Below are 113,929 nucleotides of genomic sequence, written 5' to 3' on the forward strand. Positions count from 1 at the left end.
CGATTTCCTCGCCCCAGCTGTACAGCCGCTCCTCGAACTGCTCGCGCGAAATCACCGCGCCGGGTTCGCGCATCAGCTCGTGCAGCAGCACGAACTCCTTCGGCGACAGCGGCACTTCGTCATCGTCGAGCCAGACGAGGTGCTTGACGGGATCGAGCCGCAGCGGGCCGATCGCGAGCGTCGTCTGCGCGCGGCCCGCGTGGCGGCGGTTGACCGCGCGGATGCGGGCGAGCAGTTCGTCGAGCTCGAACGGCTTGACGAGATAGTCGTCCGCGCCGCTGTCGAGCCCTGCGATGCGGTCGGGCACGCCGTCGCGCGCGGTGATGATGATCGCGGGCAGGTTTTCGTCGCGGCGGCGCAGCGCCGCGAGCACCGACAGGCCGTCGCGGTTCGGCAGCCCGAGATCGAGCAACAGCAGGCCGTAGCCGGTCGAGCGCAGCGCGAGCGACGCGGCATCGCCATCCTTCACCCAGTCGACCGCGAAGCCTTCCTGTTTGAGGCCCTGTTCGAGCCCGCTGCCGATCAGCGGATCGTCCTCGACGAGCAGTACGCGCATGGATTCATGTCTCTTCAGCAGGGCGCGGCAACGCCCGGGGTTCCCATGATAAGCGCGCGTGCCTTAGCGGGAGCTTAAACGCCGGTGCCCCGGTGCGTTGGCGCACCGTTTCGGTCCGGCCACGCGCCGCTTCGGGGCGACCTTCAGGTTTGCTTAATCTTACGCTCCGTAATCTCGGGCCGTCGCGCTCAAGAGGGGCGCGGCGCACGACCAAAACCGGAGGAACAAGACCATGAAACACCTGACGAGAATCCTGGCAGTTGCGCTTGCCGTGCTGCCCGCCGCCGTTTACGCGGAATATACCGGGCCGTCCACGCTGACCACGACGACCGTGAAGGAGCTGCTCGCCAACGGCAAGGACGACCAGCACGTGCAGTTGCAGGGGCGCCTCGTCAAGCACGTCGGCGGCGAGGACTACGAGTTCGCCGATGCGACCGGCACGATCCGCGTCGAGATCGACCGCAAGCTGTGGGCGGCCGGCCAGCCCGTCAGCGACAAGAGCGAAGTGAAGGTGACCGGCGAATTCGAGCGCAAATGGTCGGGCAGCGTGAAGGTCGACGCCGATCACGTCGAAGTGCTGCGCTGACCGGTGCGTGCGGGGCCGGTGATACCATGGACGACCGGTTCCCGTTCCCACCAAGATGGCCGCCAATTTCGACGAACTCGCGTCCCGGATCCGGGCGCAATTTTCCGAGCTGAGCCCGCAATTCCAGGCGGGCGCTGCCTTCCTGCTCGATCATCCCGACGAGGTCGCCACGTCGTCGATGCGCAAGGTCGCGCAGCGCGCGCAGGTGCAGCCTGCGTCGCTCGTGCGGCTCGCGCAGCAATTCGGTTTCCCCGGCTGGAACGAGTTGCGCGATCTGTGCGTCGCGCGCGTGCGCACGCGCCCCGAGCCGCTCACGCAGCGCGCGCGCTCGCTCGTGCGACCCGACGCGAAGGCGTCGCTCGCGCATGACCTGCTCGCCGCGCAGCAGCACAACCTGTCGGCCACCGCCGCGCAGAACGAGCACGCGCTCGCGGACGCGGCCAGGCTGATCCGCAAGGCATCGCATGTGCATGTGGCGGGGTTCCGCTCGTGCTATCCGGTCGCGTTCGGGTTCGTGTACGGCTACCGGCTGTTCCGCCCGACCGTGTCGCTGCTCAACGGCGTCGCCGGTTCGCTCGAGATGGAACTGCGGACGATCGCGAAGCAGAGCGTGACCGTGGTCGTCAGCTTCGCGCCGTACTCGGCGGAAGCGACGCGTGTCGCGCAGGCCGCGAAAGCGCAGGGCAGCAAGATCGTCGCGATTACCGACAGCGCGGTGTCGCCGATCGCGCTGCACGCGGACGCGCAACTGATCTTCACGCACGACAGCCCGTCGTTCTTCCCGTCGCTGGTGGCCGCGCATGCGATGGCCGAGGCGCTGGTCGCGCAGTTGCTCGCGCTCGAAGGCAGCGATGCGATCGCGGCGCTCGAGCGTACCGAAGCGGAACTGCACGCGAAGGGCGCCTACGTCGTTTGACGCGCGCGGCGCGTGCGGCTTCGGCCGATTCCCTTTCAAGATTCAACCCGACGCAACCGATGACGTTCACGTACGAAGTGACCGACGCGGGCGACGCGGACATACGCAAGCAGATCGTCGCGCCGCTCGTTCGATTCAACGAAAGTCAGGCCGGCCCGGCCGGGTTCCGGCCGCTGGCCGTGGTCGTGACCGACGACACAGGGGCGGTGATCGGCGGCCTGTGGGGCGGCACGGCGTTCGGCTGGCTGCACGTCGACCTGCTCGTGGTGCCAGAGGCCGCGCGCGGCCAGGGCGCCGGCACGCGCATCATGGATCTCGCCGAAGCCGAGGCCGTCGCGCGCGGCTGCCACAGCGCGTGGCTCGACACGTTCGATTTCCAGGCGCGGCCGTTCTACGAGAAACGCGGCTACGTCCGCTTCGGCGAACTGCCGGACTATCCGGTCGGGCACACGCGTATTTTCCTGACGAAGAAACTCGCGGGCTGAGTGGCGGCGCCGGCGGCACGGTTGACGATGCCGCCGGCCGTCGCCTACGATACCGGGCAGCGATGCAGGTCGCTTCCGGGTCCGCGGAAAGGGTTGAACCCACCTGTCGCATCGACTCCAGTCTTCCCCATCCTTTGTGCTGGCGGTATTGCGGACCTTCGGCCATGACTGCACGAGGATTCGCATGAAAAAGCTGCCTCCCAGGGCCAATCCCGATCATCTGAAAAAGCAGGCCAAGGAATTGTTGCGCCTGTACCGACAGGGTGACGCCGATGCCGTCGCGCGCTTTGTCCGGTTTCTCCCTGCCGCGACGAACCGCACGCACGACGAAGCGCTCGCGCTCGGGCTCCGGTTGCACGACGCGCAGTCGTGCATTGCGCGCGAGTACGGCTTTGCATCATGGGCCGATCTCGGCGCGTTCGTCGAAACCCATGCGCTTGGCGCGCAACCGAGGTCGCAGTTGATCCGGCGCTGGCTCGACCTCGCCTACGGCGGCGATGTGACCGGCGGCTTCGGCGCGTCGCGGCCGCGCGTCGCCGCACAATTGTTGCTCGATCATCCCGATCTCGTTTCGGCCGATCCGGCCATCGCGTGCGCGGCGGGCGATCTCGACGCGGTGAAGGCGGCACTGGCCGCCGATCCCGGCTGGATCGCGCGCGCCGGCGGTGCGTTGAAGCTGCCGCCGCTGGTCGCCGTCACGCATTCGCGGCTCGGGCAGATTCCCGGGTTCGCCGTCAGGTTGCGCGCCTGCGCACGTCATCTGCTCGATGCCGGCGCGGATCCGAACCAGCGGATCGGCAACCGGTTTCCGCCGGCTTCGCTCGCCGAGCCCGACGAGTCGGGGCCGCTGTCGGCGTTGTACGGTGCCGCGGGCGTCAATCGCGATCTGGCACTCACGGCGATGTTGCTGGAAGCCGGCGCCGACCCGAACGACGGCGAATCGCTGTATCACTCGGTGGAAAACCCGGCGTGCACGCGTCTGCTGCTCGAGCACGGCGCACGGGTGGACGGGACGAATGCACTGCGGCGCGCACTCGACGTGCCGGACGCAACCGCGCTCGAACTGCTGCTCGCACATGGAGGCGACCCGAACGAGCCGGCCGGGGAAGGGCCGACGAAGATGTGGGGCGCGCCGTTGTTGCGCGCGATCGCCGTGCGTTGCCCGGCGCGCCATGTCGCCGCGCTGCTGGCGGCCGGCGCCGATCCCCGCGCATGCACGCAGGCGGGTGTCAGTGCGTACCGGCTGGCCATGCAGGCCGGATTGACCGACGTCGCGGCGCTGTTGCGCGCCGCCGGCGCGCAAGAGGCGCTCGGCGCGGACGACGCGTTCGTGGCAGCTTGCGCGCGTGCCGACGCCGACGACGCACGGCGTATCCAGGCGCGCCATCCCGAACTGCCCGGCGCGCTGACCGGGGACCGGCTGCGGCAACTGCCGGATGCCGCCGCGTGGGGTTCGCGCGACGCGGTGAAGGTCATGGTCGAGCTGGGCTGGCCGATTGCCGCGCGCGGCGGCGACTGGGACGCGAGTGCGCTCAATCATGCGGTGTTCCGTGGCGATGCCGATCTGCTGGCGTTCCTGCTTGCGCACGGCGCCAGCTGGCGCGAGCCGCACGGATTCGGGAGCGACGCGCTCGGCACGTTGTCGTGGGCGTCCGTCAACGAACCGGAGGGTGTCGACGTACCCGACTGGGAGGCGTGCGCGCGCGTGCTGATCGCACATGGCGTGCCACAGGCGGTGCGCGATCCGTCGCATCCGGCCGCCGTGCTGATCGACGGCCGCACGATGCAGTTTTCCGAGGCTGTCACCGACGTGTTGCTCGGCATCGACGGCGGGGCGCCTGCATCGACGTAAGCGAAGGCGGCCGGCGGCGTGCACCCGGCGCCTCGGACTTTTTCCGGTCGCGCGACGACATTTCGGCCCATGCTGAAACGTCGCGCGCACGACCGGCGTAAGCTCATCCGTCATCACCATCCGGGAGTCCACGATGACCCGCTCCGACCTGCAGGCCCGTCACGCCGAAGCTTTCCGATCGCTGCACACGCGCCCCGGTGCGTTCATCATCCCGAACCCGTGGGACGCCGGCACCGCGCGCCTGCTGGCGATGGCCGGTTTCGAGGCGCTCGCCACCACGAGCGCCGGCTACGCATTTTCGAAAGGGCAGCCCGACAACGCGATCGACCGCGACGCGATGCTCGACCATATTGCCGATCTCGTCGCCGCGGGCGGCCTGCCGGTGAGCGCCGATCTCGAGAACGGCTTCGGCGACGCGCCCGACACGGTGGCCGAAACGATCCGGCTGGCGGCCGAGGCCGGTGCGGTCGGCGGCTCGATCGAGGACGCGACGGGCCGTGCCGATGCGCCGATCTACGCGCGCGACGCGTCGGTCGAGCGCATCGCGGCGGCCGTCGACGCGGCGCGTGCGCTGCCGTTTCCGTTCACGTTGACCGCGCGCTGCGAAAACTACCTGCACGGCCGCCGCGACCTCGACGACACGATCGCACGGCTCGTCGCCTATCGCGACGCGGGCGCCGACGTGCTGTATGCGCCGGGTATCACCGATGCCGACGAAATTGCGGCGGTGACGCGTGCGGTCGGCGCGCCCGTGAACGTCGTGATGGGGCTGCAGGGCGGGTTGCTGAGCCTGGACGAACTGGCGGCGCTCGGCGTGAAGCGTGTCAGCGTCGGCGGCGCGCTGGCACGGGCCGCGCTCGGCGCATTCCTGCGCGCCGCGACCGAGATGGTGCGCGACGGCACGTTCACGTTCACGCAGGCGGCCGTGCCGGGGCGCGACATCAACCGCTGGTTTGCGGCACCCGATAATTCGCCGGTTTTGTTCGGGGAATGACCGTCAATAAAACATGGGATCGTTTCCAGTGGAAACGTCGATTGACAATAATCAAGCTATTTCGCGTCTGAATTAACCGACGATGACGGCGCGAAAACCATCGGCTATTCTCCGCATTTTCCCCGCTTGACCCGATCCGCCGTGCCAGCCCCGCCGGATCGGGCGATCGGCGGCCCGCCGAGCGTACCGGTGGCGCGCATCGTTGCATTTTCCCGAGCAGTGCATTTTTATGCGTGGCAGTTGCCGGCCGGTTTTTTGATTGATAATCTGCGGCACACTCAAATGACCGGTCGGTGGGCCGCCGGGAATATCAATATATAAAATCCGAGAGAGCGATGACGATCCGAGAAAATCAGCGCGTCAGGTTTCGCGTCGGCGATGTGGTGACGCTGAAAACGGGCGGGCCGCGCATGACCGTCACCTATGCGGGGCCGGTCGTATTCGACGACGGCGACTGGCTGATCTGCCAGTGGTTCGACGAAAACGGCGAATTCCGGCAGGAAATGTTCCATCACGACACGGTGGCGCCCGAGCCGCGCGCGATTTCGGCCGGGCGCGTCCGGATGCGCATGCAGTCGCATCGCTACCGTTCGGCCGCCTGACCTTTGTCCGTCGTTGCGGCGTCCGCGCCGCGACATTTCACGTGAACCCGAAACATGCGGCGGTGCACTGCATCGATACTGGGCGCATGAACCCGACCGATCCCATTGCAGCGGTGACGCACCGCGATCCCTACCCCTACTACGCGACGCTCGTCGACGGGCCGCCGCTCGCGTTCGACGCCTCGCTCGGCCTGTGGGTCGCGAGCCGCGCGTCGGCGGTGACGGCCGTGCTCGGCCATCCCGCTTGCCGCGTACGCCCGCTCGACACACCGGTGCCGCCCGCGTTGCGAGGCACGACGGCCGGCGCGCTGTTCGGCGAGCTGGTGCGCATGAACGACGGCGCGTCGAGGCACGACGTGCCGAAGCAGGCGCTGCGCGCGGCGTTCGCGCCGATCGACACGGATGCGCTGCGCGATCGCGCGGCGCAGCTTGCCGAGCGACGGTTGCCGGCGCCGGGCGATGCCGACGCGCTGAATGCGTGGTGCATGACCGTGCCCGTCTGCGCGGTGGCCGATCTGCTCGGCTTCGATGAAGCGCAGCTCGACGACATCGCGGCGCGGGTCGTCGACTTCGTCGCCGCGCTGTCGCCGTTGTCGGACACGCAGGCGCTGGCGCGTGCGAGCGAAGCCGCGCGGCAATTGCTCGACCGGATGACCGAGCGCGTCGCGCAGACGCATGCGCACGACGGCACGCTCGTCGCCGCCGTGCAGCAGGCGGCCCGCGTGTCGGGCTGGCAGGCGAGCGGCGGACTGGTTGCGAATCTCGTCGGGTTGCTGTCGCAGACGTGCGAGGCGACGGCCGCGTGGCTCGGCAACGCGCTGGTGGCATGGAACGGGGACGCACAGGCCGCACAAGCCGTGCCGGACGACACCGCGCTCGACGCATTCGTCGCTGAAGTCGGGCGCTTCGATTCACCGGTGCAGAACACGCGCCGTTTCGTCGCGGCGCGCACGACGATCGACGGCGTGAGCGTCGAAGCCGGCGACGCGATCCTCGTCGTGCTCGCCGCGGCGAACCGCGACCCGGCCGTGCATCGCGAGCCGCACCGGCTACTGCCCGGCCGCGCAGCGGCACCGAATTTCGGTTTCGGCACGGGGCCGCATGGCTGCCCGGGCGAGCGGATCGCGCGGGCGGTGACGGCGGGGGCGTTCGGGGCGTGCTTGCGCGCAGGCGGCTGGCCGCCGCGCGAGGGACTGAACTGGGATTACCGCGCGTCGACCAACGTCAGGATGCCGAAGTTCGACGCGGCACGGTGAAGGGGAAAAAGGGACTTAACGGCAGCCTTGCTTCTCGGCCCATTGCTCCTGGGCGGCGACGCGGCGTTGCACGCGTTCGACGAGGCCGGTCGAGAAGGTCCGCATGCTGACGCCGCGGCGCTTTGCGAGGATCGTCTGCGCGACGTCGGTGCGCGGGTTCGGCTGGCACGCCCAGTAGAGCGTCATCAGCCAGCCGATGCCGGTCCACGCGAACAGGGCGTTGAACATCGCGATCGTCAGCTTGTCTTGTCGGCCGCGCCTGTCGGCAATGACGGCCGGCAGAAAATAGATCGCGATCGCGGCAACTGAACCGGCCACTTGAATCAGGACTTCATCATGCATGGTGCTGCTCCGTCCGAACTGCAATGGGGCTGATTGTCGCGCTTTTTCCGTTCGTGTGCCGGCAATTGATTGTTGCGCTTTTAATGACGATCAGCCGGCTTCGGCGTCCATCGGCTGCGCTTCGTTGCTCAACGCGAAACCTTCGTCGCGCCAGCCCGTCACGCCGCCGATCATCAGCTTGACCGGCCGGCCGAGGCGCGCCAGCCGGATCGCCGCGCGCGCGGCGCCGTTGCAGTGCGGGCCCGCGCAGTAGACGACGAACAGCGTGTCGGCCGGATAGCCGGCGAGCTTGCTCTCGATGATCTTGCGGCGCGGCAGGTTGTGTGCGCCGGGCACGTGGCCGGCGGCGAACTGGTCGGGGCCGCGCACGTCGAGCAGCACGAAGTCGGGCGCGCCTGACGCGAACGCGTCGTGCACGTCCCAGCAATCGGTCTCGAATCGCAGCGATGCCTCGAAATGCGCGAGGGCGGCGGGGCTGTCGGCGGCGGGCACGTCGGTGACGTAGGACATGGGCAGGTTCTCCGGGTCGAAGGGGCGCGAAACGCGCCGGGATGAAGGGCAGTATCGCGGTTCGGCCCGTTTTGCGGCAGTGGCGCGATCGACAAGTTCCGGTAACATCGCGCCATGCACAATCATCTCGTCGTCGCGCTCGCCTACGATCGCCTCTGCACGTTCGAATTCGGCTGCGTGGTCGAACTATTCGCGCTCGAGCGCCCGGAACTCGGCGTCGACTGGTATCGCTTCGCGGTATGCGCCAGCGAGCCGGGGCCCGTGCGCGCGGCGGGCGGCATCACGGTCGCCGCGCCGTATCGGCTCGCGACGCTCGATCGCGCGGATACCATCGTGATTCCCGGCTGGCGCGATCCGGACGAGCTGCCGCCCGAGCCGTTGCTGAAGAAGCTGCGGGCCGCGCATCGACGCGGCGCGCGGCTCTGCTCGATCTGTTCGGGCGTGTTCGTGCTCGCGGCGGCCGGCGTGCTCGACGGGCTCACGGTGACGACCCACTGGCGTTATGCGGAACGCCTGCAGGCGCGCTATCCGGCGCTGCGTGTGAATCCCGATGCGCTGTACGTCGACGAAGGGCAGATCGTCACGTCGGCCGGTTCGGCGGCGGGGCTCGACATGCTGCTGCATCTGGTGCGCCGCGATCACGGCGGCGCGATCGCGAACCGTGTCGCCCAGCGCCTCGTGCTGCCGCCGCACCGCGATGGCGGGCAGGCGCAGTTCGTGCCGCGCCCGGTCGCGCCGGGCGGCACCGACCGGCTTGCGAAGCTGATCGACTGGATGCGCGCCCATGCAGCCGAGCCGCACACGCTGGCGTCGCTCGCCGCGCAGGCCGCGATGAGCACGCGCACGCTGCAGCGTCAGTTCGCGGATGCGACGGGGATGTCGCCGCTCACGTGGCTGATCCGCGAGCGCGTGAACGTCGCGAAGGACATGCTCGAGGCGCAGCCCGCGTTGTCGCTCGCGCAGGTCGCGGCGCGCGCGGGGTTCGGCTCGGAGGAATCGTTGCGCCGCCATTTCCGGCGTATCGCGGCGACCAGCCCGGCCGCGTACCGGCGCGGGATGGATCGCGGCGGAAGCTAGCGCGCGCCGGACGGAGCGGTTCGTGCGCGACGACGACAAGAACAAGAACGACCAACGTGGCGATGGCCACGCATTCCGGACAAGGATTCCGATGACGACACTGCCTTCCCGTTTGCCGCTGATCCAGGCCCCGATGGTGGGCTCGCTGAGCCCGCTCGCGATCGCCGTGTGCGAAGCCGGCGGCCTCGGCTCGCTCGCGTGCGCTGCGCTCGGCCCGCAGCAGTTGCGCGACGAGATCGCGGCGATCCGCGCGCGCACGTCCGCACCGTTCAACGTGAACTTCTTCTGCCACACGCCGCCCGCGCCCGACGCCGAGGTCGATGCGCGCTGGCGCGCGGCACTCGCCGGCTACTACGCGGAAGCCGGGCTCGATCCGGCCGGCGTGAAGGGCGGCCCCGGCCGCGCGCCGTTCGACGACGCGATGTGCGCGGTTGTCGAGGAGTTGCGGCCGGCTGTCGTGAGTTTTCATTTCGGGTTGCCGGACGATACGTTGCTCGAGCGTGTGCGATGCACGGGCGCGTTGGTTGTTTCGTCCGCGACGACCGTCGAGGAAGCGCGCTGGCTCGATGCGCGTGGCGTCGACGCGATCGTCGCGCAGGGTGCGGAGGCCGGCGGCCATCGCGGGATGTTCCTGACCGACGACATCCATGCGCAACCGGGCCTGTTCGCGTTGCTGCCGCAGATCGTCGACGCGGTGCACGCGCCGGTGATCGCGGCCGGTGCGATCGCCGACGGGCGCGGCATCGCGGCCGCGTTCGCGCTCGGCGCACGCGCGGTGCAGATCGGCACCGCTTACCTGCTGACGCCGCAGGCCGGCCGCTCGGCCCAGCATCGCGCGGCGGTGCGTGCCGCACGCGACGACGGCACGCGCATGACCAACCTGTACACGGGCCGCCCCGCGCGCGGGCTGCTGACGCGCTTCATGCGCGAGCAGGGGCCGATGAGCGCGCTCGCGCCGGCGTTTCCGCTCGCGACGGCCGCGGTCGATCCGCTGCGCGGCGCGTTCGAGCGGCAGGGCCGCGACGATTTCTCGCTGCTATGGTCGGGCGAGGCCGCGGCGCTCGCACGCGAAGAGGATGCCGGTGCACTGACGCGTCGCCTGTGGGACGACGCGCTGGCCTGCGCGGCAGGGCTGAGCGACGCGTTCCCGAAGGTCGTCTGAACGGCCAGGAGGGGGCGCCGGCGGGGGAGCATCGGCGTATGATCTGGGTTTTCGTCAGCCCGATCCAGGCACCCCCACCATGACTTCCGTCGACACTACCCCCGTCCTCGACCATGACAAGCTCGTTACCTTCATCGAGCGCAAGTGGAACGATGAAATCCTCCACGCCCTGACCGACTACATCGCGATTCCCGCGAAGAGCCCCGCATTCGACCCCGACTGGGAAAAGCGCGGCTATCTCGAGCGCGTCGTCACCGACGCCGCGCAGTGGGCCGAGCGACAGCCCGTGAAGGGTCTGAAGCTCGAGATCGTGCGCCTGCCGGGCCGTACGCCGGTGATCTTCTTCGAGTCGCCCGCCACACGCTCGGGCAGCACCGACACGATCCTGCTGTACGGCCACCTCGACAAGCAACCCGAATTCGACGGCTGGCGCGCGGATCTCGGCCCCTGGACGCCGAAGTTCGAGAACGGCAAGCTGTACGGCCGCGGCGGCGCGGACGACGGCTATGCGATCTACGCGAGCCTCGCGGCGCTCGGCGCGCTCGACGAGCAGGGCATCGAGCGGCCGCGCTGCGTCGGCCTGATCGAGACCTGCGAAGAGTCGGGCAGCTACGACCTGCTGCCGTACGTCGATGCATTGCGCGACCGGCTCGGCCAGGTGTCGCTCGTCGTGTGTCTCGATTCGGGCGCCGGCAACTACGACCAGATGTGGCTCACCACGTCGCTGCGCGGCCTCGTGTCCGGCGACCTGCAAGTCGAGGTGCTGGAAGAAGGCATCCACTCGGGTGTCTACGGCGGCATCGCGCCGTCGAGCTTCCGCGTGATGCGCCAGTTGTTCGAACGCCTCGAGGATGCGAAGAACGGCAACCTGCTGCCGGGCGTGTTCCATTGCGAGATTCCGTCGAGCCGCGTGCGCGAAGCCGAGGCGGCCGCCTCGATTCTCGGCGACATGGTGTGGAAGGGGCTGCCATGGGCGTGCGGCGCGGACGGCAAGCCCGTGCTGCCGACCACGACCGATCCGCGCGAGGCACTGCTGAATTCGACGTGGCGTCCGTCGCTGTCGGTCACGGGCGCGGCCGGCATGCCGGCACTCGCCGATGCCGGCAACGTGCTGCGTCCGCGCACCGCGTTCAAGTTGTCGCTGCGGCTGCCGCCGCTCGTCGACGCCGCGCAGGCCGTACAGCAACTGAAAGAGCTGCTCGAACTCGATCCGCCGTACAACGCGAAGGTCACGTTCAAGCCGGACGCGGGCGCCGCGACGGGCTGGAGCGCACCGGATCTCGCGCCGTGGCTCGCGTCGTCGCTCGACGCTGCCTCGCGCCGCCACTTCGGCGCCGACTGCGCATACATGGGCCTGGGCGGCACGATCCCGCTGATGAACGTGCTGCAGGAAGGCTTCCCGTCCGCGCAGTTCATGGTGTGCGGCGTGCTCGGGCCGAAGTCGAACGCGCACGGCCCGAACGAGTTCCTGCACGTGCCATATGCGAAGAAACTGACCGCGGCCGTTGCCGACGTGATCGCAACCGCGCGCTGATCGTCGCTGCGCCTGAAGTCCCGATTGCCCGACCCGATCCGACCTGATGGAGTGTTGCCGATGACCGCACTGCCGACGCCCGATACCGAACCGCTGCGCATGCGCGCCGAACCGCTGCATGCATTCGTCGCGGCACTCTGGGAACGGGCCGGCAGCAGCGAGCGCGAGGCACGGCTCGTCGCCGATCATCTGGTCGGCGCGAATCTCGCGGGCCACGATTCGCACGGGATCGGGATGATCCCGAACTACGTCGCGTCGTGGCGGGAAGGGCAATTGCAATTGAACGGGCACGCGTCGATCGTCCGCGACGGTGGCGCGGTGCTGACGATCGACGGCGGGCGCGGCTTCGGCCAGGTGATCGCGTTCGAGGCGATGGTCGAAGGGATCGAGCGCGCGCGGCGCATGGGGATCTGCGCGATCGGGCTGCGCGATGTCCACCACCTCGGCCGTATCGGGCACTGGGCCGAGCAGTGCGCGCGCTCGGGGCTCGTGTCGTTCCATTTCGTCAACGTGCCGGGCGACCTGCTGGTCGCGCCGCTGCACGGCACCGATCCGCGCTTCGGCACGAATCCGTTCTGCGCGGCCTACCCGCGGGCGGGCAAGCCGCCGCTGCTGCTCGATTTCGCGACGAGCGCGATCGCGTACGGCAAGACGCGGGTTGCCTACAACCAGGGCAAGCGCGTACCGGCCGGGTCGCTGATCGACCATCGCGGCCAGCCTACCGACGATCCGGCCGTGATGCACGAGCAGCCGTTCGGCGCACTGCTGCCGTTCGGGCTGCACAAGGGGTATGCGCTCGCGGCGATGTGCGAGATCTTCGGCGGCGCGCTGGTCGGCGGGCATACGACGTACGGCGACACGCTGCAGAAGACGAGTGCGATCGTCAACGGGATGCTGTCGGTGCTGATCGACCCGAACGCGTTCGACGCGGCCGACGCCGAGCGCGAGGCCGATGCGTTCGTCGCATGGGCCAAGGCGTCGCCGCAGGCCGGCGATGCGCCGGTGCAGGTGCCCGGCGAGCCGGAGGACGCGAGCCGCGCCGCACGCGGGGCCGCCGGCATTCCGGTCGACCGCGCGACGTGGCGGCAGATTCGCGAGAGTGCGACGGCTGTCGGTTTCGACGTCGTCGAACTCGATGCATGGACGCAGCGCTGCGAGGCGGCTGCATGAGCTGGCAGTCGGAGAAGGCGCACGGCGAGGAGATCGCGTACCAGCTTGCTCCGCTCGGCGTGGTCGGGGTCGCGCGGTTCTTCAGCGGGGCGGCGCTGCGGCTCGATGGCGTGATGTTCGGCTTCATGTCGCGCGGGTCGCTGTTCCTGCGTGTCGACGACGTGAATCGTCCGGCATTCGTCGCGGCGGGCATGGGGCCGTTCTCGTATGCAAGGCCGACGCGTACCGTTGCGCTCGAGGGCTACTACGAAACGCCGGCCGACGTGCTCGAGGATGCGGGCGCGCTGTTCGACTGGTGCCGCAGCGCGTATCGCGCGGCGCTGCTGGCGGGGCCGCCGAAGCGCAAGGCGAGGTCCGCCCCCAAGCCGGTGTCGACGACGGGATCCGCGGCGGCGCCGAAATCCGCATCGAAGCGTTCGGTGAAACCGGCGCCGAAGACGGCATCCGGGGCGGCAGCGAAAGCCACGCCGAAGTCTGCGCCTAAACCGGCGCCGAAGCCGGCGCCGAAGCCGAAAGCGATAGCGGTATCGAAACCTTCGCCGAAACCGGCTTCGAAACTCCCGGCCAAGCGCAAACCGGCATAGCGCCGGTCTTGCGAGGCGATCGCCTCGCGACGTTCCCTTTCCTTTCTTTCAGGCGCGCCCATCGGCGCGCGACGGGTGCGCGAAAGCGCCAGGCTTGATGCACCGCACATCCTGCGTGCTTCACAACGGCAGCCTTGGCGTTTATGATCGGCGCGGGTTGCGCCCGTGCCTGGCGCGGCCCGCGCCGGCCTCGCCGCCGGCTCCGTGAACGGCGCATCGTACGCCGCGCGGGACGTTCCCCCACTCATCATTCCAGACGGAGACAGTCGATGCTCGTCCTGATTCTCGGTTTAGCGATCTTCCTCGGTGTGCACTCGATCCGGATCGTCGCCGACGGCTGGCGCTCCGCGACGATCGAGCGGATCGGCGAGAAGGGCTGGAAGGGTGGTTATTCGATCGCGTCGATCGTCGGCTTCGTGCTGATCATCTGGGGGTACGGGATCGCCCGCGCGGGCGCGACGCTGCTGTGGGTGTCGCCGGTCGGCGTGCGCCACCTGACGGGCATGCTGACTGCGGTCGCGTTCGTGCTGATCGCCGCGTCGTACGTGCCGCGCAACCGGATCAAGACGCTCGTCGGACATCCGATGCTGGCCGGCGTGATGGTCTGGTCGGTTGCGCACCTGCTCGTGAACGGCACCGTGCATGCGGTCGTGCTGTTCGGCGCGTTCTTCGTGTGGTCGATCGTCGATTTCGTCGTGTCGCGTGCGCGCGACCGCCGCGACGGTGTCCGCTATCCGGCCGGCGGGCTGTCGGGCGACGTCGTCGCCGTGCTGGGCGGACTCGTCGTCTGGGCCGTGTTCGCGCTGTTCCTGCATGGCCTGCTGATCGGCGTGCGGCCGTTCGGCTGAACGCGCACGCCGAGTAGCTGGCCGCCGCTCAACGCACCTTCGCGCCGGACGCCTGCCCGAACGACGGTTGCCTGCGCCGCAGGAAGTACGCCGCGACGATCGCGAGCGCCGTCGACACCGTGAACCAGAACTGGAAGCGCGAATCCGGGTTGAATGCCTGCGACCCGAGCACGGCGACGAGCGCCAGCAGCGCGACCCAGTTGGATACCGGATAGAACCACGCGCGGAATGCCGTCGGGTCAGGTTGCTCGTGCTTCATCTGCCGGCGCATCGCGAAGTGCGCGGCGATGATGAAGATCCACACGATCATCACGAACGCGCCGCTGCTCTTCGCGAGCATCAGGAACAGGTCGCCGCCGCTCACGAAGTGTACGCCGAGGATCGACACGCAGATCGCGAGGCACAGCACGAGCGCGTTCATCGGCACGCCCTTCGCGTTGGTGCGGCCGAACATCGCCGGCGCGTGACCGCGCTGGCTGAGCGAGAACAGCATGCGCGAGTTCGAGAACAGGAACGAGTTCATCACCGACATGAACGACACGAACAGCACGATCTTCATCGCAACGGCCGCCCCCGTGAAGCCGGCCATGCTGAACAGCGACACGTACGGCGATTTCAGGTTGGCCTTGTCGGTCCACGGCATGCACAGGATCAGGATCGACACCGAGCCGACGTAGAACACCATCACGCGCACGATCACGCTCTTGATCGCGCGGATCACGTTCTTGCTCGGGTTCTCCGATTCGCCCGCGGCCACGGCCGCGATTTCGCTACCGCCGAGCGAGAAGATCACGACCATCACGCCGGCGAGCACGGGCGAGATGCCGTTCGGCATGAAGCCGCCGTGATCCGTCAGGTTCACGAGTCCTGGTGCGGGAATGCGCGGCTGGAAGCCGAGCAGGATCGACGCGCCGAGTGCCATGAACACGATGATCGTCGCGACCTTCGCGAACGACAGCCAGTATTCGGCTTCACCGAACGAGCGCACCGAGTACGCGTTGCTCGCGATCAGCGTGACGAGCATGAACAGCGCACCGCCCCAGATCGGCAGCCATGGCAGGAAATCGTGGAGGATCGCGCCGAGCAGGATCGCCTCGACGGTGATCGTCATCATCGACTTGAACCAGTACAGCCAGCCGACCGCGAAGCCGGCCCATTCGCCGAGATAGCTGCTCGCATACGTGGAGAACGATCCGCTGTCGGGATTGCGCGACGCCATTTCGCCGAGCATGAACATGACCAGCGTGACGATCACGCCGCCGATCAGGTACGACAGAATGGCCGCGGGGCCGGCGGTCGCGATGATGGCGCCGGAGCCGACGAACAGGCCCGCGCCGATCACGCCGCCAAGCGCGATCATCGTGATGTGCCGTTGCTTGAGGCTTTGCCTCAAAGAATTGTCCTGCATCTCCTACCTCTAGTTATTGTTGGCCGGGAACGCATCGCGCGGTGCGGCGGCAACGTTGTGCCGCCGCGGGGGCGCCGATGTCGGGGGAGCGTGTGTGACGCGATGTGCCGGGCCGCCGGCGGTGAATCGGAATGACGGCCACGGTGTGCCGGTCGGTGCCCGCGAGAGGGCGATGACGATGGCAGCCCCCGATTGTGGGCGGACACCGCCGCGACGGCAAACGAGATATGCGAAAGACGTCTTGCGGTTTGCTCATCAATTGCCGGATCGTCCATGCCCGCGTCGACATGAACTACATGGACGCGCGGCGATGGGCGCGGCGGCGGTCTCTCTATATCGTTGTTTCCACGCGGTGACGTCGGCAGGTTCGACGGTGGCCGCGTCGACGACAACGCTTCCATGGAGACACGAATGACGCCTACCCAGGTCGTGCCGCTGACGCGGTCACGCGCGCCGGTTCCACCCCGCCATTGCACGTTCGACGTGCGCGATTGGGAAATCCTGAGCCGCTACTGGCATCCGGTCGCATTCGCGAGCGACGTGACCGACCGTCCGCTCGCCGTGACGCTGCTCGACGAGCGCGTCGTGCTGTTTCGCTCCGGCGGCGCGATCGTCGCCGCGCGCGACGTGTGTCCGCACCGCGGCGCGCCGCTGAGCCGCGGCTGGGTGGTCGACGACCGGCTCGTGTGCCCGTATCACGGCCTCGAATACGCGGCAGACGGCCAATGCGTGCGCATTCCGTCGCAGCCCGACGGCCCGATTCCGGAGCGCCTGTGCCTGACGACCTATGCGGCGCAGCAGGCATACGGGCTCGTGTGGGTGTCGCTGGGCGGCGGCGAACTGCCGCTGCCGGATTTCCCCGCGTGGGACACGGAGGGCTTCCAGCAGATCCTGCCGCCGTCGATCGATATCCGCGCGTCGGCCGGCCGGCAGACCGAAGGCTTCATCGATGTCGCGCACTTCGCATGGATTCATCACGAGAGCTTTGCCGACCGCCGCAATCCCGTCGTGCCGCAGTACTCGGTGGAGCGGCGCGACAACGGTCTGCATGCGGAATACGTCAGCACGGTCAGCAATTTTCCGAAGTCGATGCAGCATCGTGCGCCCGAGGGTTTTCTGTGGCGACGCGTATTCGAGGTCGACGTGCCGTTTTTCGCGCGCCTCACCGTGCATTTTCCGGAAGGCGGCCGGCTTGCGATCCTGAACGCGGCCAGCCCCGTTTCGGCGCGCCTCACGCGCCTGTTCGTGCCGATCGCGCGCAACTTCGATCACGATCTGCCGCTCGATGACGTCTATGCGTTCAATCGCCAGGTCTTCGAGGAGGATCGCGAGATCGTCGAGCAGCAGTGCCCGGAAGATCTGCCGATCGATCGCGCACACGAAGCGCCGATCCTCGCCGATCGTTCGTCGGGCGCGTATCGGCGCGCGCTCGGCGAGATCGGGCTTGGCCAGGCTTATGCGCGCTGAGCCGCGCACGGGAGAGACGATGAAGATCTGGGAATGCGTGATCTGCGGGTTTCGATACGACGAGGCCGAAGGCCTGCCGCAGCACGGGATCGCGCCCGGCACACGCTGGGAAGACGTGCCGGACGACTGGATGTGCCCGGACTGCGCAACCGGCAAGCACGATTTCGACATGCAGGTGGTGCCGGCATGAATGCAAACGCAACCTCGGTGAACGGGGGCGATCCGGTCGTGATCGTCGGCACGGGCCTCGCTGGCTATACGGTCGCGCGCGAGTGGCGCAAGCTCGACGGCGACACGGCGCTGGTGATGATCAGTCGCGACGACGGCAGTTTCTATTCGAAGCCGGCGCTGTCGAACGCGCTCGCGCAGCGCAAGACACCCGAGCAGCTGGCGATGTCCGACGCGCAGGCGATGGCGGACCAGTTGCGCGCCACCATCCGGACGCACTGCGCGGTGACGCGGATCGATTCGGCGAAGCACGAGATCGTGCTCGACGACGGCGGTGTGCAGCGTTATCGCGCGCTCGTTCTGGCGACCGGTGCGGACGCGCGGCGTGTGCGTTGCGAAGGCGACGGCGTGGCCGATGTCCTGTCGATCAACGACCTGGCCGACTACGCACGTTTTCACGGCGGCCTGCGCGACTGCCGCTCGGTCGCGATGCTCGGCGCGGGGCTCATCGGTTGCGAGTTCGCGAACGACATGATCGCGGCGGGGCTGACGGTCACCGTGATCGACCCCGCCGACACGCCGCTGTCGCGTCTGCTGCCGGCAGAGGCCGGGCGCGTGTTCGGACAGGCGCTGCGCGACGCGGGCGTGCACCTGCGGCTCGGCACGGGCGTGCAGTCGATTGCCCGTCTGGCGCGCGGCTACCGGCTCGCGCTGACGGACGGCGGGCACGTCGAGGCCGACCTCGTGATATCGGCGATTGGACTCGCGCCGAGGATCGCGCTGGCGCAGGATGCGGGGCTCGACGTCGCGGACGGGATCGTGACCGACGCGTGGTGCCGTACCAGCGCACCGGACATTTTCGCGCTCGGCGACTGTGCCGCGATCGACGGGCGTGTCCGGCCCTATGTGCTGCCGATCATGCACGCGGCCCGTGCGCTCGCGCAATGCCTGCACGGCACGCCGACCCGCGTCGCATTTCCGGTGATGCCGATCGTCGTCAAGACGCCGGCAATTCCTGCGGTGGTCGTCGCAGCGGATGGCGGCGGACGCTGGACCACGGAGGTCGGGATTGGCGATGTGCCGCACGCGACACGGGCACGCTGCACGGATCCCGACTCCGGGCGTCTCACGGGCTTCGCGCTGCTCGCGGCGGCAACGGCGGAAAAAGCCGCGCTGCTGAAGACGATGGCCGGCGACGCGGCGAATTAGCCCGCGCGTCGCGCCGATCCTGACAGGGCGCTTCTCCAGGTGCGCCTTCGACAGGCAGCCCCTCGCTGACCGACCCCTGTCGCGGACGCGGCCCGCACGATGTTGCGCGGATCCGTTCGTTCTTCGCCGCGAGCGCTTGCTCGCGGCGTTTTTGTCTTTCAATGCGGATGGCGTGCGCTTTCGGGCACCAGCTTTTTCGCGACGCCGGACACGAGGCGCCGCAACCAGACGGCGGCGGCGCTACGATGCGTGCGGTCGTGCCAGAGCTGGTAGTAGGTCAACGCCTGCGGCGCGCACGGAATCGGTTCGATGCGCAGCGGCAGCAGGCTGCAGAAGTGCATCGCGAGCGTGCGCGTCGTCGTGAACAGCAGGTTCGAGCGCATCAGCACATAGGGCGCCATGCCGAAATAGGGCATTGTCGTCGTGACGTTTCTCGACAGGCCGCCGCGCGCGAGTTCGCGGTCGATGGTGCCGAGCCCGGTCGCATGGTGGGTGGTCACGCCGAGGTGGTCGGCTTCACGGTAGACGTCCGCGGTGAGGCGGCCGCACCCGATCGGGTGATCGTCTCGCAATACGCACACGAGATCGTCGCGGCACAGCGGCTGCAGATGCAGCTGCTGCGGTGGCGTGCTCCAGTTGCCGACCGCCAGGTCGAGCGTGCCGCTTTCGAGCGCGTGTTCGTATCCGCCATCGACGGTCATCAGGTGCTGGAACTCGATGCGCGCGCCCGGCGCCTCGTGCTTGAACGCATCGACGATCGCGGGCAGGAAGAACACGTCGAGATAGTCGGGGGAGCCAATGCGGAACGTGCGGTGTGTCGTGGCAGGATCGAACGTGCTCGCGGGATTCAGCACGGCCGCGATGCCGGCGAGCGCCTGGTCGAGCGGCTCGACGAGCGTCAGCGCATGACTGGTCGGCACCATCCGGCTGCCGCTGCGCACCAGCAGCGGGTCACCGGTGATCGCGCGCAGCCGTCGCAATGCGACGCTGATGGTCGGTTGCGATTGCCCGAGCAGGACAGCGGTTCGCGAGACGCTCGATTCGGTGATGAGCGTATGAAGAATCTTCAGGAGATGTGCGTCGATGACGTATCGGGACATGCCGGCTGCCGTGGGGATATCGTTCACCGATGTATATGTAGCGATATTTCGACCGTCAATCGAGCGAATCGCCGAGGCGGCCCTGGCGGCCCTTGCGCGGCGGACCTCATAACGGATCGGATATCGCGTCTATGTTCGCGACGCCATGGCAGCGGAGCGGTTGCCGGTGCGCCGGGGCCGGCGCCGGCGCGTTTGCGCGTCAGATCGGCTTGACGAACAACCCGATGGTCAGCACGACACCGATGCAGACGATCCCGATGCGAAGGATGCGTTCGTTCACGCGATGCAGCGCCCACGTGCCGAGCAGCCCGCCGACGATCGCGCCGCCGCCGAGTGCAAGCGCCGAGCGCCAGTGCAGGTGCGGCGACGTCAGGAACAGCACGACGGCCGATGCGTTCATCACGCCCGCGAGTGCGTTCTTCGTCGACATCGCGTGACGCGGCGACAAACCGGCCATCGTCAGCACGGCCATCATCAGGAAGCCGAGCCCGCCGCCGAAGTAGCCTCCGTAGATCGCGATCATGAACTGCGAGATCGCGGCGGGGACGGTGCCGAGATGCGCCGCGCCTTCGCGCTGCTTGCGGAAGAAGCTGCCCCATGCGAACACGATCGTCGCGAACAGCACGAGCCACGGTACGAGGCGCGAGAAGATCGACGAAGGTGTTTTCAGCAACAGCAACCCGCCGAGCGCACCGCCGATCACGCTGATGACGAACAGCGCGCGAAACGACAGCTTGCCCGCGCCGCGCACCATTTTCCGGCTCGCCCAGCCGGTCGTGACCTGCGCGGGAAACAGCGCGACCGTCGACGTGATGTTCGCCGCGAGCGGCGACATGCCCGACACGATCAGCGCGGGCAACGTGACGAACGAGCCGCCGCCGGCGAGGGTGTTCTGCAGTCCGGCCCAGAGACCGGCGAGGATGACGAGAGCGAGCATCGGTGCGCAACGAGAGAGGTGGCGGGCTCGCGTGCCGGATGCGGGCAGGCGCGGTGGACGCCCGATGGTAATGCAGGATCGCGTTCTGCGCTGAACCGTGGTGCAAGAGCGGCCCGGCGCGGGGGGAAGCGGTGCGCGTGACGGTCGCCCGGGAAAACGCCCCGATTTAACGCTTCATTACGATAGGCTTAACGGAATGGTGCTAAATTCCCCGTCGATATCTCGAAAATAGGAAGGGCAGACAGATGCTGAAGAAACTGGGTGTGATGGTGGTGATGGCCGGCGCAACGGCGGTGGTGTCGTTGCCTGCCGTGGCAGGCGACACGAATAACGCACTGGGCGGTGCATTGGGCGGCGTCGCGGGTGCGGCGGTCGGCAATGCGATCGGCGGCAGCACGGGCACGGTCATCGGCGGTGCGGTAGGCGGCGGCGCAGGCGGTGCGGTCACGTCGAACAAGCGCGAGCGCACGGGTGCCGTTGTCGGCGGCGCACTGGGCGGCGGCGCGGGCGCCGCAGCGGGCAATGCGATGGGCGGTACGGCCGGCGGCCTCGTCGGCGCAGCCGTGGGTGGCGGCGCGGGCGCGGCGCTGGGCGGCCACGTGTCGCGCAACAACTCCCGTTCCAACGATCACTATCACGGCAACAAGCACAAGAAGAAGCGCAACAAGCACAACGACTGAGCGTCGGTTTCCCGGTGCGTGCCGATGGCGCCGGGTAACCAGCCGAGTATGAGCGGTGCTGGCGGTGCTGGCGGTGCTGGCGGTGGTCCGGCGGTCGATCCGTCTTTCCGCCTCCGTTGCGCTGCGAATCGCAAACGCGAATTCGGTGACCACGCTCGGTCAGCGCGCTGCGCCGAAGCTGCTGACCCTGCCCCAGGTCGAGTTCAACGATTTCGAAGCCGTCCTCAAGCGCTCGTTCAAACAGATGCACGAGAACGCAGGTGCGTTGGTCAAGGCGCACATGGAGAGTCACGGCGGCTCGGACTCAGAGTGGTGGATTGGCGATGGTCAGCGTTTCGTCAAGAACGACAACTGCCCGTTCTGCGGCCAATCGACGAAAGGCCTGGACATCATCCGGCCTGATCCCTGCGCCGATTGGGGGTTCGCTCTGAATTGGGCGGCCGGCGCATCGCCCGTCGCTCATCATCTTCGCTGCGCGCGCGGCGGCGGCGCCGTATCTTCGTACAAATAGTCGCGCCAGTCAGGCGCTCAGAGACGCGGATGTGAGATCCGTTTCCTTGCTGCTCACGCGTTAGACCGAACGGAAGAAGCCGGGTGCTACACGCGGCCGCACATGGGTTGTCTTGAATTCATTTTTAGATTTAAGACTTGTCCTATACCGTCGGCAGGCCGGCTCGCGCATACTGCCGTCTGCTGTATTTCGAAGACGACAGATGTCTCGCCAAGTGGTGTAGCGACCACGGAACTACCCTCGCTCGCTGAAAGCGCCGAGTACCGCTCCGGAGCGGTACTCGGCGGAGTTGCTCGTGCGGCCGAGCAAATGTCCGTCGATTTCCACGCCGTGCGATATACCGCGATCGTTGCAACGCGGGTGGCATCCGCGCCAACTGGGCAGGCTTGCTCGCAGTTGTATCTTTCGCCGCGTAACTGAAAGTCGAACAGGGCCAGGCCGTTTGCGGTTCCACTCGGCGGGATGTCGAGTCACCACTCACACTTTTGATTGCTGGTCACGGCAAGCCCGCTCGGAACGCTGCCGTCCGGCTTCGGCTTGGCCCCGCGCCCCGCCGGCACACACGATCGTGACCGTACCGATGGTGCGGCGCCACTCATGGCTCGAGAAGCGCTCGATCCCATCGACGATGTGCAGACGCCGGAATACCGAATGCAGCGCCGCGGTTTTGCCGCATGCGTCGGTGCACCTCCACGACAACACCGCCGTCTCGGGCGAGGTTCGCCACGAGACCGACCATTCAACATATCAACCGTGAATTAAATAATATGGACACCTTAATTGTAAATCTGATGCGATCTCGAACGTTGAAAGGAATGACCGTCGGGCTACTCCCGGCGTTGTTGGTCGCATGCGGGGGTGGTGGTGGGGACGGCGGCGACTCGACCGTAGCAACCGAAACTCCAGCGGTCCAGGAGCCCGCCCCGCCCGAAGGCGGCTCCGGCGAGCATGTCGCCGACGACACGTGGTACCGACAGTGCTACGCCGACGACACGTCAATGGTGGCGGCAGAAGGGCCGGAGCTGATCGCGTCCAATAATCAGCTGGTTGTGAAGATGCGCTCGCATGCGTCCGTCAGTGCTTCCGGGCATGACCGCGGGCTGCGCAACACGTCGATCGACGTCGACGTGCTGACGCGTGTCGTCGATCGAATCAATTCACGCGCTGACGCGAACGCATCGCGCGGGCTCCCGGTGCGGATCGGCATCAAGCGATTGATGTCCGGTGGCAGTGCAGTCCTGTTCACCACTGGCACGGAACAATCCGTGGCCCCCCTGGCCGCCGAGCTCATGCGCGAGCCTGAAGTCGATTATGCTGAACCGGATGTCCAGGTGCGCGCCAGTGCGCAACCGCTCGACCCTCGATTCGGCGACACCTGGTACCTGCACGACAGCGACGTTGCCATCCGCATGCACGGTGCGTGGGACGTGACGCAAGGCAGCAGGGACATTGTCACCGCGGTGCTCGACTCGGGCGTCACGCCCCATCCAGACCTGGCGGCGAACCTGCTGCCCGGATACAGCTTCGTCAGTAGCGCGCTCTCAGCCAACGGCGTACCGCGCGGGCCGGATGCCGGCGACCCGGGCGACTGGTTGACCGCGGAAGAAACGACGGCCGGCGGGCCGTTCCACGGAATGCCCGTGCAAAACAGCAGCTGGCACGGGACCCGCGTCGCGGGCATCATCGGCGCGGTCGCAAACAACGGGATCGGCATGGCAGGAGTCAGCTGGTACGGCGGGATCCTTCCGGTTCGCGTGCTCGGCAAGGGCGGCGGATCGACCAGCGACGTGGTCGACGGCATGCGCTGGTCCGCGGGCATACCTGTCGCCGGCGCGCCCGCGAATCCGCATCCCGCGCGGATCGTGAATCTCAGCCTCGGGTCGATCGGAAAGTGCAGCCGTGCGTTCCAGGATGCGGTCGACGATCTGACCGCGAAAGGCGTGACCGTCGTCGCGGCCGCAGGTAACCACGGAAGCAATGCGATCGACATGCCGGCCAACTGCCGTGGCGTGATTTCGGTCGGCGCGAGCGACGAAACCGGCCGGCGCGCGTTCGACAGCAATACGCATGCGCGCGTGACACTCAGCGCGCCGGGAGCGGGGATTCTTTCGCTGACCAATGACGGTACCCGTGCGCCGGGCACTGCCAGTTACGGCGTCGCACGCGGCACCAGTTTCGCGGCCCCGCAGGTGTCCGGCGTGGTGTCGCTCATGCTGTCAGCCAACCCGCGTCTGTCGCCGCGCGACATAGCGGACATTCTGAAGAACACGGCCCGCTTCTCCGCAATCGCGCAGACGACGCGCTCGTGCCGCGTCATTCCTTCCGGACGAGGCATCGTTGACGCCCGGGCGGCTGTCAACGCGGCGGCGCGCACACGAACGGGTAGCCCTTCATAAGCCGTTCCATCGTACCGGCGTCGCGTGGTGCATCCGAACCGTGCGATGTCGCCAACCTGCTCGCCCGGCCACGGGATTCCGATTTGCATAGGCGTGACGTGTCGTGCGCCCGATGCGGGTTTACTTTTTATATAGCGCGGTGGCAGTTGGTGTGCGCGTAAATTAATTATTTCGTCGATGCATGTTATGTGCTGAGTTTTGAACTTATCCGTTCTCTACGGTTGTTTTTTTATTAGTAAGACGAAACATGTGCCATGACTTAAAGACATACCGACCATGAAGAAAATTCGATTGTTCGCAAGAATTGGCTCGGGCTAAATCATGCGGCAGATGCTGGGCCGCGCATGTCGCGCGAGCCAGTCCGAAAGACAATAAAAGGAGGAGTCATGCGAAGCGCCACCGCGCCCCGTTCGAAATTGCCCGACGTCGGAACGACGATCTTCACGGTGATTGGCCAGCTGGCCGCTCAGCACGATGCGTTGAACCTGTCGCAGGGCGCGCCGAATTTCGCGCCCGATCCGGCGCTCGTCGAAGGCGTCGCGCGCGCGATGCGCGACGGCCACAACCAGTACGCGCCGATGGCCGGCGTGATGGCGCTGCGCGAACGGCTCGCCGAGAAGACGGAAGCGCTGTACGGCACGCGCTACGACCCGGCCACCGAGATCACGGTGATCGCGAGCGCGAGCGAAGGGCTGTACGCGGCGATCAGCGCACTCGTGCATCCGGGCGACGAGGTGATCTACTTCGAGCCGTCGTTCGACAGCTATGCGCCGATCGTGCGGTTGCAGGGCGCGACGCCGGTGGCGATCAAGCTGTCGCCCGAGCATTTCCGCGTGAACTGGGATGAAGTGGCGGCCGCCATCACGCCGCGCACACGGATGATCATCGTCAACTCGCCGCACAACCCGACCGCGACCGTGTTCTCGGCCGACGATCTCGAGCGGCTCGCGCAGCTCACGCGCGACACGGGCATCGTCGTGCTGTCCGACGAAGTCTACGAGCACGTCGTGTTCGACGGCGCGCAGCACCAGAGCGTCGCGCGCCATCGCGAGCTGGCCGAGCGCAGCGTGATCGTGTCGTCGTTCGGCAAGTCGTTCCACGTGACGGGCTGGCGGGTCGGCTATTGCCTCGCGCCGGCCGAACTGATGGACGAGATCCGCAAGGTGCACCAGTTCATGGTGTTTTCGGCCGATACGCCGATGCAGATCGCGTTCGCGGAGATCCTCGCGCGGCCGGACAGCTATCTCGGCCTGTCGGCGTTCTACCAGGCCAAGCGCGACCTGCTCGCGCGCGAGCTGGCCGATTCGCGTTTCGAGTTGCTGCCGAGCGAAGGCTCGTTCTTCATGCTCGCGCGCTTCCGGCACTTCTCGAACGAAAGTGACAGCGATTTCGTGCTGCGCCTGATCCGCGACGCGCGCGTCGCGACGATTCCGCTGTCGGCGTTCTATACCGACGGCACCGATGCCGGCGTGATCCGGCTCAGTTTTTCGAAGGACGACGCGACGCTGGTCGAAGGCGCGCGGCGGCTGCGTTCGCTGTAAGAAACCGGCGACGGGCACCCGGGGCGACGGGCATCCGGCGACGGGCGCGTCGCATCGACCAATCACAGGAGATCACGATGAAGCACACGGCTACCCTGAAACTCGCGTTTGCACTCGCATGCGCAATCGGCTCCGGCGCGGCGCTCGCCGACGCACAGACGCTGCGTTTCGGCCTCGAAGCGCAATACCCGCCGTTCGAATCGAAAGCGCCGAACGGCGACCTGCAGGGCTTCGACATCGACATCGGCAATGCCGTCTGCCAGACGGCGAAGCTGTCGTGCAAATGGGTCGAGACGTCGTTCGACGGACTGATTCCCGCGCTGAAGGGCCGCAAATTCGACGCGATCAACTCGGCGATGCATGTAACAGCAAAGCGCGTTGAAGCGATCGATTTCACAACGATCATTTATCAGACGCCATCCCGCTTGGTTGCTCGTTCGAACAGTGGGTTGGTGCCTACGATTCAATCGCTAAAGGGCAAGCAGATAGGCGTATTGCAGGGATCCATTCACGAAAATTACGCCCGAACCCGTTGGGAACCATTCGGAACTCGGGTCGTTCCGTATCAAGATCAAAATCAGATTTACGCAGACCTCATCACCGGCAGGTTGGATGCCACTTTTGCTGAGGAAATCACTGTTCAGAAGGGTTTTCTATCGAGGGCGGAAGGCCGTGGATTTGGTTTCTCTGGTGGGGCGATCGTCGACGATAGCATTATGGGGCCTGGCGTCGCATTTGGAATTAGAAAGGGCGATGAGGTTCTGAAGCTTCGTTTGAATGAGGCAATAAAAAATATAAAAAATAACGGGACCCTGGATCTGCTGGCTAAGAAATATTTTCCCGCTGGAGGGGTCGTAATTAAATAGGGATATTTCCTGCGGGAAGCGGGGTTGCGACAATCAAGGCGGTCCGCGGTGCTGCGATCGCCACATAAGTCAATTCATATTTAATCTGGATTATTAAATTTATGGATACGAGTAAATCTCAGAATAGAAAATTCAATAGCAAGGATTCTATTCTGGAGCGTGTAAACAAAGAATTTGACAAGGAGATTCGTCGCAATTCAGAGTGGACGATTCGCGAAAAATTTTCTGCGGCGGCGCACATACTGGCCGCTGAAGGTCATAGTCCTGGGCTGGCGGGGCAGATAACAGCCCGAATTGACAATCAACAATTCTTGACGCTCCCTGTTAGCCTTGGATTTGACGAAGCCGCGACATCAAATTTAATCGTGATTGACGATGACCTTCATGTAATTGAAGGGAATGGAATGGCGAATGAGGCGGTGCGTTTCCATTTGTGGATTTATGATGCGCGACCGGATGTTTGTGCAATCGTACACACCCACGCACCGGCGACCTCCGCGCTAGCAATGATAGGGCAACCTCTGACAATTGCTCATATGGATATGACGATGTTCCAGGATCAATGTGCCTATCTATCGGACTGGCCTGGATTGCCGATTAGCGATGACGAGGGGGTCATTATCTCGCAGGCGCTCGGAGACAAAAAGAGCATTCTACTGGCCAATCATGGGCTACTCACTGTTGGTGCGAGCATTGAAGAGGCAACCTACCTGGCATTTTTCTTCGAGCGCGCAGCAGCAATGCAGCTTTCGGCTCTTGCGTCGGGTGCAATTTGCGCTGTTGATCCTGATAAGGCGCGAGAGGCAGGGGCATTTTTGATGAAGCGTGTGATTGTTGAGCAAACATTTGATTATTGGGCGCGGAAATACAGTTCGATTTCTGTCGATAAATAACCGAGGTAAATAAAGTTCCGCTCCGGATTTAGTTGGAAAGTTTCAGATCTTTGGGGTGGTCCAATCGTCTTGGGCGGCGTGCTGGCCGGCGAAATCTGCCGGCGTCGTCTATTGCGGCGTCGCATGAGGGGGGCGATGTTGTTAGTCAAGCGTTAGGGGTTGATTTGGGTTGATAAATCGTGCCGTCGCGCAGCATGGCGAACAGAACGTCGCAGCGTCACCGTGCAAGTGGTGAGGGTTTGGTTGTGACGCTTGCCTTGCTGGATCTTGCGCGAGTAATAGGCCCGCGAGACTGGGTCTCGTAAGGCTGCGAAGGCCGAGCGGAACAAGGCTCGCTTGAGTACCTTGTTGCCCCGTCTGGATAGGTGCTCGCCACGGATCGACGAGCCTGAGCGCCTGATGACCGGCGCGAGGCGAGCGTAGGCCGCCAGATGGGCGGCCGAAGCGAGGGTTTTGTGGGCAACTTCGGTCAGGCGTCTGGCTGCGGTCCTGACGCCGACTTCCGGCATGCTGGTCAGGACCGGCCAAAGAGGGTGAGCAAGCACCAGTCGTTCAACCTCGGCTGCGACCTCGTCGCGTTGCCGACGCAAGGCCGCAAGTTGCTGGGTCAAACGGGGCATGACGATGGTGGCGGCTTGCGTGCCGGGCACGGTCACGGCTTGTTCGCCCAGCGCCTGAACGATCTTGGCCGCTAAGCCTTTGCCCATGCGGGGAGCGAGCCTGGTCAGGCGATTGGCGAGCGTCTTCTCGCTGGTGCCGGCAAGCGCGGCGGGCGACGGATAGCGCTCAAGCAGATCGAGTAACGCTGGACGGTCAAGGCGCGGTCCGAGAACACGCTCGAGCGCAAGGATGAATCTGAGTAAGCCGGCCGTTATTACGGTTACCGGTTTGAGTGACCTGAGCGGCGAGATCATCATCGAAGCCGCACAGCACGGTGAGCTCGGCGAGGTGCTCGTCGGCCAATCGAAGCGAGCGCAGCGTATGCGGCATCGAGCTGGCGGCTTCGGCAATGATCGCGGCATTGCGGGCACCGGTCTTGACTTCACCGGTATGCAGATCGGTAATGCGGCGCGTGGCCAGTCCGGGCAGATAGGTGACGAGTATGCCTTCAGCGCGGGCGACGGCCACTGGAAGCGCGTCGATGGTGGACGGCTGGTCGACGACGAACTGGAGTCGACCATGAGTCTTGAGTTCGACGATGAGGACACGCCGCTTGGCCATCGCGTTCGAGCATTGCAGCGAGAAGCATCCCTGTAGCGCGCTGAAATATCGCTTGCCTTGCGAATTCCAGCGCCCGATGGATTCAGCAACCTTAGTGTGATGCCGTGTCCGGAGCTACAGGGGCAACGCCAATCGAGCCGTGGGCGTTCATCGCAAACCCAACTTCCGAATTCCCCAAAGAGAGGCGAAACTCAGCGTTGCAGCGGCAACAAGGTAGAAACTTGGCGCCAACTGATTGCCAGTGACGCCTATTAGCCAAGTAATAATGAACGGTGCGAATCCGCCGAATATTGTGACCGACAAGTTATATCCGATCGACATACCCGTAGTGCGCGTCTGCGTGGAGAAGAGCTCGCTTAGCAATGCAGGTAAAACACCAAAGTAAGCACTGATCAAGACGCCGAAGAAGATTTGAGCTGCAACAAGTGTCTCGATTCCAGGATGGCGATGAAGTACGTGGAATAGGGGGTATGAGAATATGAGAAAAATCCCGGCCGCAGTCAACATGATTCCAGTTCTTCCGAATCGATCTGAAAGGTGGCCAAAAATTGGAGCCGCGATCATCTGAATGACGCCCGTCATAATCGTTGCCGCAAATGCGGCGGATGCTGGAATGCCCAATTGTTTGATCGCATACGTGGGCATATATACGATGAGATAAGAGGATACGGTGCCGACCACGACAGCTCCGACGGCAAGCAAAAGGCGTTGCTTCTGAGTAGCGAACGTATCTGCCAATGGTGTCTGCGTCGTCTCCGAGGTCAGGAACTCGGGTGTTTCGTTAATGCTGGTCCGTATGTAATATGCAACAGGTCCAATCAGAAGGCCAAAGAAGAATGGAATTCTCCACCCCCAATTGAGTACTTGTTCTGGTGTCAGGGAGGTCGTGAGAATTGTGCCGGCTAACGCGGCGAGCAATGTTGTGAGACCTTGGCTTGCTGCTTGCCAGCTTGAATAAAACCCTCTCCGATGACCTCCATGCTCGGCGAGAAATGCGGTTGCGCTACCGAATTCCCCTCCTGCAGAGAAGCCTTGAATCATCCGTGCGATAACTATACCTATCGGGGCGAGCACTCCAATTGACTGATAAGTTGGCATTATTGCAATCAATAGCGTCCCTACCATCATCAAAAGAATCGATAAAGTTAGCGCCGCCTTTCGGCCAACTCGGTCTGCATACACCCCTAGTACGACTGCGCCGAGTGGTCTCATAAAGAACGAAACACCAAACGTCCCGAGTGTAAGTAGAAGGGAAACAGTATCGCTTCCTGACGGGAAAAATAACTTCGAAATAGTGACCGCAAAGAAGGCATAAATCACCAGGTCGAACCATTCCAGTGCGTTTCCGATGGATGCTGCCGCGATGACTCGCCACGCATGGGGCGAAGCCGGTCTGGCCTCCTGTGAAACTATCGTTGTGCTGACCATCATTCACCTTGTTCGGACTTGTCGTGCGCATACAACAAGTCATTTAATAGTATTGGAGCCACATCAGAGGACGCCGATGCGCCACCGTCTCGTGGACCGATGCTATAGAATCAAAACGATGCCTGATAGACAAAATTTTTGCCGATCTGATCAGCTTTTGTTATCACCAAGATGGAGTCGGTACGTTGAAACCTCAACAGTTGAAGACGTTCGTTGCAATTGCCGAGCATGGAAGCGTTCGTTCTGCGGCTAGGGCGTTGTTTGTGTCCCAACCGGCCGTGACACGCACCTTGCGAGAGCTCGAACACGACCTCGGTATTCCGCTGGTACGACGAAGCGTGGCCGGAGTGGAGTTGACCGATGCCGGGCGTGTATTCCAAGTCCGGGCACAATTGCTTCTGGAGGAGATGCGTCGGGCAAGGGAGGAGATGACCTACATGAAAGTTGGTGGCCACGGACATGTCGCAGTCGCCATCACGTCAACGGTCGGCGTGAGTATCTTGCCATCGGCCCTTGAACAGTTCATGGCCAGGATGCCCCAGGCGCGCCTTAGTGTGACCGAAGATGCAGGCACCGTAGCATTGACGAAGCTCCAGAACGGTACGCTCGATTTTGTGGTGACGCATACGATTCCAAGCGACACGTCGGACGAGTTTCAACGACAACCGCTATTTCTCATGCAGTTGGTCGCAGCCGCACGGCCTGCCCATCCGCTTTCGACGGCTACATCTCTCAAGCAATTACAAGATCAGACGTGGTCGGTTCCATCACTCGCAGGCGGATACTTTCGACGCATCTTCGAAGCGGAGGGATTCGACGTTCCCACGAAAGTCATCGAGTGCGAATCATTCGCGGTAGCTGCGCATTTGCTCCGTAAGATAGATATATTGGGGCTATTCTCGACGACATTGTTCGAACATGAACTTGCCCCTAGAGGTGCATGTGCTCTCCCATTGCAAAAAAAACTTCCTCCGATAGAAGTGTGTATCGTCACACGCCGGAATAGCTACCTAACTCCGACGGCAGAGTATTTCAAGGAATGCCTGCAAACGAGTCCGTTTCCTGAGGGCATTATTCCGCTTCCGGAATAAGCGCAGCCAAAAAAATATTCGCAAACCTTGGGTCGACGAAGGCGTGACCGCTATTGTTGTCTCGCCAACCATCCCGGAAAAGCATCATGTACACGCAGGCCGTACTGTAGTGCGGCCGGCGTGTACATGATCTCTTTGACGTGCATTTCCAGCACGCTTTGATCCCGCGCAATCGGCTCGTAGCGGCGACAGTTGCACCAACGCGCAGGTCTGCCACTGGCTTGCGCCAATACGTTGCATCAAGTTCGTGACCTGTTCACGGCGCAGAGGCGGCTTGAAAACTTCTTTGAGCGCACGTCGTTCTTGCAGCGTGCTCTTGTCCAACGATAGATCGGTTAAGAGTCGCCTGAGCGTTGCATTCTCCTCCTCATGCCGCTTTAGCCGCGTAGCTTCGAGGGCGACAGCCCGCCGTACTTCATCTGCCAATTGTAGAGCGTCGTGTTGCCGTTCCTCAGCTTGGGGAAGACCTCTGCGACAGGCGTGTCCAGCTCGGCCTTTCTCAACGCATATGTGATCCGCTCCTCAGTGAACTTGCCCTTCTTCGCGGTATGACCTCCAGGTCTTGATGACACTTTCATGCCAGAACTTTCCGCTTTCGATTGGGGTGGTTCCATGTAATGGGGGCGGATGGAATGAGAGCGAAGAATCTGAATTGTCAGATGGAATTTTGTGATCGAAACGTCCACTATTTGAGTGGCAGATACATCGTCTTAAAGGAGCCTTTTTGGGACGAGGTCGATGAATCTGTGCACTTAAATCGTTTAAATTGATGGCGAAATGAAGATGAAAAAAATCTCGATGGTGATCGGTGTTGCTGGTGCACTTCTCGGTGCGATGAGTGGGGCGCAGGCTGATTCTGTGCAGAAGAAAATCACGCTGACGGCGACGATCAACGACGCCATGTTCGTGTCGAAACCCGATGGCTCGACCTGGTATGGCACGGAAGCTCTCGATCCGAGCGACTACACGCAGGCGAAATTCTCGAAGAAGCTGCCGATTCGCGTGTGGACGAAGAACCCGGATTTCAACGTCTCGCTGGCGCAACCGCTGAAGTTGTCGAACGGCCGGTATGAAATGGCGAATGCGACGGTCGTGATGGGGGGGGGGGCGGGAGACTCGGAAGTAAAGTTCGGCTCTGTTCAGACGATCACGCAGGCGGTTGTCGGCAACGGCGGGTACGACGAGATCCACGACGTAACGATCAACGTCGACGCTCCGGAGCAGGTTGGCGACGTGAGCACGAACGGTAGCTACAGTGGCGATTTGGTGATGGTGTTCGAGCCGGTCGCGGCTTCTGGTGGCAACTAAATCGGTATTTCGTGCGGGAACTCGGTTCATTGCGGGGCTCCCGCTCCTCCGTGTCGGGTGTTGAAAGGAGGATTTATTATTAAGTTATATTAATTAAATAAATTGGCGTGTCCATCGATCAAGTACCTTTTCGAGTTCAAAGACTATGGCTGGCCGTGAGCCTTCTTTTTTCCGGTGGCACATTTGCACAGCTGAATGTGTCGTACGGGGTTCCCGAGGGTTTCAGTGCGGCCGAATTGGATGATGGCGCAAGCTATGTTGCCACCTTCAATGGCGGAACCCTTCCGAGTTTTGTCAGTTACTTGCCTGCGACCGGTGGACTCACGTTTGATGAAGAAAAGTATCAGAAAAATGGCGTCTCGGCAGAAGATGTAGCGACTCTGAAGCGTATCGTTTCGCAACTGGACTATAAGCGCTGCCGAAACGGCTGCGATGTCGAGATCGACGGTTATTTCGTGAGTGTCGACAAACTTAAGCGATCGATCTCGATTCGAGATTCGCGTGAGGATTATATTGCGCCGCCGACGAGCCTGGGTATGGTTAACAACCAAGCCGTGGATTTGCGTGCTTCCTCGGACGGTTATCGCGCGGTAAACGTCAACGGCAGTACCTGGGTCGGCTTGCCGTCGCAGAGCTTTGGTTACGTGAGTTGGTATGCAGGTCACACCCGGTCTCGTCAATATCGCGGCAGCGCGCACGGGGTGTCGTCGTACTATCTGCAGAAGAACTTTGCGAACACGTATGTCCGCGCCGGCCGACAGAACAGCATCGATTATTCGTCTGGTTCAGTCAGCACGCTACTTTCGCCGAGTTTCGATCAGTTCGTGACCCTGGGCAGTCAGTCGCATTTGCAAGCTGGCAGCCATACTGGGTCGCTGATCCTGTACGCGATAGTGGATGGAAACTACGAACTCTATCGTGGCGGGCGCCTTGTGACGAAACGCCCGGCCGTGATTGGCCGCAACGAGATCAGTTTCGCCGATCTCCCGGGTGGCTACTACACGATTGAAGTGCGGCTCGTCGATCGAAGTGGGAACGTTGTCAGTAGCGAAACGCGTGAGATCAATAACCTCAATTTCGGGCTGGCCAGTGGCAATGCGTGGCATGTGACAGCTGGTAAGGAGATGTACGGTGGCGGGTATCTGCTTGAGGCCGCTCTAAGCCGGAACCTGCGGTTGTTCTATCTGAACACGTCGATACTGGCCGGGCAGGGCGGCAGGTGGGCCGCTGAAGCGAACGTCACTCGGCCCACGCAAATGGCAGGAGTCGAGGTCACGCCGACACTGGGTATCCTGGGCGGCGAATACAGCGCGGGCGCCTATGTGAATCTTGCGCTGGCGCACGCGACGTTCGGAGCGCTGTCGGTGAGTCGCTACCAGAACACGAATGTGTCGCGCCTCTATCGAGGCCAACCAAGCACGGCGGCATCGTACAGCCGGAGCATTCGCAAAGCGACTTTCGGCTACAACTACCAGCAATCGAACTTCGGTCGTTCCCATCAGGCCGAGGTGCGCTGGAACTATCGCCCGAATGGCCTGTGGGCCACGTTCGCGCTGGGCGTGCAGAAGGGAGGCTTCTCGCAGGGAAGCAGTGGCTATGGCGTGTACTTCAACATGACCATGGCGCTGGAGAAAGTGCAGGCGAACTTCGGTGCCGCGCACTCAGCCGGGCAGACACAGTTGAGCGCCGACGTGCGTAAGGATTGGCAGGACAGTTTTGGTACCTCGTCGATCGGGTTGAACGCCAACCGCGTGCGCAACGATTATGGAGTCAGTGTTTACGGCAGCCGTTCTGGCACGCGCGGTGATGCATCGCTGAACGTTGGCCGCTCAGGTACGGTCACCAACATTGACTTCAATTATCGAGGCATGGTGGCAGCGAGCAAGGATGGCGTCGCGCTCGGCCGCTATAGCTCTAGTGGCAGCGCCATGCTGTTGACCACACCGGCGATGGGCGGCATGAGATATGGATTCACTGTGGAAGGCAGTCCAGTAGCCGGTAACAGCACCTACGCCGTTCCTCTGAATGCCTACCGCGATGTATCGTTCGCACGTGTTTTTAGCAATAGTCAGGATCTCGACATGAATATCGAGGTTCCCGCCAACATCGTGCGCGCGCATCCAGGGCAGGTCTACTCGGCGAAGGCGCGTGTCGACATCAACATGATTTACAGCGGGTTCCTGACCGATGCTGGCGGTAAGCCACTCAGTGGGAAGATTGTCGAAACCGGCGATACGGTCTATCCGAACGGGCTGTTTTCGGTCGTCAGCAAGAAGCTGCTGTCGTCGATCACTGTCGAGCATGACGGACAGCACCGTCTATGCAACCTCAAACAGGCTCAAGGCAGCTACTACCGCTGTGACTGAAAGGTACTAACAATCATGAAGAAAATGATGCAAACAAAATGGACAATCGCGACTTTCATGTTGTGCGGGGCGCTGTTGGGCGCGAGTCAAGCCGTCAATGCGGAGGGCGAGCTGATGGTGCTGCCGGCCACAACGAAGGTGTTCAATACTCACGAGCAAAAGGTGACCGTGAAAAATAGAGGAGACGAGCCGCTTTATCTCAATATCTCCGTACAGAAGGTCACCAATCCCGGCCAAACTCCGGAAAAAAAAGTCGCATTGGGTGAACTCGAGCATCCCGGGGTGCTCGCAAGCCCGGACAAGCTGACGCTGGGGCCAGGCCAGACCCGTTCGATTGTGCTGAAGTCGCTGATGGAGCCCGGAAAAGAGGAGCTCTATCGGCTGTATGTCGTGCCGGTCAGGTCGCTGAAGGTCGACAGCGCGCCGCAGGACAAGATTACCGCTCCCATGTCGGTCGCGATCGGTTATGGGGTGCTGGTCCGACACATGCCTGCGCCGGGCAGGCAACGCGCGGGCTGGACGTATCGCTGCGAGGACGGCGGATTGACGCTGGAAAATACGGGGAACATTCGACAGGTCCTCACCGACGTGGTCTACGACAAGACGAAACCCGCGCAGACGCTGGCGGTGTTTCCCGGCACGCCACGGCATTTTTCGACGCGTAGCATGACGTTGCGTGTAGACGATATGACGAAGACGCTGACGTGTCCGTGATGAAGCGCGTGAGTTGGACGTTGGGCGCACTAACGGTGCTGTGCTGCTTCAGCAGTCATGCGGCGGGAATTCTGAAATTGTCGCACACCGAATTGACGCTGTCGCCGGACGAGCCCGCGAGCGAACTGTGGGCCGAGAACGTCGGCGACACGCCGCTGTATCTCGACATCAGCCAGCAGCGGGTGATCAATCCGGGACAAGTTCCGGAGCAGCGGGTGCCGGTCGAGGTGATTGAGCGGCCGGCGCTGCTGGTTCTGCCCCGGCGGCTGGTGCTCGCGCCAGGGCAGCGCTACCGGATGTCGCTCAAGGAGATTTCGGTGCCGAGACAGAGTGAGGTATGGCGGGTGACCTTCAGGCCAAGGGAGCGCGTCGCCGTCGACGCGAATCACGTGGAGGGCACGGCGGCGCCGTTATTCGTCAGTATTGGCTATGGCGTCGTTATTTACCAGAGGAATGGGCGAGGGCGATAACGCTTTCCGTTTGGATGGCGGATCATCCCCATGATTTTCGATGCCGCGGCGCAGGAAATTACTTTTTTAGATGTTTATTGGCATCGCCTAGTGCGGCATCAAGGAGTGAAAGAACTTTGCTTTTTGGAATTCAATGTGATAAGCGGTATCGATTGGCGATGTGGGTTATTCTTTTAGCATGCAAATGCGCGAGTGCTGGGGTGGCGCCCCGGATGGAGCCCGCAAGCCTTGTTAATGGATATGGTGGATGCTCATGGATGGACAATGGAGATGGAACGAGCAATTTCACTGTCTCGATAGATTATAAAAGGGAGCTTCCTAGCGCCGGGGAAACTCACATGCGAACGCGAGCTGTACTTGTATACACTTATAATGAAAATGGTGCTTTCTCTGAAGAAGGTCAGCCTGTCATTTCCGACGTTATATTCAATGGTATGCGTGCCTGGCTTACCGGCAGCGGCTTTCCTCTCCGTGGAACCGGCTACTACGGTGGCAAGTCTCCAAATTGGTGGGGTACGAAGGAACCCTTGGTCGCGACAGTAAGTGTGAGAATATCAAATAAAAAAATTGCCGATTGGCCCGCAATTGGTATTTTGGCTGCCCAGTATGGTGGTGGTAATCCTGGTGATTATTACGAAAAATCAGGTATGGCATATATTCGTGTCGGAGAGTCTCGGGGGGCATGCAGCATAGTCGCAAACCCGGATCTCCCCACGCCGCTGGATATCGCAGTAGACATGACGGCGCCGGACTGGAGTCTTGGCGAGTTATCGCGAGGGGAGTCGGAAAAAACATTCCCCGAGATATCGAATCAGCTTTGCTTCACCTACTCCGGGCGAGCGGTCAAAGGCAAGAAGTTTGTCATTGACGCGAGCAACGCCAACGGTATCGTCGCTAACCGGTACTTGCTCAAGAACGTGTCCGAGGCGACGCAGGTAATCCCGTATAGCGTAACACTGGACAGCGGCACATCGACGCTGTCTCTTCCAAACGCCTCAAATGCTGGGCTGTCGTTTGATAGTTCAGGAAAGACGTGCTTTGTACCGACATTTAAGACCAGCGTCGATGCCAAGGTGAAAGAGGGCGATTACATTGACGTGCTTGTATTCACCGTAGTGGTCAAACCCTAGGAACGGGCATGCGAAAGCAAACCATGAGGAAATGGCTGTGTGTCATCCTGATGCTACCAATTGTTGCGCACGCACAGAGAGTGATACTGACTGGCAAGATGAAGAGCGCGGTCACTGCCCATGTGACACGCCCCAACAACTTGTTCGTCACGAATGATGCGGGTGGGTGGTTCGATCAAGGGCTGGAGATGCAGCAACTTGGCGGCTGGGAGACGCCCTACGAGGTGCAGGCACGGTTGAAGATCGTGTCGAGCAGCGGAACCTTCCAGGTTTACCTGGATTCACCGCTGACGATCACGCATCAATCGACTCCCGAGTTGGCGTTTCGCACGCCGACGGTCAGGCTGGGTATCGAAGGCGGCGTATCCCGGCCGCTGCAGGTCGGATTGTCTACGGAATTCCAGAATCCGTCGGCGCCGGTCGAGGGAGTAGATTCGGTCGGGTATTACAACCTCGACATCTCGGCCTATCCTCCCGCGGGCGACTTCAAGAGCACGACCGGCACGTACAGTGGCGTGCTGTCGATAACGTTCGAGCCGGTGATCACGGCGCCTTGACTACCGGTGCTTCGTCCAGCGCCCACTGCGTGAACAGAGTTACCACCGAACGCGTCGGCGTGGGAAACCATTTGAGGATATTTCGGCATGGAACGCATGTTATTTACGCTGTTGCGCATGTCTTGTGTGGCCGCCCTTGCTATACCCGTATCGGCAATCGCGGCAATCGACATAGTGCCAAAGGAGGTAGCGGTGCGGGGCGAGGTCACCTCGGTCGAGGTGATCAACAACGGCGATCGCAACGAATACGTCAAGATCTCGTTGTCGCGCCTGCTGAACCCCGGCGTACCCTTGGACCGGGAGCGTCTCGAGCCGATTGGTGAGATCGCGCAGCCGTCACTTTATGCTTATCCGTTCAGGATGAGCCTGGCACCTGGGCAGACGAAGACGCTCGTGCTCAAGGCTTTACATCCGATCGAGACGGAGATCGTCTACCGACTCGACGTGAAACCGGTGGTCAAGGTGCTCGATGGCGGTCGTACTAGACCAGCGGCCAGCGTGGTCGCCAACCTCGCTTTCAGCGGGATCGTTCGGCAACTGCCGGCGAAACCTCGTAGGGAACTCACTGTTTCGTGCGAGGGGTCCGGCGCGCTCTTGACGGCAACGGGAAATGTCCACTATCGGGTGGAGGGGGCCAAAGCAGACGGTCAGAAGCTCGATGATTTTAACGTCTATCCCGGTGTCCCGATTCCGGTGCAGGGGCGTGTTGTGGCAGTTCCTGGCTATCCCGCTTGTAGTGGGGCTACACCGGTCAATTCACTATAAGTTGTGAACAATAGTTTGGGGGCGATTTGTATTCTCATCGGGTATTCAAGTTGCGTTGATCTGAAGACCTGCGTCATCGACACTCGAATCCCCCGTATTCCATTACGTTTAAAAGCAGTTCGGAAATTATCGTGGAAAATTTCACGTCGCGCTTATGCTTTTCTGCGGATACCAAAGTTAAAAGCCCCGTTGGTGGAGAAGCCATCAGGCTCGGAGTATTGCCGACATGCCCCACTGCGACTCATAAACGATTTTGTACAGATCAGCGTCGCGCTTGACGCCAAGTTTTTGCATTGCCTTGATCTTTTGCGCACTGATCGTTTGCTTCGTCCGATTGAGGTGGGCAGCGATGTCGCTGACCGACATGCCAGATACATAGAGCCGCAACACCTCGGTTTCGCTCTTCGTGAGGTCGAGGTGTTTGCGACCGCTCCGCCGTTCGGGCTCCGCGTGTGTCACGCTGGGCGACAGATAGACAGCGTTGGAAAGTATCGTGTAGATCGCCGAAATAAGATGCCCAATATCGTCGGCTTTATTGACGATCGCGTTGACTCCGAGCTTGAGAAGCTTGTTGGTCAGGTTCACGCCGTCGAGTCCGGTGAAGACAATGATCGGTAGATCGGGGAAGTGAGCACGCAGATACGTCAGCATGGAGAGACCATCATTGAATTTACCGTCCGGCATCGCGAAATCGGTGAGCAACAGGTTACATGGATGTTGCGACAGCAATTCGACGATCTCGGTGGAATTGTAGGCAACGCCGACGATATGGATCGACCTGAGTTCGCGTAATGCAGATTTGATACCAGCGACGATCGCCGGATGATCGTCAGCAATGACAACATTGATTGTAGTGTTGGCCAGCATGGGAACCTTCCTCGCATCTGAATTCTGATTTGACTTCTCAGAATGTAGCGAGGTGATAGGGTCAAGTGTGGCTGACGTGTCCGATTTTTCGGATTATTAAGTAGGACATGTCCTATGTATGTCACGCTCAGAATGTTCGAGGGGGTGTTCAGTATCTCGAACGATAGAACGCATCGAAGGACGATGCCTGGGCGCAGTCGGACCGACGATTCCGAAAGCCGTCAGCGACTGTACTCCTGCGCGGTCGCGGTCAATCCCGTTTCATAAGCATACTGAAACAGATCCGCGTCACGCGTGATACCGAGCTTTTTCATCGCCCGAACCTTTTGCGCGCTGACCGTCTGCTTTGCGCGATTCAGTTGCGAGGCGATCTCGCCAATCGACATGCCGGATGTATACAGGCGAATGACTTCGGCCTCGCGAGGCGTCAATGGCTGCGTTGCACGAGGTACTAGCGCAGGAGAGCGCGTTCTCTCGACCACGCTTGGAGAAAAGTAAGTCGCACCCGCATACACCGCATGAACAGCGGCGATCAGATGATTTACGTCGTCGAGTTTGCTGAGCACGCCGCGCACGCCGCTTTTGGCTATTTCTTGCAGCACGGCGGGATTGTCGATAGTTGTCAGCACGATGATCTTGAACTCTGGCCACGTACGTCGCAGGTATTGCAGCAGCGGAAGCCCGTCGACAAACGCACCCCCTGGCATTGCGTAATCTGTGAGCAACACATCGCAGGGTGTTCGAGGCAGAAGTGCAATGAGTTCGTCGGTGCGGGTGGCTGTTCCGACGATCTCGATCGTCGGGGCGCGCTCCAGTTCATGACGAACGCCGGACAGGACCGTTGGGTGATCGTCCGACAGAATCAGGCGGATTTTCATGGGGGCGTGGCCGCGGGCAGCGGATCCTGGGGCATTGATGGAATAAGACCGCTAGTTTAACCGAGTCGATGCACCTGAATGCATGCGTTGTCGGGTCGCCATTCGTCGGCATCGAGCGTTAGCGATACACTTCGTTTACCTGAACAACGCTCTCCCTGAATACCTATGCCTGTTCTCAGTCAGACGCTGGACGAACTGCGCCGCTACCATCGGCTGTTGATGGCCGGCGCACGCTGGGCGGCAGTCCTGGGAATCCTGATCGCGTTGCTTGCCGAGGTGGTAGTGCTGGTTCGGACCTATGTGTCAGATCAGCGCCAGATGTTTACCGTCGCGCATCGTCTGGTACGGGGGCGTATCGTTGAGAACGAGCATTCGTTCCTGAACGGTCTGGTTCGCGCCGAATTGTCGTGGGACGACGAACGCGCGATTCCGCGTAGCCTGATCGAACGCTTTCGGACAAACTCTAATCTGCTCTACTGGAAGCCATTCCCGACCGAAAGCTTGGAACTAGCTATTGCCGGCGCGCCGGGCGTTTCGCTCGATGATGCGACGATCGAACGATATCTTCAGTTCGCCTCGCAGATCGGGCGAGCAAACGTTGCGACTTCGAAAGTGCTTGGGCGGCAGGTGACACAGTTCTTCTTCAGTCCTGATAGGCGGATCGTTTCGATCCTGCCGTCGTCTGCGATTTTTTATCCCGAACGCCTGAAAGACGACACTGGGCGTGCCGCCTTTATAAACGAACTTGCGAACGGCGCCGTGCATTTGGCGGACGAGACGAGCGCGCACGCATCGTGCGGACCAAAAAACGTGCACTGGTCGTCGAGTCTGTACTTGCTACCGGATGGCGCCCGCAAGCTTCGGCTCGCCGCGCCTGTGATGCTGAACGACCGTGCGGTTGCTGTTCTCGTCGACGAAGTCGATCCGGATGATTTGATCTGGCCGGTCGCGAGCGGTGGATATGGAGGCGTGTTCGCAATCGTCGATGATGCCGGTGAGATCCTTGCTACAGCTGCGCATTTCGGGCCCGGCAACCCACTGCGGGAACTCGTGACTCGCTGGAGGCGTACGCATTCGGTCGACGCGGTTGAGCCGGGCGAACAGTACTACGGCAATCGTATGATTATTTCGCAGCGACTGTGCGGGACGGGGTACACACTGATCTACACGTATTCGTGGCGGGACATCGCAGCGGCGGTCTGTGGCAAGGGGCTGGCGGCGGCGATCGTGCTTGCATCGGTGCTCGTGGCGATCTGGTTTTTGCTCTATCTGTTGAATCGCCGCGTATTTCTTCCGATGTACGCCCGTTCCGAGCAGGTGTTCGAGAGCGAGCGCTTGAGCCGTACCGTCATCGAGACGGTGCCGGTCGGCATTGGTCTTGTATCGACCGGCAGCGGTGAGTTGCTGTACGGCGGCTCGTCGCTGGCGACGCTAACGGAGCTGGTCGATGGCGGCACGCCGCGCCTGCTCACTGAGCTGACGACACGCTACGCACGAATCCGGTCGCGGCAACCTGCCGCACCGGATGCGCAGGTGTTCCAGGAGGACGTCTCGCTTCCCACCCGCGATGGTGACGAGATTGCATTGCAGGCCCGCTTCGCGCTGGGCCGCTACCTTGGCGAGGATGTATTGGTGACGGCATTTGTCGACGTGACCACGAGCCAGCGGCTCGCGCAGCAGCTGCGTGACGCGAAGCTTGCAGCCGACCAAGCGAACGCCGCGAAGTCCACGTTTCTAGCTGCGATGAGCCATGAAATCCGTACCCCGCTGAATGCGATCCTCGGTAATCTCGAGCTGCTCGCGCATTCGCCGATGAATGCGCTGCAGCGGGACCGCCTGCGCACGATCCGCGCGTCGTCGAATGGCCTGCTCGCCATCATTCAGGATGTGCTCGATTTCTCGAAGATCGAGGCGGGTGCGATGCAATTCGAACAGACAAAGTTCGCCCCCACTGACGTGATGACGCGCGCGCTGGCAATGTTCGCACCGGTCGCCGAGGCGAAGGGCATTGCGCTGTATGGCACGTTCGGGATCTCGATCGACCAGCCGATGCGGGGCGACCCGGCTCGACTTGCGCAGGTCGTGCAGAATCTGCTGTCGAACGCGATCAAGTTCACAGTCGAAGGCAAGGTAACGCTCGCCGTCGGATATGAAGCACCATCTGGTGATGCGCGAGTGGGCGGCACGTTGGTCATGAGCGTGTCGGATACCGGTATCGGTATCGATGCGGCGCAGCGTGAAAGATTGTTCAACGCGTTCACGCAGGCCGATTCGTCGATTTCACGACGATTCGGTGGAACGGGCCTTGGCCTTGCGCTGTGCCAGCGCCTTGTCGTTGGTATGAACGGCACGATCGGGTTTGAAGGCGAAGCCGGCAACGGAAGTCGCTTTACGGTGCGCGTGCCACTCGATCGCACCGGCGTGCCTGTCGTACCTGATGCGCGAATTTTTGCAGGACAGCGTGTGACGCTGCTGGCTGCCGCCGACGAATGGCACGCGTATGCGGTACCGGTGATCGAGGTGTGGGGTGCCGTGGTCGAAGCGGTTCGTCATCCCGATGAGATGGCTGAAGGGGGCGCGGGCGCGCTGATCATTTGCGGCGATCGCGGCAGTTGGTCGGCGGAGAGCGAGAACCGGGTCGTCGAGGACAGTGCCGCGGTCGTCATTTGCAGTTTCAGCGGCCCGTTGCAGCCGGTGCGTGTAGGCCGCGTGCTGTCCGTGTCGTGCTATTCGCCGGCGGGATTGCGCACCGCGCTCGAACATCTGCTAAACGGCAAGCCGCTCGCTGTGATCGACGGCGCGCACGCGACTGGTACCGCGAACTGCGATGACGCACCGGCGCAACGGCTCGGATTGCGCATCCTCGTCGCGGAAGACAATGAGGTCAACCGTCACCTGCTCGACGAGCAATTGACCTTGCTTGGCTGTAAGGCCCGGCTTGTGACGGACGGTGTCGACGCGCTGCAGGCGCTGTCGGATGAAACCTTCGACCTCGTGCTAACCGACCTCAACATGCCCCGCATGGATGGCTATGTACTCGCACGGATTATGCGCGCGCGCTGGCCGAACACGCCGATCGTCGCGGTGACTGCTGACGCGACGGTCGACGAGCGGCAGCGTTGCGCTGAGCTCGGCGTGCATGCCGTGGCGTCGAAACCGCTGTCACTCGACGGTCTGGCGCGCGTGCTGTCGCTAGCAATGGACGGAGTTGAACATGGGGCCAGCGATGACGGTGACGGCGCATTGGTCGGCGGTCATCCAATGTCGCCGGCACTCGTCGCCACGTTCCGCGAGTCGTTCGCGAAATCGCGCGAGGTGCTGAAGGCTGCCTTGGCGCGCGGCGACGAGCGGGCGATGCTGGCGGAGCTGCATTCGTTAAAGGGCGCGCTGGGCATCTTTCAGCAACGTGATCTCGGGCAGCAATGTGGGGCGCTCGAACAGCGTATCAAATCAGCAGGGCTCGGACAGGCGAGAGCGGAATGGCGGGCGTTCGACGATGTGCTGGCGGCGTTTCTGGCGGACGATTCGCATTGACGGACGAGGGCGGCGATTGGGACGAGCGACATGCCCATTCATGAACGGCGCTGGACCCTGTTTAATCTCCGCATAGTCTGCGTAACTTTAGTGCCGGTCGTGCAGAGGTGGGGCATCTTTAGTACCAGACGGCGGGAAAAGGCAACTTTGGTTCGAGATCCCCTTGGGTATTGGTTTTCCGCGCCCCACCAATCGATCCGCACATCGAGAATGCGCTGACGTAGGTTTGTCGGCACCCGAGGCATGGCTGCAATCCCCGACACTTAGGTGATTGATAGCTCAGCAGAAAGCGCATGGACCGTGGCGAGACATCATCGCGATCGATGGTGACGACCTAGTACATTGGTTGGAAATGTGTCCTGCTGTTGCACAATGGTTAGCAGTTAAAATTGGCTGCAGACCAGCTGGATTGCGAAACCTTGAAGAGGTTTGGTCGGAATGGACCGGAGCCACCGCGATACCCTTTAACCCGGATGTGCTTCTAACTAGTCGGGACGAAGATCAAGCCGTAGTACTCAAATGGTTGCGAGAACCCCCTAAGCTTTTGTCTCTGCAGGCTGACGATCCTGAGGAAGCAATGGCCTTCCTATATGCCGCGATCAGCCCATTGCCTGATCGGCACCGGTTGTGGCATTGGGGACGATGCGTCGTCGTCGCCAATACCGACGCAGCTAGTCTTGGGAGTGCGTCCGAAAGTTTCGCAAAATACCTGTAGGCGGCTGCGGGCGCGTCCGAGGGAGGGAAGTCGAACTTGCGAGACGCTTGGAATGCTTGCCACATCGAAGCTTCTTCTTGGGGGTGAAGGTGTAGGGCCTGGACGATTTTTCTGACTAGGTCCTTGTCCTTGGGTAGTTTTGCCCCACGCTCCAGTTGGGAGATGTAGGATTGGCGCAGGCCGAGGCGATCGGCCAGCGGTCCCTGAGCAACGTCATACTCTGCGCGCAACTGCCGCAATGCAACAGAGAACGGACTCATTGCAACCTCGGGTAAATTTCCTTTGAGGAGGGTAGAAAATATTTTTCGAATTTCAAGAAAAATATTTAAAGAATAGAATTTAAGTAGGTGTTTTGAAATTTAAATCAGTGATTTGAGGTGATTTAAATTTAATTCTTATCCGTTGCGTGGGTGTGAGTGGGCGCGCGAGTCAACACCGCGCAACGCTGGCGCTAAGTACTTCTGACCTGAGGCGTTTCTTGTAGCCATTTGGCAAGTGAGTTCTCTTTTGTCCTAGAGGCAAGGAGAACTCGATGAAGAAGCGATTTACCGACGAGCGGATCATCCGGATCTTGCGCGAGGCCGAGAGCCGGGACGAGCCGGTGAAGGATCTGTGCAAGCGCCACAACATCTCGGAACAGACGTTCTATCGTTGGCGCAACAAGTTCGGCGGGATGGACGTGGCTGACGCGCGTCGGCTTAAGGAACTGGAATCGGAAAACGATCGGCTCAAGCGCCTGATCGCCGAGCAGATGCTGGTGATCGACGGCCTGAAGGAATTCAGCCGAAAAAAATGAGCACCCCGACGGGCCGGCGCGAAGCGCCGGAAGTCCTGACTCGGCGGGGCTCTCGCAACGCAAGGCATGTTGCTACCTGGGGCTGAGTCGCCGGGTGGCAACCTATACGCTCAAGCAACCGGAGAAGGATCGGAGCCTGGGCGAGCGACTGATTGCGGCCGCTCCGGAAGTGCCGCGCTTCGGCTACCGGTACGTTGACTTGTCGGACAACGACTAAGTTGGAGCCAGGCTGTTCGCTACAAGCGCGACGGTGAAGAGGCTGGAGGCTGCGTCGCCGAGCAGCGTAATTCGGTCGCTGAGCATGTTTGTCAGTATCCGAAGCGTCGCGTACTCATGAATCCGGGTCGACCCTCACACACGAAATGGCAACTTGTGGGTCGGAGTTGCGATACTTTGCTTACCACGGCCTTTCGGAATCACCGCCAGGTGCTGCGTGACAGGGGAATACCCTGTCTTTTTTTTTCTGCCAGAAAGTATGTATGATGACCTATCTTTTGCAATATTTACTAATTAAGGGCGCCGGAAAATCCATATCGACACAAGGAAATTCGGCACGTTTACAGGCAGGAATGCGAACGGGATCACCTACCTGATTCGAGGTGCGTGCCCCGGCGGCAGGTAAAGCGGAGCGCGCTCGCATCCAGTCGTCAAATTCCGCGCGAGTGATGGTCGCGTGCCGCCGGGGCGGCCGCCGCTCGCGCCATTTGCAGGCGGTACCTACACATCATGTCCAGGAAGTCATCCATCAGCGGAGCGGCCGACCTGCAGCGCAGGCAGTGGCTCAAGGTCGCGGGCGCGTCGGTCGCGGCGGGCGGGCTGGCACTCGGCGCCGCACGGGCGAAGGCCGATGCGGCGCCGGCCGTCGGCCATGACGCAGGCGTGCTCGACGTTGCAATCGTCGGCGCCGGGCTGGCCGGCCTGACGGCCGCGCGGGACCTGCGCTACGCGGGCTGCGAATCGTTCGTCGTGCTCGAGGCGCGCGATCGAGTGGGCGGCCGCACGCTGAACTACGACGTGGGCGGCGGGTATGTGACCGAGGTCGGTGGCCAGTGGATCGGCCCGGGCCAGACGGCCGTCGCCGATCTCGCCCGCGAGTTGGAAGTTGGCACGTTCCCGAGCTATTACGCGGGCAAGACGGTCATTCTCGGTGGCGACGGGCGCGCGGAGATCGACCTGCAGGGCACGTTCGGCACCGACGAAACCGTCGCGGCGAAGCTGAGCAAGTTGTCGCGCGACGTGCCGTCCGGTGCGCCGTGGACGTCGCCGAAGGCCGGTGAGCTCGACCGGCTGTCGGTCGGCGACTGGCTCGCGACGCAGGGCATCAAACCGGAAGACCGGATGGGTTGGAACTCGTCGATCTCGCTGTCGGGCGGCGTCGCGCCGGCAAAGATGGGGCTGCTGCACTTTCTGTCGATGATCAATTCCGCCGACTGCGATTACTCACAGCTCGACTCGATCAGGCACAGCGCGCAGGAAACGCGTTTCGTCGGCGGCTCGCAGATTCTCAGCACCCGGATGGCGCAGCAACTGGGCGACAAGGTGCGGCTTTCGTCGCCGGTGCGCCGGATCGTCGGCTGGGATCGCGACGTCGTCACGTTGCAGACCGATCGCGGCACGGTGCGCGCGAAGAAGGTCGTGATGGCGCTCCACCCGGCGCTGTGCCACCAGGTGCAGTTCGACCCGCCGCTGCCCGAAGGGCGCAACGCGCTGCAGCGCGCGTGGCCGGCCCATTCGCCGGCGCGCAAGACGGCGATGGTCTACCGCCGCCCGTTCTGGCGCGATAAGGGATTGAACGGCCACCTCTTCCAGACCGACGGGCCGATCTTCTGGGCTTACGACAATTCGCCGCCGGGCGGCGAGATCGGCGTGATCAACGCGTTCGTCCGGAATGCGCTGGTGCCGTCGGACCCGCAGGCCGCGAAGCAGATGCTCATGGATCTGTACGCGCAGGCGTGGGGCGACGACGCGCGCGCGCCGGTGTCGTACCACGACCGCGACTGGGGGCTGGCCGACCCGTGGACGCTCACGTGCATATCGGCGATCCCGCCCGGCTTCTGGAGCGCGCACGGCGAAGCACTGCGCGCGCCGTGCGGCAACCTGATCTGGTCGGGTACCGAGACCGCGAACATCTGGGCCGGCTACATGGACGGCGCCGTTCGATCGGGTCACCAAAGCGCGCTTCAGGCGCTCAATGCGTTGCGTCGTGCTTAGGAGAGCGAAGATGAAGAAACGCATACTGCTGCTCGCGGCGCTCGTGGTGATCGGTGCGCTGCTGGCGTTCTATGGGCCGACGCTGCTCGGCTTTTACCGACTGCAGAACCATATCGATACGGCGGCACAAGCCGACGAGGCCGACGGCGGCCCGTGGCCGCGTGTGACCGACGCGTGCATGAACTGCCACGGCGTGAAGGGTACGTCACTCAGCCAGGCGTATCCGAGCCTCGCCGGCCAGCCGACCCAATACGTCACCGGACAGCTTCGCGCTTTCGCGAGCGGGCAACGCGCGAACCCGACGATGGGTCCGCTTGCGATGACGATGAGCGAAACCGAGATCGCTCGTCTGGCCGAATACTATGCGAAGCAGGCGCCGGAGGATAACCGCTATTTCAAACCGGACGCGCGGCTGCGCACGAAAGGCGAGCAGCTGGTGACGGGCGGCGCGTGTGCTGCCTGCCACGGCGCGCGGCTGACGGGGCAGGCACAGTTTCCGCGTCTCGCCGGGCAGGGCTATGACTACCTGCTCGCGCAGCTCGACGCGTTCGCGAACGGCTCGCGCAGCGAGGCGACGGGCACGATGCAGCGCGTTGCGAGAGGGATGTCGGTGGCCGATCGTGCGGCGGTCGCGACGTATCTCGCGAGCGCCAGCCCACGCAAACAGTGAATCATCGAACGCAATCGACCTCGGGAGTTCTCATCATGGATCACAGATCACTTGTCCTTTGTCTTTCCAGTGCGACGCTTGCGATGACGACGGGCGTTTACGGTTTGAAGTTCGTCCGCAAGCGCAATTTCCTGCTCGGCTTCGAGTGGTGGATCGTCACGATCTCCGCAACCAACGCCCTGATCTTTTTCGCGACGGAATCCCCGGTGTCGTACGGCATCTCGCACTTTCTCGATGCATTCTCGCGAGGGTTCGGGATGCCGGTCATTGCGGTCGCGGGGCTGATGGCTGTCACTCACGGCTACCGGCCGTCGGTGCGGCAGGACGTGTTGCTGTTCGTACTCGCCGCCGCAGGCACGGTCGTGCTGGTTACGGCCGGCTTCCTTCAACACGTGCTGCCGTATTTCTACGTGACGATGTGGACGTTGCTCTCGATCTATCTCGTCGGCTTCGTGATGCGGCTGCTGCGCGCCGGTCACGCGTTCCATGCGCTGACGACGGCGGTCGCGCTTGTCGCTTCGCTCGCGATCGCATGCATCTACGACTTCTACAAGATACCGGGCGAGGAAACCAACGTCGTGTTCAACTTCTACGTCCTCGCATTGCTCACGTGGTCGTACTTCACGGTCGTTCTCTATTACGCGTATTGCGCGCTGGGGAAACAGAGTGGGCGAAGTCAGGCCGGGTCGGCCGTATTGTCGTATCCGAAATGAATAGCTGTACTGAAAACGTGATCGAGATTCGAAAATCGTGGCTGACCGGAGACGGGGTATGCCGATGGACGTACCTCGGCTGACCCGTGTGCAGCGACGGAGCGTGACGCGCGAACGCCTGATCGGTGCCGCACGCGTGATCTTCGCGGAGAAGGGGTATGTGGCCGCGAGCGTTGAAGACATTGCGGTGGCGGCCGGGCATACACGCGGCGCGTTCTACTCGAACTTCCGCAGCAAGACGGACATGCTGTTCGAACTGCTGCGGCGCGATCACGACGAGGCTGCGGCTGCGTTGCAGCGGATTGCCAATACGCATGACTCGGCCGACGGTGCGCAGCACGCGATGCTCGCGTACTGGCGGCGGTGTACCGCGCGGCATGCGCCGCGCCTGATGTGGCTCGAAGCACAACTTCAGGCGGCGCGCGACCCGCAGTTCCGTGCGAGGTTTGGCGCGTTCCTGCGCGACCGGCAGGCGCTGGCGGTCGCCTGCATCGACGCTTACGCGGTGCGCGCCGGCGTGTCGCTGCCGTTGCCTGCACAGGTGCTGGCGCTCGGCCTGACCGCGTTGTGCGACGGCGTGCAGTCATGCAGTGCGGTCGATGCGTGGGGCACCGACGACGCGCTGGCCGACGCGGTGCTGGTCGGCTTCCTGACGCACACGGTGTTCGGCTGCGTGAGCAGGTGACGTTGCTACGAAGTGACGGTCGTGCTTCGTCGCAAGCTTGTATGAATACCGAAAGCCGATTGTCATGACGGGTCGGTGGCCCGCGCGATGCGCGTTCGATCATGCAGACGAAACAGGGAATACCCCGGCTTTATCTTTTTTGTGATTTTGTCATGATGACCTAACATAGTCATCATGTTCCACTAAAGGTGCCGGCTGTGATGGATCGCCGCCGGTGGTTGTTGGACGAATCAGGAGATTGACGATGGATGCAGTGACGCGGAAGGCCTTCTTTGAGAATGGGGCCGTACTTATCGAAGGGGTGCTCAACGAAGAACAACTCGCGCAATGCCGTGCAGCGTTCGACTGGGGGATGGAGAACCCAGGCCCGATGGCGTCGACACTGCTCGACGGCACTGAGTACAAGTCGCACAACGACAACGCGAATCCGTATGCGAAGGCACGGCTCGACGAACTCGTCGGCACGCTCCCGTTCGGGCAGTTGTTCGCCGATCTTTGGGGCTCGAAGCACGTGTGGTACTTCGCGGAAGAGCTGTTCATGAAGGGCGGCGGCAAGAGCGCGCGTTCGCCGTGGCACCAGGACACGTCGTACCTGCCGTGGCAAGGGATGCACTTCGGCAATGCGTGGATCAGCTTCGAGGGCGTGCCGAAGCGCAATGCGCTGGAGATCGTGCGCGGCTCGCATCGCGGCGTACGCCACGACGGCACCACGTTCCAGAACGCCGAGGATCCGACCGACCCGTTGCACGGCGGCGACGTGTGGCCGCGCCTGCCGAACATCGAAGCCGAGCGCCGCGCGACGCCGGATGCGTACGACATCCTGTCCTGGGAAACCAAGCCGGGCGACGTGCTGCTGCTCCATCCGGGCGTGCTGCACGGTGGCGGCGCGGTCGATGCGGCGTTCCCCGATCGCCATACGCTCGTGCTGCGCTTCTTCGGCGACGACGCAGTGTTCAGTCCGCTGCCCGACGAAAGCCGCTCGGGCTTCACGCCGGCCGGCGTGCTGTTCGTCGAGGAACTCGCCGGGCTGAAGGCTGGCGATCCGTTCCGCGCGCCGTGTTTCCGTCAACTAGTCTGAGCAGGGAGACTTTCATCATGACAGCAACCCCGAAGCGGCAATCGATTGTTCCGTCCGCGTTCCAGCCCTGGTACGAAGCGTACCACTTCTCGCCGGCGACACGCGTGGGCGACCTGATCTGGGTCTCGGGCCAGGTCGGCCTCGACGCGCAGATGAAGCCGGCCGACGGCGTACAGGCGCAGGCACGGATCGCGTTCGAGTGCCTGAAGATGATCCTCGAGGAGGCCGGTGCGAGTCTCGCCGACGTCGTCGAGCTCACGACCTTCCACACGGATCTGCAGAGCGAGACCGAGGGTTTCGCGGCAGTCAAGGACGCGTATTTCCCGAACCGCTATCCATCGTGGACCGCGGTCGGCGTCACGCAGCTGGCGTTGCCGGGACTGTGCGTCGAGATTCGCGCGGTGGCGGTAGCAGGTTCGGGCAAGGACTGACGGCGGTAGCGGCGGATTTCCGGAGGGACTCGCGTTCTACATGAATCGCAGTCCTGAATGAAAGATGAAAGCGAATCACCGAAAGCAATGCGATCGGCAGGCGGCCGGCCGGAACCCGGTCGGCTGCGATCAGGGAGCGACGCAGTCGTCGGCTGACGAAGGCGATCGAAGCAAACGCGTTTCGCCCACAACGGGCGAGCGAAGGCGGAGTGGGAAGGAGAACCGTGATGAAGAAGCATCGTTTCTGGGCTGTGTCCGCGATCGCGGCAGCAGCATGTGTCGCGATCGGCACCGCCGTCGCGGCGGACGACCTGACGCCGGCCGGCGCCGACCGTGCCGCGAGCAAGGACGGCACGGTGCCGGCCTATGCGGGCAAGCAGCCGCCCGATGCAGGTTGGGAGTGGGGCAAGGTGCGCGGCGATTTCTGGAAGCATCGCAACGAGAAGCCGCTTTATTCGATCGATGCGGCCAACGTTGACAAGTACGCGGACAAGCTGTCGCCTGGCCAGGTCGCACTGATCAAGCAGAAGAAGGGCTACAGGATGGATGTCTATCCGTCCCATCGCGAATGCCAGTTGCCGGACGTCGCCGAGCAGAACTCGAAGGCGAACCTCACCGCCGCCAAGCTGGATTCGACCGGCGAGAACCTCGCATCGGCCGTGTTGCCGGGCGTGCCGTTCCCGCAACCGAAGAACGGCGTCGAAGCGATCCTGAACTACGAGATGCGCTATCGCGGCGTAGGTGTCGACTGGGCGCAGGTCGCCACGGCCATTTCGCCGCGGCCGGGCAGCAGCGAATGGATCGATGCCGTCGGACCGCAGACCCTTTACTTCCCGTCCGCGAAACTCGGCAAGAGCTCACCGCAGGACGTCGACCAACTGAGCATGGCCGTCTACTTCCAGATGAACTCGCCCGCCGCGCTGGCCGGGCAGGCTTTCGTCCAGCGGCAGTACTTCAACAAGGATTCGGAAACCTACTACTACTTCCCGGGCCAGCGGCGCGTGCGACGCATGCCGGCTTATACGCACGATGCGCCGTTGATCGGGTTCGAGAACCAGTACCTGATCGACGAGGGGAACATGTTCAACGGCTCGCTCGACCGATTCAACTGGAAGCTGGTCGGCAAGAAGGAAATGATCGTTCCGTACAACGCGTTCGGCATGTACAAGTTCAAGAGCAAGCTGCACGATGTCGCGACACCCGACGGCCTTGCTGCCGCGAACCGTCGCTACGAGACGCACCGCGTGTGGGTCGTCGAGGCGACCCTCAAGCCGAGCGCACGTCATGTCGCGTCGAAGAAGGTGTTCTATCTCGATGAGGACAGCTGGCTCGCGCTCGTCGGCGAGGACTACGACGCGCAGGGCAAGTTGTGGAAGGTACGGGAAAGCTACCCGATTCCCGTGTGGGAAATCGGCGGCACCTGCGACAACGAGCCGCTCGCGCAGTACGACATGATCAACGGCCGCTACGTGTTCGACGCGTCGTCCATCGGTCAGGGCAAGGATATCCGCTGGCTCGAGCAGCCGGACGACCCGCGCTTCAAGTCCGATTTCTACTCGGCGGAATCGCTGCGCTCCGTAAGCGAGCGTTGACGGGAGTCAACTGACGAACACAAGGACCGGCGCGCGCGACGCGCCGGCATTGAACAGGGGAGGAGCGGATCATGGAACCGGAACGGATAATCAGGAATGCTACGGTATGGATCGCGGTCGCGGGTACGGGTGCTGCGGCGTCTAGCGCCTACGGCTACGATTTCACGATGGGCAATGGTGACCTGCAGGGCTCGTGGGTGACGAACTTGACGGCCGGCGCCGGTATCCGGACCAAGAACCCGAGCTGTTCGCTCACCGGCGATCCGAATGCATTTGGCTGCGGCGCGGCGGCGAACACCAATCAATGGGGCTACGCGGACAACGGCGACCTGAACTACCGGAAAGGCCAGCCGTTCAGCACGTACATCAGCGCGACCAGCGAGCTGCTGCTGAAGATGCCGAGTGAAGGGCTGAAGTTCATGGTGCGCGGCACTGGCATGTACGACTTCCTTGCCGGCAATACGAACCGCACACCGTTGTCTAGCACGGCCGCTGCGCAGGTGGTGTACAACGCCCAACTGCTTGACCTGTGGGCGCAGAAGGATTTCACGATCGGCGGGCGCAACGCGCACGTGCGGCTCGGCAACCAGGTGATCAACTGGGGCGAGAGCATGTTCGCGCAAAGCGGGATCAACGCGACGAACTCGATCGACGTGCAGAAGCTGCTGATTCCCGGCTCGCAGCTCAAGCAGGCGCTGCTGCCCGCGCCGATGGTGAGCTTCGCTTCAGACCTGTCGCACGGGTTCAGCACCGAGGCCTATTACCAGTTCCAGTGGAACGGCAACCGCTACCCGCCGGTCGGGTCGTACTGGTCGGTGACGAACGGCTTCGGTCGCGGCGCGGAACCGTTCACGATCAACACGAACAACCTGAACGTGACCGGCCCGAGCGCGGGCACGATCGCCAACGCAATCGGCGGACCGGGCGCGGCCGGCAACCAGGACACGCTCAACGCGATCAAGAACGGGCTCGTGAACGGCACGTATGCCGGGCCGCCGTTCAACGACATCGGCCTGCCGAGCACGACGAACCTGCCGGCGAAATACCGGCCGCAGTTCGGCGTGAAGTTCAACTACTCGCCGCGCTCGTTCGACGCGAACTTCGCGTTCTACTACCTGAACTACACCGACAAGTCGCCGGTGCTCGCGTCGCTCGCGAACGGGACCGAGCAATGGTCGTATCTCGGCCGGCGGCAACTGTTCGGCGTCAGCGCGAACTTCGGGCTCGGACCCTGGGCGATCGGCACCGAGCTGTCGTACCGGCCGCGCGACGCGGTCGCGCTGTCGAGCTGCTACGGCGCAGGCGGCCCGCTCGACCTGAACACGAACGGCGTGGCCGGCACCGACTGTCAGCAATGGGTCGACAAGAAAAAATTCCAGTACGACATCAACGGGCTGCTGGCGCTGACGCGCAGCGAGTATCCGTTCCTGAAGCTGCTCGGCGCCGATTCGGCTGCGCTGACCTGGGAACTGACCTGGATCTACTACCCGGGCCTCGGCTCGAACGTGACGCGCACGATCGACGGGCAGACCGTCACGCAGGTGCCGCAGACCGGCTACCTGCCGTGGCTGAACAACGGGTCGGCGGCAGGTTACCCGATCGGGATGGGGCAGGGTACGTCGAGTTCGGTCGGCGCGACGATCGATTTCAACTGGACCTATGACGGCTCGTTGATTCCCGGCTGGCAGGTCACGCCCGGCGTGACGTTCTCCGACGGCCTGTACGGCTATACGCCGACGTTCACCGCGAATTACATGCAGGGTGCGAAGTCCGTGAACGTCTACGTGCTGTTCAACCAGAACCCGCCGAACTGGCAGGCCGGCATCAACTTCACTGCGTTCTGGGGCGGCCACAACACGGTGGGCCAGCCGTACGCGGACCGGAATTTCGTCGGGTTGTTCGTCACGCGGAATTTCTGACGACGGCGGGATCGCGGGCGGCGTGCGTCGCGCGTCGCCGCAACACATGAGGGAGTAAGGTCGTGCTCAATCGTCTGGTCAGTCGCCTGGAAAGGCTTTTCTTCGGTCATCGCGCGCTCGTGCTCGTGGCGATCGCGTTGTTCACTGTTGCGATGGCTGTGTTCGCCGTGCAACTGCGCATGGATGCCGGTTTCGAAAAGCAGATGCCGATCGGGCACGAGTACATCCGCACGTTCCAGCAATACCGGAACGACCTGCTCGGTGCGAACCGGATCACGGTGGTGGTGCGGGCAAAGCAGGGCTCGATCTGGACGCCGGCAGGACTGACGCGGCTGTACAAGGTCACGCAGGCGGTCACCTACCTGCCGAACGTCGACCGGATCGGCGTGCGGTCGCTGTGGACGCCGAATGCGTTCGTCAACGAGGTGACCAACGAAGGCTTTCGTGCGGAGCCGATCATTCCCGGCACGATCACGCCGGACCAGCTGACCCCGGAAGGCGTCGCGAAGATCCGCCGCGCGACGACGCTCGGGGGTTATGTCGGCACGCTCGTGTCGCATGGCGAGGACAGCGCGATGATCACCGCCGAGCTGAATGAGCGCGACAGCGCCGGCAAGGTGCTCGACTACGTCGCCTTCAACCGTTTGCTCGAACAGAAGATCCGCCAGCCGTTCGAGGATGCCGGCTACGAGATCCAGATCATCGGCTTCGCCAAGCAGATTGGCGATATCGCGGACGGCGCGACGGCCGTGCTCGGCTTCTGCGCGGTCGCGTTGCTGCTGACCACGCTCGCGGTGTACTGGTACTGCCATTCGGTGCGCTTCACGGTGTTGCTGATCGCGTGCTCGCTGACGTCGCTCGTGTGGCAGTTCGGCACGCTGAAGCTGCTCGGCTTCGGCCTCGATCCGCTCGCGGTGCTGGTGCCGTTCCTCGTGTTCGCGATCGGGGTATCGCACGGCGTGCAGCAGGTGAACTTCATCGTCCGCGAGATCGCACACGGGCAGAGTTCGTTCGATGCGGCGCGACACAGCTTCAGCGGCCTGCTGATTCCCGGCGTGCTCGCGCTGATTACCGCGTTCGTGTCGTTCATCACGCTGCTGCTGATTCCGATTCCGATGGTGCGCGAGCTGGCGATCACCGCGTCGCTTGGCGTCGCGTACAAGATCGTCACGAACCTGATCCTGCTGCCGGTGGCCGCGTCCTGCTTCAACTTCACGAAAACCTATGCGGACAACTCGCTGAAGCGTGCGCAGCAACGCGCGAAGCCGCTGCGCGTGCTGGCACGGGTGGCCGAGCCGAAGTACGCGGGCATCGCCGTCGTGCTGACGGTGGCGATCTTCGCGCTGGCTGCCTGGCAAAGCCGCGACCGCGTGATCGGCACACTGCAGCCGGGCGCGCCCGAGTTGCGCGCGGACGCACGCTTCAACCGCGACGCCACGGCGATCGCCGGCAACTACGACATGGGCCTCGACTGGCTGACGGTGGCGATCGAATCGAACGGCAAGGCCTGCGACAACCCGGCGGTCGGCCTGTACGAAGACGACTTCTCCGCCGCGATGCGGACCGAACCCGGCGTCGTCTCGGTGCAGTCGTACTCGGCGATGCTGCGCGCGTACAACCAGGGCTACAACGAGGACTACCCGAAGATGAACGTCGTGCCGATCGATCCCGAGAACTATGGGGCGGTGTCGGTGGACGTGTCGCGCGTGAAGGGCTACATGAACCGCGACTGCGGGATGACGGCCGTCCATCTGTTCCTGACCGACCACAAGGCCACGACGATCAACCGCATCCTCGACGACGTGAAGCAGTATCGCGCGTCGCATCCGTTCCCGGGCATCACGGTGCGCCTTGCGGCGGGCAATGCGGGTGTGCTGGCGGCGACCAACGACGAGGTTGAAAAGAGCGAACTGCCGATGATGCTCTACGTCTATGCGGCGATCCTGATCCTCGTATTCCTGGCCTACCGCGACTGGCGCGCGATGCTCGCCTGCTGTCTGCCGCTGTCGGTCGCGACCTTCATCGGCTACTGGTTCATGAAAGAGCTGCAGATCGGGCTGACGGTCGCGACGTTGCCGGTGATGGTGCTGGCCGTCGGTATCGGCGTCGATTACGCGTTCTACATCTACAACCGGCTGCAGGTGCATCTCGCGGGCGGGCAGGACATCGTGAAGGCGGTGCAGCACGCGATGCTCGAAGTGGGCGTCGCGACGATCTTCACTGCGATCACGCTGGCGATCGGCGTCGCGACGTGGAGCTTCTCGGCGCTCAAGTTCCAGGCCGACATGGGCAAGCTGCTCGCATTCATGTTCATCGTGAACCTGGTGATGGCGATGACCGCATTGCCCGCGCTTGCTTCGCTGCTCGAGCGCTGCTTCCCGCGCCGCAAGCCTGCCCGTGCGCCGGGCCTGTTCAGCCATTGAAGCTTGTGATCATCCTGACGGAGATTCGATCATGGTCAAGACGTTAGCTGTTTGCGCCGCACTTTGCATCGCGGCGGCAGCCTTCCCTCGATTTCGTGAAGCGGCCGCGGGCCCGGCCGCGACGGCTCATGCGTTCGCGAACGACGCAAGACGCGTCGGTGTGCGCAACACCGCGGTCGACGGAGCGGGCGTCGCACCGTCATCGAACGACGGCAACGCCGAACGGCAGGCGGCGGTGCCGGGTGCGGGCAGGCCGCCGATCGTTGTGCTCGGCGTAGCGCATGCCGGCTGGTCGGATCTGTTCAACCACTGATGCCCGCGCACACCACTACAGAGACTCACCATGATCAAGACGCTAGTTGCCTGTGCCGCGCTCTGCGCCGTCGCCGCTGCCTTCGCGCAACCGCAGGACGGAACCGTCGCGGCCTGGGCCGCAAAGCCCGCGCATGCGTGGACCGCACCGACGCACATGATGCTGACCGACGCAGCGCGCGCCGGATCGCGGATCGTCGCGGTCGGCGAGCACGGCATCGTGCTGTTGTCGGACGATGACGGCAAATCCTGGCGGCAGGCGCGGCGCGTGCCGGTGTCGGCGACGCTGTCGGCGGTGTCGTTCGCCGATGCGAAGCACGGCTGGGCCGTCGGCCAGTGGGGCGCGATTCTGGCGACCGACGACGGCGGCGACACGTGGGTCACGCAGCGGCTCGACACGTCGGTCGACCAGCCGCTGTTCTCGGTGCTGTTCACGAACGCGCAGGACGGCATCGCGGTCGGGCTGTGGTCGCTGCTGCTGCAGACGCATGACGGCGGCAAGACGTGGGCGCGTACGACGCTGCCGAAGCCGCCCGGCGGCGGCAAGGCCGACCGCAACCTGTATCACGTGTTCGCCGACGCCACGCACGCGCTCTACATCGTGTCCGAGCAAGGGATGGTGCTCAAGTCGTCCGACGGCGGCGCGAACTGGGCCTATCTGCCGACCGGCGGCAAAGGCACGTTGTGGACGGGCGTCGTGATGCCCGACGGCAGGATCGTGGTGGGTGGGCTGCTCGGCAGCCTGTTTGAAAGCCGCGACGGCGGCGCGACGTGGGCCGCGCTGAACGTCGGCACGCATAGCTCGATCACCGATCTCGTCGCGACGGGTGGCGGTCTGGTCGGTGTCGGCCTCGATGGGCTGACGTTCGCGCAGCGCGTCGCGGGCGGCCCGTTCGACGTCGCGCAGCGCGCCGATCGCGCGACCCTCACTGCCGCGCTGATCGATACGCGCGGCAAGCAGGTGCTGTTTTCGCAGGACGGCGTGCTGGCTGCACCGTGAGTCGAAACAGCTTCAGATAAACAAGGAAGGATGGAGCACTTGAAATGAATCGCAAGTACAAGCCGGACGTAAAGACCCGGCGTCAGATACTGCGCCTCGCGGCAGTGGGCGCCGCGTCGCTCGCGGCCGGCGACGTGTCGTTCGCGGAAGGCGCTGTTACGGCCTCCGCCGATCGGGGCGTGTTCGATGTCGTCATCATCGGTGCCGGGCTTGCCGGGTTGACCGCCGCGCGCGACCTGAAGCGTGCCGGATGCGAGTCGTTCGTCGTGCTCGAGGCGCGCGATCGCGTCGGCGGCCGGACCTTCAACCACGACCTCGGGCATGGCGTCGTGTCGGAAGCCGGCGGTCAGTGGATCGGCCCCGGGCAGACGGCGATCGCCGATCTTGCGCGCGAGCTCGGCGTCGATACGTTCCCGACTTATTACGCGGGCAAGACGGTCGTGCTGGCCGGCGACGCGCGCGTCGCCCAGGATTTTCACGGCGGCTCGGGCGGCGACGACGCGATCGGCGCGAAGCTCGGCGCGCTCGCGCGCGGCGTGCCGTCCCGCGAACCGTGGACCGCGCAGCACGCGGCGGAACTCGACAAACTGACCTACGGCGACTGGCTGCTCAAGCAGGGCGTGACCTACGAGGACGGCTACTTCCTCGGCCTCGCGGCGAAGCTGTCGCTCGGAGGGGCACCGGCGCAACTTGGGCTGCTGCACTACCTGTCGGTGATCAACAGCGCCGACAGCGACTACGCGAAGCTCGAATCGATCAAGGGCGGCGCACAGGAAACGCGTTTCGTCGGCGGCTCGCAGGTGTTGAGCCTCCGGATGGCGAAAGAGCTCGGCGAGAAGGTGCAACTGTCCTGCCCGGTGCGCAAGATTTCGGGCTGGGATCGCGACCTGGTCGACGTGCAGACCGATCGCGGCGTGATCCGCGCGCGGCGCGTGATCGTCGCGCTCAATCCGGCGCTGTGCAACCAGATCGTGTTCGATCCGCCGCTGCCGGAAGGCCGCGCGCAACTGCAGCGGAACTGGCCGGCCAACGCGCCGATGCGCAAGACGGTGCATGTGTACGAGCGGCCGTTCTGGCGCGACGATGGCTACAACGGGCAGATCTTCGAGGTCGGCGGCCCGGTCTTCATGGCGTACGACAACTCGCCGCCGGACGGTTCGGTCGGCGTGCTCGCCGCGTTCGTCGCGCCGGGCGCGTTGCCGGCCGAGTCGAAGGCCGCCGAACAGATGCTGTCGGCCATCTTCGCACGCGCGCTCGGCGACAAGGCGCTGCACCCGACGCAGTTTCACGACTACGACTGGGGCCGCGTCGATCCGTGGACGCTGCAGTGCATTCACCCGCTGCCGCCTGGCTTCTGGACGAAGTGGGGCAAGTATCTGCGCCCGGAGGCGGGCCGGTTGATCTGGTCGGGCACCGAGACGGCCGATGTCTGGCCTGGTGCGATGGACGGCGCCGTGCGCTCGGGGCATCGCGCGGCGCTGCAAGCGCTCGGCAAGCTGGCCGGCCGCGGCGGGGAGGTCTGAATGAAACGAACCTGGATGATCGGCGCCGCGCTTGTGGTGGCGGGCGTGGTTGCCGCAGGCGTGCACTACGGGCCTGACCTCGTCGATGGCATGCGTTACCAGAAGGCGATGACCGCGATCGGTGATGCGGACAAGGCCAACGGCGGCGCGTGGCCGCAGCCGCAGGAGACGTGCTTCTTCTGCCACGGTGTGCATGGCCAGGCGCAGAACGCGTGGTATCCATCGCTGTCCGGGCAGCCGGCCACATATATCGCTGCACAACTGCGCGCGTTCGCGACCGACCAGCGCCGCAACGCGTATATGGGGCCGCTCGCGCGCGAACTCGACGACGCGAAGATCGATGCGCTGGCGACCTATTTCGCGCGGCAGGCGCCGGCGCGCAACGAAGCCGTGGCGGCCGACGCCGCGCTCGACACGCGCGGAAGGGCGCTGGTCGAGGCCAGAAGCTGCCAGGCCTGTCATGGCGCGGCGCTGACAGGCAAGGATCAGGCGCCGCGTCTCGCGGGCCAGGGGCAGCTTTACCTGGAAGCGCAGCTCGCGGTGTTCCGGTCGGGCGAGCGGCACGACCCGACGGGTGCGATGAATGCATTGGCTGCGACGTTGTCGGTCGACGATACGCGCGCCGTTGCGCACTACCTGGCCGGCCTGTCGCCGGACAGTGCCGGCGGTGCGGCCCGATGATGCGCGTAGGGAGTCAGGGCCGGGAATACCCTGCCTTTTTCTGCGCGTCTATTTTTGGCATAGTGACCTATGATTGTTAGTGTTTTCTATAAAGAAACGCCCCCGATGTGAAGCGGCAGTACCCGACGTTCGACTCAACCGATTTTTGACAACTTACGTTTCAGGAGACAACCATGGCTAAGCACCCCGTCGTCGTTTATGGCGCAAGCGGTTACACCGGCATGTTGATCATGGACTGGCTGATCGACCAGAACATCCCGTTCACGGCGGTCGCACGCAACGCGGGCCGCGCGAAGGAAATGATGGCGCAGCGCGTCGTGCGCCTCGAATCCGCGGAATACGAAATCATCGAGGCGGAGCACACCGTCGATGCGCTCGTGAAGGCGTTTCGCGGTGCGAAGGTGGTGTGCAATACCGTCGGGCCGTTCTCGAGCTTCGGGCTCGTCGGCGTCGAGGCTGCACTGAAGGCCGGCTGCCATCACCTCGATACGACCGGCGAACAGTCGTATATCCGCGACGTGCGCGACCAGTTCGGCGAGCAGTACCGGCAGGCCGGCCTGCTGGTGTCGTCGTCGAACGCGTATATGTACACGTTTGCCGAGATCGCCGCGGAGCTCGCGCTCGAGACGCCGGGCATCGATGCGCTGGAGACGGCCACGCTGACGCGCGGTCCGCGCGGCACTGCCGGCGTCAGCATCGGTTCGGCAGCGACGATTTTCGACGGCGCGCGCCACGAAGCCTGCTACCTGTGGGAGAAGGCGCTCGTCCCGCACGCGCCGGACGCGTCGTTCACCGTCGCGACGCCCGAACTCATGCAGCCGGTGTTCTGCCTGCCGTGGGGCGGCACGTCGCTGCCCGTCTACTTCGAGCGCGATCCGCGTGTGCGCAGCTGCATCTCGTGCGTGGGCTTCTACGACAACAACGTGATGAAGCTGGTGCACCAGTTCGGGCAGAAGTGGGAAGCCGAGTACAAGCACCTGCCGCGCGAACAGCAGGACGCGGTGCTGAAGCAGGCGGTCAATTCGACCACGCCGACGATGCCGCCGCGCGAACGCACGACGATCCAGCGCAGCGTCGACGTCGCGATCGGCCGCGGCCAGCTCGCGTCGGTGCGTGCGACCGTGCACGGCATCACGCCGTACATCTCGACGGGCGCGATTCATGCCGCCGGCGTGCTCAAGCTGCTCGACGGCGACGTGGCTCGCACGGGTTTCGCGTCGGGCTCGAAGGCATTCGGGCATCGCTACCTGCTCGGTTTCCTCGAACAGCGCGGGCTCGCGCGCGCCACGGTCACGCAACTGTGACGGGCGCGGCGTTACCGGACCAGACTCAACGGAACATGTGACATGGCCATTATCGATTTCTACGACCGCGGGTGGCGCCTCAATCCCGACGGCATCGCTTATATCCAGGACGAACGCAGCTACACGTTCCAGGAGATCGGCGAGCTGTCGTGCCGCATCGCCAACGGGCTGCTTGCCGCCGGCTTCGCGAAGGAGGCGAAGGCGGCGGTGTGGGCGGACAACGACGTGATCGGCTGGAGCTGCGCGCTCGGGATGTGGCGCGCCGGGCTCGCGTATATCCCGGTGAACGGGCGCAACGCGGTGGCCGAGAACCAGTACGCGCTCGATGCGTTCGACTGCGAAGTGCTGTTCTTCCATCAGGCGTTCGCGCCCGTGATCGACGCACTGCGGCCGAGCCTGCCGAAGATCCGGCTGTGGGTGTGCCTCGACGCCGACCTGCCGTGGGCGCCGTCGCTGGCCACCTGGAGCGGGTGCCAGCCGGCGACGCTGCCGGCCGTCGAATACGCGATGGACGACGTCGTCGCGTTGTCGGCCACGGGCGGCACGACCGGCGCGCCGAAGGGCGTGATGAACACGCACCGTTCGCTGCAGACGTACTTCGCACAGTTCATGATCGCGATGACGTACGGCGACGCGCGCCCGGTGAATCTCGCTGCGGCGCCAATGACGCACACCGCCGGCATGATGTCGCTGCCGTGTACCGCGCGCGGCGGCACGGTGGTGGTGCTGCCGAAGCCCGATCCCGCGCTGCTGCTCGGCGCGATCGTGAAGCATCGCGTGACCGAGTTCTTCCTGCCGCCGACGGTGATCTACCGTCTGCTCGACATCCCGGGCATCGACAAGGTCGATTTCTCGTCGCTGCGTTACTTCCTGTATGGCGCCGCGCCGATGTCGGTCGAGAAGCTCAAGCGCGCGATCGACGTGTTCGGCCCGGTGATGACGGGCGGCTACGGACAGACCGAAGCGCCCGCGTCGATCTCGTACCTGACGCCTGCCGAGCACTTCGTCGATGGCCGGCTCGCATCGGACGAGCGGCTGTCGTCGGTCGGCCGCCCGAATCCGCTGGTGCGCGTCGAGATCATCAACGATCGCGGCGAGGTGCTGAAGCAGGGCGAGACTGGCGAGATCTGCGTGCGCGGCGATATCGTGATGAAGGGGTACTACCGCGCGCCGGACAAGACGGCCGAGACGATCGTCGATGGCTGGCTGCACACCGGCGACATCGGTCATCTCGATACGGAAGGCTACCTGCACATCACCGATCGCAAGAAGGACATGATCATCAGCGGCGGCTTCAACGTCTATCCGAGCGAGGTCGAGCAGGTGATCTGGGCGCATCCGGCCGTACAGGATTGCGCGGTGATCGGCGTGCCCGACGACACGTGGGGCGAGGCCGTGAAGGCCGTCGTCGAGCTGAATGCCGGCCAGCAGGTCAGCGCGGAGGAACTCGTCGCGCTGTGCAAGGAGAAGCTCGGCTCGGTGAAGGCGCCGAAGAGCGTGGACTTCGTCGCCGCACTGCCGCGCAGCACGGCCGGCAAGGTGCTGAAGAAGGACCTGCGCGAACAGTACTGGCATGGCCAGCAACGCAGGATCTGAACCCGATTCATATGGATTCCATACGATGAGCAACATCTACATCGCCGGCATTGCGATGACCGTGTTCGGCCGGCACCTCGACCGTAGTCTCGACGACCTGGCGCGCGAGGCGCTGCAGCGTGCGTTGCGTGACGCCGGCTGCCATGCCGATGCGATCCGCGCCGCGTTCTATTCGGGCATCACCAACGGCGCGTTGCAGGGGCAACTGTCGATTCCAGGTCAGGTCCTATTCAGCAAGATCGGCCTTGAAGGCATTCCGGTGTTCAACGTCGAGAATGCGTGTGCGTCCGGTAGTACGGCCGTGCACCTGGCAGTGCGGCAGCTTCAGTCGGGCGCGTGCGATGTTGCGCTCGCGCTCGGCGCGGAAAAGATGAACGTCGCGGACAAGGCGAAATCCTTCGCGCTGTTCGAGGGGGGCTGGGACGTGTCGCGGGTCGACGAGAACTTCGCGACGCTCGCGCGGCTCGGCGAAGGGATCGAGCCGCCGCCCGGCTCGGAATCCGACCGCCCGTACAGCCGCTTCATGAAGATCTACGCGGCGCTGTGCCGGCATCACATGCACACGTACGGCACGACGCAGCGGCAGATCGCCGCCGTGTCGGCGAAGAATCACGGGCATTCGGTGCACAACCCGTATTCGCAGTTCCGCCAGCCGTTCACGGTCGACGAGGTGCTCGCGGCGGCGCCGATCACGTACCCGATCACGCTGCCGATGTGCGCGCCGCTGTCGGACGGCGCGGCAGCCGCGATCCTGTGCACGGAGGAGGGGCTGGAGCGTATCGGCGCCGATCGCAGCCGCTGCATCCGGATCGCCGCGAGCGTGCTGCGCAGCTTCACGCGACGGCGCGCCGACGAGCCGCACAAGCACATCGGCCGGCTCGCTGCGCTGCAGGCTTACGAGCAGGCCGGCGTGGGACCGGAGGACATGGACGTCGCCGAAGTGCACGACGCGTCGGCGATGGGCGAAATCATCCAGGCCGAGAACCTCGGTTTCGTGCCGTTCGGCGAAGGCGGCCCGGCAGCCGAGCGCGGCGAGTTCACGCTCGGCGGGCGCATCCCGATCAACACGTCGGGCGGCCTCGAATCCAAGGGCCATCCGCTCGGCGCGACCGGCATCGGGCAGCTGTACGAACTGGTCACGCAGTTGCGTGGCGAGGCGGGTGCGCGGCAGGTGGACGGTGCGCGACATGCGATCCAGGAGAACGGAGGCGGCTTGCAGGGCGTCGAGGAAGCGGCGCTGGCGATTCACATTCTCAGTCGGGACTGACGGAGGCGGACATGAGCGACGCACATGGCGCGATAGTGCTCGGGCAGGCAGGACAGGCGGCGCGGCAAGCGTCGCACGGCGTCGGCGCGGCGGCGTCGATGCAGGCAGTGGGGGCCGACGCGACCGGACCGCTGGCGCGCTGGGGCGAGGAAATCCGCGCCGATGCCGCGTTGCAGAAGTATCGACCCGTCGGCGGATGGATCGAGCCGCCGGATCATGCACAGCCGTCGCTCGAGGGCGACGTCCGCGCCGACGTGATCGTCGTCGGCGCGGGTTTCGCCGGCTTGTCCACCGCGCTTGAGCTGGCGGCGCGCGGCGCGAGCGTCGTCGTGCTCGAACGCGAGTTCGCGGGCTTCGGCGCGAGCGGGCGTAACGCCGGTTATCTCGCCGGCGGCCAGGGGCTCGAGTACGAGCTGTTCCTCAAGCGTGTCGGGCACGAACAGGCGAAGCAGATCGTCGGGTTCTACGACGAAGGCGTGGCCTACGTCGAGCGCAAGCTCGCCGAATACGCGATCGACTGCGACTACCGCGCGTCGGGCATCATCCGCGCGGGCGTGCATCCGTCGCAAGAGAAGCGGTTGCGCGAGAGCATGAAAACCGGCATCGAACTCGGCTCGCCCGCGCAGTTTCTCGATGGCGCGGCGATGCGCGAACGCGGGATTCCGCCGGCTTTCCTGTTCGGCGCGTACGTACCGGGCGGCGGCACGCTCGATCCCGGCAAGTACGTGACGGGGTTGCGGCGCGCGGCGCTCGCGGCCGGCGTGAAGCTCTACGAGAACACCGCGCTGCTCGATTTCGACGAAGGCGAGACGGTGCGCGTGCGCACCGCACGTGGCAGCGCGAGTGCGCCGGTGCTGGTGCTGGCCACCAACGCATACACGCCGCAGCTCGGCCTGCTCGGCGACAAAGTGATGCCGTTGCGCGTGTCGGCGCTCGAAACCGAGCCGCTGTCCGATGCGCAGCTTGCTGCGCTCGGCTGGCCGAATCGCGAGGGCATCGTTACGTCGCACCTGACGATGGAGAGCCATCGCCTCACCGCGCGCAACACGCTGCTGCTGACGACCAAGCGGCTTCATTACGTCTACGGCTCGCAGACGCCGAACGTCCCGGATGACGACGCGTATCGTTCGCTCGTGAAGGCGCTGTACGCGCGCTTTCCGCAACTGGGCAACGTGCCGGTGCGCGCGTGCTGGTCCGGCTATATCTCGTTCGCCGGCGACGCGCTACCGGTGGTCGGTGCAGCCGGCGCGCACAAAAACGTGTTTTATACGGCCGGCTGCTCGGGGCATGGCGTGGGCACGCAGTCGCTGATCGGGCGTGTGCTGGCCGAACGGATCGAGGGCGGGCACTCGCCGCTGCTTGACGCGCTGACGCACAAGACGCCGTCGGCGCCGCCGGAGCCGTTGCGATGGTGCACGATCAATGCGATGCTCGGCGTCGCGAACCTGCTCGACGAGCGCGTGAACCGCCAGGCGCGGCAGATGTAGCGTCGCACGCGATCGTCACGACGTTGAAACGTGCATCCGGCCGGACTGTCCAGTCGACGGGTGGTTCGATGGAAAACGAGGCTCGCATAAGGTATAGTCGTTTGCGCTCCGTAAGGTACGGAGCGTCAATTCAACGAAGCCGAAACGCCACTTTTACGACGAACACGATGACAGTGCCCAACGAGCAGCGCAGCGGTAAAAAGCGGCGCACTTCGACTGCAGCCCCCGCAGCAGCAAGCAACCCGGACGGTTTGCGAGCGCAAGGCCTGCGCACCCGCAACACGATTATTCGCGTCGCGCGGAAGCTGCTGCTGGAAAACGGCCCGCTGGAATTCTCGCAACGCGCGGTGGCAGCGGCCGCAGGGATCAGCGTCAGCAATCTGCAGTACTACTTCCCGACCCGGATCGCCGTATTGCGGGCCGTCATCGAGCCGGTTATCGACACCTATCTCAAAGACATGAAGCGCGCGATCAGCACCGACGCGTCGCCGCGCGACGTGTTCGAGGAGATATTGGTGCGCTCGATCTCCGATGCGAAAGATGCCAAGTACAATGCGTTGTTCCGACACTTTCTGTCGTTCTCGGCGACCGATCCCGAGTGCTTCAAGCTTTACGACGAATGGTATGAGACGCTCACGCGCGATCTCGCGCAGTTGCTGCGCACCGTCAATCCTGCGTTCAGTGCGGCCGACAGCCGACACGCAGCGACGATGCTGATCGCGCTGGCGGACGGCCTCGCGATGCAGTACGGCGCAGGGCGGCATACGCATGCGCTCGACGCGTATTTCACGGCGACGTCGCGCGCGATCGCATACGGTACGCTGACCGTGCCCGCTGGCAAATAACGACGGCCTTCACAGTCGCAGTACCGAAAGAGACAGGGGAATACCCTGTCTTTTTTTTGCTTCCATCATTTGTCATGATGACCTATCTTATGTATGTATTACTAGATACGAGATGGCCGGGTGCAGTTGCTGCCTGGTCCACATGACTGGAGTCCAGGAGGAGAACGGAGATGATTCGTCTGAACAAGTCTGCGGCGCTGCCCGTGGTCGGCATGACCGGCTTCGAGACGCCGCTGAGCGAAGAGGAAAGTGCAATCCAGCATACGGTTCACCGCTTTGCGCGCGACGTGCTGCGACCGATCGGCCGCGAGCTCGACCGGATGACGCCGGAGGAGGTGATCGCGCCGGGCTCGCCGTATTGGGCCGCCATCGTCGAGAGTGCGAAGCTCGGGCTCGATCCGCAACTGATCGCGCAATTTCCGCCGGAGACGGCGGTGCGCATCGAGTCGCTGATCGGTGAGGAACTCGGTTGGGGCGATTCGGGCCTTGCCGTGTCGATCGGCGCGGCCACGATGCCGCTGATGATGGCGCAGACGGTCGGCAATCCGGAGCTGATCGAGATGTGCGCGGGCAAGGTCGGCTGCTGGATGAACACGCAGCCCGATCGCGGGTCGGACGCGGCAATCCTGTATCGGCAGGAACTCAGCGCGAACGGCAGGCAGCCGGTCGGGAACGTGACCGCGAAGGTCAGCGCCGATGAAATCGTGATCAACGGGCAAAGCTCGGCGTGGATCTCGAACGGGTCGGTGGCGCAGGTCGCGCTGGCCTACATGGCGGCCGACTACGGCGACGGGTTCTACGGCGAAGGCGAGCGTAGCGCGTTCACGAACGGCATCGCGATGATCCTGCCGCTCGACCTGCCCGGCGTGTCACGCGGCAAGCCGCTCGACAAGATCGGCCAGCGCTCGCTGCCACAGGGTGAAATCTATTTCGACAACGTGAAGGTGCCGAAGCGCTTCGCGGTCGCGTTGAAGGACGACTATCTCGGCAACCTCGCGTCGACGTGGTCGTATGCGGGTACGCACATGTGCCAGGTGTTCGTCGGCGCGGCGCGCGCGGCGTTCGAACTGGCGCTCGCGTATTGCCACGAGCGCAAACAGGGCGGCGCGCTGCTGATGGATCACCAGATGACGCACCTGCGCATCGGCGAGATGCTGCGCCGGCTGGAGATGGCGCGTGCGATCGCGCGCCGCAGTCTCGCGTTCTCGCGCATGTCGCCGCAGAGCCATCCGTATGCGACCGCGCAGGCTAAGGTGAGCGTGACCGAGGAAGCGATGAAGATCACGCACGAGGCGTTCCAGCTGTTCGGCGGCAACGGTACCACGCGCGAGTTCCCGATCGAGAAGTTGTTCCGCGACGTGCGTTCGGCGCTGATCGAGGACGGCGAGAACTATATTCTCGCGTCGCGGCTCGGTGTGCTCGCCGGGGAGCTTTACCAGAACGGGTGGACGCGCGAATAGGACCGCGTGATAGAGCCGGCACGCGCGGCGGCTTGGCCGGTGCGCGTTGCCCGTCACAATTACGCGCTGGAAGTGCCGTCCCCGTATCTGATTGTCGATTCAAACCGCCAAAAGCTATACGAAAGAAGCGGTTTCCGAAAAATGTGATGGCGATTATTGAAGTAAAAGTGATTCAGAGTGCGAATCAATTAAATCAAATAAAGATCCATCAATATTTTTCGATCTCAATAAAAATTTCGGCACCACGCCTTGATGATCGCCTTGGCTTTGCCCAACGTTTCGAACCAATGCGTTCGTGGAACACCTCGCTACTTGCGTTTCAACACCAACCCGGAAGTCGTGTCGAGGGCGATCCTGAAGCGGGCGCGCGGAACAGCATGGAGATGGCGCTCGTTGATTCCGGCAAGCCTCGGCGGAACCGTACGGACGAAAGCTTCTACTGCAGGTTCCATGACGACCGAGGAGTTCAAGCAGAAGTGCTGTTCAACTTAAGAGCCCGAGGCAGTTTCCAAAGATTGAAACGGCTTGAGTAAATCAGGTAAGTAGTTCCGATGTTGACCGCGGAAGACTATAACTTCATGTGGAACTGCCGACCGGAATAGATAGTGTTACGCAACGGTATGGTGAAACTAGGATGTGGCTACGTCGCATGAGTTCGCGGAATTTCCCCGCTTCGACAACGTATGTAACTTATGCGCTTGTTGTAAGGAGGTGAAGGAGCCGCCTGACGCACGAGGATTCAGACGGCCTTCGAACTTGTTCAGTCGTCTGCGCGGAAGATCGTCGGAGCAATATTGGTGAAATTTGGCACGTCGCCGATCACTTCAGCGGTTTTTGCGGACGAAAGTGCGGCAGAGAGTGCGGCTTGATCGGTGAATTTGAGAATTACCACCCCGGCGAAGGGTTGGGGTGCGACAGACGGGAACAAAATCTCTGCCGATTGCAGACCAAACTCACTCCATGCAGTGCGAGCAAGCGGAATGTGCTTGGAAAGATAGTAGTCACGATCAAATGTGCTGCCTTCAGTTGCGGGGTAACTTACGATAAGTGTGGCCATGTCAACCTTGGTGAAATTATGTTGAACGGACCGCAATGCGGTCCAGATGAACCGGTCCTAGGAAAGGAAATCGGCGAATTTTGACAACCGGGAACCATCGCAACTGTCTCCCGCGGATGTGGGGCCGATGCTCGTTGCGATGAAGACAGCACCCTTTGTAAGGGGAGCTTGTAGAGAACGTAAGAAGCGAGAGGAAGTGTAGCAGTGCACCGCTTCGCACACAACGCTGCCGATGTCGATTTTGGAACTCATCGCACGATGACCCTCACTCTTAGGTGGAAGATTCAGGGATTGAATACCCTGCGATTCAGAAGATAAATTTCAAGAAGACTCCGTGAATCGCTATGCTCAATGCTTTTGTTCCAGCTTGTTTGGGTACCGAAAGATTCGTATAGAGAGAAAGGCTCGAGAACGAATCTGTTTGATCCGACGCGAAAGGTCGAACTTGGCGCCGGGGCGAGCCGTGGAATCGTCGAAGAGATCGCGAGACTGCTAGCGGACCAGGGTGAACATGTGATCGTGTCGAGCCGCAAGATGGGAGGTTGCAAAGCGTTCGCCGACGCGCTTGTCGAGGCGGGCGGCCAAGCCGAAGCACTGGCGTGCCACCCAGGCCGTGTTTGTCTACTTGAATGTTGGACTGCTTACCGTCGTGCGAATGTTTTCAAGATTGATCAAGTTCGAATTCTGCATTGAGTCGCTGAGTCGACTCGCTGTACTTGGTCGAGGTTCGAGTTGATTTCCTCGTGCTTTCGATTGCTTAGCATGTGGGCCGGAAATTCATGCGCTGGCCGCTACTGACGATTCATGATATGACATTACAGATTGGGATTCCTCTGGAGACAGCCACCGGCGAACGGCGCGTAGCGACCGTCCCCGAAGTGGTCGAGAAGCTGATCAAGCTGGGGTTTTCGGTCGCCGTCCAAAGCGGCGCCGGTGCCGGCGCGAACTTTGATGACGACGCCTACCGTGCGGCCGGCGCAACCGTTGCCACAACGGCGGCCGACCTCTGGTCCGGCAGCGACATCGTGTTCAAGGTGCGCCCGCCGACCGGCGAAGAAGTCGCGCTGATGCGCGAGGGCGGCACGCTGATCGGCTTCGTCTGGCCGGCGCAGAACCCCGAACTGATGGAGCAACTGGCCGCCAGGCGGGCCACCGTGCTGGCGATCGATTCGCTGCCGCGCACGCTGTCGCGCGCGCAGAAGATGGACGCGCTCACGTCGATGGCCAGCATCAGCGGCTACCGCGCGGTAATCGAGGCCGCGCACGCATTCGGGCGCTTCCTGAATGGCCAGGTCACGGCGGCCGGCAAGATTCCGCCGGCCAAGGTCTTCATCGCCGGTGCCGGCGTGGCCGGCCTCGCCGCGATCGGCACGGCCGCCAGCCTCGGCGCGATCGTGCGCGCCAACGACACGCGTGCGGAAGTGGCCGATCAGGTCAAGTCGCTGGGCGGCGAGTTCGTCAAGGTCGACTACGAAGAGGAAGGCTCGGGTGGCGGCGGCTATGCGAAGGTGATGAGCGAAGGCTTCCAGCAGGCGCAGCGCGCGATGTACGCGCAGCAGGCCAAGGACGCCGACATCATCATCACGACCGCGCTGATCCCCGGCAAGCCCGCGCCGAAGCTGATCACGGCCGAGATGGTGCAGTCGATGAAGCCCGGCAGCGTGATCGTCGACATGGCGCCGAACAGGGCGGCAACTGCGAACTCACGGTGCCCGGCGAGGCCGTCGTGCGCCACGGCGTGACGATCGTCGGCTTCACGGATCTCGCGTCGCGCCTGTCGCGGCAGTCGTCCACGCTGTATGCGACGAACCTGCTGCGCGTGGTCGAGGAGCTGTGCAAGGGCAAGGACGGCACGATCAACGTCGACTTCGACGACGACGCGATCCGCGGCCTCACCGTCATCAAGGAAGGCAACGTCACGTGGCCGCCGCCGCCGATCAAGCAGGCGGTTGTCGCGCCCAAGCCCCAGGCGGCGCCCGCAGCGGCCGCGCCCGCGAAGTCCAAGGGCCACGGCCATGCCGGCGAGCCGATGTCGGCCAAGGCGCTCGCGATCGTGTTCGCGGTCGGCGCGCTGGCTTTCCTGTTCGTCGGCCAGTTCGCGCCGGCAAGCTTCCTGTCGCACTTCACGGTGTTCGTGCTCGCGTGCTTCGTCGGCTACATGGTGATCTGGAACGTCACGCCGTCGCTGCACACGCCGCTGATGAGCGTGACCAACGCGATCTCGTCGATCATCGCGATCGGCGCGCTCGTGCAGGTCGCGCCGCCCCTCGGTGAACTGGCCAACGCGGGCGATCGCCCGTCCGGGCTGATCCTCGGCCTGGCGGTGGGCGCGCTGACGCTCACGGCCGTCAACATGTTCGGCGGCTTCGCGGTCACGCGACGCATGCTGGCGATGTTCCGCAAATAAGGGGACGACAACAATGACTTCAAACCTGACTACCGTCTCCTATATCGGCGCCGCGATCCTGTTCATCCTCAGCCTCGGCGGGCTGGCCAACCCTGAAACGGCACGCCGCGGCAACCTGCTCGGCATGATCGGCATGCTGATCGCGGTGCTGGCCACCGTGGCCGGTCCGCGCGTGTCGGCCGCGGGGATTCCGTACGTGGTCGCCGCGCTGGTCGTCGGCGGCGCCGTCGGCCTGTACGCCGCGAAGAAGGTGCAGATGACGCAGATGCCGGAACTGGTCGCGCTGATGCACAGCCTGGTCGGTCTCGCAGCCTGCCTGGTCGGCTTCGCGAGCTACATCGACACGTCGCTGCAGCTCACGGGCGCCGAGAAGGCCATCCACGAAGTGGAGATCTACGTCGGCATCCTGATTGGCGCGATTACCTTCGCGGGCTCGATCATCGCGTTCGGCAAGCTGTCGGGCAAGATCGGCGGCAAGCCGCTGCTGCTGCCGGCGCGGCACTGGATGAACCTGGCCGCGCTGCTGATCGTGATCTACTTCGGCCGCGCGTTCCTGCATGCGGAAAGCATCCAGGACGGCATGCTGCCGCTCGTCGTGATGACGGTGATCTCGCTGCTGTTCGGCGTGCACATGGTGATGGCGATCGGCGGGGCGGACATGCCGGTCGTGGTGTCGATGCTCAACAGCTACTCGGGCTGGGCGGCTGCGGCCACCGGCTTCATGCTCGGCAACGACCTGCTGATCGTGATCGGCGCGCTGGTCGGCTCGTCCGGTGCGATCCTGTCGTACATCATGTGCCGCGCGATGAACCGCAACTTCATCAGCGTGATCGCGGGCGGCTTCGGCAGCGGCGCAGGCGCGCCCGCGGCAGCCGGCGGCGGCGCGCAGCCGGCCGGCGAGGCGGTCGCGGTGAGCGCGGCGGAGACGGCCGAGCTGCTGCGCGAGGCGAAGCGCGTGATCATCGTACCCGGCTATGGGATGGCGGTGGCGCAGGCCCAGCACACGGTGTTCGAGCTGACGAAGCTGCTGCGTGAAAAGGGCGTCGACGTGCGTTTCGCGATTCACCCGGTCGCGGGCCGCATGCCGGGCCACATGAACGTGCTGCTCGCCGAAGCGAAGGTGCCGTACGACATCGTGCTCGAAATGGACGAGATCAACGGCGACTTCCCCGAGGCCGACGTGTCGATGGTGATCGGCGCGAACGACATCGTGAACCCGGCGGCGCAGGACGACCCGACGAGCCCGATCGCCGGCATGCCGGTGCTGGAGGTGTGGAAGGCGAAGACGTCGATCGTGATGAAGCGCAGCATGGCTTCGGGCTATGCAGGCGTCGACAATCCGCTGTTCTACAAGGACAACAACCGCATGTTGTTCGGTGATGCGAAGTCGATGCTCAGTGGAGTGTTCGACGCCTTGCAAGGCTGAACACGGAAAACCTGCGAGTTCAATCACCAAGAAGCAATTCGTTCGACTCGCGCCTGTTCGCGTGCGCGGCACGGCGTTCTACGCCTTCTACATTGTCTTACACGAGGATTGGAGGGTTAAAACGGTTGGTGTCCCGGTCGTACATCGGGACCCGCCTTGGCCGTTCATCGCCGTAAGTGTGGAGCTCGAACATGCCGGTGTTCGTCGGAAAGGAATCGGCGTCGGCGAAGTGCACGGCGCGCGGGTGATGGGCGAAGTCATTCAAGCCGAGATTCGTGCCACCGAAACTGAACGCGCTGATGACCGGACGGCAATTGCACCAGACTGCAAGAGTTGCCGATTTTCTCGGACATCGTTTGCGCCGGGTAGTCGGCAAGCGATACCAATCACGACCACATCAGACGAACATAAATTCATGGAGACAGGCGTCGAGTCAGTTTTCCAGTGCGAGCAAAAGGTGCGTCAGTCGGCTGTCCCCCGCACGCTTGCCAAGCTGCCGCGAAATTTCGCGAGTTGCCGCGATTCCGCAAGCAGGCGGCCGTCCGAATCGCGAAGCTCCCCGTCGATTACAAGCAGTCCGGAACACACCTCGTTCGAAACGAAGCGGGCGTGAATCGGTCCGGGAACGGGGCGGGCTTTCAAGTAAACCGAGTATTCGATGGTCGGTACGGAATCCCACGCGGCTGGCTCGATCACGTTGTAGACGGGGGGCGGGAAAGCGTCGGCGAAGAGCACCAGGGACTCAAGTGTCGAAGGAGACTCGTCCGCGAGCGAGATCCAGCCCTCAACAGCGGCCGTTCGATCAGGCCCGAAGTTTTGCAAGGATCCGGGTGCCAGATGCAGGTTGAACTGTGAGACGAACGACTGCATCGGCGCGGGTAGCGCGAGCGAATCGATGTTGATGCACGCAGGGAAGGGTGTGATATCGACCGGCTGGTTCGAAAGGCGCGCCGTGGCACCTGCCGTCCGCGAGAAGTCTGTGAATGTGGCGATGTAGTGCGCTTTGAGTTCGTCGTTCTGAACCAGCGCCAGCATGGCCCGTGACAGACTCTTTGTCGATCCTAGATCGCTGATGCGCGCAATCGCCGGCCCGGAAACTGGGTGCCCGACGAAGCTCGCATGGATGGCCAGGAGGTCCGGATGAGCACTGCGGACGGCGAGCGTTTCAGCTGCCAGCCGCGTGAGGTATCCGCCGTTCGGATAGCCCAGCACGTTGAATTGCGACGAAATGTCGATGGGAATTTCCGTGTAGTGTTCGGACATGTCTATTTTCCAAATGATGCGCCGATCGCTTGAGCGCACCGGGCGTCTGTGCGTAAAGGGCCGGCACGCTATCCGTGAAGCCCCGAATCGTGCGGCTGTCATAGATCATCGTGGGATCGATCTCCAGACCCGGCGTCTCTCCGAGCGCAAATGCGAGTTCCACGGACAGTACGGAATCGGCTCCCGACGAGTGAAAGCTCTCGCGCTGCACGTTTTTCGTCGAACACGGGCGCCGCAAGCCCGTCATGCATTCGGCAATCCAGGTGAGGATGCCCTCCGAAGTGAGGGGTGCTTGCACCAGGCTGCCTCGTCGGGCGATGGGAAGTTTGAATGCGGCGGATACCAGGAAGCTGCAGTGGACGTTCGATATCGGTGGCGCGGGTCAGGCAGCATCGGTCCCGCTATTGCAGGATGACGAACGATACGTGCCGCTGCCTGCCGGCAACGGAGAAACGGCGGACATCGGCAATGTAATCGCGCGCACCCAGTCAACGCCCGAGACGCGCCAAAGCCTTGTGCAACTAGCCCGGGACAGATACAAAAAGTCTTCGAGGCGGATCATTTGTCATGTCGTGGTCGCATCGGGTCAGGCTGTACACGAGCATCTTCAACTCATCGAGATGATCGGAGTAAAGACCACGAGGTGACGTTCCATACTTTTTGCAAAGGTGCGCGGCCGCAGCCACAGCGATCCCGTGTTGCGCCCCGTTCCCCATCAGCTTGATTGACGAAGCGGCCACATGTGTCACGCTGATGTGCTTTCCCGCCATCAAGAGGTTGTCGATGTCGGCAGAATAAAGGCATCGAAATGGCACGCTGTAGGACAGCTTGTCGCGCTGATCGAAAATCCAATCCTTGAGGCGGAAGTCGTATTTTCCTTCGCCGGGGCCCCATGCGCAGTGGATGCAGAATGCGCCGTCGTTGGCAATCAGGGCGTCGTCGAAACGCGTATGGTTTCGAATGTCGTTTTCGGTCAGCACATAATCGCCCCGATATCGACGGAATTCGCCTTGGGCCGCGACGTGGGCCATCCACTCAAACTCGAGGTTCGCGTATTTTTCCGCGTCCAGCCGTTTGACATTGGCAAACGTGCCGTATAGCGCACGCATCAGATAGTCGCGAACCTGCTCACCGGAGGTATATGGGTCCAGCCACTGGCCGTATTCCCAGAAATGCGTGGCGGGAAATACGTCGGCCTTGCTTCCAAACCTGAATTCCGGCGTTGCCGGATTCGATCCGGCCGCAGGGCCGGGCCCATTTTCGTGACCGACCGCCGAGAGTTGGCCACTCAGATTCGCATAGTCCTTTGCCACCTCCGTTGCCCACGGGACGTCCGGAAAAGGTACAGGGTGATCGGCCATCCGCGTCCGGAAGAAGAGCGTATTGCCATGGTGCATTTCATCGGCAACCTCCGGCGCATAAGCCTCGTCAAATTCCGACCTTGCCTCTCGGCCGAAGAGCGTTGCTCCACCCGCGAGCATGCCGAGAATGGCAACGCCGGATGAGTCAATGAACATTCCGCCGCGAATGCGGCGCTCGTGCCCGCCACGCGCACTCACCGTGTCGACGGACACGATGCGAGAACCTTCGCGCGCTACGCCTACGACCCGGTGCTCAAGGTACACGTTGGCCGTTGCTTCCGCTTCCAGCAGTCGAATCGCAGCCAGATCGCCGTCTGCGCTTCGTTCGGATAGCTCCTTGAGCAGGGCTCCCTGGGCGCCCCGCGGCATCAGCCCGATCTCCTTGCTGGCGTTGCCCCCCAGAACCGGTCGATCGTGGATGACCGCGACGCGCAAACCCAACCGCGCTGCGGTCAGTCCGGCGGCGCACCCTGAGATGCCGCCACCGACCACGACTACGTCGTAGAAGCCACCGTCCAGCGGCTCTGCGGGAAGACCCCGAAGGGCCTTGCGCCACGCCTTGAAGTCCGGGCCTACCTCGTTAGGCGGAATCGTGTCGTCTTCGGCAAAGTAGATCGCATCACATCGGCCACCAAAGCCCGTCAAATCGTGCAGGGCTACCCGGTTCTCTCCCTGTTGCAGAAAGACCCGGCCTACCGGCTGCCATGACCAGTCGCAACCGTTCTCGCCGAGTACCGTCTCGAGCCGCTCGCCATTGATCGAGATCTGAAAACGTCCAGGGTGATAGGAGGGGACCCAGTCCTTCGAACGCACCCAGACGGTTCGTTCGCCCGCCGCCTGCACGCTGATGGACGTGGTGGCATCTGCCACCGGTCGGCCCAGGCCATGCGCTAGCAGGTACGGGGCGCCCATCTGGGTTTCAAACTGTGAATCAAGAACCCAACCGCCATAGTTCTCGAAGTCCTCCCCCTGAAGGAGCAACCCCGCAGGCCTGACGTCGTGCAAGCAAGCTTCCGAAGTTACCGCTGAATCGTGTGTGAGCGTCATGGATGTCTCCATTTGAGTTGATCGCAGCATTCCGACCATAGTGCGTATACCCATACCTGCAGGTAGTTGAATTTCGTCGTTCGTGACGATCCGGCAGTCAATGCCTGCTGGGGCTTTCGCGTGCAAACAGAGCCGGATTCGCGGGCTCTTGGAGATCGTGGCGCCGATGCCGGTTCGTGGAACCGCCGCCATCCCCTTTTCATAGGCGATACTCCGCTTACAGGTACGGTTTAGATGGCTACGAGCAAGACATTTTGGGAGCAGAGGCGGATCGGGTACTCAGGCAGGAGACCTTCGGTGTCAAGGCGTCCAACAAGGCACCGGTACGCCATCCGAGGCGGAGTTTGTAACCTGCACCCTTGCTACCTGGTGGGGTTTTTGATTCGCCCCGACGTTGTATCCCGATGCTCCCGCACGCGACCGCCATCGTCGCTCCGTGTCCTGTCAGGTTGTGCCGTTGATCGGACACAACCTTTCGTCGAAGTCGTCAAGACTCGGGAATGAAAGCGGTGATTCCGTCGCGAGCGACGACAAGCGGCTTCGCCAGGCGGCCAGATAATCGAGTCGTACGTCGTGCGTAACATAAGGAACATGCCAGGCCACGAATGGCTCGAGTACATCGAGCCCGGTATAGCCGAGCGTGCCCTGCAGCAGCGGTCGCAGCATTCCGTTGAGTGGCCCGTGCACGCCATCGTCAGCGAACATGTGGGCCTGTCCACCCAGGGTGAGACTCACAACGGCGCGTTTTCCGCGAAGGCCACCGCGATTGTAGAAGCGCATACCGCCATAGACAGGACCGGAGACGAGAACCCGATCGATCCAGCCCTTGAGTATCGCCGGGGTCGAGAACCAGAACAGCGGAAAGTTCAGGATGAGCAAGTCGCATCGCATGAGCTTCTCGAGTTCGCCCTTGATGTCCGGGGCGATGGTGCCACTGGAAACGCCGTGACGCTGCTCGAGAGCATAGACGCAGTAGTCGGGATTGGCGCGCGTTCCGAAGTCGCCGGCGGACGCTACAGGATTGAAACCCATCGCATAGAGATCCGAAACTTCCACTTCGTGCCCGGCGTCCCCGAGCACATCGACTGCCGTGGTTTTGAGTGCCGTACAGAATGACTGCGGTTCGGGATGAGCGTGGACGATCAGGACTTTCATGACAGCTGGTCTCGTGACGAAAGGGTGTTGGATATCGGCAGTGACGACTGCGTATCGAAAGTTTCGTAGCGCCGCGAGCTGCTGTAAAGTGGCGGAAGTGACAAATACTTTGCGAAATAAGACATGCACCGCGCAGCCATCCTTGCATACGAAAATTGCTATGCCTTCAGCCTGGGAGGCTTCGCCGACATACTTCAGGTTGCGAACGCCCACCTGAGGCGGCAGAACGGGGAAGCGGGCGTGCGCTACGAGTGGCATTTCGTGTCGCAACATGGCGGTCCGATCAGGACCAGCAACGGTTTGGAGATCAGTACGCAACCGATTCGCCCGCGGCAGCGCTTCGACCTGGTGTTCGTCCCCAGTGCGCACTACGCCGGGCACAAGGCGTTCGACAAGCTGCTGGCGAGTCAATCGATGTCGTGCGACTGGCTGATCGCGCAATGGAACGCCGGTGCGTGTGTCGCGGCAAACTGCACCGGCACCTTCATTCTGGCGAAGACCGGCCTTCTGGACGGACGATCGGCGACGACGACGTGGTGGCTCGCCGACCAGTTTCGCGCCAGGTTTCCCCGCGTGAATCTTCAGGTCGAACCGGTTCTGACTGAAGTCGATCGCCTGATTTGTGCCGGTGCATCGGCATCCTATCTGCTACAGACAATTCACATCATCGAGCGTTTCTCTGGTCCGACGATTGCTTCGCTCTGCGCGAAAACCATGCTCATCGACGTCAGTCAGACCCGGCAAACGCCTTATCTCCCGTTGCTTGCCGACAAGGCCCATGGCGATTCACTGGTTCATCGCGCCCAACACCGCTTGCAGAAGAGCATGGCGGAAGAGGTTCGAATGTCCGCGCTCGCAAGCGAACTCGACGTGAGCGAGCGGACTCTCATCCGCCGCTTTCAGGCTGCGCTGAATCAGACTCCGCTGCGTTACTTGCAGAGCCTGAGAATTGAGGCGGCTCGTGGACTGTTCGAGGCTGGCGATCTGAGTATCGAGGAGGTTGCAGTCAAGGTCGGCTATAGCGACGTGAGCTCATTCTGCAGGTTGTTCAAGGAGCGGGTCGGACTGAGCCCGGGCGCGTACCGTGGACGCTTTCGAATATCCTGACCAGAAATTGCGCACACGAAGGCGACAATATAGCAGCTGGTTAATCCGCCGCCTCGACATCACCCTGTCTTGGGAGTGACATGATTTGTATTCCTTAGCGTAATTGACACGATCCTGATTTTAATCCGTGCCGGCACTAGAGTCGGAAGTTCAAACCTGCTGCTTTGCATCGTGCGCCCGCGTGGACGTCGCGCAATACTGCCAGATCATGCTCGCTGCAGGGCGCGTGGGGCCGGTTGTCCACCCCTGAAATTTACCGGTCCAATGAGAAAAACCACAACTCATGGCCGCCGGCTGCTAAGTAAGGTGCAGTTGCTGTTCATCCCGGCTGTGTAGTTGCGCCGGATCCGAAAAGTCTGTGGTAGCTATAGGGAATTCCAAGTTCTGTACGCGTGAACTCCTGGTCAGGTGTGTACCGCTGAATTGCAAGAGCGGGCGCTGGAGCAAGGAGGCGCCGGCTTGATGCAGTCAACAGTCGCCCACACGCGATTTCAGCGCGCAGCAGCCGGTGCATCGGTCGGTGGTTGATCACGTTGTAGCGCTGAGGGCGTGTGGCGACCTCTTCAAGCTATTGTTTTATTGAGGAATATTCGCAGGCGTTCGCGGCCGGCATGGGCCCTTGCAAGTTCCGATTTGAACGAAAAAAATTCCAAGTTGGACGCATCTCGACAGGAGGCGGGTCCCCGCAACTGCGAAGCGCGAAAACAAGAAATTTGCGCCATTTGCGCTTGTTGTAACGTTGCGCCGAAATGGGTCGAAAAACGCGCAACTTAAGTTCGTCGCGCTGTTCATCGGACCGGATTTCTGACACGCTTGCTCCCGTGAAATTGTCGTGCTAATTTTTCATGAAATTTCATGGAATAAATTTCACGAGAGTCCGCATGTTCGTGCAGTCCGACCGTCATGTCGCAAGCTACTACGCCGGCACCTACCCGGCGCCGATCCCGCATCGCCCGGAACTGGACGAACGCATCGACGCCGACGTGCTCGTCGTCGGCGCGGGCTTCAGCGGGCTGCATACGGCATTGCGCCTTGCGCTCGCCGGCAAGCGCGTAGTCGTGCTCGAAGCGAGCCGCGTCGCATGGGCCGCGTCGGGCCGCAACGGCGGACAGGCGCTGCTCGGCTGGTCGTGCGACATGCAGCCGCTCGAGGATTCGCTTGGCCGCGACGGTGCGCGCCTGCTGTGGGACAGCATGCGCTGGGCGGCGGCCGAAGTGCGCGAACTGCCGGTGCGGCACGGTTTCGACATCGATTACCGGCCGGGCAGCCTGTGGGCCGCGGTGCGGCCGCGTCGCGTCGCGATGCTCGCGCAGGCGCGCGACGAGGCGGCCGAGCGCTGGGGCTACGACCGGCTGCGCGTGATCGGCCGAGACGAGATGCCCGAATGGATCGGCGGCACGCGCTATCTCGCGGCACTGCACGATCCGGAGGCCGGCCACCTGAACCCGCTGAAGCTCGCGCTCGGCCTCGCGCAGACGATCGAGCGTGCGGGCGGCCACATCTTCGAACAGAGCCGCGTGCTCGACTGCCGCGAGACGGCCGGTGGCTACGTCGCGCGCACGGCGCGCGGTGAAGTGCGTGCCGACGTGCTCGTGCTGGCGTGCAACGCGTACGTCGACCGGCTCGATCGCGATCTCGCGCGCCGGCTGCTGCCGGTCGGCACGTACCAGGTCGCGACCGCGCCGCTTGCGCCCGACGTCGCGCGGGCGCTGCTGCCGCAGAACAGTTGCGTGATCGACAACCAGTTCGTGCCCGACTACTTCCGCCTGAGCCCCGACAACCGTCTGCTGTTCGGCGGCGGCTGCACGTATCTCGGCGGCATTCCGGCCGATATCGCGGCGGCGACGCGACCGCATCTCGAGCGCGTGTTCCCGCAGCTGGCCGGCGTGCCGCTCGACTACGCGTGGGGCGGCCACATCGACATCAGCATGCGCCGCACGCCGGACATCGGCCGCCACGGGCAGCGCTTCTGGCTGCAGGGCTTTTCGGGGCACGGCGTGCTGCCGACACTCGCCGGCGCGCGCGCGGTGGCCGACGCCGTGCTCGGCGACGAACGCCTGCTCGCGCAGTACCAGCGCATCCGCAATCCGCGTTTCCCCGGCGGCGACCGGCTCGCCGCGCCGCTGGAAGCGATCGGCAAGGCCTGGTACCGTTTGCGCGATACCGTCTGACCCACCGGAACCCGTCATGAACGAACAGGAAGAGATAGAAAGTCTGGCGATCCTGATCCGCGACCTGCGCAAGCATCGCAAGGTCACGCTCAACGATCTTGCCGAACGGATCGGCCGCTCGGTCGGCTTTCTGTCGCAGGTCGAGCGCGGGCTGTCGCGTCCGACGGTCGCGGATCTCACCGCGATCGGCGAGGCGCTCGGCGTGCCGACCACGTATTTCTACAGCCTGAGCAAGCCGCGCAGCGTGCCGTGGGTCACGCGGCCCGACGAACGGCGCACCGTGTATTACGCGGCCGGCATTACCGACATCCTCGTGTCGCCGAACATGCGTTCGCGTTTCTCGATTCTCGAAAGCCATCTCGCGCCGGGCGCGAGCAGCGGCGAGCGGCCGGTCGACGACAGCGACGAGCAGGGCGGCTTCGTGCTCGAAGGAGAACTGACGATCTGGGTCGACGGCGACGAGACGCCCGTCACGCTCGGCCCGAACGATGCGTTCCAGCTTCCCGCGCACAAGCGCTTCCGTTACGCCAACCTGACCGACGCGCCGACGCGCGTGATCTGGGTATTCACCTGAGTTGTCGGCGGGGCGCGCGGTGTCGAAGACCGGCGCGCCACGCAGCCTGTTTGCAGTACTGAGTGAAATGCGGTGTGCGTTGTCGCGTGTGCCGCACGAATGCGGTTCGCCGCGTTGCGGCACCGCCATACCAAGACATGGAAAGGATGAGACATGGCTGACGTCGTTCCCGCGCTGGTCGATGAAGTCCGCGCATTCCGGCAGGCGCACCCCGAGATCCGTTATGTCGACCTGATCTGCCTCGACCTGCCCGGACACTTCTACGGCAAGCGCTACCCGATCGATGCACTCGAAAAGGTCGCGGCCGGTTCGCTGCTGAAGCTGCCACAGAATTGCATCCTGCTCGGCACGCAGGGCGGGCTCTACAAGATCGGCGATTACTGTTTCAACGACGGCGACCCGGACGCCGTGCGCCGGTTGATCCCCGGCACGCTGAAGCCGGTGACCTGGGAGAAGCAGCCGCTCGGCCAGATGCTGATCACGACCGACGGCACCGATTCGCCGGTCGAGTTCGAGCCGCGCGAGGTGCTCGCGCGCGTGCTGAAGCGGCTCGCGCGGCGCGGCATCCGCCCGGTCGTCGCGTTCGAGCTCGAGTTCTACCTGTTTGCCGCGCAGCTCGCGGAAGGGATGCCGCAGTATCCGCGCGACCGTCTGTCCGACGATCGAGACGATCAGCCGAACATGCATATCGAGCGACTGTCGCGCTTCTCCGACGTGCTGCACGAGATGGTCGACGTCGCGTGCGCGCAGGGGATCGACGCGACCGTGATCACGGCCGAACTCGGACCCGGCCAGTTCGAGATCAACTTCGGCCATTGCGACGACGGGCTGCGCGCGGCCGACTGGTCGGCGCTGTTCTGCCGCAGCACGCGCGGCGTCGCGTTGCAGCACGGCTATCGTGCGAGCTTCATGGGCAAGCCATACCTGCATGCGCCGGGCAGCGGGATGCACGTGCACGTGAGCCTGTACGACGACGCGGGACGCAACCTGCTCGCGGCAGACGGGCAGCGGCCGTTGCGGCACGCGGTGGCCGGCTGCCTCGCGCTGCTGCCGCATTGCATGCCGGTGTTCGCGCCGAACCACAACGCGTTCCGGCGCTACGGGTCGATGGTGAACGCGGCGAGCCGTGCCAGCTGGGGGTTCGAGGATCGCGATGCGTGCATCCGCATTCCGGAGTCGGATGCACGCAACCTCAGGATCGAGCATCGGCTCGCGAGTGCGGACGCGAATCCGTATCTGGTGCTCGCGGCGATTCTCACCGGGATGGAACACGGGCTCGATGCGCGGATCGAGCCGATCGCGCCGCTCAACGAGGATCGCGGCAGCGGGATCGATTTCCCGAAGGAGATGTTGTCGGCCGTCGCGACGATGCAGGATCATCCGGCCGTGCGCGAAGGGCTCGGCAGCGAGTTCGTGATGGTGTATTGCGAGAACAAGCGGCAGGAGGAGCTGGATTTTCGCAACGAGATCGGCGCGCGTGAGTATCGGTGGTTTCTGTAAGCGGATGCTGGCGCTCGCGCGTCCTATCGTCCGCGCACCTGCGCCATCGGCAGGTGCGCGCCCCACGCGTTCGTCAGGGCCTCGATTTCCACGACCGGGTCGATCTGTTGTCGCGCGCTTTCGTTCACGTTCTCGCCGAACAGCAGGTGTGCAAAATCGCGCGCACGTTCGGTGATCGCCGCGGTTTTCGGGCGACGCCGCATCGTGAAGGATGCGAGTGTGGCATCGAGGTCACTGCCGTTGCCGGCTCCGTGCTCGTCGAGGCAACGGGCAAGATGCCACGCGTCCTCGAGCGCCTGGCAGGCGCCTTGTCCGGAGGTCGGTAGCGGTGCGTGCGCGGCATCGCCGATCAGCAGCACGTTGCCGCGGTGCCATACGTCGACCGGATCGAGATCGTGCACACGGATCTTCGTGATCGTGTCCGACGGTGTCGCACGTATCACGTCCGCGACGGGTGCCGGCCACGTCGCGAAGCGCCGCTCCAGCGTCGCGCCCGGATCGCGTTCCGTCGCCTCGCCCGGATCGGCTTCGGGCCATGCCGCCGCCCAATACATCCGACGCCGGTCCAGCGCGACGATGCCGAAACGCTCGCGCACGCCCCAGTAGTCGAATATCGACACCTCGTCGACCAGCGGCGCATCGTGCTGCGCGATACCGATCCAGTTGACGAACCCCTGGTAGACGGGCGTGTTGTGGCCGACCACGTAGTGTCGCGCGACGGAGTTCATGCGGCCGTCCGCGCCGATCACGAGATCGGGGGCGATCGTCGTTCCGTTGTCGAAACGAACGACGGCGCGGCCGTCCCTTCCGGTTTCGATGGCCGTCGCACCGTGGCCGAAGCGAATGTCGATGCCGCGTGCGGCGAGGTGCCGTGTCAGCACTGCCTGCAGGTCGCGCCGCAGGATCGAGCGCGTCGGGAAACCCATGCGGCGGTCGAGTTCGCCGATATCGACGTGCTTGAACGGGGTGCCGTGCCGGTCCATGCATCGCATCGCGCGCAGGTGGCCGCTGACCGCGACGATGTCCGGCAGGAGGCCGAGTTGCTCGAGCACGAAGCCGGCATTCGGCCAGAGCACGACGCCGGCGCCCATCGTCGATTCCGACGGTCTGCGTTCGTAGAGCCGTATCCGGTGCCCCTGCCCGGCAAGCGCGAGCGCGGTGCTCATGCCGGCCACGCCGGCGCCGAGAATGGCGATATCCATGGTGATGCTCCCGTAGGTTTTTGAGCGTGCTCGCGTCGACGCGGGTTCGCGCGTCGGCGGCCACGCCTTGACTGGATCCGCATCGTAAATTACGGTCACGAACGGGATAAGCCGTGAAAAGCGGCGAGCTTTGATACCTGAAACGGGATAATGATGCGCAGCAAGCTGGATCTGAACGCGGTGCGCGTGTTCGTGTCGGTCGTCGACGAAGGCAGTTTTGCAGGCGCCGCGCGCGTGCTGTCGATACCCGGTTCCAACGTGAGCCGCCATGTGGCGCAACTGGAGTCGAGGCTCGGCGTGCGTCTGCTGGAACGCAGCACGCGGCACCTGCGCATGACGGAGGCCGGGCGTCTGCTGCACGAGCGCGCGAAGCCGATGCTCGATGCACTGACGCTCGCCGAGTTCGAACTGACCTCGCAGCAGACCGAGCTGCGCGGTGTGCTGAAGCTCTGCGTGCCCGGCGAAATCGGACCGCGCATGCTCGGGCCGATCGTCGCGGAATTCGCGAGCCGCCATCCGCGCGTCGAAATCGATTGCGATACGAGCCTCGCAGGCGTCTCGACGTTGCGCGACGATATCGACCTGTCGATCATCGTCAATCGCGGCAAGCTGGATGACAGCGCATTCGTCGTCAGGCCGCTCGTGAGCTTGCCGAGCGTTGTCGTGGCCGCGCCGTCGCTGATCGAACGCGCGGGCATGCCGACCCGGACGGAGCAGCTCAGGCAATTGCCGTGCATCACGACGTTGAGCACGCTAAAGGGGCAGCCGTGGCAGTTCGCCGACGGCGACGGGCGGATTCACAAGATTCCGGTCGCGAGCCGGTATCGCGTCAACAGCGGCGAGATGGCGGGGCTGGCGGCGGTGAACGGGATCGGCTTCGCGATTCTCGTCGAACGCGGGTGCGCGGCCGAGCTGGCCGCGGGGCGGCTCGTGCGCGTGCCGCTGGAGATGACGCCGGCGCCGCTGGAGCTGCATGCCGCTTATGCGAGCCGGAATTCGGTCAATGCGAAGATCCGCGAGTTGCTGCAGATGATGCAGGAGCGGCTGGCGGTGGAAGGGGCGAAACCGTCATCGAGGTCACTTCGGTAGCGTGCGCCAATAGCGCACCTCTTCGATAGGGCTCCCGTCGATTTCGAACGTCTTGACGTCGTCTTCGGCGACGAAGCCTTCGCGTTCGTAGAAGGCCCTGGCCCGACGGTTCTTGATCAATACCCAGAGCGACACCCATGAATGGCCCAGGTCGTGCAACGACCGGCATGCATGGTCGACCAGCGCCGCGCCGATCCCTTGGCCGCAATGCGACGGGTGCAGATAGATCGCTTCGATTTCACCCCACGCGCGATCCTTGTCGGTGTCGCGCGTCGGGCCATAGGCGATCCAGCCTGCCGGCGTGTTGTCCGCGCCCGAGACCGCGAGTGCGACGCGCGGCCGTCCGGCGTCGAGCGCATGGCGCCACGAAGCAGTGCGTTTTTCGACCGACAGGCCTGCGAGGAACGCCGCCGGCATGATGTCCGTGTAGGTCGCCTGCCACGATGCAACGTGGATGTCGGCGATGGCAGGCGCATCGGCGGATGTGGCCGCGCGGATGTCGATCGTCGTCGTGTTCAGTGCCATGCGTACCTCGCCAGATCGTGTGCCGTTTGCGGCGTTGCCCCGCGCGGAATTCATTCCGCCGGATCCAGGCTGCTGTCGATGGCGAAACTGTAGCCGAGATCCACGCGTGACGCGTCGCCCGGCGCGTCGGTACGCTTCAGCACGAACTCGAACGCGGGCTCGAACCAGCCGTTGCGCGGCACTTCGCCGCCGAGGATTTCGACGTCGTACCAGCCGTTGTCGATTTCGATGACGGGCCTGCCCGGTTCACGATAGCGCGCAAGCAGCGCGTTTACCGATGCGTCGGTGAAGCGTTCGAGAATCCGCCACGTGTAAAGCATCACCGAGCGATGTTCGACGCGCAGCACGTATCCGCCGCGCCGATGCTGCAGGCGGCTTCCGGCCTTGAGCAGTTCGGGCGTGTCGTCGTCCAGCGTGAAGATAGCCGTATACGGATGGTTCTCGATACCGGCCAGCGGAATGACGACCCCTTCGAGCACGGCATGGTCGCCGCTGTCGCGGGTCGTGAACTCGGACGCGAGGTTGTCCGGCAGCCGATGGGTTTCCTTGTAGCGCTTCAGCAGCAGAAGATCGCCAACGAGGAAACAGTCGATCAGGTCGTTGAGGACTTCGGAGAATTCATGCCGCATCGTCGTTCCTTTCGGGGGTGCGGTGCCGGGAATCGCTTCGCGGCACCGCACGTGCGACAACCTTACTCGCCGAGCTTCGACGTCACGCACCCCGTGCTCGAGCATTCGCGCTCACGCTCGCGCAGGAACGACAGCCGCGACTGCGTCATGTCGTTCGCGCACTGGATATCCACGAGGTAGCTGTTGTTGCGCGTCTCGCTGCACTGCGCATCGCGTTGCTTCAGCCACGCGAGCTGGCCGGCCTTCAGCGTCGCCTGCTGGTCACCGCTCAGTTGCTTGCGCAGGCGGCCGTATTCGTCGTTGAGATCGCGGTCGGACTGCGAGAACTGCGTGCTGGTGCAGTACACCTGGTCGAACGCGCTGCGCGGCTTCCCGCAGCCGGCCGCGTGCGCGGCGAACGGAACGGCGAGCGCGAGCAGCGCGCAGGATGCGAACAGATTCTTCTTTTTCATTGTGATGCTCCTGACTGGGTGAAAACCGTTGAGCCCGACGGGCGATACCGTCATTTATTGCGGCGTGGTGCACGCGTCGATCCCGCCCGCGATCGCGGTGGACACGCGCTGGATCGTCTCGCGCCGCGCGAGCCGTGCTTCCTCGTCCGGGTTGACGATCACGCCGGCCTCGACGAGCACGGCTGGAATCGGCGCGGTGCGCAGCACGACGAGATCGTCGAAGCGGTGGATGCCGAGTTGCGGGTCGATCAGCGGGCGGTTCTCGCCGCGGATCGGCTGTGCGTGGTACAGCGACGGCCGTTCGCCGGCCGCGACCAGCCGCTCGGCGATCGCCTTTGCGCAACGCAGGCTTTCCGCATAGTGCGGATTGCGCTCCGACACGAATACCGAGAAGCCGCGGAATTCGCGCTGCCGGCCCGCGTCGATGAACTGCTGCTGCATCGAGTCGTGATGGATCGACACGAACAGGTTCGCGTCGGGCGCCTGGGTCGAGCGCTGGTCGAGCTTGATCTCGCGGCCGTCGGCCGATGTGCGCAGCACGCGGTCGCCGTGCGCGGCGAGCTTCTCGGCGACTGCGCCGGACAGGTCGAGGTTGTACAGGTATTCGACGCGGCCGCTCGCGCCGGTGGAGCCCGGATGCGCGGGCGTATGGCCGGTGTCGACGACGATGTAGCGCGCGGAGGCGGGCGCGGTGCCGGTGGTGCCTGCGGGGTCGGCCGCATGCAGCGCCAGCGGCGCGCCGAGCAGCGGGGCGCAGGCGAGCACGCGCGCGGCGGCGCGCACGAGCGGGCGAAGGCGTCGAAGGGTTCGGTTCGTCATTGTTGTTTGCGCGGAGGGCATACGGCGCATCGCACGGTGCGGCACCGTCGGCCTGCTCAATGCAGTCGGAATGTCGCGCGATTATAGCGGTTGGCGGCGGCGCCGCAATGACGAACGACGGTCGTCAGGCGAGCACGCGCCGGGCCGCGAGCATGCCCCAGTACGACGCTTCCTCGAACAGCGACAGCCCGGACAGGTCGGCATGCGCGAACACGACGGGGCCGTCGGCATCGCGCAGCGCGAGCAGGCCCGGGCGGCTCAGGAAGCCGACGTCGGGCGTCGCCATTGCGTGGCCGCGCACGGTGATCTCGAGCGCCGTTGCGTGTTTCCACAGCTCGCGCCCGTAGACGGCCTGCAGGTCGATCGCGGCCTGTTCGCGCAACGCGCCGGGTTTTGCCTGGGCAAGCCAGCGGCGCGTGTCGTCCGGTGTTTGCGTATTCAATGCCTGATACGCGGAGAACACCGAGCGCGTCGGCGGCGACATCCGGATCAGCTGGTGCGTCGACACGACATAGCCGAGCGCCTCACCGCCGTAGACGACGTTGTCCCACGCGAGCGGCACGCCGGCTTCTTCGGCCGGCATCCCGTCGAGCAGGAAATTGGACACGAGCCACGGCGCGCGCGGCGGCAGGTCGCGCGCCGGTTCGAAGCCATACGCGGCAAGCTGCGGAAATACGCGCGCGGCGACGAACAGCGGCATCGCGCTCACGACGCGCCGGGCCTTCAGCGTGAACGTCGACAGCGTGCCGTCTTCGCCGATGCGCGCACACAGCACGTCGACGCCGCCCGTGCGTTCGGTCGCGCGCACCGCGAAGCCGTCCCGCGACCACGCGTTCGAGCCGGTGCGCGCGGTGATCGAGTCGCTCAGCCGGGTCACCATCGTATGCAGTCCGTCGGGCCAGGTCAGCACCGCGCCGTCGCTTGCATCGCCCGCATGGCCGCCACGCGACGAGAAATAGTGCAGGCCGGCCCAGGCCGATACATGTTCGTAGCCGGCGCCATAGTCGTCGCGGCAGCAGTAGTTCAGGTACCAGTGCAGCGCCTTCGCGGTGTAGCCCTCGTCGAGCAGCCACTGGTGGAACGAGCGCCGGTCGAGCGCGCGCCAGCGCGGGTCGCGCGACGATTCCGCGATCGGGATGCAGAACACCTTGCGGCCGTCGGCGCCGCGTGCGGTGCGCAGTCCGTCCGTGTAGGCGAAGAACTTCGCCTGCTGCGCGAGTTCGTCGGCGCCGAGGCCGGCGGTCGGCACGATGCCGTCCTGCCACTGGCCGGCGATGAAGAGTCGTTCGTCGGGTGCATGCACGAGCGCGCGTTCGTCGTACACGGGGCGCGCGGAGAACGGCGCGGATTCGATCACGCCGAGATCGGCGAGCATGTCGCGCAGATGCGCGGATTCGAGCGACGGCAGCGGCAGGTAGTGCGCGCCTTTCGGGTAGCCGAGTTCGCCGAACCTTCCGCCGGCCGCGTTGCCGCCGAATTCGGGGCCTGCGAGCACCGTGAAGCGCTTGTGGCCCGCGCGTGCGAGCCGCCATGCGCACGACAGTCCGGCGGCACCTGCGCCGAGGATCGCAACGTCGGTTTCGATCGTGCCCGACGGCGGCGGCAGCGTGGCATGGTCGCGCAGCGCATGGCCTTCACGCATGCCGGGGTAGCCGACCTGTGGCGTCGTCTCGATCCAGCCGGTGCGGCCGCAGGCGGCGAGCGACGCGGCCGCCGACGCGACAAGGAACGTGCGGCGATCCATCAGCGCAGCACGTGTTTCCAGTCGTCGTCGAAGCGGCGCACGAGCGGCTGGTCGTTAAGTTCGTTCGGCGACATCGGCAGCACGGGCATGTCGGCCGGGAAGTGGAACATCTCGGCGGCCGTCTGCGCGTCGAGCCAGCGTGTCGGCACCGAGTAATGCGTCGGCACGGTGAAGTCGCGGCGCTTGCCGGCGATCACGAAACCCCAGTCGCCGAACGACGGCACGTAGCAGTGGTATGGCCACGTGTTGAGCCCGGCTTCGTGCAGCGTCGCGATGATGGTCCAGTATGCGTGCGGCGCGAAGTACGGCGACGTCGACTGGATCACCGCATAGCCGTTCTCCGACAGGTGGCGCGCGAGCAGCCGGAACACCGGCACCGAATACAGCCGGCCGAGCCCGAAGTTGGTCGGATCGGGGAAGTCGACGACGATCGCGTCGTACACGTCGGCATTCGATTCGAGCCAGCGCACGGCATCGTCGTTGATCACGCGCACGCGCGGGTCCTTCAGCGAGCCCTGGTTCAGCTTGACGAGCGGCGCGGAGGTCGAGAACAGCTTCGTCATCGCAGGATCGAGATCGACCAGCGTGATTTGTTCGAGATTGCGGTGCTTGAGCAGTTCGCGCACCGCGAGCCCGTCGCCGCCGCCGAGCACGAGTACGCGCTTCGCCCACGGCAGCGCTTCGATCGTCGGGTGGATCAGTGCCTCGTGATAGCGGTGCTCGTCGCGCGACGAGAACTGCAGGTTGCCGTTCAGGTACAGCCGCATGTCGTCGTGCCACTGCGTGAGCACGATGCGCTGGTACGGCGTCGTTTCCGAATAGATCGTCTCGTCGCCGTATATGCCGTGCTCGGCCCAGTGCGTGATGCGGTCCGACAGCGCGAACCCGGCGACCAGAAGCCCGATCACGAGCGCCGCGCGCATCAGCTTGCCGCGCACGTTGCGGATCTCGTCGCGGAACAGGTGCGTCGTCCACAGCGCGACGAATGCGTTCAGGAGACCGAACAGGAAGCTCGTGCGCAGCAGGCCGAGACGCGGCGCGAGCACGAGCGGGAAGATCAGCGATACCGCGAGCGAGCCGAGATAGTCGAAGGTCAGCACTTCGCTGACGGTATGGCGGAACGCCTGGCGCCGCTGCTGGAACGCACGCATCACGAGCGGGATCTCCATCCCGATCAGCAAGCCGAGCGCGAGCACGAGCGCGTAGAGCGCCGCGCGGAACGGCGCGGCGAGCCACGCGAACACCGCGAACAGCAGCGCGGCCGACACGCCGCCGAGCAGGCCGACGAGCAACTCGATGTCGACGAAGCGGTCGAGCACGTCGTCGTCCTCGACGAACTTCGCGAGCCACGAGCCGATCCCCATCGCGAACAGGTAGCTGCCGATCACCGACGAGAATTGCAGGATCGAATCGCCGAGCAGGTAGCTCGACAGCGCGCTGCTGATCAGTTCGTAACCGAGCCCGCACGACGCGAGCACGAGGATCGACAGGACGAGTGCACGCTTATGCAGCATGGTGCGTCCGTTGTGCGGGCGTCGGCAATGTGGATATACTGGCGCGGAATTTTGTCTGCTGGCCCTGCGCGGGCCGGCCGGCGACGGGGCGGCGAACCGAGCACAAAATCCGAGGGAAAGAATGAATAGTGCCTATCTTTATGCGGTTCATTTACTGTCGGCGTTCGTGCTGCTTCTTGTGTTCGCGGCAGTGTACCTGAAGGTCACCCCGTTCGACGAACTGGCGCTGATCCGCGACGGCAACGCCGCTGCGACGCTGTCGTTCGGCGGCGCGCTGATCGGTTTCTGCCTGACGCTCGCGTCCAGCATCGCGCACAACTCGACGCTCGGCGAAGTCGTGATCTGGGCCGTCGGCGCGATGATCGTGCAACTGATCACCTATGCGGCGCTGACGCGCCTGATGCCCGGCATGAATCATGCGATCGAGGATCGCAACGTCGCGATGGGCGGCCTGATGGGCACCGCGTCGCTCGTCGTCGGCATCATCAATGCCGCCTGCCTGACCTGACGCGCCACGCGTTTCGAGGAGACCGACATGAGTCTGGGTTCATTCATCCGCAAGCAGTTCATCGACGTCCTGCAATGGACGGAAGACACCGACGGCGTGCTGGCCTGGCGCTATCCGATGGAAGACCAGGAGATCCAGTACGGCGGCAAGCTGACCGTGCGCGAAACGCAGGTCGCGATCTTCGTCAACGAAGGCAAGGTCGCCGACGTATTCCAGCCGGGGCTGTACACGCTGGAAACGAACACGCTGCCGGTGCTCACGTACCTGAAGAACTGGGACAAACTCTTTCAATCGCCTTTCAAGTCCGACGTCTATTTCTTCAGCACGCGGCTGCAGCTCGGCCGCCGCTGGGGCACCGCGCAGCCGGTGACGATCCGCGACCGCGAATTCGGCTTCGTGCAGGTGCGCGCGTTCGGCATCTACTCGTACCGGATCGTCGACGCGGGCGCGTTCTATCGCGAGGTCAGCGGCACGCGCGCGCAGTACACGGTCGACGACGTCGAACAGCAACTGCGCAACCTCGTCGTGACCGCGATGAGCACGACGTTCGGCTCGGCCGACGTGCCGTTCGTCGACATGGCCGCGAACCAGTCGCTGTTGTCGCAGCGTGTCGCCGACGCACTGGCGCCGGTGTTCACGCGCTACGGCCTCGCGCTCGATGCGTTCGCGGTCGAAAGCGTGTCGCTGCCGGCGGAGCTGCAGAAGGCGCTCGACCTGCGGATCGGCGCGGGGATGGCCGGCGATCTCGCGCGCGCCACGCAATACCAGACCGCGCAGGCGATTCCGCTCGCCGCGCAGAACCCGGGCGGCATCGCCGGGGTCGGCGCGGGGCTTGCTGCCGGCGCGGCGATCGGGCAGGCGATGGCCGGCCAGATCGCGGGTGCCGCGCAGCCGGTGCCCGCCGCACCGCTCGCACCTGCTGTGGCGCCGGTGGCCGCAGCGCCGGCGGAGGGCACCGATTACGTGCAGCGGCTCGAACAGCTGAAGGCGCTGTTCGACAAGGGCCTCGTGACCGAAGACGAATATTCGCGCGCGAAGGCCGAGATCCTCGCGAAGCTCACCCGGTAAACCGCTCGCATGTTCAGTACCTCGTGCCCCCAGTGCGGCGCGCCGGTCGAGTTTCGCTCGGCGGCGGCCGTGATGGCCGTCTGCGCGTTCTGCCGCAGCACGCTGCTCAAGCGCGGCACCGACGTCGAGCGGATCGGCGAACTCGCCACGGTGCTCGACGATGCGTCGCCGATCCAGATCGGCACGGCCGGCCGCTACGGCAAGCGCGCCTTCACGGTGCTCGGGCGCATCCAGATGACCTACGACGCCGGCGCGTGGAGCGAGTGGTACGTCGTGTTCGACGACGGCGCATTCGGCTGGCTGTCGGATGCGTCGGGCCAGTACGCGGTCACGGTGCGCGAGCCCGACGACGCGTCCGGCGGCGCATGGCCCGCGTTCGGCACGCTCGAGCCTGGCATGCGGATCGACCACGGCGGCCGCGCGTATCTCGTGTCCGACATGCGGACCGCGCGTTGCACGGGCGGCGACGGCGAATTGCCGTTCCGCGTCGACGCGGGTTGGGAGGCGCGTGTCGTCGATCTGCGGACCGGCAACGCATTCGCGACCTACGACTATTCCGACGCCGATTCGAACGGCGGCAGCCCGGTCGTCTATACGGGCGAAGCTCTGGAGTTCGACGCGCTCGCGTTCACCGGGCTGCGCGATTCCGAAAACGACACGCGCGAGAAGCGTGGCGCGGAAATGGTGCCGTTCGCATGTCCGAGCTGCGGTGCGCCGCTGTCGTACCTGCCGAACGTGGCCGACTACGTCGTATGCGGAAGCTGCCACGCGGGCGTGCAGTGCACGGCCGAGCAGCAGACCGTGTTCGCGGCGCAGCGCAAGCTCGACTCGGTGAAGGGCGCGCTCGAACTCGGCGCGATCGGCACGTTCGACGGCGTGAAGTACACGGTGATCGGCATGATGCGTTGCCGCGTGCCGGGCGACGACGAGACCTGGGACGAATACCTGCTGCTGAACCCGAAGCGCGGCTTCCTGTGGCTCGTGCAGAGCGAAGGGCGTTGGGAACGCGTGCAGGTGCTCGACCAATGGCCGACGATCGGCAGCGCGTCCGACGTGACCGACGGCGGCAAGACTTATCGGCTGCGCGAGGAATATGACTCGGAGGTCGTCTACGTGGTCGGCGCATTCAACTGGCGCGTGCAGGTGGGCGATCGCACGTCGATCATCGACTATGGCTGGCAGAAGGACAAGCTGACGCGCGAGCGCAGCGACGCGGAAATCGTCTGGTCGCGCGCACGACCGCTGTCGGGCAGCGCGCTCGCCGAACGTTTCAGCACGCCGGCGCTTGCGACGGCTGCGGCGGCTGCTTCGGGCGCAACGGCATCGACGGGCCTGTTCGGCGGGAAGAGTCCGCACAGTTTTGCACCGCTGCCGTGGGTGTTCAGCGCGTTGCTCGTGATCTTCAACATGGGCTCGCTGTTCTCGTTCAGCGGCCGTACCGTCTATGTGCTGGTTGGCCTGCTGGTGCTGTGGCTGCCCGAGTGGCTGTGGAAGGGTTTTGCATCGGACGGGGGAAAGTCGTGATCCGGTACATCCTCTACGGCATCTACGGCCTGATCGTCGTCACGCTGTTCAGTTGCGCATCGATCGGCGGCAGCGGTTCGGGCGGTAGCGGATGGGGCAGCTCGTCGGCCCGCAGCGGCTACTCGTCGTACGGGTCGCACAAATGACCGCGCGCGACGGGATCGCGCCGCCGCGCGCGACGCTCGGCTCGCATGTGCTGGCCGACCTGGCCGGTATCGAGGCGGCGCTGCTGCGCGACGCCGCGCGGCTCGAAACGATCCTCACCGACGCCGCGCAACAGGCCGGCGCGCGCGTGATCGGCGCGCACTTTCATCACTTCGGCGGCGAGCATGGCGTGACGGGTGTCGTGCTGCTCGCCGAGTCGCACATCACGATCCATACGTGGCCCGAGCATCGCTTCGCGGCCGTCGACGCGTTCATGTGCGGCGCGGCGCGCGCGGCCGAGGCGGTCGATGCGATCGCGGCTGCGCTCGGCACCCAGGCGCAGGTCCGGCAGCAGGTGGCGCGCGGCGGCGCGGCGACGTGAGCGGGCGTTTTACCTCCCTTATCGATATGCTCAACAGAATCCGATTCACCGCGCTGCTCGGCTGGGTGCTGCTCGCCGGCCACGCTGCCGCCGATGTGCCGCCGAAGCCGCCCGGGCCGGTCGTGATGGTTCACTTCGATTACTACGAGAAGGACAAAGCGCGCCTTCATGCGCTGGAGCAACGGCTGGATCGTGCGGTAAAGCAGGCAGGGGCCGGCGAACTGGGCGAAACCGAACTGCATCGCGACGGCAACGACGGTTATCTGTACCTGTATGGCGCCAGCGCCGATCGGTTGTATGCGGTGGCGCGCCCGATCCTGAAATCGTCAGGATGGCTGACCGGTACGGAGGTGACGTTGCGTCGCGACGCCGGTGTGGAGACGTTCCCGTTGCGGCGGGACGGCGCACGTTAGTGCGAAGGTGGCCCGAGCGGCGTGGCGGGTGCGGCGGCCGTTTCGGATCGGGCCGGAAAGGGTGAGTTCGTCATTGCCGACGCTGGCGACATGCCGCCGATGCTTCATCGCGATGAAGCATCGCCGCTCGGAGCGTCGTATCCGGGAGGTCGAGCGCCGTGACGCTCCCGCTAGCGGTCGAACCGGAACGTCGACACGCTGTGCAGCGTCGCGTCGTCGGTGCCGACGATGCCCTGCGTCCCCGCGACGGCCGAGCGCTTGCCGTTGCTCAGCACGGCCCAGTAGCATTCGCCGCCGGCCGCATGGAAGCCGGTTTCCGGATCGCTGATGCCGCACGTGATCGTCGCGCGCATGCCGTGCCAGCCGGGGCCGGAGAAGCGCTCGACTTCCTGCGGGATGCCGGGGCCGTATGACGTCACCCACTTGCCGTCGTCCTGCTTCACGAATCCTGCTTCCTTTTCCGCGACCGGCTCCAGCGCGCCGTCGACGATCTCGAACGAGATGAAACTGCTGCTGTAGGTCATGTTGCGGCCGACGATCGCGACGCAATGGTCGCCGCCACCTTCCGGGCAGGGCTTTTTCACCTGTCGGTTTGCGAGGTATTCGAACGAGATGCCGAGCGCCGGATCGCGATAGGTTTTCCAGCCCGCGTGTTTCACCTGCTTCAGCGCCGCCGTGCGGTCGCGGTACGCGGTGGCGATGCAGGTGGCGTCGGCGCACGCATTGCGCTGCGCGAGCCATGCGCGTTGTGACCGGATCACGGCTTGCTGGTCGGCGGCGATGCCGATTGCGTCGTAGTAGGCGTTCGACAGCGTGCTGTCGGCCGATACGAGCGCCTTGTCGGCGCAGATCAGGCGATCGGTGCGGGTCTTCGCGTGCGAACAATCGATGCTGTCGGCGTGGGCCGACAACGAGAGGCCGATCGCGGCCAGCGTGAGGGCAAGGCGAATGCCGAACACGGACATCTCCTCATCGGGTGGGGTCGGCGGCTGTCACGCAGCCGTCATGTGACGCAGTGGTGACGCAGCGGCGGCGCGCGGTTCGAGAACGCTCGACCCCGCGCGCCGTGCATCAACGTGCGTTTCAGCGATTGATTTCGTCCGCCGAGATCAGTTCGGCCACCAGCACCTGCGCGGGCCCCTGCAGGTAATACTCGTGCTCGAGCGGTTCGCGCAGCTTCATGTACGTTTCCGCGCCGATCTGCATCGTTTCGCCTGCGTGCATGCGGGCGCCGCTTTCCAGCAGGTAATGCATCACGTTGTTGAAGATGCCCGAATAGCGTTCGCCTTCGTGATGGCCCGCCGCGAGTGCGGCGAAATCGGGCAGGCCGAACACGTCGGCGCCGTAGGTGCGCATCCACACGCCTTCGATGCCTTCGACCTCGTATTTCACGAAGCCGCAGAAGAACAGGTTCAGCGGGAAGTCGCGTAGCACTTCGAGGCTTTCGTCGCCGAGTTCCTTTGCGTTGAAGACGCCGGCCGGCAGCGACGTGTGCGCGTGCTCGTTCAGCACCGCGAGGCCGTTTTGCTCGGCCAGCGCGCCGGCGACAGCCACCAGCGCGACATACTGGTCGAGCGGATTCGCTTCGTGCCCGGCGTAGTAGAGGATCACGTGGCTGCGGCTCGCGCGGACCTGCTGCTTCAGGTCCTGTCCGTAGTGGGCGGGCGCGACGCATGTTTCCAGCGCGTCGGACGGATAGGGCGCATCGAAGCCCACCAGCCGGACGACGTGGTTGCCCCAGCCGGCGAGCCCGAATACCTGCTCCAGCGTCGGCTCGGTTTCGACGCGCGCCTGCTTCATGCTCGGGTGGTATGCGCGCAGCGCGGCCGTTAGCGCGGCGATGTCGACCTGCAGCGGACCGTCGAAGACGACCGTCACGCTCAGCGGATTCTCGACGTCGGGCGCCGCGACCAGTGCGACGGGGTTCTCGGGTTCTTCCTTGCGGCCAAAGAATCGGGATATCAGGCTCATCGGATTGTGTTTGTGTCGATGCCGTTACAGGGAGCGCGCCCTGTTCTCTCGGTCAGGGCGTGCCGTCGGGATGACGGTCGCCCGTAGTTTCCCCGGGTTCGGCGAATCTGGCAAATATCCGATGGCGCGGCGGGCGGCGCGCGCCGGTCAGCGTGGCAGTGCTTCGGCTTCGGCCCAGCGCTTGAACGAATCGAGACGCCGGCGCGTCTGCACGAGATAGAACGCGCCGATCAGCGGTTCGAGCAGCCAGCGCAGCCAGGACGGCTGGACGCGGAAGTTGTACGTGAACTTCACCTCGGTCGACCCCGGCGTGTGCTCGGTGAAGTTCCAACTGCCGCTGAAACGCTCGAGCACCTTCGGGCCTTCGACCATTTCGACTGCCGCGACCTGCGGCGGGCGGTACGAGATGTAGCGCGACACCATCGTCGCGCCCGACTGGCTGCGGCAGAACGCGTCGACGCCCACGTTGGCCGTGGTTCCGTCGAGCAGATAGGCGTCGGTGAGGAAACTGTCCCACACGAGCCGCCGCGCGTAATCCTGCGACCACGTGAAGAGGCGTCTGCGATCGACGCCGACGGTCCGGCTGACTGAGATCCTCATGATGGCGGGCGCGAAGGCGCGGATTGGAATGAAATTCAGTGTAACCCGCCAATAACGCGCGTTTCGTCAGACTTCGTCAAGTCGAGCGTGTACTCGAATGGGGGCGATTGACGCCCCCCGGGATTTCCCCTAGGATTTGATTCAACCCTTCGGGACAGACCCGGAGCGTTTCAATCTCTTGAGGGAGCCTCATGAGTACGCAACAGAACCGGCGCTTCGACGCGCTCGTTTTCATTGGTCGTTTCCAGCCTCCGCATCGTGGTCACCTGAATGTGCTGAAGTCGGCACTGAGCCGGGCCGAGCGCGTGTGCGTGCTGATCGGGTCGACCGACAAGCCCCGCACCATCAAGGATCCGTTCTCGTTCGACGAGCGCCGCCAGATGCTGGCTTCGCTGCTCGACGCGTCCGAGCGCGACCGCGTGACCATCGCGCCGCTGCAGGATTCGACGTACAACGACGGCGACTGGGTGCGCTGGGTGCAGGAGGTCGTGGCAGTCACGCTCGGCGATATCGCACAGCGCAAGGTCGGGCTGATCGGCCACGAGAAGGACGCCACATCGTATTACCTGCGGATGTTCCCGCAATGGGAGCTTGTCGACGTCGATGCGACGGAAGACATTTCCGCCACCGAGATCCGCGACCAGTATTTCGCCGAACGCACCAACAGCTTCGTGCAGTGGGCCGTGCCGGAACCCGTGTTCGGCTGGCTCGAGCGTTTCCGCACGCAGCCGGAATTCGCGCAGCTGAAGTCGGAAGCCGAATTCATCGCCGCGTATCGCAAGGCGTGGGCGGCCGCGCCGTATCCCGTCACGTTCGTGACGGTCGACGCGGTGGTCGTGCACTCGGGCCACATCCTGCTCGTGCGTCGCCGCAGCGAGCCGGGCCGCGGCCTGTGGGCACTGCCGGGCGGGTTCGTGAACCAGGACGAGCGGCTCGATGCGGCCTGCATCCGCGAGCTGCGCGAGGAAACCGGCCTCAAGCTGCCGGAGCCCGTACTGCGCGGCTCGATCAAGGATCGCCAGGTGTTCGATCACCCGACGCGCTCGCTGCGCGGCCGCACGATCACGCACGCGTGCCTGTTCAACTTCCCGACCGGCGAGCTGCCGCGCGTGAAGGGCAGCGACGACGCAGACAAGGCGCGCTGGGTGCCGCTTAACGAATTCGCGCAGATGCGCAACGTGATGTTCGAGGATCACTTCGACATCGCGTATCACTTCCTGGGGAAGCTGTGATCCGCTGATTCCCCGCATTACGTCCGCCGCGACAGACGCGGCGGCACTTCAACGGCCTAGAGGAGCTCTAGCCATGCAAAACGATCTCGGCGGCTTTGCCGCGGTTCTCGCCAATCCGATCCTCAATACGGATTCCTACAAGGCTTCGCACTTCCTGCAATATCCGCCCGACGCGCAGGCGATGTTCTCGTACGTCGAATCGCGCGGCGGACGCTACGACCGCACGGTGTTCTTCGGCCTGCAGATGCTGCTGAAGGAATATCTGTGCAAGCCCGTCACGCACGCGATGATCGACGAAGCGCGCGACTTCTTCACGGTACACGGCGAGCCGTTCAACGAAGCCGGGTGGCGCACCATCGTCGAACGTTACGACGGCTACCTGCCGGTGAAGATCCGCGCGGTGCCCGAGGGCTCGGTGGTGCCGGTGCACAACGCGCTGATGACCGTCGAATGCGACGATCCGCAGGTGTTCTGGCTTGCGTCGTATCTCGAGACGATGCTGTTGCGCGTCTGGTATCCGGTGACGGTCGCGACACGCAGCTGGCACTTGCGGCAGACGATCCGCCGCTTCCTCGAAAAGACCGACGACGACCTTGCACAACTGCCGTTCAAGCTGCACGACTTCGGCGCGCGCGGCGTATCGAGCGCTGAATCGGCCGCGATCGGCGGCGCCGCGCATCTCGTGAACTTCATGGGCTCGGACACCGTGCTCGGCGTGCTGGCCGCGAACCGTTTCTATCGCGAGCCGATGGCCGCGTACTCGGTGCCGGCGGCCGAGCACAGCACGATCACGTCGTGGGGTCGCGAAGGCGAGGTCGATGCGTACCGGAACATGATTGCGCGCTTCGGTTTGCCCGGCGCGATTGTGTCGGTCGTGTCGGACTCCTACGATCTGTTCGCCGCACTCGATCTGTGGGGCGGCGAGCTTCGGCAGGCCGTGATCGATTCGGGTGCGACGCTCGTCGTGCGGCCCGATTCGGGCGACCCCGTGGCGATCGTGATGCAGACCGTGCGCGCGCTCGACGCGTCGTTCGGCTCGACCGTGAACGGCAAGGGGCGGCGCGTGCTGAACCGCGTGCGCGTGATTCAGGGTGACGGTGTCGACGAGCTGTCGATCGACGCGATCCTTTCCGCACTCGACGACGCGGGTTACGCAGCCGGCAACGTCGTGTTCGGCATGGGCGGCGCGTTGCTGCAGCAGGTGAACCGCGATACGCAGCGCTTCGCGATGAAGTGCTCGGCGATCCGGCGTGGCGGCGTGTGGCACGACGTTCGCAAGGATCCGGTCACCGATCAGGGCAAGCGTTCGAAGAAGGGAAGGCTCACGCTGCTGCGCAATCGCCGCAGCGGCGAGTATCGGACCGTGACGCTGCCCGTTGCATGGGACGATCGTGCGCTGGAAGGCGAATGGGACGAGGCGCTCGAAACCGTGTTCGATACGGGTCGACTGCTCGTCGATACGTCGTTTGCCGAGGTGCGGGCGAGGGCGCACGCGGGGGAGGTGTGAGGTAGGGGGCGGGGTGGCGCGAGGCGTTTGTGTCACCCTGTCACTGGCGAGATTCGGTGGCGGCTTCGCCGAAGGCGGTCAGGGGCGACCGATGGCTCTGGATGTCGGTGTGATGCGAGGATCGTCGCAAAGATGCCGGCATCCGTCCGCGCACAGCGGAACCAGGGGCAGTCCGATCTGAAGATAACCCTCGTAGCCGGCACAGTCTTTCGGATACGGCTGCGAGATCATGTGGGTGTCCGACCAGATGTTTTCGTCCTCGATGCCGAGCTGGACGAGGTATTCCCTCAGGCTGGCCGCTCACGGCTCTCCGGCCAGCACGCGTCCGCCCGAATTCGCCGGCACGCCGCTGCGATCGGCCGCACGCGTCGCGTCCATCGCCCGCGCCAGCGCATCGAACACCACGGGCCCCTTGCAGCGCGACACGTTGAAGCGCATGTACGACGTCGCGCCGTGCGACGGACTGAACACGTTGCCGGGGGCCAGCACGACGTCGTGATCCAGCGCGTGGCGTGCCACGCGCGCGGCGTCGAGCTCGTCGGGCAGTTCCGCCCACACGAACAGGCCGCCGCGCGGTTCCGTCCAGATGCCGAGCCCGGCGCGCGTCAGGCGCCGGATCGATTCGCCCATCGCATCCGCCAGACGCGCATGCAGGCTGTCGAGATGGCGCCGATAGGTGCCGTCGATCAGCAGCCGGTGCACGACGTTTGCGCCGATCTGCGCGTTGCCGAACGACGTCGCGAGCTTCAGGTCGACGAGCGCGTCGATCCACTCCGGTCGCGCGGCGACGTAGCCGCAGCGGATCGCGGCCGATAGCGTCTTCGAGAAGCTGCCGATCGAGACGACACGCGACAGCCCGTCGAATGCCGCGAGGCGCGGCGCGGGCGTGCTCTCGAAATCCGCGAAGATGTCGTCCTCGACGATCAGCAGCCCATGCTCGGCCGCGAGCGTCAGCAGCCGGTGCGCGACGGGCGGCGCGAGCGTCGCGCCGGTCGGGTTGTGCAGCGCCGCGTTGGTGATGTACAGGCGCGGGCGATGCTCGGCAAGCACCTGCTCGAAGCGCACGAGATCGGGGCCGTTCGGCGTGTACGGGACGCTGACGATCCGTGCGCGGTGCGCGCGCAACAGCGCCTGGAAGTTGAAGTAGCACGGATCGTCGAGCACGACCGTGTCGCCGGGCTCCAGCAGCAGGCGGCACACGAGATCGAGCGCATGCGTGCCGCCGTCGGTCAGCATGATCTGCGCGGGTTCCGCATGCACGCCGTGCTGCGCGAGCCGCCAGGCGAGCTGCTGGCGCAGCGCGGGCAGGCCGAGCGGCGTCGCGTAGTCGGTCAGCGCGTCGGCGTCGTCGCGCGACACGGCGCGCAGCGCGCGGCGCAGGCTTTCATCGGGCAGCCACGACGACGGCAGCCAGCCGCAGCCGGGCTTCACCGACGTCGGCGCCGCTTCGAGCGACTGGCGCGACAGCCACAGCGGATCGAGCTCGCGATCGAGGCGCGGGCCGAGATCGGCGAGCGCAAGCGGCGGCGCGTGGCCCGACACGTAAAAGCCCGAGCCGCGCCGTGCGATCAGCACGCCTTCGCTCGCGAGCCGTTCGTACGCGTCGACGACCGTCGATTTCGACACGCCCAGGCCGTCGGCCATCATCCGGATCGACGGTACGCGCGCGCCGGGCATCAGCGCGCGGCTCGCGATGCGCGCGCGCAAGGTATCCATCACGGTTTCGACGCGCGTACGCGACGCGGTGGGCGGAACGGGAGGCGGGGCGGCTTGGCTCATGACGAAAATGAACTGTACGGTCGGTTGTCCAGTACAGTTTGTCTGAATTGTATTGGGCTGTAGCTTACGCGCTTTTCGCGGGCGGCGGATCATCGGTCATCCACTTTCCCCGTTCAGGATTTCCCGTGCAAAAGACGACCGACGGATGGCTCAGCGGCCTGCTGGGCGTAATCATCTTCAGTGGCTCGCTGCCCGCGACGCGTATCGCGGTGCAGGGGCTCGACCCACTGTTCCTCACGTTCGCGCGCGCGACGATCGCCGGTGTGCTCGGCCTGCTGTTGCTCGTCGTGCTGAAGCAGCGGCGGCCGACGCGGGCCGAGGCCGTGTCGCTCGCCATCGTCGCGCTCGGCGTCGTGGTCGGCTTCCCGTTGCTGACGGCGCTCGCGCTGAAGCATGTGACGTCGGCGCATGCGATCGTGTTCGTCGGGCTGCTGCCGTTGGCCACCGCGCTGTTCGGCGTGTGGCGTGGCGGCGAGCGGCCGCGGCTGCCGTTCTGGATCTTCTCGATCGTCGGCAGCGGCGCGGTGGCCGCGTTTGCGCTGCGCAACGGCGGGCAGGCGTCGGTGGTCGGCGATGCGCTGATGCTGGCCGCGATCGTCGCGTGCGGGCTCGGCTACGCGGAAGGCGCGCGCCTGTCGCGCCAGCTCGGCGGCTGGCAGGTGATCTCGTGGGCGCTCGTGCTGTCGCTGCCGCTGATGGTGCCGCTCACGGGGCTCACGTGGCCCGCGTCGTTCGATGCCGTCGATGCCGCCGCGCTGTGGGGGCTCGCATACGTGTCGCTGTTCAGCATGCTGATCGGCTTCGTGTTCTGGTATCGCGGGCTCGCGCTCGGCGGGATCGCGGGCGTCGGCCAGTTGCAGCTGCTTCAACCGTTCTTCGGCTTCCTGCTGGCGGCCGGCCTGTTGCATGAGACGGTGCCGCCGTCGATGGTCGTCGTGACGGTCGTCGTGGTCGGCTGCGTGGCGGGCGCGAAATACTTCTCGAAAATGGCGCCCGTGCAGCGCGCGGGGTGACGCGCGCGCCTGAGCAGGGGCGCGGGCGCGACCCGTCGCAGGTCGCGCCCGCTCGCGCTCAATCGTCCGGGGTGCACACGCGCAAGCGATGGCCGTCCGGGTCAAGCGCGACGAACGTCAGGCCGAACACGGCCGTCATCGGCGTCTGCTCGAACGTCACACCGAGCGCCTTCCACGCTTCGTACAGGCGCCGGACCTCGTGGTCGTCGTCGACCATGAATGCCAGCTCCGAGCGGTGGCCGGCGCCGCCCGACACGAAATCGCGCGCACGGGTCGACCACAGGCCCAGATGCAGCCCGTTGTCGAGCGTGAACGCCGCATAGGTGGGAAACGCGGCAACGGGCGGGCGCCCGAACAGGCGTGCGTAGAACTGCGCGCTGCGCGTCGGGTCGTCGACATAGAGAAGAACGAGATTCGGGGAGGTCATGCGGAGCCGTCCAGGGATCGATTAAGATGCATCCCATTCTATGAACGGATGCTGTCAGAAAGTGGCAGCATGAAACGATGACGCGCGCCGAACGACTGCTCTCGCTGCTGCAGGTGCTGCGGCGTCACCGCCGCCCGGTGAGTGGCCGCGTGCTGGCCGGGGAACTCGGTGTCAGCCTCCGGACGGTCTATCGCGACATTGCATCGTTGCAGGTGCAGGGTGCGGACATCGAAGGCGAGCCGGGTGTCGGCTACGTGCTGCGTGCCGGTTTCATGCTGCCGCCATTGATGTTTTCTCAATCGGAACTCGAAGCGCTGATGCTCGGCTTTCGCTGGGTCGGAAAGTTCGCGGATGCGCAGCTCACGACGGCTGCGTCCGATGCGCTCGCGAAGATCTCCGCGGTGCTACCCGCCGAGCTGCGCCGCGAGATGGAATGCACGACGCTGCTCGTCGGCCCGCGTACGGTCGAGGATCGGGAGATCGTCGACATGGGTGCCGTGCGTACGGCGATTCGTACCGAAAGCAAGATCAGGATTCGATATGCGGGCGAAGGCCGGAAAGCGATCGACGAACGGATCGTGTGGCCATTCGCGCTCGGCTATTTCAATGACGTGCGGATTCTGGCGGCGTGGTGCGAAGGGCGGAACGACTTCCGGCATTTTCGGACCGATCGCATCGTCGAGCTGGAACGGCTGGATGTGCGTTATCCGAGGCGGCGAGCGGTGCTGCTGAAGGCGTGGCGTGCGGCGGGCGCCGACGTGCGTGTGGCGGTGAGGTAGCGTGCGGCCGCTCGGCCGCACGCGCCGGTGCGCTTATGCGACGTGCGCGACGTCGTATTGCGAAGACAAGTACCGCCGGATCTCGGCAGGCGAATCGATGAAGCGCCTGCCGTTGTGCTCGCGAATCGCGAGCGTGTCGTCGTTAGGCGTCGGTCCGTCGCCGAGCACGAGCACGGGCGCCGACTGGTTGTCTGCGCCGATCAGCGCGACGATCGGCTGGCGCGGCCGCGGCGCGTCGATGTACTCGACATCGACGGCGTTGCGCAGCTGCGGATAGAAACTCAGCAGCCCTTCGACGGAAACCGAATCGCCGCAGTAGAACGGACCTTCGGAGTCCTTGAAAAAGCCCGGGCGAAGAATGAACAGCGTGTCTTTCATGGTGATCTCGCTATGAGAGAGGGACGAACGTCGAAGAAAACGTGATGCGGGGTGGCGTGTACTACGTTGCCGGATTTCAGGCTTCCGCGAGCGCGGCGGCGCGCATCCTCGCGAAGCCGGCGGCGAGGTCGGCAATCATGTCGTCGGGGTGCTCGAGCCCTGCATGAATCCGCAGCAGCGGGCCCGTCGCCGCCCATTGGGTGGCGGTACGGTGGCGCGACGGATTGGACGGGATGATCAGGCTTTCGAATCCGCCCCAGCTATACCCCATGCCGAAGCACGTCATGCCGTCGAGCAGCGCGCGCACGGCTTCGTCGGCCTGCGGATGCAGTACCACGCCGAACAGCCCACACGCGCCCGTGAAATCGCGCTGCCACAGCGCGTGGCCCGCGTCGCCGGGGCGCGCCGGATACAGGATCCGCGCGACTTCCGGCTGTTGCGAGAGCCAATCGGTCAGCACCTGCGCGTTGCGCTGGTGCCGCTCGAGCCGGACCGACAGCGTACGCAGGCCGCGCAGTGCGAGATACGCATCGTCGCCGCTGACGGTCATCCCGAGCTGCCGGTAGCAGCGTGTGATCTTCGGCGCGAGCGCCTCGGTCGTCAGGATCGCCCCCATCAGTACGTCCGAGTGCCCGGCGATGTATTTGGTCGCGGCGTGAACCGACACGTCGACGCCATGCGAAAACGAGCGGAAGTTCAGCGGCGTGCCCCACGTGTTGTCGAGCAGCACGACCGCGCCGTGCAGGTGTGCGACGCGGCTGATGGCCGGAATATCCTGTACTTCGAAGGTCAGGGAACCCGGCGATTCGGCGAATACCGCGCGCGTGTTCGGCCGCATCAGCGAGGCGATGTGCGCGCCGATCGTCGGATCGTAGTAGGTCGTCTCGATGCCGAGGCGCGCCAGCGTTTCGTCGCAGAACGAACGGGTCGGGTCGTACACGGAATCGGCCATCAGCAGATGGTCGCCCGGATTCAGCACCGCGAGCAGCGCGGTCGTGATCGCGCTGAGGCCGCTCGGCGTCAGCAGCGCGGCGTGCGCGCCTTCGAGTCGCGCGAGCGCTTTCTCGAGCGCGCGCGTGGTCGGGCTGCCATGACGCCCGTACGCGAGCGGCGTGCCGCGTACGGCGTCGAGCGCATCGGTGCCGTGAAAGAGCAGCGTCGACTGGCGATAGACGGGCGGGTTCACCGGCGAGCCGGGCTGGCCGTGCGAGCGGCCTTCATGGGCGAGAACGGTGTCGGTCGAATGCAGGTGGTTCAAGATGTCTCCTTGGGGTGTCGATCAAGCGAAGCGGGGCAGTTGTCGCATCGGTCAATGCAGGATCTTGTCGAGGAAGTCGCGCGCGCGTTCGGAACGCGGTGCCGCGAAGAACCGGTCGCTGGCCGCATCCTCGACCACCGCACCCTGGTCCATGAAGATCACGCGATGCGCAACCTTCCGCGCGAAACCCATTTCATGCGTCACGCAGACCATCGTCATGCCTTCGCGCGCAAGCTCGACCATCACGTCGAGGACTTCGTTGATCATCTCGGGATCGAGCGCGGAGGTCGGTTCGTCGAACAGCATGGCGACCGGGTTCATCGACAGTGCGCGCGCGATCGCGACGCGCTGCTGCTGCCCGCCGGACAACTGCCCCGGATACTTGTGCGCGTGCGCCTTCAGGCCGACACGGTCGAGCAGCTTCATGGCGTTCTCGACGGCCTCGTCCTTGCGGCGGCCGAGCACCTTGACCTGTGCCAGCGTCAGGTTGTCGGTGATCGACAGGTGCGGAAACAGCTCGAAATGCTGGAACACCATGCCGACGCGGGCGCGCAGTTGCGCAAGCTTCGCGGCGGGGTCGCCGAGCCGCGTGCCGTCGACGGTGATGCTGCCTTTCTGGAACGGTTCGAGACCGTTGATCGTCTTGATCAGCGTCGATTTTCCGGAGCCCGACGGCCCGCACACGACGACCACCTCGCCCTTCGAGACTGCCGCGCTGCATGCCGAAAGCACCTGATGCTTGCCATACCATTTCGATACGTTGTCGAGCGTAATCATGTTCTGTCCGTCGATGGAGTTCATGTGAATGCCGGGTGCGCGCTCAATGCGTGGACGGCAGCGCGAGACGCGTCTCGACGCGACCCTGAAGCCGCGTGAGCAGCGTGCTGAGGACCCAGTAGATCGCGGCGGCGGCGAGATAGAGCGGCAGCGGCTGGAACGTCGCGGCGATCACTTCCTGCGTCGAGCGCAGCAATTCGGTGACGGTGATCACGGAGACCAGCGACGTGTCCTTGATCAGGCTGATCAGCGTGTTGCCGAGGCTCGGCACCGCGAGGCGCAGCGCTTGCGGGCACACGATGTAGCGCAGCGTCTGCACGTGCGTGAGGCCGAGACTGTGGGCGGCCGCCCATTGCCCGCGGCCGATGCCGAGAATCGCGCCGCGCATGCTTTCGGACAGGTAGGCGCCCGCATTGAGCGTCAGCGTGAAGATGCCGGCCGTCGTGGGGTCGAGCGTGATGCCGAGATCGGGCAGCCCGTAGTAGACGACGAACATCTGCACGAGCAGCGGCGTGCCGCGCATCAGGCTGACATAGCCCTGCGCGAGGCTGGCGGCAAGCCGGTTGCTGCCGATGCGCATGATCGCGATCACGAGCCCGACGACGAGACCGAGCGCCATCGACGCGACGGCAAACTTCAGCGTGAGCATGGCGCCCTTGACCATCACGGGCAGCGTATGGACGACCAGTTGGAGTGCTTCCATTGCGTGTCTCCTGATTGTGTGCCGGACGGCCCGCGCGTTCGTGCGCGCGGGCGCGGCGGGCTGCGTTATTGCGTCACCGGCTTGGTGGTGTCCGTGCCGAACCACTGCATCGAGATCTTCTTCAGCGTGCCGTCCTGCTGCAGCGATGCGACGGCGTCGTCGATCGCCTTCGCGAATTTCGGGTTGCCCTTGCGGAACGGGATACCCATCCGGTCCTCGCCGCCCGCGAGCACCGAGCCCGGGCGCAGCGGCAAGTGCGAGTTCTTGATCAGGTAGGTGAGCATCAGGCGATCGTTGACTGCCGCGTCGAGACGGCCGGCGGCGAGGTCGCGGAGGTTTTCCGGCGTACCGGGGTAGACCTGCAGGTCGATCGCGGGCACGGTCTTGACGAGATCGACGTAGTTGCTGCCCATCGTCACACCGACCTTCTTGCCCTTCAGCTCGTCGAGCGACTTGAATGCGCGTGCGTCGTTCTGCCGTTGCAGCAGTTGCGCCGACGAATACACGTACGGTGCGCTGAAGTCGAGCGCCTGCTGGCGCGACGGCGTGATCGCGACCTGGTTGACGATCACGTCGAACTTGCCGGCCTGCAGGCCCGCGAGAATCCCGCTCCATTCAGTCGTCACGAACTGCGGCTTCACGCCGAGGCGGGCCGCAACCGCCTTCGCGACGTCGACATCGAAGCCTTCGAGCTGGCCGTCGGCATTGCGGTAGTCGAACGGCGGGTAAGTGCCTTCCAGCGCGATCTTCAGTACACCGGATTGCTTGACGGTGTCGAGCAGGTCAGCCGCGTGCGACGTCGCGGTCGCGATGCAGAGAAGGGCGGCCGCGATGCCTTGCTTGAGCGTCGGGTTGAAGTGCTTCATGGTTGTCTCCGTGGTTGTTGTCGAAAATTCAGGGTGCGCGACGCCGCGGCAACGGGCGGCGTCGCCGTGGGCGGGAAATCAGTGCGGTGGGTGGCGGCGCGAATCGAGCGCCGCCGTGCGTGATGCCGTGCGTTACGGCATGCGTTCGCGCGCGACGGTGGCGCGGCGCGTGTGCGGCTGAAGGCGTGAGCAGTGCGAGCGGCCGTCGAATGACGCGTGAGCTGACTGCGCGGCATGCATGTCGAATGTGTTCCGGTGCGCGGCGAAGAGTTCAAGCATGGTGTTCATGATTGCCCGTACGGCTTTGCGAGAGGAGTGGACCGGGTGCCTCGTCGATGCGCATCCGGTGACACGAATGCTGAGCGACTGAGGGCAATCTTAGGTTTGTCAAAAAGGAATGTGTTTCCAAAGATGCACGCACTTTCTGCGTGCCGTGGAATGTTTTTCTCTGCGTGCGGAAGGTGGCGCAAGCGATCTGCTGCGGTTGCGCGTGATGCGAAGCATCGGGTACTACGGTGCGACGGTGGGGTTGCTCCGCATCGTGAACAGGTGAACCGGTGGCTCGCCGAAAAGCAAAACGGCCAGGCTGCCGGTAGTGGCAAGCCTGGCCGTTGGCCTTCGTCACTCAGGATGCGCGTTAGTCGAACGTTTCGAGCGCGAGCAGTTCTTCGATGGTCTGCCGGCGGCGGATCAGCCGCGGCGTACCGCGATCGACGAGCACTTCCGGCGCGAGCGGCCGGCTGTTGTAGTTCGAGGACATCGACGCGCCGTACGCGCCCGCGTCGTGCAGGAACAGCAGGTCGCCGATCTGCGGCTGCGGCAGCTTGCGGTGCGTGACCACGCCGCCCGCGTCCTGCGTGAACACGTCGCCCGATTCGCACAGCGGCCCCGCGATCGCGAGATCGACGGCCGGCCGGCCGGCGGGCAGCGCGCCGTCGTGCGCGTGCACGGACACCGCGTGGTAGCTGCCGTACATCGACGGACGCATCAGGTCGTTGAAGCCCGCGTCGATCAGCACGAAATCGTGCTTCGGCCGGCGGTTGACGGCTTGCACTTCGGTGACGAGCGTGCCGGCTTCCGCGACGAGGAAGCGGCCCGGTTCGATCTCGATGCGCACCGGGTGGCCGAGGTGCCGCTCGATCCGCTTGCGCGCGGCGTCCCACTGGCTGAAGTAGTGATCGACATCGACGCGCGGCTCGCCGTCACGATACGGGATCGACAGGCCGCCGCCGGCCGAGATCGCGTCGATGTCATGGCCGAGCGACGTGACGAGATCGACCATCGCATCGCACACTTGCGACAGGTGGCCGTAGTCGACGCCCGAACCGATGTGCATGTGAATGCCGACGAGCTTCAGCCCGTACTGGCGCACGATCTCGATCGCGCGCGGCACATCGTCGATCCAGATGCCGTGCTTGCTCTGCGGGCCGCCGGTGTTGGTCTTGTTGCTGTGGCCGTGGCCGAAGCCGGGGTTGACGCGCAGCCACACGCGGTGGCCCGGCGCGTGCTCGCCGATGCGCGCGAGCATGTCGAGCGAACCGGCGTTGACGGTCACGCCGTGCTTCAGCACGGCAGTGAGCGTCGGGCGGTCGATCAGGTCGGCCGTGAACACGACGCCTTCCGGCTCGCCCGCAGGGCTGAATCCGGCCGTGAGGCTGCGCTCGATCTCGCCGAGCGACACGGCGTCGACGCACGCGCCTTCCTCGCGCATCAGCTTCAGGATATGGATGTTCGAGTTCGCCTTCTGTGCATAGCGGATCACGTCGAACTGGCGCAGTTGGGCGATGCGGTCGCGGATGACGTCGGCGTCGTACACCCACAGCGGGGTGCCGTATTGCTGCGCGAGCGTCGCGAGCTGGCGGGAATCGAGGGACATGGCGGATAAATCGGATCGAATGAACGGATAGCGTGGATGATGCACCTGATTGGCTATGCAGTAAAATGCCTGTTTATCGATATTCAATTCATTTTCGATATAGAAGATCATGCTCACGCACCGTCATATCGAGGTATTCCGCGCGCTGATGGTCACCGGCAGCACGACGCGTGCGGCCGAGATGCTGTACACGTCGCAGCCGACGATCAGCCGCGAGCTCGCGCGGATGGAGCAGGTCGTCGGCTTCGCGCTGTTCGAGCGCACGCACGGCCGGCTGCGGCCGACGATGGCCGCGCTCACGCTGTTCGACGACGTGCGGCTCGCGTATGTGGGGCTTGAACGCGTCGCGGCGACGGCCGCGCGCCTGCGCGAGTTTCGCGACGGCCAGCTGTCGGTGATCGCGCTGCCGGCGTTCTCGCACGCGATCCTGCCCGGTGCGGCCCGCCGATTTCACGACGCGCATGCAGGCGTCAGCATCTCGGTCGAAACGCAGGAATCGCCGATGCTCGAAGAGTGGCTCACCGCGCAGCGTTATGACCTCGGGCTGACCGAGCACGACATCGCGCCGGCCGGCACCGTGCTCACGCCGCTGCTCGAAGTCGACGAAGTGTGCGTGCTGCCCGACGGCCATCCGCTGCTCGCGCAGGACGCGATCGACCTGCTCGATCTCGCCGATCTCCCGTTCGTGAGCCTGTCGCTGAACGATCCGTACCGCATCCTGATCGACGAGGCGTTCGCGCAACTCGGCGTCGCGCCGCGCTCGGTGGTCGATACGCCGTCGGCCGTGTCGGTGTGCGCGTTCGTGCGGCAGGGGCTCGGCGCCGCGATCGTCAATCCGCTGACCGCGCTCGATTTCGTCGGGCGCGACCTGCATGTGCGGCCGCTCACGCGATCGTTTCCGTACCGCGTCAGCATGATCGTGCCCGAACACCGGCCGAAGAATCTGCTCGTCGATGCATTCGCCGATGCGCTGCGCGGCGAGGCGAAGGCGATCCGCCGCAGGCTGGCCGCGCACCTTGGCTAGCGGCACCGTATGATGGGCGTTTCGCCGCCACCGTCCTCACTTTCCGGAATCTCGTCATGACCGCCGCAGCGTCCTCCCTCGAACCACCGACCCTCTCCGGCGAACGCATCGTACTGCGGCCGCTCGATGCATCCGACCGGCAGGCGCTGCTCGATGCCGCGGCCGACGGCGAGTTGTGGAACCTGAAGGTCACGGTCGTGCCGGGCGCGGAGACGGTCGACGCTTATATCGATACCGCGTTGCAGGGGCGCGCGGCCGGCACCGTGATGCCGTTCGTGATCGTCGATCGCGCATCGGGCCGAGTGATCGGCAGCACACGTTTCTGGAAGATCGACCGCAAGAATCGCAAGCTCGAGATCGGCCATACGTGGCTGAGCGAATCGGCGCAGCGCACGCGCGCGAATACCGAAGCGAAGTGGTTGCTGCTGGCTTATGCGTTCGACACGCTGCAATGTGTGCGCGTGCAGTTCACGACCGACGAGCTGAACGAGAAATCGCGCGCGGCGATTCTGCGGCTCGGGGCGAAACAGGAAGGGATCGTGCGCCACGAGCGGATCATGCCCGATGGCCGCAAGCGCAATTCGGTGCGCTTCAGCATCATCGACGACGAATGGCCGGAAGTGAGTGCGCGGCTGAGAGCGAAGCTTGCGACGTAACGTGTGACGTGTGTGACGTGCGTCGCGCCGCCGGCAGGGGAGGCGGCAGCGCGACGAGGGGGGAAGCGGTGCGCCGCGCGCGAGGCGCGGCGCTGCATCGCGTTACTGCGCCGATGCGAGGTGGTGACGCTGCGCGAGCTTCTGCGCGTCCGCGTAGTGCGCCTGCAGGATCGGCAGCGACTGGCGTGCGACTTCCTTCAGCTTCGTGTCGCGTCCCGATGCGATTTCGGCCTGGAATGCCGAGATCGCCTTCTGCTGGCCGGCAAGTGCGACCTGCTCGATATACGCCTTGTCGAACTCGGCGCCGCGCAGGTTCTTGATGCTGCTCAGCACGGCGGTGTCCGGGTCGTTGGCCGGCACGTCGACGCCGCGCGGGCTCGCCGCGCGCATCGCCTGGATGATCTTCTCGTCGTCGGCCGACACGCGTTGCGCGAACGCCTTGACCTGGCTGTCCGACGTGCGCGAATCGGCGATACGTGCGGCGTCGTGCTGCGTCGACACGGTCTTCGTGCCGTCCGTGATGAAGGCCTGGTCGGCTTCGTGGATGCGCGTCGCGGCGGCGGCCGGCGCGGCAGGTGCCGCGGGTGCCGGTTGGGCGGTTTGCGCGGTCGCCGTTACGGCGACGAGAAGCAGGCCAGCGGCAGACAAAGCAAGGCGCGAGATGTGGGGAAAGCGGTTCATGGGACCTCCTTTCGATCGGGGCTCTGGTTAAAAAACGGATGACGTGATCCGTAGCTGTGCGAGAGACCGGGCGCGCCCGGGCCGGATTCGACCGCCGCTCTGCCGCGGCGCCGGTCGAAGTGTTTCCCGGCCCGACTGATTCTAGGAGAGCGGTCGGGTAGCAGGTGCAACCGTGCTGTGGTTTGTGTAACGGTTGGTAAGACGAATCGATGTGCACGCTTGCAGACAGGTATTGCGTACCTGGTGCGGGTGCGATGGCGGCAATTTTTGCGTGCGCGTGGCGCATGCAATGCACGAGAAGCACGCGCGTGTCATCCGCATTTCATCGTCTTGCTGCTGTGTCGTGCCCGTCGAGCGACGTGTCGGATCGCGCATGCAATGCGCGAGAAAGCGTCACACGCGATCGAGCAAAGCTTCGAGGCGCGGCAGCAACGGTGTCGCACAATGTGCCTGCAATGCGTCGGGTGCGGTGTAGCCCCACGCTACGCCCTGGAATGCAATGCGTGCACGTTGCGCCGCGTCGGCATCGCGGATTTCATCGCCGACGTACAGCACTTCGTCGGCACGCACACCGGCCTCGCGAACGAGTGCGCGCAGGCGACGCGCCTTGCCGAACAGCGGAATGCCGCATGCG

105 protein-coding genes and 4 pseudogenes (2 of these 109 running past the window's edge) are annotated in these 113,929 nt (G+C 64.2%); 71 read left to right on the top strand and 38 right to left on the bottom strand.

The window, feature by feature from the left end:
- Positions 1 to 556, bottom strand: partial view of a response regulator gene (locus KEC55_RS30535; protein WP_124449538.1) — the 5' portion only. The gene continues 107 nt to the left of window position 1, outside the view; 556 of the gene's 663 nt are visible here — the first part of the coding sequence; its start codon is at positions 554 to 556; its stop codon lies off the left edge, out of view.
- Between the two features lie 232 nt (positions 557 to 788).
- Here KEC55_RS30535 and KEC55_RS30540 point away from each other — a divergent pair, with 232 nt between their 5' ends.
- From KEC55_RS30540 to KEC55_RS30570, 7 genes are all read left to right on the top strand, one after another.
- Positions 789 to 1,142, top strand: a complete 354-nt coding sequence (locus tag KEC55_RS30540) for a YgiW/YdeI family stress tolerance OB fold protein (RefSeq protein WP_282508773.1) — start codon at positions 789 to 791, stop codon at positions 1,140 to 1,142.
- Between the two features lie 55 nt (positions 1,143 to 1,197).
- A complete protein-coding gene (locus tag KEC55_RS30545) occupies positions 1,198 to 2,058 on the top strand; it encodes a MurR/RpiR family transcriptional regulator (RefSeq protein WP_176050022.1) in 861 nt (286 codons plus the stop codon).
- Between the two features lie 59 nt (positions 2,059 to 2,117).
- Entirely contained in the window at positions 2,118 to 2,543 is a 426-nt protein-coding gene (locus tag KEC55_RS30550) for a GNAT family N-acetyltransferase (RefSeq protein ID WP_282508774.1), read from the top strand.
- Positions 2,544 to 2,727: 184 nt separating this feature from the next.
- Positions 2,728 to 4,395: an ankyrin repeat domain-containing protein gene (locus tag KEC55_RS30555; protein WP_282508775.1), complete on the top strand. Its 1,668-nt coding sequence runs from the start codon at positions 2,728 to 2,730 to the stop codon at positions 4,393 to 4,395.
- Between the two features lie 133 nt (positions 4,396 to 4,528).
- A complete protein-coding gene (locus KEC55_RS30560) occupies positions 4,529 to 5,389 on the top strand; it encodes an isocitrate lyase/PEP mutase family protein (RefSeq protein ID WP_282508776.1) in 861 nt (286 codons plus the stop codon).
- Between the two features lie 335 nt (positions 5,390 to 5,724).
- Positions 5,725 to 5,991: a YodC family protein gene (locus KEC55_RS30565; RefSeq protein WP_282508777.1), complete on the top strand. Its 267-nt coding sequence runs from the start codon at positions 5,725 to 5,727 to the stop codon at positions 5,989 to 5,991.
- A gap of 86 nt (positions 5,992 to 6,077) precedes the next feature.
- Positions 6,078 to 7,247 (top strand): cytochrome P450, encoded by a 1,170-nt coding sequence (locus KEC55_RS30570; protein ID WP_282508778.1) that lies wholly within the window; start codon positions 6,078 to 6,080, stop codon positions 7,245 to 7,247.
- Positions 7,248 to 7,262: 15 nt separating this feature from the next.
- Here the strand turns inward: KEC55_RS30570 and KEC55_RS30575 are convergent, their stop codons facing one another.
- Together KEC55_RS30575 and KEC55_RS30580 are read right to left on the bottom strand one after the other, a co-directional pair.
- On the bottom strand, positions 7,263 to 7,589 hold the full coding sequence (locus KEC55_RS30575) for a superinfection immunity protein (protein WP_176050016.1): 327 nt from the start codon (positions 7,587 to 7,589) through the stop codon (positions 7,263 to 7,265).
- A gap of 90 nt (positions 7,590 to 7,679) precedes the next feature.
- Complete coding sequence (locus KEC55_RS30580; protein WP_282508779.1) at positions 7,680 to 8,099, bottom strand: rhodanese-like domain-containing protein; 420 nt, start codon at positions 8,097 to 8,099, stop codon at positions 7,680 to 7,682.
- Positions 8,100 to 8,213: 114 nt separating this feature from the next.
- Between KEC55_RS30580 and ftrA the strand changes: the two genes are divergently transcribed.
- From ftrA to KEC55_RS30610, 6 genes are all read left to right on the top strand, one after another.
- Positions 8,214 to 9,176 carry a transcriptional regulator FtrA gene (ftrA, locus tag KEC55_RS30585; protein WP_282508780.1) on the top strand — a complete coding sequence of 321 codons (963 nt, stop codon included), beginning with the start codon at positions 8,214 to 8,216 and terminating at the stop codon, positions 9,174 to 9,176.
- A 91-nt stretch (positions 9,177 to 9,267) separates the two neighbouring features.
- Positions 9,268 to 10,338: an NAD(P)H-dependent flavin oxidoreductase gene (locus KEC55_RS30590; protein ID WP_282508781.1), complete on the top strand. Its 1,071-nt coding sequence runs from the start codon at positions 9,268 to 9,270 to the stop codon at positions 10,336 to 10,338.
- Positions 10,339 to 10,417: 79 nt separating this feature from the next.
- A complete protein-coding gene (locus KEC55_RS30595; protein WP_282508782.1) occupies positions 10,418 to 11,872 on the top strand; it encodes a M20 family metallopeptidase in 1,455 nt (484 codons plus the stop codon).
- 60 nt (positions 11,873 to 11,932) lie between these two features.
- Positions 11,933 to 13,042 (top strand): malate/lactate/ureidoglycolate dehydrogenase, encoded by a 1,110-nt coding sequence (locus tag KEC55_RS30600; protein ID WP_282508783.1) that lies wholly within the window; start codon positions 11,933 to 11,935, stop codon positions 13,040 to 13,042.
- Positions 13,039 to 13,626 carry a TfoX/Sxy family protein gene (locus tag KEC55_RS30605; RefSeq protein ID WP_282508784.1) on the top strand — a complete coding sequence of 196 codons (588 nt, stop codon included), beginning with the start codon at positions 13,039 to 13,041 and terminating at the stop codon, positions 13,624 to 13,626. Before KEC55_RS30600 ends, KEC55_RS30605 begins: the two co-directional genes overlap by 4 nt.
- Positions 13,627 to 13,895: 269 nt before the next feature.
- Positions 13,896 to 14,474 (top strand): NnrU family protein, encoded by a 579-nt coding sequence (locus KEC55_RS30610; protein ID WP_282508785.1) that lies wholly within the window; start codon positions 13,896 to 13,898, stop codon positions 14,472 to 14,474.
- 28 nt (positions 14,475 to 14,502) lie between these two features.
- Here the strand turns inward: KEC55_RS30610 and KEC55_RS30615 are convergent, their stop codons facing one another.
- On the bottom strand, positions 14,503 to 15,882 hold the full coding sequence (locus KEC55_RS30615; RefSeq protein WP_348995696.1) for an amino acid permease: 1,380 nt from the start codon (positions 15,880 to 15,882) through the stop codon (positions 14,503 to 14,505).
- A gap of 411 nt (positions 15,883 to 16,293) precedes the next feature.
- On the opposite strand from KEC55_RS30615, the gene KEC55_RS30620 reads away from it, so the two are divergent.
- From KEC55_RS30620 to KEC55_RS30630, 3 genes are read left to right on the top strand one after another with little or no spacing between them, the layout of a single operon-like run.
- Positions 16,294 to 17,349: an aromatic ring-hydroxylating oxygenase subunit alpha gene (locus KEC55_RS30620; protein ID WP_282508787.1), complete on the top strand. Its 1,056-nt coding sequence runs from the start codon at positions 16,294 to 16,296 to the stop codon at positions 17,347 to 17,349.
- Positions 17,350 to 17,368: 19 nt separating this feature from the next.
- Entirely contained in the window at positions 17,369 to 17,539 is a 171-nt protein-coding gene (locus KEC55_RS30625; RefSeq protein WP_059239601.1) for a rubredoxin, read from the top strand.
- Positions 17,536 to 18,726 carry an FAD-dependent oxidoreductase gene (locus KEC55_RS30630; protein ID WP_282508788.1) on the top strand — a complete coding sequence of 397 codons (1,191 nt, stop codon included), beginning with the start codon at positions 17,536 to 17,538 and terminating at the stop codon, positions 18,724 to 18,726. Before KEC55_RS30625 ends, KEC55_RS30630 begins: the two co-directional genes overlap by 4 nt.
- A 158-nt stretch (positions 18,727 to 18,884) precedes the next feature.
- Here KEC55_RS30630 and KEC55_RS30635 read toward each other — a convergent pair whose 3' ends face one another.
- Together KEC55_RS30635 and KEC55_RS30640 are read right to left on the bottom strand one after the other, a co-directional pair.
- On the bottom strand, positions 18,885 to 19,826 hold the full coding sequence (locus tag KEC55_RS30635) for a LysR family transcriptional regulator (RefSeq protein WP_282508789.1): 942 nt from the start codon (positions 19,824 to 19,826) through the stop codon (positions 18,885 to 18,887).
- 199 nt (positions 19,827 to 20,025) lie between these two features.
- Positions 20,026 to 20,763, bottom strand: coding sequence for a sulfite exporter TauE/SafE family protein (locus KEC55_RS30640; RefSeq protein ID WP_282508790.1), 738 nt, complete (start codon positions 20,761 to 20,763; stop codon positions 20,026 to 20,028).
- Between the two features lie 245 nt (positions 20,764 to 21,008).
- On the opposite strand from KEC55_RS30640, the gene KEC55_RS30645 reads away from it, so the two are divergent.
- The 6 genes from KEC55_RS30645 (at position 21,009) to KEC55_RS30670 (ending at position 27,650) form a co-directional block, all read left to right on the top strand.
- Positions 21,009 to 21,443 (top strand): hypothetical protein, encoded by a 435-nt coding sequence (locus tag KEC55_RS30645; RefSeq protein ID WP_282508791.1) that lies wholly within the window; start codon positions 21,009 to 21,011, stop codon positions 21,441 to 21,443.
- A 55-nt stretch (positions 21,444 to 21,498) separates the two neighbouring features.
- The gene (locus KEC55_RS30650) at positions 21,499 to 21,954 is read left to right on the top strand and encodes a hypothetical protein (protein WP_282508792.1); all 456 of its coding nucleotides are present in this window, start codon (positions 21,499 to 21,501) and stop codon (positions 21,952 to 21,954) included.
- Positions 21,955 to 22,952: 998 nt separating this feature from the next.
- The gene (locus KEC55_RS30655; RefSeq protein ID WP_282508793.1) at positions 22,953 to 24,350 is read left to right on the top strand and encodes a S8 family peptidase; all 1,398 of its coding nucleotides are present in this window, start codon (positions 22,953 to 22,955) and stop codon (positions 24,348 to 24,350) included.
- Between the two features lie 386 nt (positions 24,351 to 24,736).
- Positions 24,737 to 25,891: a pyridoxal phosphate-dependent aminotransferase gene (locus KEC55_RS30660; protein ID WP_282508794.1), complete on the top strand. Its 1,155-nt coding sequence runs from the start codon at positions 24,737 to 24,739 to the stop codon at positions 25,889 to 25,891.
- 77 nt (positions 25,892 to 25,968) lie between these two features.
- Positions 25,969 to 26,757 (top strand): transporter substrate-binding domain-containing protein, encoded by a 789-nt coding sequence (locus KEC55_RS30665; protein ID WP_282508795.1) that lies wholly within the window; start codon positions 25,969 to 25,971, stop codon positions 26,755 to 26,757.
- Positions 26,758 to 26,858: 101 nt separating this feature from the next.
- Positions 26,859 to 27,650: an aldolase gene (locus tag KEC55_RS30670; protein ID WP_282508796.1), complete on the top strand. Its 792-nt coding sequence runs from the start codon at positions 26,859 to 26,861 to the stop codon at positions 27,648 to 27,650.
- 145 nt (positions 27,651 to 27,795) lie between these two features.
- On the opposite strand, the pseudogene KEC55_RS30675 reads toward KEC55_RS30670, so the two are convergent.
- Together KEC55_RS30675 and KEC55_RS30680 are read right to left on the bottom strand one after the other, a co-directional pair.
- Positions 27,796 to 28,949: pseudogene (locus KEC55_RS30675) on the bottom strand (IS110 family transposase).
- Positions 28,950 to 29,018: 69 nt separating this feature from the next.
- Positions 29,019 to 30,299: an MFS transporter gene (locus tag KEC55_RS30680; protein ID WP_282511472.1), complete on the bottom strand. Its 1,281-nt coding sequence runs from the start codon at positions 30,297 to 30,299 to the stop codon at positions 29,019 to 29,021.
- Positions 30,300 to 30,484: 185 nt separating this feature from the next.
- Between KEC55_RS30680 and KEC55_RS30685 the strand changes: the two genes are divergently transcribed.
- Positions 30,485 to 31,390, top strand: coding sequence for a LysR substrate-binding domain-containing protein (locus KEC55_RS30685; protein WP_282508797.1), 906 nt, complete (start codon positions 30,485 to 30,487; stop codon positions 31,388 to 31,390).
- Between the two features lie 52 nt (positions 31,391 to 31,442).
- Here KEC55_RS30685 and KEC55_RS30690 read toward each other — a convergent pair.
- Positions 31,443 to 31,968: pseudogene (locus KEC55_RS30690) on the bottom strand (transposase); the annotation flags it as partial.
- Positions 31,969 to 32,167: 199 nt separating this feature from the next.
- Here KEC55_RS30690 and KEC55_RS30695 point away from each other — a divergent pair.
- From KEC55_RS30695 to KEC55_RS30725, 7 genes are all read left to right on the top strand, one after another.
- Positions 32,168 to 32,698, top strand: a complete 531-nt coding sequence (locus KEC55_RS30695; RefSeq protein ID WP_282508798.1) for a CS1 type fimbrial major subunit — start codon at positions 32,168 to 32,170, stop codon at positions 32,696 to 32,698.
- Positions 32,699 to 32,934: 236 nt separating this feature from the next.
- The gene (locus KEC55_RS30700) at positions 32,935 to 35,064 is read left to right on the top strand and encodes a TcfC E-set like domain-containing protein (RefSeq protein ID WP_432626320.1); all 2,130 of its coding nucleotides are present in this window, start codon (positions 32,935 to 32,937) and stop codon (positions 35,062 to 35,064) included.
- A gap of 15 nt (positions 35,065 to 35,079) precedes the next feature.
- Positions 35,080 to 35,778 (top strand): pilus assembly protein, encoded by a 699-nt coding sequence (locus KEC55_RS30705; protein WP_432626305.1) that lies wholly within the window; start codon positions 35,080 to 35,082, stop codon positions 35,776 to 35,778.
- Complete coding sequence (locus KEC55_RS30710; RefSeq protein ID WP_282511476.1) at positions 35,778 to 36,248, top strand: hypothetical protein; 471 nt, start codon at positions 35,778 to 35,780, stop codon at positions 36,246 to 36,248. Before KEC55_RS30705 ends, KEC55_RS30710 begins: the two co-directional genes overlap by 1 nt.
- Positions 36,249 to 36,586: 338 nt before the next feature.
- Complete coding sequence (locus tag KEC55_RS30715; protein ID WP_282508800.1) at positions 36,587 to 37,378, top strand: hypothetical protein; 792 nt, start codon at positions 36,587 to 36,589, stop codon at positions 37,376 to 37,378.
- An 8-nt stretch (positions 37,379 to 37,386) separates the two neighbouring features.
- Positions 37,387 to 37,935: a hypothetical protein gene (locus KEC55_RS30720; RefSeq protein ID WP_282508801.1), complete on the top strand. Its 549-nt coding sequence runs from the start codon at positions 37,387 to 37,389 to the stop codon at positions 37,933 to 37,935.
- Between the two features lie 87 nt (positions 37,936 to 38,022).
- The gene (locus tag KEC55_RS30725; protein WP_282508802.1) at positions 38,023 to 38,700 is read left to right on the top strand and encodes a hypothetical protein; all 678 of its coding nucleotides are present in this window, start codon (positions 38,023 to 38,025) and stop codon (positions 38,698 to 38,700) included.
- A gap of 204 nt (positions 38,701 to 38,904) precedes the next feature.
- On the opposite strand, the gene KEC55_RS30730 is transcribed toward KEC55_RS30725, so the two are convergent.
- Positions 38,905 to 39,567, bottom strand: coding sequence for a response regulator transcription factor (locus tag KEC55_RS30730; RefSeq protein ID WP_282508803.1), 663 nt, complete (start codon positions 39,565 to 39,567; stop codon positions 38,905 to 38,907).
- Between the two features lie 221 nt (positions 39,568 to 39,788).
- The gene (locus KEC55_RS30735) at positions 39,789 to 40,445 is read right to left on the bottom strand and encodes a response regulator transcription factor (protein WP_282508804.1); all 657 of its coding nucleotides are present in this window, start codon (positions 40,443 to 40,445) and stop codon (positions 39,789 to 39,791) included.
- 165 nt (positions 40,446 to 40,610) lie between these two features.
- Here KEC55_RS30735 and KEC55_RS30740 point away from each other — a divergent pair, with 165 nt between their 5' ends.
- A complete protein-coding gene (locus tag KEC55_RS30740; protein WP_282508805.1) occupies positions 40,611 to 43,979 on the top strand; it encodes a hybrid sensor histidine kinase/response regulator in 3,369 nt (1,122 codons plus the stop codon).
- A gap of 501 nt (positions 43,980 to 44,480) precedes the next feature.
- On the opposite strand, the gene KEC55_RS35160 is transcribed toward KEC55_RS30740, so the two are convergent.
- Positions 44,481 to 44,954, bottom strand: coding sequence for a helix-turn-helix domain-containing protein (locus KEC55_RS35160; protein ID WP_432626306.1), 474 nt, complete (start codon positions 44,952 to 44,954; stop codon positions 44,481 to 44,483).
- 272 nt (positions 44,955 to 45,226) lie between these two features.
- Here KEC55_RS35160 and KEC55_RS30745 point away from each other — a divergent pair.
- The 21 genes and pseudogenes from KEC55_RS30745 to KEC55_RS30845 form a co-directional block, all read left to right on the top strand.
- A pseudogene (locus KEC55_RS30745) lies at positions 45,227 to 45,686 on the top strand (transposase); the annotation flags it as partial.
- Positions 45,687 to 46,216: 530 nt separating this feature from the next.
- On the top strand, positions 46,217 to 47,701 hold the full coding sequence (locus KEC55_RS30750) for a flavin monoamine oxidase family protein (protein WP_282508806.1): 1,485 nt from the start codon (positions 46,217 to 46,219) through the stop codon (positions 47,699 to 47,701).
- A 10-nt stretch (positions 47,702 to 47,711) separates the two neighbouring features.
- On the top strand, positions 47,712 to 48,371 hold the full coding sequence (locus tag KEC55_RS30755) for a c-type cytochrome (protein ID WP_282508807.1): 660 nt from the start codon (positions 47,712 to 47,714) through the stop codon (positions 48,369 to 48,371).
- Positions 48,372 to 48,406: 35 nt separating this feature from the next.
- Positions 48,407 to 49,084 (top strand): hypothetical protein, encoded by a 678-nt coding sequence (locus KEC55_RS30760; protein WP_282508808.1) that lies wholly within the window; start codon positions 48,407 to 48,409, stop codon positions 49,082 to 49,084.
- 64 nt (positions 49,085 to 49,148) lie between these two features.
- Positions 49,149 to 49,769, top strand: a complete 621-nt coding sequence (locus tag KEC55_RS30765; RefSeq protein ID WP_282511478.1) for a TetR/AcrR family transcriptional regulator — start codon at positions 49,149 to 49,151, stop codon at positions 49,767 to 49,769.
- Between the two features lie 244 nt (positions 49,770 to 50,013).
- Complete coding sequence (locus tag KEC55_RS30770) at positions 50,014 to 50,847, top strand: phytanoyl-CoA dioxygenase family protein (protein WP_282508809.1); 834 nt, start codon at positions 50,014 to 50,016, stop codon at positions 50,845 to 50,847.
- Between the two features lie 17 nt (positions 50,848 to 50,864).
- Complete coding sequence (locus tag KEC55_RS30775; protein ID WP_282508810.1) at positions 50,865 to 51,278, top strand: RidA family protein; 414 nt, start codon at positions 50,865 to 50,867, stop codon at positions 51,276 to 51,278.
- 227 nt (positions 51,279 to 51,505) lie between these two features.
- Positions 51,506 to 52,870 carry a DUF1329 domain-containing protein gene (locus KEC55_RS30780; protein ID WP_282508811.1) on the top strand — a complete coding sequence of 455 codons (1,365 nt, stop codon included), beginning with the start codon at positions 51,506 to 51,508 and terminating at the stop codon, positions 52,868 to 52,870.
- 71 nt (positions 52,871 to 52,941) lie between these two features.
- Positions 52,942 to 54,789 (top strand): DUF1302 domain-containing protein, encoded by a 1,848-nt coding sequence (locus KEC55_RS30785; protein WP_282508812.1) that lies wholly within the window; start codon positions 52,942 to 52,944, stop codon positions 54,787 to 54,789.
- Positions 54,790 to 54,851: 62 nt separating this feature from the next.
- On the top strand, positions 54,852 to 57,212 hold the full coding sequence (locus KEC55_RS30790; RefSeq protein WP_282508813.1) for an efflux RND transporter permease subunit: 2,361 nt from the start codon (positions 54,852 to 54,854) through the stop codon (positions 57,210 to 57,212).
- Positions 57,187 to 57,525, top strand: a complete 339-nt coding sequence (locus KEC55_RS30795) for a hypothetical protein (protein WP_348995701.1) — start codon at positions 57,187 to 57,189, stop codon at positions 57,523 to 57,525. The genes KEC55_RS30790 and KEC55_RS30795 overlap by 26 nt, the downstream gene beginning before the upstream one ends.
- A gap of 30 nt (positions 57,526 to 57,555) precedes the next feature.
- On the top strand, positions 57,556 to 58,524 hold the full coding sequence (locus tag KEC55_RS30800) for a WD40/YVTN/BNR-like repeat-containing protein (RefSeq protein ID WP_282508814.1): 969 nt from the start codon (positions 57,556 to 57,558) through the stop codon (positions 58,522 to 58,524).
- A gap of 44 nt (positions 58,525 to 58,568) precedes the next feature.
- Positions 58,569 to 60,047, top strand: a complete 1,479-nt coding sequence (locus KEC55_RS30805; protein WP_282508815.1) for a flavin monoamine oxidase family protein — start codon at positions 58,569 to 58,571, stop codon at positions 60,045 to 60,047.
- Positions 60,048 to 60,728: a c-type cytochrome gene (locus tag KEC55_RS30810; RefSeq protein WP_282508816.1), complete on the top strand. Its 681-nt coding sequence runs from the start codon at positions 60,048 to 60,050 to the stop codon at positions 60,726 to 60,728.
- Positions 60,729 to 60,901: 173 nt separating this feature from the next.
- Positions 60,902 to 62,032: a saccharopine dehydrogenase family protein gene (locus KEC55_RS30815; RefSeq protein ID WP_282508817.1), complete on the top strand. Its 1,131-nt coding sequence runs from the start codon at positions 60,902 to 60,904 to the stop codon at positions 62,030 to 62,032.
- A 42-nt stretch (positions 62,033 to 62,074) separates the two neighbouring features.
- The gene (locus tag KEC55_RS30820) at positions 62,075 to 63,628 is read left to right on the top strand and encodes an AMP-binding protein (protein ID WP_282508818.1); all 1,554 of its coding nucleotides are present in this window, start codon (positions 62,075 to 62,077) and stop codon (positions 63,626 to 63,628) included.
- A 25-nt stretch (positions 63,629 to 63,653) separates the two neighbouring features.
- Positions 63,654 to 64,895: a thiolase family protein gene (locus KEC55_RS30825; protein ID WP_282508819.1), complete on the top strand. Its 1,242-nt coding sequence runs from the start codon at positions 63,654 to 63,656 to the stop codon at positions 64,893 to 64,895.
- 11 nt (positions 64,896 to 64,906) lie between these two features.
- The gene (locus KEC55_RS30830; RefSeq protein WP_282508820.1) at positions 64,907 to 66,382 is read left to right on the top strand and encodes an NAD(P)/FAD-dependent oxidoreductase; all 1,476 of its coding nucleotides are present in this window, start codon (positions 64,907 to 64,909) and stop codon (positions 66,380 to 66,382) included.
- Positions 66,383 to 66,549: 167 nt separating this feature from the next.
- Positions 66,550 to 67,227 carry a TetR/AcrR family transcriptional regulator gene (locus tag KEC55_RS30835; protein ID WP_282508821.1) on the top strand — a complete coding sequence of 226 codons (678 nt, stop codon included), beginning with the start codon at positions 66,550 to 66,552 and terminating at the stop codon, positions 67,225 to 67,227.
- Positions 67,228 to 67,397: 170 nt separating this feature from the next.
- Positions 67,398 to 68,687 carry an acyl-CoA dehydrogenase family protein gene (locus KEC55_RS30840; protein ID WP_282508822.1) on the top strand — a complete coding sequence of 430 codons (1,290 nt, stop codon included), beginning with the start codon at positions 67,398 to 67,400 and terminating at the stop codon, positions 68,685 to 68,687.
- 146 nt (positions 68,688 to 68,833) lie between these two features.
- A complete protein-coding gene (locus tag KEC55_RS30845) occupies positions 68,834 to 69,220 on the top strand; it encodes a hypothetical protein (protein WP_282508823.1) in 387 nt (128 codons plus the stop codon).
- A 227-nt stretch (positions 69,221 to 69,447) separates the two neighbouring features.
- On the opposite strand, the gene KEC55_RS30850 is transcribed toward KEC55_RS30845, so the two are convergent.
- Complete coding sequence (locus KEC55_RS30850; protein ID WP_282508824.1) at positions 69,448 to 69,744, bottom strand: EthD family reductase; 297 nt, start codon at positions 69,742 to 69,744, stop codon at positions 69,448 to 69,450.
- A gap of 809 nt (positions 69,745 to 70,553) precedes the next feature.
- Between KEC55_RS30850 and KEC55_RS30855 the strand changes: the two are divergent.
- Positions 70,554 to 72,151 (top strand): annotated as a pseudogene (locus tag KEC55_RS30855) (Re/Si-specific NAD(P)(+) transhydrogenase subunit alpha).
- Between the two features lie 13 nt (positions 72,152 to 72,164).
- The gene (gene pntB, locus KEC55_RS30860; protein WP_282508825.1) at positions 72,165 to 73,577 is read left to right on the top strand and encodes a Re/Si-specific NAD(P)(+) transhydrogenase subunit beta; all 1,413 of its coding nucleotides are present in this window, start codon (positions 72,165 to 72,167) and stop codon (positions 73,575 to 73,577) included.
- A 261-nt stretch (positions 73,578 to 73,838) separates the two neighbouring features.
- Here pntB and KEC55_RS35165 read toward each other — a convergent pair whose 3' ends face one another.
- The 5 genes from KEC55_RS35165 to KEC55_RS30875 all read right to left on the bottom strand — a co-directional run bounded on the left by KEC55_RS35165 (position 73,839) and on the right by KEC55_RS30875 (position 78,403).
- The gene (locus KEC55_RS35165; protein WP_432626307.1) at positions 73,839 to 73,994 is read right to left on the bottom strand and encodes a beta-ketoacyl synthase N-terminal-like domain-containing protein; all 156 of its coding nucleotides are present in this window, start codon (positions 73,992 to 73,994) and stop codon (positions 73,839 to 73,841) included.
- A gap of 45 nt (positions 73,995 to 74,039) precedes the next feature.
- On the bottom strand, positions 74,040 to 74,840 hold the full coding sequence (locus KEC55_RS30865; protein ID WP_282508826.1) for a thioesterase family protein: 801 nt from the start codon (positions 74,838 to 74,840) through the stop codon (positions 74,040 to 74,042).
- The gene (locus KEC55_RS35170) at positions 74,743 to 75,087 is read right to left on the bottom strand and encodes an acyl carrier protein (protein ID WP_432626321.1); all 345 of its coding nucleotides are present in this window, start codon (positions 75,085 to 75,087) and stop codon (positions 74,743 to 74,745) included. The genes KEC55_RS30865 and KEC55_RS35170 overlap by 98 nt, the downstream gene beginning before the upstream one ends.
- Before the next feature lie 274 nt (positions 75,088 to 75,361).
- Complete coding sequence (locus KEC55_RS30870) at positions 75,362 to 77,248, bottom strand: FAD-dependent oxidoreductase (protein ID WP_282508827.1); 1,887 nt, start codon at positions 77,246 to 77,248, stop codon at positions 75,362 to 75,364.
- Between the two features lie 444 nt (positions 77,249 to 77,692).
- Complete coding sequence (locus KEC55_RS30875) at positions 77,693 to 78,403, bottom strand: NAD(P)H-dependent oxidoreductase (protein ID WP_282508828.1); 711 nt, start codon at positions 78,401 to 78,403, stop codon at positions 77,693 to 77,695.
- 123 nt (positions 78,404 to 78,526) lie between these two features.
- Here KEC55_RS30875 and KEC55_RS30880 point away from each other — a divergent pair, with 123 nt between their 5' ends.
- The 4 genes from KEC55_RS30880 (at position 78,527) to KEC55_RS30895 (ending at position 83,755) form a co-directional block, all read left to right on the top strand.
- Positions 78,527 to 79,510 carry a GlxA family transcriptional regulator gene (locus tag KEC55_RS30880; protein WP_282508829.1) on the top strand — a complete coding sequence of 328 codons (984 nt, stop codon included), beginning with the start codon at positions 78,527 to 78,529 and terminating at the stop codon, positions 79,508 to 79,510.
- 881 nt (positions 79,511 to 80,391) lie between these two features.
- Positions 80,392 to 81,681 (top strand): NAD(P)/FAD-dependent oxidoreductase, encoded by a 1,290-nt coding sequence (locus KEC55_RS30885; protein WP_282508830.1) that lies wholly within the window; start codon positions 80,392 to 80,394, stop codon positions 81,679 to 81,681.
- A 16-nt stretch (positions 81,682 to 81,697) separates the two neighbouring features.
- Entirely contained in the window at positions 81,698 to 82,255 is a 558-nt protein-coding gene (locus tag KEC55_RS30890) for a helix-turn-helix domain-containing protein (RefSeq protein ID WP_282508831.1), read from the top strand.
- Positions 82,256 to 82,408: 153 nt separating this feature from the next.
- On the top strand, positions 82,409 to 83,755 hold the full coding sequence (locus KEC55_RS30895) for a glutamine synthetase family protein (RefSeq protein WP_282508832.1): 1,347 nt from the start codon (positions 82,409 to 82,411) through the stop codon (positions 83,753 to 83,755).
- A gap of 23 nt (positions 83,756 to 83,778) precedes the next feature.
- Here the strand turns inward: KEC55_RS30895 and KEC55_RS30900 are convergent, their stop codons facing one another.
- Positions 83,779 to 84,957 (bottom strand): FAD-dependent oxidoreductase, encoded by a 1,179-nt coding sequence (locus tag KEC55_RS30900; protein ID WP_282508833.1) that lies wholly within the window; start codon positions 84,955 to 84,957, stop codon positions 83,779 to 83,781.
- Between the two features lie 153 nt (positions 84,958 to 85,110).
- Here KEC55_RS30900 and KEC55_RS30905 point away from each other — a divergent pair, with 153 nt between their 5' ends.
- On the top strand, positions 85,111 to 86,046 hold the full coding sequence (locus KEC55_RS30905) for a LysR family transcriptional regulator (RefSeq protein WP_282511482.1): 936 nt from the start codon (positions 85,111 to 85,113) through the stop codon (positions 86,044 to 86,046).
- On the opposite strand, the gene KEC55_RS30910 is transcribed toward KEC55_RS30905, so the two are convergent.
- The 6 genes from KEC55_RS30910 to KEC55_RS30935 form a co-directional block, all read right to left on the bottom strand.
- Positions 86,035 to 86,571 (bottom strand): GNAT family N-acetyltransferase, encoded by a 537-nt coding sequence (locus KEC55_RS30910; RefSeq protein ID WP_282508834.1) that lies wholly within the window; start codon positions 86,569 to 86,571, stop codon positions 86,035 to 86,037. The two genes, KEC55_RS30905 and KEC55_RS30910, sit on opposite strands and share 12 nt — an antisense overlap.
- A gap of 50 nt (positions 86,572 to 86,621) precedes the next feature.
- Positions 86,622 to 87,200, bottom strand: a complete 579-nt coding sequence (locus KEC55_RS30915; RefSeq protein ID WP_348995921.1) for a hypothetical protein — start codon at positions 87,198 to 87,200, stop codon at positions 86,622 to 86,624.
- A gap of 62 nt (positions 87,201 to 87,262) precedes the next feature.
- Complete coding sequence (locus KEC55_RS30920) at positions 87,263 to 87,652, bottom strand: lysozyme inhibitor LprI family protein (RefSeq protein WP_282508836.1); 390 nt, start codon at positions 87,650 to 87,652, stop codon at positions 87,263 to 87,265.
- A gap of 54 nt (positions 87,653 to 87,706) precedes the next feature.
- Positions 87,707 to 88,471 carry an N-acetylmuramoyl-L-alanine amidase family protein gene (locus KEC55_RS30925; RefSeq protein WP_282508837.1) on the bottom strand — a complete coding sequence of 255 codons (765 nt, stop codon included), beginning with the start codon at positions 88,469 to 88,471 and terminating at the stop codon, positions 87,707 to 87,709.
- Positions 88,472 to 88,595: 124 nt separating this feature from the next.
- Entirely contained in the window at positions 88,596 to 90,215 is a 1,620-nt protein-coding gene (locus tag KEC55_RS30930) for an FAD-dependent oxidoreductase (protein ID WP_282508838.1), read from the bottom strand.
- Positions 90,215 to 91,729: a polyamine aminopropyltransferase gene (locus KEC55_RS30935; RefSeq protein ID WP_282508839.1), complete on the bottom strand. Its 1,515-nt coding sequence runs from the start codon at positions 91,727 to 91,729 to the stop codon at positions 90,215 to 90,217. Before KEC55_RS30935 ends, KEC55_RS30930 begins: the two co-directional genes overlap by 1 nt.
- A 121-nt stretch (positions 91,730 to 91,850) precedes the next feature.
- Here KEC55_RS30935 and KEC55_RS30940 point away from each other — a divergent pair, with 121 nt between their 5' ends.
- The 6 genes from KEC55_RS30940 to KEC55_RS30965 are packed head-to-tail and all read left to right on the top strand — an operon-like array spanning position 91,851 to position 95,768.
- Positions 91,851 to 92,237 (top strand): DUF350 domain-containing protein, encoded by a 387-nt coding sequence (locus tag KEC55_RS30940; protein ID WP_059239663.1) that lies wholly within the window; start codon positions 91,851 to 91,853, stop codon positions 92,235 to 92,237.
- A 27-nt stretch (positions 92,238 to 92,264) separates the two neighbouring features.
- Complete coding sequence (locus KEC55_RS30945; protein ID WP_282508840.1) at positions 92,265 to 93,305, top strand: SPFH domain-containing protein; 1,041 nt, start codon at positions 92,265 to 92,267, stop codon at positions 93,303 to 93,305.
- Between the two features lie 9 nt (positions 93,306 to 93,314).
- A complete protein-coding gene (locus tag KEC55_RS30950) occupies positions 93,315 to 94,829 on the top strand; it encodes a DUF4178 domain-containing protein (RefSeq protein WP_282508841.1) in 1,515 nt (504 codons plus the stop codon).
- On the top strand, positions 94,826 to 94,975 hold the full coding sequence (locus KEC55_RS30955) for a hypothetical protein (protein WP_155291822.1): 150 nt from the start codon (positions 94,826 to 94,828) through the stop codon (positions 94,973 to 94,975). Before KEC55_RS30950 ends, KEC55_RS30955 begins: the two co-directional genes overlap by 4 nt.
- Positions 94,972 to 95,355: an adenosylmethionine decarboxylase gene (gene speD, locus KEC55_RS30960; protein ID WP_176049992.1), complete on the top strand. Its 384-nt coding sequence runs from the start codon at positions 94,972 to 94,974 to the stop codon at positions 95,353 to 95,355. The genes KEC55_RS30955 and speD overlap by 4 nt, the downstream gene beginning before the upstream one ends.
- Positions 95,352 to 95,768 (top strand): hypothetical protein, encoded by a 417-nt coding sequence (locus tag KEC55_RS30965; protein WP_282508842.1) that lies wholly within the window; start codon positions 95,352 to 95,354, stop codon positions 95,766 to 95,768. The genes speD and KEC55_RS30965 overlap by 4 nt, the downstream gene beginning before the upstream one ends.
- A 170-nt stretch (positions 95,769 to 95,938) precedes the next feature.
- Here the strand turns inward: KEC55_RS30965 and KEC55_RS30970 are convergent, their stop codons facing one another.
- The 3 genes from KEC55_RS30970 to KEC55_RS30980 all read right to left on the bottom strand — a co-directional run bounded on the left by KEC55_RS30970 (position 95,939) and on the right by KEC55_RS30980 (position 98,339).
- Positions 95,939 to 96,727 (bottom strand): lysozyme inhibitor LprI family protein, encoded by a 789-nt coding sequence (locus tag KEC55_RS30970; protein WP_282508843.1) that lies wholly within the window; start codon positions 96,725 to 96,727, stop codon positions 95,939 to 95,941.
- A 124-nt stretch (positions 96,728 to 96,851) separates the two neighbouring features.
- Positions 96,852 to 97,739 (bottom strand): DUF4261 domain-containing protein, encoded by an 888-nt coding sequence (locus KEC55_RS30975; RefSeq protein WP_282508844.1) that lies wholly within the window; start codon positions 97,737 to 97,739, stop codon positions 96,852 to 96,854.
- Between the two features lie 147 nt (positions 97,740 to 97,886).
- A complete protein-coding gene (locus KEC55_RS30980) occupies positions 97,887 to 98,339 on the bottom strand; it encodes a type II toxin-antitoxin system RatA family toxin (RefSeq protein WP_176049989.1) in 453 nt (150 codons plus the stop codon).
- A gap of 191 nt (positions 98,340 to 98,530) precedes the next feature.
- On the opposite strand from KEC55_RS30980, the gene KEC55_RS30985 reads away from it, so the two are divergent.
- Both KEC55_RS30985 and KEC55_RS30990 read left to right on the top strand, forming a co-directional pair.
- Positions 98,531 to 99,571 (top strand): bifunctional nicotinamide-nucleotide adenylyltransferase/Nudix hydroxylase, encoded by a 1,041-nt coding sequence (locus tag KEC55_RS30985; RefSeq protein ID WP_282508845.1) that lies wholly within the window; start codon positions 98,531 to 98,533, stop codon positions 99,569 to 99,571.
- Between the two features lie 73 nt (positions 99,572 to 99,644).
- On the top strand, positions 99,645 to 101,078 hold the full coding sequence (locus tag KEC55_RS30990) for a nicotinate phosphoribosyltransferase (RefSeq protein WP_282508846.1): 1,434 nt from the start codon (positions 99,645 to 99,647) through the stop codon (positions 101,076 to 101,078).
- 300 nt (positions 101,079 to 101,378) lie between these two features.
- Here KEC55_RS30990 and KEC55_RS30995 read toward each other — a convergent pair whose 3' ends face one another.
- On the bottom strand, positions 101,379 to 102,857 hold the full coding sequence (locus KEC55_RS30995; protein ID WP_282508847.1) for a PLP-dependent aminotransferase family protein: 1,479 nt from the start codon (positions 102,855 to 102,857) through the stop codon (positions 101,379 to 101,381).
- A gap of 125 nt (positions 102,858 to 102,982) precedes the next feature.
- Here KEC55_RS30995 and KEC55_RS31000 point away from each other — a divergent pair, with 125 nt between their 5' ends.
- Positions 102,983 to 103,870, top strand: coding sequence for a DMT family transporter (locus KEC55_RS31000; RefSeq protein WP_282508848.1), 888 nt, complete (start codon positions 102,983 to 102,985; stop codon positions 103,868 to 103,870).
- A 58-nt stretch (positions 103,871 to 103,928) separates the two neighbouring features.
- On the opposite strand, the gene KEC55_RS31005 is transcribed toward KEC55_RS31000, so the two are convergent.
- A complete protein-coding gene (locus KEC55_RS31005; RefSeq protein ID WP_282508849.1) occupies positions 103,929 to 104,297 on the bottom strand; it encodes a VOC family protein in 369 nt (122 codons plus the stop codon).
- A gap of 77 nt (positions 104,298 to 104,374) precedes the next feature.
- Between KEC55_RS31005 and KEC55_RS31010 the strand changes: the two genes are divergently transcribed.
- Entirely contained in the window at positions 104,375 to 105,076 is a 702-nt protein-coding gene (locus tag KEC55_RS31010; protein ID WP_282508850.1) for a helix-turn-helix transcriptional regulator, read from the top strand.
- A gap of 33 nt (positions 105,077 to 105,109) precedes the next feature.
- On the opposite strand, the gene KEC55_RS31015 is transcribed toward KEC55_RS31010, so the two are convergent.
- The 6 genes from KEC55_RS31015 to lysA all read right to left on the bottom strand — a co-directional run bounded on the left by KEC55_RS31015 (position 105,110) and on the right by lysA (position 110,934).
- Positions 105,110 to 105,454 (bottom strand): DUF3088 domain-containing protein, encoded by a 345-nt coding sequence (locus KEC55_RS31015; RefSeq protein ID WP_282508851.1) that lies wholly within the window; start codon positions 105,452 to 105,454, stop codon positions 105,110 to 105,112.
- Positions 105,455 to 105,530: 76 nt separating this feature from the next.
- Positions 105,531 to 106,712 (bottom strand): cystathionine beta-lyase, encoded by a 1,182-nt coding sequence (gene metC / locus KEC55_RS31020; RefSeq protein ID WP_282508852.1) that lies wholly within the window; start codon positions 106,710 to 106,712, stop codon positions 105,531 to 105,533.
- A 51-nt stretch (positions 106,713 to 106,763) separates the two neighbouring features.
- On the bottom strand, positions 106,764 to 107,489 hold the full coding sequence (locus tag KEC55_RS31025) for an amino acid ABC transporter ATP-binding protein (protein WP_282511484.1): 726 nt from the start codon (positions 107,487 to 107,489) through the stop codon (positions 106,764 to 106,766).
- A 43-nt stretch (positions 107,490 to 107,532) separates the two neighbouring features.
- Positions 107,533 to 108,192, bottom strand: coding sequence for an amino acid ABC transporter permease (locus KEC55_RS31030; RefSeq protein WP_175022152.1), 660 nt, complete (start codon positions 108,190 to 108,192; stop codon positions 107,533 to 107,535).
- A gap of 65 nt (positions 108,193 to 108,257) precedes the next feature.
- A complete protein-coding gene (locus tag KEC55_RS31035) occupies positions 108,258 to 109,058 on the bottom strand; it encodes a transporter substrate-binding domain-containing protein (protein WP_282508853.1) in 801 nt (266 codons plus the stop codon).
- 637 nt (positions 109,059 to 109,695) lie between these two features.
- Complete coding sequence (gene lysA, locus KEC55_RS31040) at positions 109,696 to 110,934, bottom strand: diaminopimelate decarboxylase (protein WP_282508854.1); 1,239 nt, start codon at positions 110,932 to 110,934, stop codon at positions 109,696 to 109,698.
- A 109-nt stretch (positions 110,935 to 111,043) separates the two neighbouring features.
- Here lysA and KEC55_RS31045 point away from each other — a divergent pair, with 109 nt between their 5' ends.
- Positions 111,044 to 111,958: a LysR family transcriptional regulator gene (locus KEC55_RS31045; protein ID WP_282508855.1), complete on the top strand. Its 915-nt coding sequence runs from the start codon at positions 111,044 to 111,046 to the stop codon at positions 111,956 to 111,958.
- Between the two features lie 56 nt (positions 111,959 to 112,014).
- Positions 112,015 to 112,614 carry a GNAT family N-acetyltransferase gene (locus KEC55_RS31050; protein WP_282508856.1) on the top strand — a complete coding sequence of 200 codons (600 nt, stop codon included), beginning with the start codon at positions 112,015 to 112,017 and terminating at the stop codon, positions 112,612 to 112,614.
- A 102-nt stretch (positions 112,615 to 112,716) separates the two neighbouring features.
- On the opposite strand, the gene KEC55_RS31055 is transcribed toward KEC55_RS31050, so the two are convergent.
- Both KEC55_RS31055 and KEC55_RS31060 read right to left on the bottom strand, forming a co-directional pair.
- Complete coding sequence (locus KEC55_RS31055; RefSeq protein ID WP_282508857.1) at positions 112,717 to 113,295, bottom strand: DUF4142 domain-containing protein; 579 nt, start codon at positions 113,293 to 113,295, stop codon at positions 112,717 to 112,719.
- Positions 113,296 to 113,688: 393 nt separating this feature from the next.
- Positions 113,689 to 113,929, bottom strand: partial view of an HAD hydrolase-like protein gene (locus tag KEC55_RS31060; RefSeq protein WP_282508858.1) — the end only. 383 nt of this gene lie beyond the right edge of the window; only the last 241 of its 624 coding nucleotides appear in the window; the start codon falls outside the window, past its right edge; the stop codon is at positions 113,689 to 113,691.

The sequence above is a fragment of the Burkholderia cepacia genome (assembly GCF_029962485.1).
In the GTDB taxonomy this organism is placed as follows: Bacteria; Pseudomonadota; Gammaproteobacteria; order Burkholderiales; family Burkholderiaceae; genus Burkholderia.

Coding starts and splice junctions, on each gene's coding strand:
- KEC55_RS30540 (WP_282508773.1), top strand. CDS start 789: ATGAAACACCTGACGAGAATCCTGGCAGTTGCGCTTGCCGTGCTGCCC.
- KEC55_RS30545 (WP_176050022.1), top strand. CDS start 1,198: ATGGCCGCCAATTTCGACGAACTCGCGTCCCGGATCCGGGCGCAATTT.
- KEC55_RS30550 (WP_282508774.1), top strand. CDS start 2,118: ATGACGTTCACGTACGAAGTGACCGACGCGGGCGACGCGGACATACGC.
- KEC55_RS30555 (WP_282508775.1), top strand. CDS start 2,728: ATGAAAAAGCTGCCTCCCAGGGCCAATCCCGATCATCTGAAAAAGCAG.
- KEC55_RS30560 (WP_282508776.1), top strand. CDS start 4,529: ATGACCCGCTCCGACCTGCAGGCCCGTCACGCCGAAGCTTTCCGATCG.
- KEC55_RS30565 (WP_282508777.1), top strand. CDS start 5,725: ATGACGATCCGAGAAAATCAGCGCGTCAGGTTTCGCGTCGGCGATGTG.
- KEC55_RS30570 (WP_282508778.1), top strand. CDS start 6,078: ATGAACCCGACCGATCCCATTGCAGCGGTGACGCACCGCGATCCCTAC.
- KEC55_RS30575 (WP_176050016.1), bottom strand. CDS start 7,589: ATGCATGATGAAGTCCTGATTCAAGTGGCCGGTTCAGTTGCCGCGATC.
- KEC55_RS30580 (WP_282508779.1), bottom strand. CDS start 8,099: ATGTCCTACGTCACCGACGTGCCCGCCGCCGACAGCCCCGCCGCCCTC.
- ftrA (WP_282508780.1), top strand. CDS start 8,214: ATGCACAATCATCTCGTCGTCGCGCTCGCCTACGATCGCCTCTGCACG.
- KEC55_RS30590 (WP_282508781.1), top strand. CDS start 9,268: ATGACGACACTGCCTTCCCGTTTGCCGCTGATCCAGGCCCCGATGGTG.
- KEC55_RS30595 (WP_282508782.1), top strand. CDS start 10,418: ATGACTTCCGTCGACACTACCCCCGTCCTCGACCATGACAAGCTCGTT.
- KEC55_RS30600 (WP_282508783.1), top strand. CDS start 11,933: ATGACCGCACTGCCGACGCCCGATACCGAACCGCTGCGCATGCGCGCC.
- KEC55_RS30605 (WP_282508784.1), top strand. CDS start 13,039: ATGAGCTGGCAGTCGGAGAAGGCGCACGGCGAGGAGATCGCGTACCAG.
- KEC55_RS30610 (WP_282508785.1), top strand. CDS start 13,896: ATGCTCGTCCTGATTCTCGGTTTAGCGATCTTCCTCGGTGTGCACTCG.
- KEC55_RS30615 (WP_348995696.1), bottom strand. CDS start 15,882: ATGCAGGACAATTCTTTGAGGCAAAGCCTCAAGCAACGGCACATCACG.
- KEC55_RS30620 (WP_282508787.1), top strand. CDS start 16,294: ATGACGCCTACCCAGGTCGTGCCGCTGACGCGGTCACGCGCGCCGGTT.
- KEC55_RS30625 (WP_059239601.1), top strand. CDS start 17,369: ATGAAGATCTGGGAATGCGTGATCTGCGGGTTTCGATACGACGAGGCC.
- KEC55_RS30630 (WP_282508788.1), top strand. CDS start 17,536: ATGAATGCAAACGCAACCTCGGTGAACGGGGGCGATCCGGTCGTGATC.
- KEC55_RS30635 (WP_282508789.1), bottom strand. CDS start 19,826: ATGTCCCGATACGTCATCGACGCACATCTCCTGAAGATTCTTCATACG.
- KEC55_RS30640 (WP_282508790.1), bottom strand. CDS start 20,763: ATGCTCGCTCTCGTCATCCTCGCCGGTCTCTGGGCCGGACTGCAGAAC.
- KEC55_RS30645 (WP_282508791.1), top strand. CDS start 21,009: ATGCTGAAGAAACTGGGTGTGATGGTGGTGATGGCCGGCGCAACGGCG.
- KEC55_RS30655 (WP_282508793.1), top strand. CDS start 22,953: ATGGTGGCGGCAGAAGGGCCGGAGCTGATCGCGTCCAATAATCAGCTG.
- KEC55_RS30660 (WP_282508794.1), top strand. CDS start 24,737: ATGCGAAGCGCCACCGCGCCCCGTTCGAAATTGCCCGACGTCGGAACG.
- KEC55_RS30665 (WP_282508795.1), top strand. CDS start 25,969: ATGAAGCACACGGCTACCCTGAAACTCGCGTTTGCACTCGCATGCGCA.
- KEC55_RS30670 (WP_282508796.1), top strand. CDS start 26,859: ATGGATACGAGTAAATCTCAGAATAGAAAATTCAATAGCAAGGATTCT.
- KEC55_RS30680 (WP_282511472.1), bottom strand. CDS start 30,299: ATGGTCAGCACAACGATAGTTTCACAGGAGGCCAGACCGGCTTCGCCC.
- KEC55_RS30695 (WP_282508798.1), top strand. CDS start 32,168: ATGAAGATGAAAAAAATCTCGATGGTGATCGGTGTTGCTGGTGCACTT.
- KEC55_RS30705 (WP_432626305.1), top strand. CDS start 35,080: ATGAAGAAAATGATGCAAACAAAATGGACAATCGCGACTTTCATGTTG.
- KEC55_RS30710 (WP_282511476.1), top strand. CDS start 35,778: ATGAAGCGCGTGAGTTGGACGTTGGGCGCACTAACGGTGCTGTGCTGC.
- KEC55_RS30715 (WP_282508800.1), top strand. CDS start 36,587: ATGCGAACGCGAGCTGTACTTGTATACACTTATAATGAAAATGGTGCT.
- KEC55_RS30720 (WP_282508801.1), top strand. CDS start 37,387: ATGCGAAAGCAAACCATGAGGAAATGGCTGTGTGTCATCCTGATGCTA.
- KEC55_RS30725 (WP_282508802.1), top strand. CDS start 38,023: ATGGAACGCATGTTATTTACGCTGTTGCGCATGTCTTGTGTGGCCGCC.
- KEC55_RS30730 (WP_282508803.1), bottom strand. CDS start 39,567: ATGCTGGCCAACACTACAATCAATGTTGTCATTGCTGACGATCATCCG.
- KEC55_RS30735 (WP_282508804.1), bottom strand. CDS start 40,445: ATGAAAATCCGCCTGATTCTGTCGGACGATCACCCAACGGTCCTGTCC.
- KEC55_RS30740 (WP_282508805.1), top strand. CDS start 40,611: ATGCCTGTTCTCAGTCAGACGCTGGACGAACTGCGCCGCTACCATCGG.
- KEC55_RS35160 (WP_432626306.1), bottom strand. CDS start 44,954: ATGAGTCCGTTCTCTGTTGCATTGCGGCAGTTGCGCGCAGAGTATGAC.
- KEC55_RS30750 (WP_282508806.1), top strand. CDS start 46,217: ATGTCCAGGAAGTCATCCATCAGCGGAGCGGCCGACCTGCAGCGCAGG.
- KEC55_RS30755 (WP_282508807.1), top strand. CDS start 47,712: ATGAAGAAACGCATACTGCTGCTCGCGGCGCTCGTGGTGATCGGTGCG.
- KEC55_RS30760 (WP_282508808.1), top strand. CDS start 48,407: ATGGATCACAGATCACTTGTCCTTTGTCTTTCCAGTGCGACGCTTGCG.
- KEC55_RS30765 (WP_282511478.1), top strand. CDS start 49,149: ATGGACGTACCTCGGCTGACCCGTGTGCAGCGACGGAGCGTGACGCGC.
- KEC55_RS30770 (WP_282508809.1), top strand. CDS start 50,014: ATGGATGCAGTGACGCGGAAGGCCTTCTTTGAGAATGGGGCCGTACTT.
- KEC55_RS30775 (WP_282508810.1), top strand. CDS start 50,865: ATGACAGCAACCCCGAAGCGGCAATCGATTGTTCCGTCCGCGTTCCAG.
- KEC55_RS30780 (WP_282508811.1), top strand. CDS start 51,506: ATGAAGAAGCATCGTTTCTGGGCTGTGTCCGCGATCGCGGCAGCAGCA.
- KEC55_RS30785 (WP_282508812.1), top strand. CDS start 52,942: ATGGAACCGGAACGGATAATCAGGAATGCTACGGTATGGATCGCGGTC.
- KEC55_RS30800 (WP_282508814.1), top strand. CDS start 57,556: ATGATCAAGACGCTAGTTGCCTGTGCCGCGCTCTGCGCCGTCGCCGCT.
- KEC55_RS30805 (WP_282508815.1), top strand. CDS start 58,569: ATGAATCGCAAGTACAAGCCGGACGTAAAGACCCGGCGTCAGATACTG.
- KEC55_RS30810 (WP_282508816.1), top strand. CDS start 60,048: ATGAAACGAACCTGGATGATCGGCGCCGCGCTTGTGGTGGCGGGCGTG.
- KEC55_RS30815 (WP_282508817.1), top strand. CDS start 60,902: ATGGCTAAGCACCCCGTCGTCGTTTATGGCGCAAGCGGTTACACCGGC.
- KEC55_RS30820 (WP_282508818.1), top strand. CDS start 62,075: ATGGCCATTATCGATTTCTACGACCGCGGGTGGCGCCTCAATCCCGAC.
- KEC55_RS30825 (WP_282508819.1), top strand. CDS start 63,654: ATGAGCAACATCTACATCGCCGGCATTGCGATGACCGTGTTCGGCCGG.
- KEC55_RS30830 (WP_282508820.1), top strand. CDS start 64,907: ATGAGCGACGCACATGGCGCGATAGTGCTCGGGCAGGCAGGACAGGCG.
- KEC55_RS30835 (WP_282508821.1), top strand. CDS start 66,550: ATGACAGTGCCCAACGAGCAGCGCAGCGGTAAAAAGCGGCGCACTTCG.
- KEC55_RS30840 (WP_282508822.1), top strand. CDS start 67,398: ATGATTCGTCTGAACAAGTCTGCGGCGCTGCCCGTGGTCGGCATGACC.
- KEC55_RS30845 (WP_282508823.1), top strand. CDS start 68,834: ATGGCGATTATTGAAGTAAAAGTGATTCAGAGTGCGAATCAATTAAAT.
- KEC55_RS30850 (WP_282508824.1), bottom strand. CDS start 69,744: ATGGCCACACTTATCGTAAGTTACCCCGCAACTGAAGGCAGCACATTT.
- pntB (WP_282508825.1), top strand. CDS start 72,165: ATGACTTCAAACCTGACTACCGTCTCCTATATCGGCGCCGCGATCCTG.
- KEC55_RS35165 (WP_432626307.1), bottom strand. CDS start 73,994: ATGAATTTATGTTCGTCTGATGTGGTCGTGATTGGTATCGCTTGCCGA.
- KEC55_RS30865 (WP_282508826.1), bottom strand. CDS start 74,840: ATGTCCGAACACTACACGGAAATTCCCATCGACATTTCGTCGCAATTC.
- KEC55_RS35170 (WP_432626321.1), bottom strand. CDS start 75,087: ATGACGGGCTTGCGGCGCCCGTGTTCGACGAAAAACGTGCAGCGCGAG.
- KEC55_RS30870 (WP_282508827.1), bottom strand. CDS start 77,248: ATGACGCTCACACACGATTCAGCGGTAACTTCGGAAGCTTGCTTGCAC.
- KEC55_RS30875 (WP_282508828.1), bottom strand. CDS start 78,403: ATGAAAGTCCTGATCGTCCACGCTCATCCCGAACCGCAGTCATTCTGT.
- KEC55_RS30880 (WP_282508829.1), top strand. CDS start 78,527: ATGCACCGCGCAGCCATCCTTGCATACGAAAATTGCTATGCCTTCAGC.
- KEC55_RS30885 (WP_282508830.1), top strand. CDS start 80,392: ATGTTCGTGCAGTCCGACCGTCATGTCGCAAGCTACTACGCCGGCACC.
- KEC55_RS30890 (WP_282508831.1), top strand. CDS start 81,698: ATGAACGAACAGGAAGAGATAGAAAGTCTGGCGATCCTGATCCGCGAC.
- KEC55_RS30895 (WP_282508832.1), top strand. CDS start 82,409: ATGGCTGACGTCGTTCCCGCGCTGGTCGATGAAGTCCGCGCATTCCGG.
- KEC55_RS30900 (WP_282508833.1), bottom strand. CDS start 84,957: ATGGATATCGCCATTCTCGGCGCCGGCGTGGCCGGCATGAGCACCGCG.
- KEC55_RS30905 (WP_282511482.1), top strand. CDS start 85,111: ATGCGCAGCAAGCTGGATCTGAACGCGGTGCGCGTGTTCGTGTCGGTC.
- KEC55_RS30910 (WP_282508834.1), bottom strand. CDS start 86,571: ATGGCACTGAACACGACGACGATCGACATCCGCGCGGCCACATCCGCC.
- KEC55_RS30915 (WP_348995921.1), bottom strand. CDS start 87,200: ATGCGGCATGAATTCTCCGAAGTCCTCAACGACCTGATCGACTGTTTC.
- KEC55_RS30920 (WP_282508836.1), bottom strand. CDS start 87,652: ATGAAAAAGAAGAATCTGTTCGCATCCTGCGCGCTGCTCGCGCTCGCC.
- KEC55_RS30925 (WP_282508837.1), bottom strand. CDS start 88,471: ATGACGAACCGAACCCTTCGACGCCTTCGCCCGCTCGTGCGCGCCGCC.
- KEC55_RS30930 (WP_282508838.1), bottom strand. CDS start 90,215: ATGGATCGCCGCACGTTCCTTGTCGCGTCGGCGGCCGCGTCGCTCGCC.
- KEC55_RS30935 (WP_282508839.1), bottom strand. CDS start 91,729: ATGCTGCATAAGCGTGCACTCGTCCTGTCGATCCTCGTGCTCGCGTCG.
- KEC55_RS30940 (WP_059239663.1), top strand. CDS start 91,851: ATGAATAGTGCCTATCTTTATGCGGTTCATTTACTGTCGGCGTTCGTG.
- KEC55_RS30945 (WP_282508840.1), top strand. CDS start 92,265: ATGAGTCTGGGTTCATTCATCCGCAAGCAGTTCATCGACGTCCTGCAA.
- KEC55_RS30950 (WP_282508841.1), top strand. CDS start 93,315: ATGTTCAGTACCTCGTGCCCCCAGTGCGGCGCGCCGGTCGAGTTTCGC.
- speD (WP_176049992.1), top strand. CDS start 94,972: ATGACCGCGCGCGACGGGATCGCGCCGCCGCGCGCGACGCTCGGCTCG.
- KEC55_RS30975 (WP_282508844.1), bottom strand. CDS start 97,739: ATGAGCCTGATATCCCGATTCTTTGGCCGCAAGGAAGAACCCGAGAAC.
- KEC55_RS30980 (WP_176049989.1), bottom strand. CDS start 98,339: ATGAGGATCTCAGTCAGCCGGACCGTCGGCGTCGATCGCAGACGCCTC.
- KEC55_RS30985 (WP_282508845.1), top strand. CDS start 98,531: ATGAGTACGCAACAGAACCGGCGCTTCGACGCGCTCGTTTTCATTGGT.
- KEC55_RS30990 (WP_282508846.1), top strand. CDS start 99,645: ATGCAAAACGATCTCGGCGGCTTTGCCGCGGTTCTCGCCAATCCGATC.
- KEC55_RS30995 (WP_282508847.1), bottom strand. CDS start 102,857: ATGAGCCAAGCCGCCCCGCCTCCCGTTCCGCCCACCGCGTCGCGTACG.
- KEC55_RS31005 (WP_282508849.1), bottom strand. CDS start 104,297: ATGACCTCCCCGAATCTCGTTCTTCTCTATGTCGACGACCCGACGCGC.
- KEC55_RS31010 (WP_282508850.1), top strand. CDS start 104,375: ATGACGCGCGCCGAACGACTGCTCTCGCTGCTGCAGGTGCTGCGGCGT.
- KEC55_RS31015 (WP_282508851.1), bottom strand. CDS start 105,454: ATGAAAGACACGCTGTTCATTCTTCGCCCGGGCTTTTTCAAGGACTCC.
- KEC55_RS31025 (WP_282511484.1), bottom strand. CDS start 107,489: ATGATTACGCTCGACAACGTATCGAAATGGTATGGCAAGCATCAGGTG.
- KEC55_RS31030 (WP_175022152.1), bottom strand. CDS start 108,192: ATGGAAGCACTCCAACTGGTCGTCCATACGCTGCCCGTGATGGTCAAG.
- KEC55_RS31035 (WP_282508853.1), bottom strand. CDS start 109,058: ATGAAGCACTTCAACCCGACGCTCAAGCAAGGCATCGCGGCCGCCCTT.
- lysA (WP_282508854.1), bottom strand. CDS start 110,934: ATGTCCCTCGATTCCCGCCAGCTCGCGACGCTCGCGCAGCAATACGGC.
- KEC55_RS31045 (WP_282508855.1), top strand. CDS start 111,044: ATGCTCACGCACCGTCATATCGAGGTATTCCGCGCGCTGATGGTCACC.
- KEC55_RS31050 (WP_282508856.1), top strand. CDS start 112,015: ATGACCGCCGCAGCGTCCTCCCTCGAACCACCGACCCTCTCCGGCGAA.
- KEC55_RS31055 (WP_282508857.1), bottom strand. CDS start 113,295: ATGAACCGCTTTCCCCACATCTCGCGCCTTGCTTTGTCTGCCGCTGGC.